This is a genomic window from Flavobacterium sp. XGLA_31 (assembly GCF_051547105.1).
Classification (GTDB): domain Bacteria; phylum Bacteroidota; class Bacteroidia; order Flavobacteriales; family Flavobacteriaceae; genus Flavobacterium.
In genome coordinates this window covers 115,343-230,685 of record NZ_JBPTTM010000003.1, presented here as the reverse complement: position 1 = coordinate 230,685, position 115,343 = coordinate 115,343, and the positions used below count along the sequence as shown (strand labels likewise).

At 38.9% G+C, this 115,343-nt stretch carries 97 protein-coding genes, 1 tRNA gene and 1 other RNA gene (2 of these 99 running past the window's edge); 51 read left to right on the top strand and 48 right to left on the bottom strand.

The window, feature by feature from the left end; all coding sequences use genetic code 11:
* Both ACSVH6_RS07580 and ACSVH6_RS07575 read left to right on the top strand, forming a co-directional pair.
* On the top strand, positions 1–5,242 hold the 3' end of the coding sequence (locus tag ACSVH6_RS07580) for a GEVED domain-containing protein (protein ID WP_438077129.1). 10,226 nt of this gene lie to the left of the window's left edge; the window shows 5,242 of its 15,468 coding nt (coding positions 10,227–15,468); its start codon lies beyond the left edge, outside the window; the stop codon is at positions 5,240–5,242.
* A 31-nt stretch (positions 5,243–5,273) separates the two neighbouring features.
* Positions 5,274–8,213, top strand: coding sequence for a T9SS type A sorting domain-containing protein (locus ACSVH6_RS07575; protein WP_438077127.1), 2,940 nt, complete (start codon positions 5,274–5,276; stop codon positions 8,211–8,213).
* 424 nt (positions 8,214–8,637) lie between these two features.
* Here ACSVH6_RS07575 and ACSVH6_RS07570 read toward each other — a convergent pair whose 3' ends face one another.
* Together ACSVH6_RS07570 and ACSVH6_RS07565 are read right to left on the bottom strand one after the other, a co-directional pair.
* On the bottom strand, positions 8,638–8,853 hold the full coding sequence (locus ACSVH6_RS07570) for a hypothetical protein (RefSeq protein WP_438077125.1): 216 nt from the start codon (positions 8,851–8,853) through the stop codon (positions 8,638–8,640).
* 77 nt (positions 8,854–8,930) lie between these two features.
* Positions 8,931–10,520 (bottom strand): peptide chain release factor 3, encoded by a 1,590-nt coding sequence (locus ACSVH6_RS07565; protein WP_438077123.1) that lies wholly within the window; start codon positions 10,518–10,520, stop codon positions 8,931–8,933.
* 242 nt (positions 10,521–10,762) lie between these two features.
* Between ACSVH6_RS07565 and ACSVH6_RS07560 the strand changes: the two genes are divergently transcribed.
* The 4 genes from ACSVH6_RS07560 to ACSVH6_RS07545 are packed head-to-tail and all read left to right on the top strand — an operon-like array spanning position 10,763 to position 15,971.
* Positions 10,763–12,730 carry a peptidylprolyl isomerase gene (locus ACSVH6_RS07560; RefSeq protein WP_438077121.1) on the top strand — a complete coding sequence of 656 codons (1,968 nt, stop codon included), beginning with the start codon at positions 10,763–10,765 and terminating at the stop codon, positions 12,728–12,730.
* Between the two features lies 1 nt (position 12,731).
* On the top strand, positions 12,732–13,580 hold the full coding sequence (locus ACSVH6_RS07555; protein WP_438077119.1) for a hypothetical protein: 849 nt from the start codon (positions 12,732–12,734) through the stop codon (positions 13,578–13,580).
* A complete protein-coding gene (locus tag ACSVH6_RS07550; RefSeq protein WP_438077565.1) occupies positions 13,543–14,967 on the top strand; it encodes a peptidylprolyl isomerase in 1,425 nt (474 codons plus the stop codon). The genes ACSVH6_RS07555 and ACSVH6_RS07550 overlap by 38 nt, the downstream gene beginning before the upstream one ends.
* Before the next feature lie 50 nt (positions 14,968–15,017).
* Entirely contained in the window at positions 15,018–15,971 is a 954-nt protein-coding gene (locus ACSVH6_RS07545) for an AAA family ATPase (protein WP_438077117.1), read from the top strand.
* Here ACSVH6_RS07545 and ACSVH6_RS07540 read toward each other — a convergent pair.
* Positions 15,968–17,047: a hypothetical protein gene (locus ACSVH6_RS07540; protein ID WP_438077115.1), complete on the bottom strand. Its 1,080-nt coding sequence runs from the start codon at positions 17,045–17,047 to the stop codon at positions 15,968–15,970. The genes ACSVH6_RS07545 and ACSVH6_RS07540 overlap by 4 nt on opposite strands.
* Positions 17,048–17,121: 74 nt before the next feature.
* On the opposite strand from ACSVH6_RS07540, the gene ACSVH6_RS07535 reads away from it, so the two are divergent.
* Entirely contained in the window at positions 17,122–18,240 is a 1,119-nt protein-coding gene (locus ACSVH6_RS07535; protein ID WP_438077113.1) for an acyltransferase family protein, read from the top strand.
* Between the two features lie 165 nt (positions 18,241–18,405).
* On the top strand, positions 18,406–20,670 hold the full coding sequence (locus ACSVH6_RS07530) for an aconitate hydratase (RefSeq protein WP_438077111.1): 2,265 nt from the start codon (positions 18,406–18,408) through the stop codon (positions 20,668–20,670).
* Positions 20,671–20,720: 50 nt separating this feature from the next.
* Here ACSVH6_RS07530 and ACSVH6_RS07525 read toward each other — a convergent pair whose 3' ends face one another.
* From ACSVH6_RS07525 to ACSVH6_RS07515, 3 genes are all read right to left on the bottom strand, one after another.
* Positions 20,721–21,092 (bottom strand): hypothetical protein, encoded by a 372-nt coding sequence (locus tag ACSVH6_RS07525; RefSeq protein ID WP_438077109.1) that lies wholly within the window; start codon positions 21,090–21,092, stop codon positions 20,721–20,723.
* A gap of 149 nt (positions 21,093–21,241) precedes the next feature.
* Complete coding sequence (locus tag ACSVH6_RS07520; RefSeq protein WP_438077107.1) at positions 21,242–22,690, bottom strand: glyceraldehyde-3-phosphate dehydrogenase; 1,449 nt, start codon at positions 22,688–22,690, stop codon at positions 21,242–21,244.
* A 154-nt stretch (positions 22,691–22,844) separates the two neighbouring features.
* Complete coding sequence (locus ACSVH6_RS07515; protein WP_438077105.1) at positions 22,845–24,233, bottom strand: S1C family serine protease; 1,389 nt, start codon at positions 24,231–24,233, stop codon at positions 22,845–22,847.
* Between the two features lie 133 nt (positions 24,234–24,366).
* Between ACSVH6_RS07515 and dapF the strand changes: the two genes are divergently transcribed.
* The 5 genes from dapF to ACSVH6_RS07490 all read left to right on the top strand — a co-directional run bounded on the left by dapF (position 24,367) and on the right by ACSVH6_RS07490 (position 28,373).
* Positions 24,367–25,149: a diaminopimelate epimerase gene (gene dapF, locus ACSVH6_RS07510; protein WP_438077103.1), complete on the top strand. Its 783-nt coding sequence runs from the start codon at positions 24,367–24,369 to the stop codon at positions 25,147–25,149.
* Positions 25,143–25,694 (top strand): GNAT family N-acetyltransferase, encoded by a 552-nt coding sequence (locus tag ACSVH6_RS07505; RefSeq protein ID WP_438077101.1) that lies wholly within the window; start codon positions 25,143–25,145, stop codon positions 25,692–25,694. Before dapF ends, ACSVH6_RS07505 begins: the two co-directional genes overlap by 7 nt.
* 2 nt (positions 25,695–25,696) lie before the next feature.
* Complete coding sequence (gene mltG / locus ACSVH6_RS07500) at positions 25,697–26,725, top strand: endolytic transglycosylase MltG (RefSeq protein WP_438077563.1); 1,029 nt, start codon at positions 25,697–25,699, stop codon at positions 26,723–26,725.
* A 3-nt stretch (positions 26,726–26,728) separates the two neighbouring features.
* Positions 26,729–27,640 (top strand): DUF2279 domain-containing protein, encoded by a 912-nt coding sequence (locus tag ACSVH6_RS07495; protein WP_438077099.1) that lies wholly within the window; start codon positions 26,729–26,731, stop codon positions 27,638–27,640.
* A 97-nt stretch (positions 27,641–27,737) separates the two neighbouring features.
* Complete coding sequence (locus ACSVH6_RS07490; RefSeq protein ID WP_438077097.1) at positions 27,738–28,373, top strand: peptidoglycan-binding protein LysM; 636 nt, start codon at positions 27,738–27,740, stop codon at positions 28,371–28,373.
* A 1-nt stretch (position 28,374) separates the two neighbouring features.
* On the opposite strand, the gene ACSVH6_RS07485 is transcribed toward ACSVH6_RS07490, so the two are convergent.
* Genes ACSVH6_RS07485 through dnaA form a run of 3 tightly spaced genes read right to left on the bottom strand, consistent with a single transcriptional unit; the run spans position 28,375 to position 31,081 of the window.
* Positions 28,375–29,097, bottom strand: coding sequence for an SAM-dependent methyltransferase (locus tag ACSVH6_RS07485; protein WP_438077095.1), 723 nt, complete (start codon positions 29,095–29,097; stop codon positions 28,375–28,377).
* Between the two features lie 48 nt (positions 29,098–29,145).
* Positions 29,146–29,613: a low molecular weight protein-tyrosine-phosphatase gene (locus tag ACSVH6_RS07480; protein ID WP_438077094.1), complete on the bottom strand. Its 468-nt coding sequence runs from the start codon at positions 29,611–29,613 to the stop codon at positions 29,146–29,148.
* Positions 29,614–29,653: 40 nt separating this feature from the next.
* Positions 29,654–31,081: a chromosomal replication initiator protein DnaA gene (gene dnaA, locus ACSVH6_RS07475; RefSeq protein ID WP_131475402.1), complete on the bottom strand. Its 1,428-nt coding sequence runs from the start codon at positions 31,079–31,081 to the stop codon at positions 29,654–29,656.
* 188 nt (positions 31,082–31,269) lie between these two features.
* On the opposite strand from dnaA, the gene ACSVH6_RS07470 reads away from it, so the two are divergent.
* Positions 31,270–31,668 carry an acyl-CoA thioesterase gene (locus ACSVH6_RS07470; protein ID WP_438077091.1) on the top strand — a complete coding sequence of 133 codons (399 nt, stop codon included), beginning with the start codon at positions 31,270–31,272 and terminating at the stop codon, positions 31,666–31,668.
* Positions 31,669–31,674: 6 nt separating this feature from the next.
* Here the strand turns inward: ACSVH6_RS07470 and ACSVH6_RS07465 are convergent, their stop codons facing one another.
* The 3 genes from ACSVH6_RS07465 to ribD are packed head-to-tail and all read right to left on the bottom strand — an operon-like array spanning position 31,675 to position 33,931.
* Positions 31,675–32,283: an IMPACT family protein gene (locus ACSVH6_RS07465; protein ID WP_438077089.1), complete on the bottom strand. Its 609-nt coding sequence runs from the start codon at positions 32,281–32,283 to the stop codon at positions 31,675–31,677.
* A gap of 3 nt (positions 32,284–32,286) precedes the next feature.
* Complete coding sequence (locus ACSVH6_RS07460) at positions 32,287–32,895, bottom strand: HAD family hydrolase (RefSeq protein ID WP_438077087.1); 609 nt, start codon at positions 32,893–32,895, stop codon at positions 32,287–32,289.
* Entirely contained in the window at positions 32,888–33,931 is a 1,044-nt protein-coding gene (gene ribD, locus ACSVH6_RS07455) for a bifunctional diaminohydroxyphosphoribosylaminopyrimidine deaminase/5-amino-6-(5-phosphoribosylamino)uracil reductase RibD (protein WP_438077085.1), read from the bottom strand. Before ribD ends, ACSVH6_RS07460 begins: the two co-directional genes overlap by 8 nt.
* A 108-nt stretch (positions 33,932–34,039) precedes the next feature.
* Here ribD and ACSVH6_RS07450 point away from each other — a divergent pair, with 108 nt between their 5' ends.
* Both ACSVH6_RS07450 and prmC read left to right on the top strand, forming a co-directional pair.
* Positions 34,040–34,525: a GNAT family N-acetyltransferase gene (locus ACSVH6_RS07450; RefSeq protein WP_438077083.1), complete on the top strand. Its 486-nt coding sequence runs from the start codon at positions 34,040–34,042 to the stop codon at positions 34,523–34,525.
* Positions 34,525–35,382: a peptide chain release factor N(5)-glutamine methyltransferase gene (prmC, locus tag ACSVH6_RS07445; protein WP_438077561.1), complete on the top strand. Its 858-nt coding sequence runs from the start codon at positions 34,525–34,527 to the stop codon at positions 35,380–35,382. The genes ACSVH6_RS07450 and prmC overlap by 1 nt, the downstream gene beginning before the upstream one ends.
* On the opposite strand, the gene ACSVH6_RS07440 is transcribed toward prmC, so the two are convergent.
* On the bottom strand, positions 35,373–36,617 hold the full coding sequence (locus ACSVH6_RS07440; RefSeq protein WP_438077081.1) for an ABC transporter permease: 1,245 nt from the start codon (positions 36,615–36,617) through the stop codon (positions 35,373–35,375). The two genes, prmC and ACSVH6_RS07440, sit on opposite strands and share 10 nt — an antisense overlap.
* A 153-nt stretch (positions 36,618–36,770) precedes the next feature.
* Here ACSVH6_RS07440 and hisS point away from each other — a divergent pair, with 153 nt between their 5' ends.
* Positions 36,771–38,129, top strand: a complete 1,359-nt coding sequence (gene hisS / locus ACSVH6_RS07435) for a histidine--tRNA ligase (RefSeq protein ID WP_438077079.1) — start codon at positions 36,771–36,773, stop codon at positions 38,127–38,129.
* 158 nt (positions 38,130–38,287) lie between these two features.
* On the opposite strand, the gene ACSVH6_RS07430 is transcribed toward hisS, so the two are convergent.
* From ACSVH6_RS07430 to ACSVH6_RS07420, 3 genes are all read right to left on the bottom strand, one after another.
* Positions 38,288–39,052: a T9SS type A sorting domain-containing protein gene (locus ACSVH6_RS07430; RefSeq protein ID WP_438077077.1), complete on the bottom strand. Its 765-nt coding sequence runs from the start codon at positions 39,050–39,052 to the stop codon at positions 38,288–38,290.
* A gap of 220 nt (positions 39,053–39,272) precedes the next feature.
* Positions 39,273–42,464: a LamG-like jellyroll fold domain-containing protein gene (locus ACSVH6_RS07425; RefSeq protein ID WP_438077075.1), complete on the bottom strand. Its 3,192-nt coding sequence runs from the start codon at positions 42,462–42,464 to the stop codon at positions 39,273–39,275.
* A gap of 286 nt (positions 42,465–42,750) precedes the next feature.
* A tRNA-Met gene (locus ACSVH6_RS07420) sits at positions 42,751–42,824 on the bottom strand.
* A 146-nt stretch (positions 42,825–42,970) separates the two neighbouring features.
* On the opposite strand from ACSVH6_RS07420, the gene ACSVH6_RS07415 reads away from it, so the two are divergent.
* Complete coding sequence (locus ACSVH6_RS07415) at positions 42,971–43,363, top strand: START-like domain-containing protein (RefSeq protein WP_438077073.1); 393 nt, start codon at positions 42,971–42,973, stop codon at positions 43,361–43,363.
* Positions 43,364–43,412: 49 nt separating this feature from the next.
* On the top strand, positions 43,413–44,249 hold the full coding sequence (locus ACSVH6_RS07410; RefSeq protein WP_438077072.1) for an aminotransferase class IV: 837 nt from the start codon (positions 43,413–43,415) through the stop codon (positions 44,247–44,249).
* On the opposite strand, the gene ACSVH6_RS07405 is transcribed toward ACSVH6_RS07410, so the two are convergent.
* The 5 genes from ACSVH6_RS07405 to ACSVH6_RS07385 all read right to left on the bottom strand — a co-directional run bounded on the left by ACSVH6_RS07405 (position 44,246) and on the right by ACSVH6_RS07385 (position 48,888).
* Positions 44,246–44,806, bottom strand: a complete 561-nt coding sequence (locus ACSVH6_RS07405; RefSeq protein WP_438077070.1) for a YqgE/AlgH family protein — start codon at positions 44,804–44,806, stop codon at positions 44,246–44,248. The genes ACSVH6_RS07410 and ACSVH6_RS07405 overlap by 4 nt on opposite strands.
* 121 nt (positions 44,807–44,927) lie before the next feature.
* Positions 44,928–45,230 carry an HU family DNA-binding protein gene (locus ACSVH6_RS07400; RefSeq protein ID WP_158592531.1) on the bottom strand — a complete coding sequence of 101 codons (303 nt, stop codon included), beginning with the start codon at positions 45,228–45,230 and terminating at the stop codon, positions 44,928–44,930.
* A gap of 146 nt (positions 45,231–45,376) precedes the next feature.
* Complete coding sequence (fmt, locus tag ACSVH6_RS07395; RefSeq protein WP_438077069.1) at positions 45,377–46,324, bottom strand: methionyl-tRNA formyltransferase; 948 nt, start codon at positions 46,322–46,324, stop codon at positions 45,377–45,379.
* Positions 46,325–46,349: 25 nt separating this feature from the next.
* Positions 46,350–48,242 (bottom strand): RecQ family ATP-dependent DNA helicase, encoded by a 1,893-nt coding sequence (locus ACSVH6_RS07390; protein ID WP_438077558.1) that lies wholly within the window; start codon positions 48,240–48,242, stop codon positions 46,350–46,352.
* Between the two features lie 109 nt (positions 48,243–48,351).
* On the bottom strand, positions 48,352–48,888 hold the full coding sequence (locus ACSVH6_RS07385; protein WP_438077067.1) for an AAA family ATPase: 537 nt from the start codon (positions 48,886–48,888) through the stop codon (positions 48,352–48,354).
* 262 nt (positions 48,889–49,150) lie between these two features.
* On the opposite strand from ACSVH6_RS07385, the gene ACSVH6_RS07380 reads away from it, so the two are divergent.
* From ACSVH6_RS07380 to ACSVH6_RS07360, 5 genes are all read left to right on the top strand, one after another.
* Positions 49,151–49,435 carry a DUF493 family protein gene (locus ACSVH6_RS07380; RefSeq protein ID WP_438077065.1) on the top strand — a complete coding sequence of 95 codons (285 nt, stop codon included), beginning with the start codon at positions 49,151–49,153 and terminating at the stop codon, positions 49,433–49,435.
* Complete coding sequence (locus tag ACSVH6_RS07375; protein ID WP_438077064.1) at positions 49,435–50,148, top strand: DUF4290 domain-containing protein; 714 nt, start codon at positions 49,435–49,437, stop codon at positions 50,146–50,148. Before ACSVH6_RS07380 ends, ACSVH6_RS07375 begins: the two co-directional genes overlap by 1 nt.
* Positions 50,149–50,238: 90 nt before the next feature.
* Entirely contained in the window at positions 50,239–51,549 is a 1,311-nt protein-coding gene (gene murA, locus ACSVH6_RS07370) for a UDP-N-acetylglucosamine 1-carboxyvinyltransferase (RefSeq protein WP_438077062.1), read from the top strand.
* Positions 51,550–51,579: 30 nt separating this feature from the next.
* Entirely contained in the window at positions 51,580–52,329 is a 750-nt protein-coding gene (locus ACSVH6_RS07365) for an FkbM family methyltransferase (RefSeq protein WP_438077060.1), read from the top strand.
* A 51-nt stretch (positions 52,330–52,380) separates the two neighbouring features.
* Positions 52,381–53,148, top strand: a complete 768-nt coding sequence (locus ACSVH6_RS07360; protein WP_438077058.1) for a sulfite exporter TauE/SafE family protein — start codon at positions 52,381–52,383, stop codon at positions 53,146–53,148.
* A 280-nt stretch (positions 53,149–53,428) separates the two neighbouring features.
* Here the strand turns inward: ACSVH6_RS07360 and ACSVH6_RS07355 are convergent, their stop codons facing one another.
* Both ACSVH6_RS07355 and aroQ read right to left on the bottom strand, forming a co-directional pair.
* Entirely contained in the window at positions 53,429–55,909 is a 2,481-nt protein-coding gene (locus tag ACSVH6_RS07355; RefSeq protein ID WP_438077056.1) for a DUF5686 and carboxypeptidase regulatory-like domain-containing protein, read from the bottom strand.
* 17 nt (positions 55,910–55,926) lie between these two features.
* Positions 55,927–56,340, bottom strand: a complete 414-nt coding sequence (gene aroQ, locus ACSVH6_RS07350) for a type II 3-dehydroquinate dehydratase (RefSeq protein ID WP_438077055.1) — start codon at positions 56,338–56,340, stop codon at positions 55,927–55,929.
* A 284-nt stretch (positions 56,341–56,624) separates the two neighbouring features.
* Here aroQ and ACSVH6_RS07345 point away from each other — a divergent pair, with 284 nt between their 5' ends.
* From ACSVH6_RS07345 to ACSVH6_RS07330, 4 genes are all read left to right on the top strand, one after another.
* Entirely contained in the window at positions 56,625–57,215 is a 591-nt protein-coding gene (locus tag ACSVH6_RS07345; RefSeq protein ID WP_438077054.1) for an outer membrane beta-barrel protein, read from the top strand.
* Between the two features lie 134 nt (positions 57,216–57,349).
* Positions 57,350–57,898 carry a porin family protein gene (locus ACSVH6_RS07340; RefSeq protein ID WP_438077052.1) on the top strand — a complete coding sequence of 183 codons (549 nt, stop codon included), beginning with the start codon at positions 57,350–57,352 and terminating at the stop codon, positions 57,896–57,898.
* 76 nt (positions 57,899–57,974) lie between these two features.
* Entirely contained in the window at positions 57,975–58,874 is a 900-nt protein-coding gene (xerD, locus tag ACSVH6_RS07335) for a site-specific tyrosine recombinase XerD (protein ID WP_438077050.1), read from the top strand.
* Positions 58,875–58,942: 68 nt separating this feature from the next.
* Positions 58,943–59,338, top strand: coding sequence for a response regulator (locus ACSVH6_RS07330; RefSeq protein WP_438077048.1), 396 nt, complete (start codon positions 58,943–58,945; stop codon positions 59,336–59,338).
* A 50-nt stretch (positions 59,339–59,388) separates the two neighbouring features.
* Here ACSVH6_RS07330 and rny read toward each other — a convergent pair whose 3' ends face one another.
* The 4 genes from rny to ACSVH6_RS07310 all read right to left on the bottom strand — a co-directional run bounded on the left by rny (position 59,389) and on the right by ACSVH6_RS07310 (position 61,750).
* Complete coding sequence (gene rny / locus ACSVH6_RS07325) at positions 59,389–60,951, bottom strand: ribonuclease Y (RefSeq protein WP_438077046.1); 1,563 nt, start codon at positions 60,949–60,951, stop codon at positions 59,389–59,391.
* A 50-nt stretch (positions 60,952–61,001) separates the two neighbouring features.
* Positions 61,002–61,109, bottom strand: a non-coding RNA gene (gene ssrS / locus ACSVH6_RS07320) — 6S RNA.
* Positions 61,110–61,159: 50 nt separating this feature from the next.
* Entirely contained in the window at positions 61,160–61,456 is a 297-nt protein-coding gene (locus ACSVH6_RS07315; protein ID WP_438077044.1) for a cell division protein ZapA, read from the bottom strand.
* Between the two features lie 3 nt (positions 61,457–61,459).
* Positions 61,460–61,750, bottom strand: coding sequence for a hypothetical protein (locus tag ACSVH6_RS07310; RefSeq protein WP_438077042.1), 291 nt, complete (start codon positions 61,748–61,750; stop codon positions 61,460–61,462).
* 187 nt (positions 61,751–61,937) lie between these two features.
* Between ACSVH6_RS07310 and ACSVH6_RS07305 the strand changes: the two genes are divergently transcribed.
* From ACSVH6_RS07305 to ACSVH6_RS07295, 3 genes are read left to right on the top strand one after another with little or no spacing between them, the layout of a single operon-like run.
* On the top strand, positions 61,938–63,635 hold the full coding sequence (locus ACSVH6_RS07305; protein ID WP_438077041.1) for a M23 family metallopeptidase: 1,698 nt from the start codon (positions 61,938–61,940) through the stop codon (positions 63,633–63,635).
* A 9-nt stretch (positions 63,636–63,644) separates the two neighbouring features.
* Complete coding sequence (locus tag ACSVH6_RS07300; protein WP_438077038.1) at positions 63,645–66,125, top strand: TonB-dependent receptor; 2,481 nt, start codon at positions 63,645–63,647, stop codon at positions 66,123–66,125.
* A 38-nt stretch (positions 66,126–66,163) separates the two neighbouring features.
* Positions 66,164–66,892: a hypothetical protein gene (locus ACSVH6_RS07295; RefSeq protein WP_438077036.1), complete on the top strand. Its 729-nt coding sequence runs from the start codon at positions 66,164–66,166 to the stop codon at positions 66,890–66,892.
* Here ACSVH6_RS07295 and ACSVH6_RS07290 read toward each other — a convergent pair.
* The 5 genes from ACSVH6_RS07290 to ACSVH6_RS07270 are packed head-to-tail and all read right to left on the bottom strand — an operon-like array spanning position 66,889 to position 72,681.
* Positions 66,889–67,590, bottom strand: coding sequence for a hypothetical protein (locus ACSVH6_RS07290; protein WP_438077034.1), 702 nt, complete (start codon positions 67,588–67,590; stop codon positions 66,889–66,891). The two genes, ACSVH6_RS07295 and ACSVH6_RS07290, sit on opposite strands and share 4 nt — an antisense overlap.
* Complete coding sequence (locus tag ACSVH6_RS07285) at positions 67,590–69,416, bottom strand: ABC transporter ATP-binding protein (RefSeq protein ID WP_438077032.1); 1,827 nt, start codon at positions 69,414–69,416, stop codon at positions 67,590–67,592. Before ACSVH6_RS07285 ends, ACSVH6_RS07290 begins: the two co-directional genes overlap by 1 nt.
* Positions 69,416–71,143, bottom strand: a complete 1,728-nt coding sequence (locus ACSVH6_RS07280) for a phospho-sugar mutase (protein ID WP_438077031.1) — start codon at positions 71,141–71,143, stop codon at positions 69,416–69,418. Before ACSVH6_RS07280 ends, ACSVH6_RS07285 begins: the two co-directional genes overlap by 1 nt.
* 32 nt (positions 71,144–71,175) lie before the next feature.
* Entirely contained in the window at positions 71,176–72,135 is a 960-nt protein-coding gene (locus ACSVH6_RS07275; protein ID WP_438077029.1) for a glycosyltransferase family 2 protein, read from the bottom strand.
* Positions 72,136–72,138: 3 nt separating this feature from the next.
* Positions 72,139–72,681 (bottom strand): DUF4199 domain-containing protein, encoded by a 543-nt coding sequence (locus tag ACSVH6_RS07270; protein WP_438077027.1) that lies wholly within the window; start codon positions 72,679–72,681, stop codon positions 72,139–72,141.
* A 229-nt stretch (positions 72,682–72,910) separates the two neighbouring features.
* On the opposite strand from ACSVH6_RS07270, the gene ACSVH6_RS07265 reads away from it, so the two are divergent.
* The 3 genes from ACSVH6_RS07265 (at position 72,911) to mtaB (ending at position 75,902) form a co-directional block, all read left to right on the top strand.
* Positions 72,911–73,162 (top strand): type B 50S ribosomal protein L31, encoded by a 252-nt coding sequence (locus ACSVH6_RS07265; protein WP_438077025.1) that lies wholly within the window; start codon positions 72,911–72,913, stop codon positions 73,160–73,162.
* 110 nt (positions 73,163–73,272) lie between these two features.
* Positions 73,273–74,448 (top strand): GlmU family protein, encoded by a 1,176-nt coding sequence (locus tag ACSVH6_RS07260; protein ID WP_438077023.1) that lies wholly within the window; start codon positions 73,273–73,275, stop codon positions 74,446–74,448.
* A 125-nt stretch (positions 74,449–74,573) separates the two neighbouring features.
* The gene (gene mtaB / locus ACSVH6_RS07255; RefSeq protein WP_438077021.1) at positions 74,574–75,902 is read left to right on the top strand and encodes a tRNA (N(6)-L-threonylcarbamoyladenosine(37)-C(2))-methylthiotransferase MtaB; all 1,329 of its coding nucleotides are present in this window, start codon (positions 74,574–74,576) and stop codon (positions 75,900–75,902) included.
* Here mtaB and ACSVH6_RS07250 read toward each other — a convergent pair.
* A complete protein-coding gene (locus ACSVH6_RS07250; RefSeq protein WP_438077019.1) occupies positions 75,899–76,240 on the bottom strand; it encodes a hypothetical protein in 342 nt (113 codons plus the stop codon). The genes mtaB and ACSVH6_RS07250 overlap by 4 nt on opposite strands.
* Before the next feature lie 78 nt (positions 76,241–76,318).
* Entirely contained in the window at positions 76,319–76,603 is a 285-nt protein-coding gene (locus ACSVH6_RS07245) for a GNAT family N-acetyltransferase (protein WP_438077556.1), read from the bottom strand.
* Between the two features lie 119 nt (positions 76,604–76,722).
* On the opposite strand from ACSVH6_RS07245, the gene ACSVH6_RS07240 reads away from it, so the two are divergent.
* Genes ACSVH6_RS07240 through ACSVH6_RS07230 form a run of 3 tightly spaced genes read left to right on the top strand, consistent with a single transcriptional unit; the run spans position 76,723 to position 78,674 of the window.
* Positions 76,723–77,361 (top strand): alpha/beta hydrolase, encoded by a 639-nt coding sequence (locus ACSVH6_RS07240; RefSeq protein ID WP_438077017.1) that lies wholly within the window; start codon positions 76,723–76,725, stop codon positions 77,359–77,361.
* Positions 77,362–77,405: 44 nt separating this feature from the next.
* Positions 77,406–78,299: a lytic transglycosylase domain-containing protein gene (locus ACSVH6_RS07235; protein WP_438077015.1), complete on the top strand. Its 894-nt coding sequence runs from the start codon at positions 77,406–77,408 to the stop codon at positions 78,297–78,299.
* A 3-nt stretch (positions 78,300–78,302) separates the two neighbouring features.
* Positions 78,303–78,674, top strand: a complete 372-nt coding sequence (locus ACSVH6_RS07230; protein ID WP_438077013.1) for a sulfite exporter TauE/SafE family protein — start codon at positions 78,303–78,305, stop codon at positions 78,672–78,674.
* 51 nt (positions 78,675–78,725) lie between these two features.
* On the opposite strand, the gene ACSVH6_RS07225 is transcribed toward ACSVH6_RS07230, so the two are convergent.
* The gene (locus ACSVH6_RS07225; protein WP_438077011.1) at positions 78,726–79,241 is read right to left on the bottom strand and encodes a DUF2892 domain-containing protein; all 516 of its coding nucleotides are present in this window, start codon (positions 79,239–79,241) and stop codon (positions 78,726–78,728) included.
* A 155-nt stretch (positions 79,242–79,396) separates the two neighbouring features.
* On the opposite strand from ACSVH6_RS07225, the gene rpmH reads away from it, so the two are divergent.
* A complete protein-coding gene (rpmH, locus tag ACSVH6_RS07220) occupies positions 79,397–79,558 on the top strand; it encodes a 50S ribosomal protein L34 (protein WP_007136275.1) in 162 nt (53 codons plus the stop codon).
* 167 nt (positions 79,559–79,725) lie between these two features.
* A complete protein-coding gene (gene carB / locus ACSVH6_RS07215; protein ID WP_438077004.1) occupies positions 79,726–82,578 on the top strand; it encodes a carbamoyl-phosphate synthase large subunit in 2,853 nt (950 codons plus the stop codon).
* 51 nt (positions 82,579–82,629) lie between these two features.
* On the opposite strand, the gene ACSVH6_RS07210 is transcribed toward carB, so the two are convergent.
* Positions 82,630–82,980: a helix-turn-helix domain-containing protein gene (locus tag ACSVH6_RS07210; protein WP_438077002.1), complete on the bottom strand. Its 351-nt coding sequence runs from the start codon at positions 82,978–82,980 to the stop codon at positions 82,630–82,632.
* 406 nt (positions 82,981–83,386) lie between these two features.
* On the opposite strand from ACSVH6_RS07210, the gene ACSVH6_RS07205 reads away from it, so the two are divergent.
* Positions 83,387–84,130, top strand: coding sequence for a hypothetical protein (locus tag ACSVH6_RS07205; RefSeq protein WP_438077000.1), 744 nt, complete (start codon positions 83,387–83,389; stop codon positions 84,128–84,130).
* A gap of 67 nt (positions 84,131–84,197) precedes the next feature.
* Here ACSVH6_RS07205 and ACSVH6_RS07200 read toward each other — a convergent pair whose 3' ends face one another.
* The 3 genes from ACSVH6_RS07200 to htpG form a co-directional block, all read right to left on the bottom strand.
* The gene (locus ACSVH6_RS07200; RefSeq protein WP_438076998.1) at positions 84,198–86,351 is read right to left on the bottom strand and encodes a DUF7619 domain-containing protein; all 2,154 of its coding nucleotides are present in this window, start codon (positions 86,349–86,351) and stop codon (positions 84,198–84,200) included.
* Between the two features lie 67 nt (positions 86,352–86,418).
* A complete protein-coding gene (locus tag ACSVH6_RS07195; RefSeq protein ID WP_438076996.1) occupies positions 86,419–86,823 on the bottom strand; it encodes a DUF2721 domain-containing protein in 405 nt (134 codons plus the stop codon).
* 142 nt (positions 86,824–86,965) lie between these two features.
* Positions 86,966–88,852: a molecular chaperone HtpG gene (htpG, locus tag ACSVH6_RS07190; RefSeq protein WP_438076994.1), complete on the bottom strand. Its 1,887-nt coding sequence runs from the start codon at positions 88,850–88,852 to the stop codon at positions 86,966–86,968.
* A 174-nt stretch (positions 88,853–89,026) separates the two neighbouring features.
* Between htpG and ACSVH6_RS07185 the strand changes: the two genes are divergently transcribed.
* The 6 genes from ACSVH6_RS07185 to ACSVH6_RS07160 all read left to right on the top strand — a co-directional run bounded on the left by ACSVH6_RS07185 (position 89,027) and on the right by ACSVH6_RS07160 (position 94,480).
* Positions 89,027–89,503: a lipocalin family protein gene (locus ACSVH6_RS07185; protein ID WP_438076992.1), complete on the top strand. Its 477-nt coding sequence runs from the start codon at positions 89,027–89,029 to the stop codon at positions 89,501–89,503.
* Positions 89,504–89,509: 6 nt separating this feature from the next.
* Entirely contained in the window at positions 89,510–90,205 is a 696-nt protein-coding gene (locus ACSVH6_RS07180) for an OmpA family protein (protein ID WP_438076990.1), read from the top strand.
* A 152-nt stretch (positions 90,206–90,357) separates the two neighbouring features.
* Positions 90,358–91,032 (top strand): TetR family transcriptional regulator C-terminal domain-containing protein, encoded by a 675-nt coding sequence (locus ACSVH6_RS07175; RefSeq protein ID WP_438076988.1) that lies wholly within the window; start codon positions 90,358–90,360, stop codon positions 91,030–91,032.
* Complete coding sequence (locus ACSVH6_RS07170) at positions 91,029–92,339, top strand: ABC1 kinase family protein (protein ID WP_438076986.1); 1,311 nt, start codon at positions 91,029–91,031, stop codon at positions 92,337–92,339. Before ACSVH6_RS07175 ends, ACSVH6_RS07170 begins: the two co-directional genes overlap by 4 nt.
* 107 nt (positions 92,340–92,446) lie before the next feature.
* Positions 92,447–93,379 (top strand): ABC transporter ATP-binding protein, encoded by a 933-nt coding sequence (locus tag ACSVH6_RS07165; protein WP_438076984.1) that lies wholly within the window; start codon positions 92,447–92,449, stop codon positions 93,377–93,379.
* Positions 93,380–93,469: 90 nt separating this feature from the next.
* A complete protein-coding gene (locus tag ACSVH6_RS07160; RefSeq protein ID WP_438076982.1) occupies positions 93,470–94,480 on the top strand; it encodes a 3-oxoacyl-ACP synthase III family protein in 1,011 nt (336 codons plus the stop codon).
* Positions 94,481–94,552: 72 nt separating this feature from the next.
* Here ACSVH6_RS07160 and ACSVH6_RS07155 read toward each other — a convergent pair whose 3' ends face one another.
* Both ACSVH6_RS07155 and ACSVH6_RS07150 read right to left on the bottom strand, forming a co-directional pair.
* Complete coding sequence (locus ACSVH6_RS07155) at positions 94,553–96,976, bottom strand: TonB-dependent receptor domain-containing protein (protein WP_438076980.1); 2,424 nt, start codon at positions 96,974–96,976, stop codon at positions 94,553–94,555.
* A gap of 126 nt (positions 96,977–97,102) precedes the next feature.
* Positions 97,103–101,716: a choice-of-anchor L domain-containing protein gene (locus ACSVH6_RS07150; protein WP_438076978.1), complete on the bottom strand. Its 4,614-nt coding sequence runs from the start codon at positions 101,714–101,716 to the stop codon at positions 97,103–97,105.
* Between the two features lie 208 nt (positions 101,717–101,924).
* On the opposite strand from ACSVH6_RS07150, the gene argS reads away from it, so the two are divergent.
* Positions 101,925–103,703 (top strand): arginine--tRNA ligase, encoded by a 1,779-nt coding sequence (argS, locus tag ACSVH6_RS07145; protein ID WP_438076976.1) that lies wholly within the window; start codon positions 101,925–101,927, stop codon positions 103,701–103,703.
* 36 nt (positions 103,704–103,739) lie between these two features.
* Here the strand turns inward: argS and ACSVH6_RS07140 are convergent, their stop codons facing one another.
* The 3 genes from ACSVH6_RS07140 to ACSVH6_RS07130 are packed head-to-tail and all read right to left on the bottom strand — an operon-like array spanning position 103,740 to position 107,726.
* A complete protein-coding gene (locus ACSVH6_RS07140; protein WP_438076974.1) occupies positions 103,740–106,214 on the bottom strand; it encodes a TonB-dependent receptor in 2,475 nt (824 codons plus the stop codon).
* Between the two features lie 47 nt (positions 106,215–106,261).
* Positions 106,262–107,170 carry a FecR family protein gene (locus tag ACSVH6_RS07135; RefSeq protein ID WP_438076972.1) on the bottom strand — a complete coding sequence of 303 codons (909 nt, stop codon included), beginning with the start codon at positions 107,168–107,170 and terminating at the stop codon, positions 106,262–106,264.
* 34 nt (positions 107,171–107,204) lie between these two features.
* A complete protein-coding gene (locus tag ACSVH6_RS07130; RefSeq protein WP_438076970.1) occupies positions 107,205–107,726 on the bottom strand; it encodes an RNA polymerase sigma factor in 522 nt (173 codons plus the stop codon).
* Between the two features lie 102 nt (positions 107,727–107,828).
* Here ACSVH6_RS07130 and ACSVH6_RS07125 point away from each other — a divergent pair, with 102 nt between their 5' ends.
* The 4 genes from ACSVH6_RS07125 (at position 107,829) to ACSVH6_RS07110 (ending at position 113,137) form a co-directional block, all read left to right on the top strand.
* The gene (locus tag ACSVH6_RS07125; protein ID WP_438076968.1) at positions 107,829–108,878 is read left to right on the top strand and encodes a hypothetical protein; all 1,050 of its coding nucleotides are present in this window, start codon (positions 107,829–107,831) and stop codon (positions 108,876–108,878) included.
* 339 nt (positions 108,879–109,217) lie between these two features.
* Complete coding sequence (gene ffh / locus ACSVH6_RS07120) at positions 109,218–110,555, top strand: signal recognition particle protein (protein WP_438076967.1); 1,338 nt, start codon at positions 109,218–109,220, stop codon at positions 110,553–110,555.
* Positions 110,556–110,616: 61 nt separating this feature from the next.
* The gene (locus tag ACSVH6_RS07115; protein WP_438076965.1) at positions 110,617–111,504 is read left to right on the top strand and encodes a bifunctional 5,10-methylenetetrahydrofolate dehydrogenase/5,10-methenyltetrahydrofolate cyclohydrolase; all 888 of its coding nucleotides are present in this window, start codon (positions 110,617–110,619) and stop codon (positions 111,502–111,504) included.
* Positions 111,505–111,592: 88 nt separating this feature from the next.
* A complete protein-coding gene (locus ACSVH6_RS07110; protein ID WP_438076963.1) occupies positions 111,593–113,137 on the top strand; it encodes a T9SS type A sorting domain-containing protein in 1,545 nt (514 codons plus the stop codon).
* 260 nt (positions 113,138–113,397) lie between these two features.
* On the opposite strand, the gene ACSVH6_RS07105 is transcribed toward ACSVH6_RS07110, so the two are convergent.
* The 4 genes from ACSVH6_RS07105 to ACSVH6_RS07090 all read right to left on the bottom strand — a co-directional run.
* Positions 113,398–113,613 (bottom strand): YgaP family membrane protein, encoded by a 216-nt coding sequence (locus ACSVH6_RS07105; protein WP_438076961.1) that lies wholly within the window; start codon positions 113,611–113,613, stop codon positions 113,398–113,400.
* Between the two features lie 130 nt (positions 113,614–113,743).
* Positions 113,744–114,706, bottom strand: coding sequence for a hypothetical protein (locus tag ACSVH6_RS07100; protein WP_438076959.1), 963 nt, complete (start codon positions 114,704–114,706; stop codon positions 113,744–113,746).
* Between the two features lie 66 nt (positions 114,707–114,772).
* On the bottom strand, positions 114,773–115,195 hold the full coding sequence (locus tag ACSVH6_RS07095) for a DUF1456 family protein (protein WP_438076957.1): 423 nt from the start codon (positions 115,193–115,195) through the stop codon (positions 114,773–114,775).
* Between the two features lie 10 nt (positions 115,196–115,205).
* Positions 115,206–115,343, bottom strand: partial view of an alpha/beta hydrolase gene (locus ACSVH6_RS07090; RefSeq protein ID WP_438076955.1) — the 3' portion only. The gene runs 660 nt beyond the window's last position; 138 of the gene's 798 nt are visible here — the last part of the coding sequence; its start codon lies off the right edge, out of view — the gene reads right to left on this strand; its stop codon occupies positions 115,206–115,208.

Below are 115,343 nucleotides of genomic sequence, written 5' to 3'. Positions count from 1 at the left end.
TCAATATTCTAACTTTACTTCACTTGGTTCGTTGACCAGTGTGACACGTTTACAAAATGTAGCGTTCTCTATTGCAGAGGATGAGTGTGACGGAGCAACGTACTACAGCAACGGAGCTGCTATCTGGGTTGACTTTAACCAGGATGGTGACTTTGATGATGCCGGTGAGAAAGTATTTGTTGAAAATGCAACTACAATCAGTCCAAGAACTATTAGTGGTTCATTTGCAGTTCCTTTAACAGCCAACTTAGGAGATACCAGAATGCGTATCATCGTTGGTGAAGGACTTTCAGGTACCGGATTAGTACCATGTGGTACTTACGGATATGGAGAAACAGAGGATTATATTATTACAATCCTTCCGGCTCCTGCTTGTGACGGTACACCTGTTGCCGGAACAGCTACTGCTAGTTTATCATCAGTTTGTTACGGTGCATCAACTACTGTTGCCTTAAATGGTACTACAAGTGGTGTAACCGGTATTACTTACCAATGGTATTACTCATCTAACGGTACCACTTTCTCTGCTGTTTCAGGTGCTACTACTTCAACGTTGAGCACAGGAAGTTTAACAGCTGATGCTTACTACTATTGTACAGTTACATGTGCGGGCAGTGGTTTAACTGCTAACTCAAATACAGTAACTATTACAGTATCCAATCCTCAACTTACCGGTACAACTCCGGCCAGTCGTTGTGGTACAGGTACAGTTACTTTAGGTGCTACTGCTTCTTCAGGAGCTGTTGTTGGTTGGTATGCTGCTGCAACCGGAGGAACCACATTGGCTACCGGAACCAGCTTTACTACACCAAGTATTGCGGCTACCACTACGTATTATGCTGAGGCAAATACAGGTGTAGTTACTGCAGGTGGTTTAGGTAATACTTCTATCCCAACTTCGACCGGTGCTTCTGCTGAAAGAGGAATTGTGTTTACGGCTACTACGAGTGGAACTATTGTTTCGGCTCAATACTATTCTCCTACTACAAACGTAACGAATACCGTTACTGTTAAGTTGGTGGATCACGCTACCGGAACACAAATTGGTTCTTCTTTGAGCTTACCAATTGCACAAGGAGCTACTGCCGGATTCTATACTATGAACTTGAATTTACCAGTAACAGCCGGTACTACTTACCGCTTGTTGGCTTCATTCAGTTCATCAGTGAACAGAATCAGTTCAGGAGCTGATTATTCATCTGCCGCTTACAATAATTTGGCTCCAATCGGAACCATTACCAGCGGTTATGATTCAGGTGTTTCTACTACATCGTATAACTATTTCCATAATATCGTTGCGAGAACCAATGGTTGTACTTCAGCAAGAACTGCTGTTACGGCTACTGTGACTCCTCAACCAACAGCTACTATCAGTTATGCAGGAACGCCTTTCTGTAGTACTGCGGGTATTGGAAACGTTACCTTAAACGGAACTAATGCTTATACTGGTGGAACGTTCAGTTCAACTGCCGGTTTAACTATTGATTCAGTTACAGGTGCTATCGATGTGGCTGCCAGCACTCCTGGTACTTACACCGTGACTTATACTACCAATCCAATCGCAGATTGTGGAGCACAAACCGCTACTACTACGGTAGTAATCAACCAAGCGTTGACTTCAACGTTTGCTTATGATTTTGCTTCTTACTGTACTAACGGAGGTACTGCTACACCAACAGTTACCGGTACTGCCGGAACGTTTACAGCCAGTCCTGCGGGATTAAGTATTAATGCTGCTACAGGAGCTATTACTTTAGCTACTTCAGCTGCCGGAACTTATACAGTAACCAATACTGTAGTAGTGGCCGGATGTGCTAACAGCGTTTCTACTCAAACGGTAACGATCAGCACTGCGGTTGCGATTACATCACAACCGGTAAGTGTTTCTAAATTACCTACTGAGAATGCTACTTTCACAGTGGCTGCTACCGGAACAGGATTGACTTACCAATGGGAAGTTAATGACGGTTCAGGATGGGCTGCGATTTCAGGTGAAACAACAAACTCATTAACGCTTACGGCAGTTACTTCAGAAATGAACGGCTACCAATACCGCGTTGTGGTTTCAGGTGCCGGAGCTTGTGCTTCAGTGACCAGTTCAGCGGCTACGTTGACGGTAAGTACTGCAGCTATCGCTACGAATCCTGCTAATTATACTGCGTGTAGCGCAGGTGCCAATACGGCTACTTTTGCTATCACGACTACAGGGGATGCTACTTCTTTCCAATGGCAAATGAGTACTAACGGTACGACTTGGACGGCTATCACTAACGGTGGTAACTATGCCAATGCCGATACTGCTACGTTATCATTGTCAGGTTTAACCTTAGCTGATAACGGAACACAATTCCGTTGTGTAGTGAATGGTGTAGTATATTCTAACCCTGCTACATTAACTGTTAAAGCTGCTGTAGCTATCGGTACACAACCGGTTGCTGCTACAGGTTGTTCAGCTGGTGGTGCTTCATTCAGTGTTGCAGCTACCGGTGACGGTCTAGGATACCAATGGCAGGTAAGTACTAACGGTACTACTTGGTCTAACGTATCGGGTGCTACTTCATCAACTTTATTGTTGACCGGCTTAACTGCTGCGATGAACGGTTACCAATATCAGGTAATTGTTTCAGGTGCTGCGCCTTGTAGTGCTTTAACTTCGACTCCGGCTACTTTAACAGTAAACACTGCTGTTGCCATTACTACGCAACCGGCTGCTACTACTGTTTGTCCGGCTGCTAATGCTACCTTTACTGTTGCTGCTACAGGAACAAGTTTAGGTTACCAATGGCAAATGAGTACTAACGGTACTACCTGGTCTGATGTTTCAGGAGCTAATGCTTCTTCATTAGTGGTTTCAGGTGCTACTTTAGCGATGACTGGTTACCAATACCGCGTTGTGGTTTCAGGTGCTGCACCTTGTGGCGCTGTTACTTCAAGTGCTGCTGTGCTGACTGTTAGTCAACCGGCTGCTCCGGTAATTACTCCGGCTACTGCTACTATCTGTCCTGGAAGTGTTCAAACTCTTACCGTTGACGGAGGTTCAGTAACTAAATACAGCAACAGTTTTGATACTGCTTCAGGCTTTGCTTTAGGAGGAACAGGTTCACCAACTGCTGTTGTAAATACAACGTATCAATCAGAAGGAACCGGATCGTTACGATTCAATACGACTGCTACATCAGTAGCTGCCACGTATACCATGACTTCTAATGTTGACTTGTCAGGATTGACCAGTTCACAGTTGACCTTCAGTCATCAAACATTGATGGAAGGCCCAACTACTTCATACGATTATGGATATGTTGAGTACTCTGCTGATGGTGGTACTACTTGGGTTACTTTCCCTACTACCAGCTACGTAGGAACTGCTGCTACTGCTGTATTTACAGGTGGTAATACCCGATTCACTACGAAGAGTTACCCTGATTGGATCACGAACTTCACAGGTACCGGTTCATTACCGAACAATACTTTGTGGAAAACTGAAACGTTCAATATTCCTGCAGCGGCTTTAACCAGCCAATTCAGATTACGTTTCCGTTATACTACGGATTCATCAACTAACTACTACGGTTGGATGATTGATAATGTTAAGATTACAGCTCCTAATGCCACTGTATGGTCACCAACAACCGGTTTATATACCAATGCGGGTGCTACTACAGCGTACACAGGAACGAATCTTCAAACAGTATATGCTAAACCAAGCAGTACATCAACTTACACTGTTACGAATACTAACAACTTCGGTTGTACCAACTCTGCTACGGTTACGGTTAACGTAAATGCACCTTCAACTTTAGGTTCAATTGCTCAACCGTTGATTACTTGTTCAGGTTCTCAAACCACATTCACATTGACTGGTTTAGTACCTAACAGTACTTCTACTTTAGGATACACTATCAATGGTGTTGCTCAAACAGCAATTACCGGAGTTGTGGCTGATGCCTCAGGTAACGGTTCGTTCACAGTTGCTTTAGCAGCTGCAAACAATGGTAAAACATTAGCCATTACTACAGTAACCCGTACAGATGTTACTCCTAACAACTGTGCTACCACTATTTCGGCTAACAACACGGTAACTATCGCGGTGCAACCGTTGGTAACTTACTATGCTGATGCTGATGGTGACGGATTTGGTAACTTAGCAGTAACACAAGTTACTTGTCAAGGACAACCATCGGGCTATGTAACGAACAGTACGGATTGTGACGATGCTGATCCTACGAAACACGCTTCGTATCCATTCTACGTGGATGCTGACGGTGACGGATTCGGTGCAGGAACTGCAGTTTCATTGTGTGCTGTAAACGCTACTACGCCTCCTATGGCTGGTTACTCTGTAAACGGTACTGACTGTAACGATGCGGATGCTACGAAACATGCTTCATTCTCATTCTATGTGGATGCGGACGGAGATGGTTACGGAACCGGAAGTTTGGTAAGTGTATGTGCGGTTGACGCTTCTACACCACCTTCAGGATACTCATTGAACAATACTGACTGTAATGATTCAGACAACGCTTCTCATGCCAACACTACTACTACTAGTAATGTAACGGCTTGTGGATCGTACACTTGGTCAGTAAATGGTGCTACTTATACAACATCAGGTACTTATACTTATGTTGTGAACAGCTGTCATACTGAAGTGTTAAACTTGACTATGGCTTGTTCTTCAGTAGTTACTGTGAAAATGATGATTCAAGGTTACTACGCAGGATCAGGTGCTATGACCCCTGTATTAGCTAACCAAGGAGTTGGTTCAAGTACAACGGATGTTGATAATGTAACTATAGAATTAAGAGATTCGTCTACTTATGCTTTGGTAGCTTCTACTACGGCTATGTTACAAACAAACGGAGATGCTGTAGCGACGTTCCCTGCTTTAAGTGGTTCTTACTACATTGCTGTGAAACACAGAAATGCAGTTCAAACCTGGAGTGCTAATCCTGTAGCTGTTAGTGGTACACCAACAACTTACGATTTCACTACGGCAGCGAGCCAAGCATATGGTGATAATATGGTGAACTTAGGTTCAGGCGTATACGGATTCTATTCAGGAGACCTTACTCAGGACGATTTTGTTGACTTCTCAGACTTTACCGCTTGGGAAACTGACTATAATAGTTCAGCAATGGGTAACTATGCTACTGACTTAAATGGTGACGGATTTGTTGATTTCTCTGATTTCACTATCTGGGAAGGCAATTACAACGGTTCTGTTTACTCAAGTCATCCATAATTAACTATATTTACATTAAATAATTATTAATATGAAAACAAGAATCATGATTAAGAATCTAAGATTAGGTTTGCTGACCGTTTTCTTAATGATGGTATCTGTTGCAGGATATTCCCAGGCTTGTACTGGGAATATGGCAACGGTTACCCTTCAGAACTTCTCGCAGACATCTAATACTGTAGAGTTTGATATTTACCTGGCCAATACAGGTACAAACACTATGTTGTTAAACGGTGCGGCGATTACAGTTTTGCATAATGCGGGTGTTTTACCGGCAGGGGCTACGGGTACAGTAACCTGTATTCAACAGCCTTCGGTATGTGACTTCCCGAATTATCCTGCAGGAACGGTTCAGACTTATAACGCCACTAATAGAAATATTAGATACCAAGGAGCTGCTAACACAGCACCAACGGTAGCACTAACAAGTACGCCTAAAAAGTATTGTAGAATGCGTTTCACGAGTTCTTTACCGTGGGCACAATCTACTCAGGCGCAGTTTACGATTAACCCTGTGAATTTGGCACCAAACTTTGGTAGTCAGGTACAGGTATATTGTAACGGTAACATTACTTCAACTACGTTGATGACCAGTACAACACCAGATGCTACGTTGACATTGGGTGGACCATACACTTATCCGTTGAACGATATTGTATGTGCTACAGCAGCTGCTCAAACAGCTTCTACACCGGTTAGTTGTTTTGGCGGAACGAATGGTACTTCTACCATTACGTTGTCACCGGTGCCAACGAATTCGGCTATTACCTATACCGTTGACGGAGGTTCATCGCAAAATGCTACGCTATCGAGCGGTGCGTTTACTATCAATGGCTTGACAGCCGGTAATCACGAGGTGGTGATTACAAACAGTGGGTGTGGTAACCTAAGTGCTACCGGCGTTACTGTAGGTACACCGGCTCAGTTGACTAACTCAACTACGGCGTCAGCTTGTGGCAGTTATACTTGGTCGGTTAACGGTCAAACCTATACGGCTTCAGGAACCTATACTGCTACAAACAACAGTGGTGCTTGTCCGGTAGCGGAAACGTTACATTTGACGATTACACCAGAAACCAGTAATACTACCACTGTAACTACTTGTGGTAGCTATACTTGGTCAGTAAATGATGTTGTGTATACTGAAACCGGTATTTACACTGAGGTTCGTGATTGTCATACAGAAGTGTTGGATTTAACCATTGCTCCTCAGGCTATCTCTACTCAACCAGCGAGTACTTATATCTGTAGTGCTGTAGGTTCAACAGCTACTTATACTGTAGCGTCTAACATGTCAAATGCTACTTATCAGTGGCAGTTCAGAAAAGTATCAGCAACCTTGCCGGATCCGGCTTGGACCGATATTACTACTGCTAATGCCGGTTTGACGTACTCAGGGTACAATACGAATACTTTGTTGGTTACCAGAGCAACAACAACACTTCCAGCTGTAGGAACTCAATACCGAGTAATCGTTACCGGAGCTTGTGGTGCTGTTACCTCAGATTTGGCAACCATTACGATTTACTCTACTGCTAAAGGAGGTACTATTACAGCGCCGGCATCAGTATGTTTAGGTAGTGATATTACGTTTACTTTAACTAAATATGCAGGTACTTCATTCCAATGGCAGTCTTCGCCAATTTCAACGGCGACAGCACCGGGTGTATTTACCGATATTCCGGGAGCTACAGGTACTTCGTATACTATTGTAGGAGCTACAGCCGGTATGGATAGATCGTACCGTGTTTTAGTAACGAACTCTTGTACTAATACTACAGCTTACTCTCCAACTAAAACCATCAAAGTGGATCCGACTTCCGTTGCGGGTAACCTTACTTCAGGTGGTGGTGTAGTTTGTGCAGGAAGCAACGGTACTTTGAAAGTAGCGGGTTATGTTGGAAAAATCCAATGGCAATACTCTACTGACGGAGAAAACTATGTGAATGCGCCTAAAGCAGCTGATAACCAAACCGTACCGTTTGGTACTACTTCTGTTAGCAGTACTGCGGCTACTTACTTAGTAACCGGAATTTCTACTGAGTTGTGGTTCAGAGCCCGCGTAACTAGTGGAGCTTGTTCTTCAAGCTACACCAGCGCTGCTCATTACACTATAGGAACAGCAGCATTGGCAGGTACTATTACGCCAGCCAGTACTACTTTATGTCCGGGTAACGGAACTACTTTAACGTTAAGCGGAGCGGTAGGAGTAATTACTTGGCAAAAATCAACGACTTGGACGGCTGCTACACCAACATGGGTTTCTTCGACGAACCATACGGATACGTTTGCTACCGGAAACTTAACAGTTTCTACGGCTTACAGAGCGATGGTTACTATCGGATCTTGTTCTACCGTGTACAGTGATTTAGTTTTTGTATATGTAGTTGCCAAACCATTGGCTAAAACTATCGTAGCCAATACTACTACACCTTCCGGTAAAACAGCTTTAACAGCGCTATGTACTAACGATGCTTCTAAAATCTTAACTGTAGGTGCCGGATCTATCGGTTCAGTACAATGGCAGTGGTCTACCACTTCAACTACATCAGGATTTACAGATATCGTTGGAGCTACAGGTAACAGTTATGTAGTGACTAACCCAGCAGTGGGTGCTAACTACTTCAGAGTTAAAATGAGCAACACTTGTGGTGTTGAAGTATTCGGAACTGCTATTACGGTTTGGTACAAAGATTGTACACCGGCGAAAGCTGAGGTGAAAGCACCATTCAATGTGGTAGCGTATCCAAACCCTTATACAGAAAACTTCAACTTGAGTCTAACAACTTCAAGTGTGGATACTGTAGGCGTTGCTATTTACGATATGACCGGAAAACTAATCGACCAACGTACGGTGAGACCAAGTGAGGTTTCTGACCTACAGGTAGGTGATCGTTATCCATCAGGTGTATACAACGTTGTGGTAACACAAGGAAGCGAAGTGAAAACACTTCGTGTGATTAAAAGATAATTCGTATCAATAGATTTATTTTTAAAGCCCTCTCCGGAAACGGAGGGGGCTTTTTTTATGAGTCCACCGCAGGATATTGTTGGCGGGACAGGAGGTGTTGGGAAAAAGATGTACATCATTGGAGTAAAAGATGTACATCTTTTGAATAAAACATATATATCTTTTGAATAAAACATATATATCTTTTGAATGAAACATATATATCTTTTGGATAAAACATATATATCTTTTAGATGAAACCGCGGTATCTTTTGAAAAATGCATCCGTTGCTTTTGGGAAAACTTTCAGCGATAAGATGAAAACGGTTGATGGCACAGTGTTGGATTTCTTGTGATGGCGCCAGGTGGCAGAATCGTTTTGTCCGGAGAGAAGAAAAAGGGTATAAAAAAACCTTCCGGTTGAAGGGAAGGTTTGTCAAGGGGTTTAGGCCTTTTTATTTTTTTGTTTGTAACTGTAAAAAACAACTAGCGTTCCTAACAGTGCTAAAAGAATCAGTTGGTTGTTGATGGGTGCCGGCGGCGGGTCACCACCTTCGAGTCCACCTCCTCCGGTGTCACCACCAGGCCCTGTTTGGGCAAACATTGCCACATTTGACATCAGGAAAAATACGAGTAGGCTAAGTTTAAAAAATTTCTTCATATTCAGAATGATTCATTCTTTGCAAATATAGCAATCATTTTTTAACCTGAAAACATTAACTGTTATATTAACGTTATTTAGTCAAATTCTGATGTAAAGAACAATTTTACATTAGGAAATTTGCTTTGCGTCATTTGAATGGTGAATTCAGAATCGGCTAAAAAGACCAACTGCCCGTATTTGTCGTGTGCTAAAAATTTCTGTTTGATTCGCTTAAACTCTTTGAACTCCTCGCTCTTAGGATCGGTTGGTTTTACCCAGCAGGCTTTGTGCACCGGGAAGTTTTCATAGCTGCACTTGGCTCCGTATTCGTGTTCCAAGCGGTACTGAATCACTTCGTACTGTAGTGCTCCAACGGTTCCGATAATTTTTCGGCCGTTCATTTCCAGCGTAAATAACTGGGCAACTCCTTCATCCATCAACTGGTCAATTCCCTTGTCCAATTGTTTGGCTTTTAACGGGTCGGCATTGTTGATGTAACGGAAATGCTCCGGTGAAAAACTCGGAATTCCTTTGAAACTCATCATTTCGCCTTCGGTAAGAGTGTCACCAATCTTGAAGTTTCCGGTGTCGTGCAATCCTACGATGTCGCCGGGGTAGGAGATGTCTACAATCTCTTTTTTCTCCGCAAAGAAGGCATTCGGACTGGAGAACTTCAGGGTTTTATTCAAACGCACGTGGGTGTAGGGTTTGTTTCTTTCAAAAGTCCCCGATACAATCTTCACAAAAGCCAGACGGTCTCGGTGTTTCGGATCCATGTTGGCGTGAATTTTAAACACAAAACCGCTCATCTTTTCTTCTTCGGGTCTGACCAATCGGGTTTCCGATTCTTTTGGTCGGGGAGCGGGCGCTATACGGATAAAGCAATCCAGCAATTCACGTACCCCGAAATTATTCAAAGCAGAACCGAAGAACACCGGTTGGAGGTCTCCGTTCAGATAGGCATCCCGATCAAAGGCGGGGTATACTTCACTAATCAATTCCAGTTCATCCCGGAGTTTTACGGCCGGTTTCTCGCCAATGATTTTTTCTAGTTCCGGACTGTTGATGTCAGAAAAGGCAATGGTGTCTTCTATGTTTTTACGGCTGTCCCCGCTAAAAAGGTTGATGTTTCGTTCCCAGATGTTGTAGATGCCCTGAAAATCATACCCCATTCCGATAGGAAAACTCAAAGGAGTTACGCTGAGTCCCAGCTTTTGTTCTACTTCATCCATCAAATCAAAGGCATCTTTTCCCTCGCGGTCCAGCTTGTTGATGAATACAATCATAGGGATGTTGCGCATGCGGCATACTTCCACCAGTTTTTCGGTTTGCTCTTCGACCCCTTTGGCCACGTCGATCACTACAATTACGCTGTCAACAGCCGTTAGGGTTCGGAAAGTGTCTTCAGCAAAATCTTTGTGCCCCGGTGTATCGAGGATGTTGATTTTGATGTCTTTATAGTTGAAGGCCAACACCGAGGTCGCTACCGAGATTCCTCTTTGGCGTTCTATTTCCATAAAGTCGGAAGTAGCTCCTTTTTTGATTTTGTTATTTTTTACTGCACCGGCTTCCTGAATCGCCCCTCCGAAAAGCAATAATTTTTCGGTCAGGGTGGTCTTTCCGGCATCGGGATGCGAAATAATTCCAAAGGTTCTGCGGCGCTGTATTTCTTTTAAAAAACTCATGATTTTCAATAAATAGTTTGCAAAAATACTATTATTTACTCATTATTTTGTCATGCGACTCCCAAGTAATTTTCGCCCCGACAATACTGTTAATAAAATTTTGTTAATACTAGCACCGATAGTTGTATAATGTGATTGAATTGTTACTTTTGTTGATTGTAATACTGCTGTTTTCACAGTAGGTTGCCGATAATGAGATTACATTTTAACAGGTTCCATTTAAAAGAAGAAAATTTACAGCAATGAGCATTAAACAATTGTTTTTCGGATTATTACTCACGGTGGCTTTTACCGGATTTGCCCAAAATAAAAACAAAGAAGTACTGTTTACCATTAATGACAAGCCCTACTATACCGATGAGTTTGCCAGAGTGTATAAGAAGAATCTCGATTTAGTAAAAGATGAATCCCAAAAGGATTTGAACCAATACCTGGAATTGTTTGTGGGGTATAAGCTGAAAGTGAACAAAGCTTACAAATTGGGTCTTCAAAATAATGTGCAATACCAAAATGAGTTGAAGTCGTATCGAACGCAGTTGGCTAAAAACTATTTTAACGATACGAAAATTACCCAGGAGTTGATGGAAGAGGGATACAATCGTCTGCAGAAAGAGATTAAAGCTTCTCATATTTTGATACTGGTAGACGAAAATGCTTCTCCGGAAGATACCTTAAAAGCGTATAAAAAAATAGAAGATATCAGCAAAAAAGCGCTGGCCGGTGAAGACTTCGGTACTTTGGCAACACAATATTCAGAAGATCCTTCTGCCAAAGAAAACAAAGGAAGTCTGGGGTATTTCTCTGCCTTTCGCATGGTGTATCCTTTTGAAACCGCAGCATACAACACACCAAAAGGAAAAATCTCCAAAATTATCAGAACCCGTTTCGGGTACCACATCCTGAAAGTAGATGACATCAGACCGAACCGTGGAGAGGTAACTGTGGCTCACATTATGATTTTGAATCCGAAAGAAGGAGATGCCGATCAGGATAAAGCCAAAAACACCATCAATGAAATCTATACTAAAATCTCTCAAGGCGAAAAGTTTGAGGATTTGGCCAAGCAATTTTCGGATGATAAATCGTCGTCTTCCAAAGGAGGTGTTTTGAATCGTTTTGCTTCGGGGCAGTTGAGTTCGGAAGAGTTTGAAAATGCTGCTTTTGCTCTTACGGAAAAGAATCAAATCTCAAAACCGTTCCAATCGCAGTTTGGTTGGCATATCGTGAAACTGATTGAAAAACATCCGGTAAAAACCATGGATGAAATGAAAGGGGAGTTGGAAGCTAAAATTGGAAAAGACGACCGTTCTAAAAAGATAGTGGCTTCGTTGAACGAAAAGCTCAGAAAGAAATACACCTTCAAAAGAGATAACAAACAATACGCGGCTCTTGCCAAATTAGTAACCGCTGATTTCTATGATTCAAAATGGAAATTGCCGGCCAACATAGACGATTACAAAACCACCTTGTTGACGATCAATGCTAAAAAGATTGACGGCAAAACGTTTTTGGAATATGTAGACAAACAACAAAAATCAGGATTAACCATCAAACCGGTTGCCAAGCTGGTAGATGCTTTGTATGACAAGTTTTTGAACGAACAGTTAACGGCCTACTACGACGAAAATTTAGAGAATGAATTTCCTGAATTTGCCAATGTGATGGAAGAATACCGCGATGGGTTGTTGCTTTTTGATTTGATGGAAAAAGAAATCTGGGAGCGTTCTAAAACCGATACGGTTGGGTTGCAGAAATTCTACGAAGCGCATAAAATGGAACATTTGTGGAAAAAAAGAATAGATGCTACGATTATCTCCTCTACGAAGTTGGAAGAAATTAAAAAAGCCTTGGCTTTGTTGAAAAAGAAAACAGAGCCTCAGGATATCAAAGCCAAACTGAATGTCAATAATGTGGTGAATGTGATGACCAATAGCGGCACTTTTGAAGAAGGCAGTGATGCTTTGCCTAAAGGGATTAAGTACGAAGTGGGAATTTCAGACATCTTCAAAGAAGGAGAATATTACTTTGTGACCAAAGTAGATAAAGTATTGCCGGAAGGCGTGAAAACTTTTGAAGAGTGCAAGGGTAAAATCGTAAACGATTATCAGCAATATCTGGAGCAAAACTGGGTGAATGATTTGAAAAAAGAATTTACAGTGAAAATCAATACCGATGTTTTTGAGAATGTCAAAAAACAATTAAATCCGTAACATGATTAAGAATAGTTGCTTCTTACTCTTTTTGATCCTGTCTTCCTGTAATTATTTCAAACCGGAAAAGAAAGCAGAATCAATAGCCAGAGTCGGAAAGAGCTATTTGTATAAAAGCGATATTGCTACGTTGGTTCCGGCCGGGACTTCCAAAGCGGACAGTATTTTGATAGTGCGGGATTTTATTGACCGATGGGCGAGTCAAAAGTTGCTGATTGATGCTGCAGAACGCAATCTCAGTGAAAAGAAGAAAGGGGAATTTGGTAATTTAATCCGGCAATATAAGATTGATTTGTATACCAAAGCCTATATAGAGGAAGTGGTAAAAAACACAGTCGATACGGTTGTGAGTCCGGAGGAATTAAAAAAATATTACAACGACAATAAGGAGAATTTTAAAACCAACGGAACTTTAGTGCGACTGCGCTATGTGCATTTGGCCAAAAATAATCCGCGTTTTGTGACCATAAGAAGTAAGTTCTTTGATTACAACAAAAAAGACAAAAAGTTTTGGGACACCTACGCTTTGCAGTTCAAGAGTTTTGCGCTCAACGACAGTGTTTGGGTTGATATGAGTCAGGTCTATGCCAAGCTGCCGGTCATCAACCCGGATAACCGCGATGAGCTGATGCGGGCCGGAAAAAAAATAGAAATTCAGCATCAGGAGGATGTCTATTTAATCAAAGTGACTAATGTGATTGATAAGAATCAAATTTCACCGTTTGAGTACCTTAAGCCCACATTGAAGGAAGTCATTTTGAACAAAAGAAAATTAGAATTGATAAAGAAATTTGAAAAAGAAATTACGGATGATGCCATTAAAAACAAGGATTATGAAATTTACAAGTAGCAAATTAGCAGTTACCCTGATTGCGACCATAGGGGCTGTGTTTTTTGCCCATGCCCAGGAGATTATAAAAGACTCGGTGAAAACGAAAACACCCGATACCACCCGCAGACAAAAAGTGGATGGTGTTATTGCCACCGTAGGAGATTATATCATACTGGATTCCGATATTGACAAATCCTTTTTGGAGTTATCCAGTCAGGGCAATTCGATAAAAGATATCACCCGTTGTCAAATGCTGGGGAAATTACTGGAAGAAAAACTGTATGCTCATCAGGCGGTACAAGACAGTATTATTGTGAAAGACGAGGAGATCAAAGAAAAAATGGATGATCAGGTAAACTATATGGTAGAGCAGTTGGGCTCTATGGAAAAAGTCATCCAGTATTTCAAAAAAAGCAATGAAGAGGAATTCCGAAACGAGTTGTTTGACATCATTAAGACCAATAAGTTAGGTGCTGAAATGCAAAAGAAAATTGTTGACGGTGTGGAAATCACACCGGAAGAAACCCGTACCTTTTTTAAATCGATTCCGACCGCCGATTTACCGGTGTTTGGTGCTGAAATGGAGGTTGCACAGATTGTGATTGCACCGAAAATTTCGGATGAAGAAAAACAAAGGGTTATCAATCGTTTGAAGGAAATCAAAGCGGAAGTATTGGCCGGAGCGAGTTTCAAAACCCGGGCCGTAATCTATTCGGATGACCGCGGTTCGGCAGCCAACGGAGGGTTTTATAAAATTAACCGAAAAACCCAATTTGTCAAAGAGTTTAAAGATGTTGCCTTTAGTTTGGGCGAAGGCGAAATTTCAGAACCGTTTGAAACCGAATACGGGTACCACATTATTATGGTTGAAAAAATATTGGGACAGGACATAGAGTTGCGCCATATTTTAATGATGCCGAAAGTGTCTGATCAGGCACTGAAAGATGCTAAAGAAAAAATCACCACAATCAAACAACGCATTGAAAAAGGAGAAATCACTTTCGCGGAAGCGGCCCGTACTTTGTCTGATGAGAAAGAAACACGCGCCAATGGTGGGGTTTTGATTAATCCGAAAACTCAGGATACTCACTTTGAATTGACTAAAATGGATCCGAGTCTTTACAGCGAAGTGTCGAATTTGAAAAACGGTGCGGTAACTCAACCTATTTTGGATGATGATCCGAGAGCCGGTAAAAAATATAAAATCATCACCGTGACCAACCGTATAGATGAGCATACCGCTGATTACGCTAAGGACTATACGAAAATCAAAGATTTGGCTTTGAAAGAAAAACAAATCAAAGCGATTGCTAAATGGAGTGATGAGAAAATCAAAGAAACCTATATCAAAATTAATGGGGAATACCGTGATTGTGTTTTTGCCAATAATTGGTTGAAAAAATAATTGTACTTTAGAAAAAAATCTGATTTCATAATTCAAAAATCCTGGATATCATGTCTGATGTTGCTGCCATTCAAAATTTAGTTCAAAAAAGGACCGAACTTAAAAAAGAGATTGCTAAGATAATTGTTGGTCAAGACGATGTGGTTGACCAAATCTTATTGAGTATCTTTTCCGGAGGTCATGCCTTGTTGGTGGGGGTTCCCGGTTTGGCCAAAACGCTGATGGTGAATACCATTTCACAAGCCTTGGGCTTAGATTTTAAACGCATTCAGTTCACCCCGGATTTGATGCCTTCGGACATTTTAGGAAGTGAGATTTTGGACGAAAGCCGTCAGTTTAAGTTCATTAAAGGACCTATTTTTGCCAACATTATTTTGGCAGACGAGATTAACAGAACACCACCCAAAACTCAGGCGGCCTTGTTGGAAGCGATGCAGGAAAGAGCGGTGACCATAGCCGGTCAGAACTATAAACTGGATTTGCCGTATTTTGTTTTGGCTACTCAAAACCCGATTGAGCAGGAGGGAACCTATCCGTTACCCGAAGCACAGTTGGACCGTTTTATGTTTGCCATTAAATTAGAGTATCCCACTTTTGCGGAAGAGGTTGAAGTGGTGAAAAGCACTACTTCTGATGCTAAACCGGTAATTCATCCTTTGTTCTCTGCACAGGAGATTATTGACTTTCAACATTTGATTCGCCGTATCCCGGTAGCCGATAATGTGGTGGAGTACGCTGTAACCTTGGTTGGCAAAACCAGACCTAAAAGCCCATTGGCTTCCGAATATGTTAACAATTATTTGGATTGGGGTGCCGGGCCAAGAGCTTCGCAAAACTTGATTTTGGCTGCCAAAGCGAATGCCGCTTTCCATGGAAAATTCTCTCCGGACATTGAAGATGTAAAAGCTGTTGCTGTGGGGATTTTACGCCACCGTATCATCAAAAATTATAAAGCTGATGCGGAAGGCATTTCGGAAGAAATGATTATTGCCAAATTGCTTTAATTTTTCCGGAGTATCGCATCCAATTCTTTATCGTAAAAAAACAGGAACATACTGCCCATCATATCCTGAGGGGTTGCAGTAGTATTATTGACGTCTAATACTATTTCGTAGTCGTGATTTTTGTAGAGCCAAATGCCTTCCTCGGAAGCAAAAGGCGCTATGCGGGTCAATCCGATTTTCCCTTTGTGATTTATTATTTTACTGGTAAAAATGGCTTTTTGAGCCGTTTTATCATACAAAGTAATTTGTGTCGCAAAAGGATGGACATGGATGGCTGCAGCATGCAAGCGCAAACTGTCTTGTAGTTGCAATTGTTCATTAATACTGCTGCGGTAGGTGTTTTTCCCTGTGGGAATCACCCAATGCCCTGAGAGTTTGTTGCCTTTACCATCATCATAGCTGTGGTTTTTGGTTTCCACGGGAATGCACTGATTGGTTCCGGGGTCGGTTGGTTCTTTGTACGGATCCCATTTGTCATAAGGCAACATGATAAAAGCCGTTCGGCTCATTAGTGGTTTTAAATCCGGTTCTTTGGAATACTTAATGTCAACTTCGTGTCGGATCCAAAAATTGGCATCGGGCAGGTTGTGGTTTAAGGATTCGGTTGTTACATAAAGCAGTTCGTTGCCTTTCATCGGAACTCCGTAACCTTTAGGAAAACTGAAGCTTTCCAGTCCGTGAGAGAGCGAGGTCAGACGAGGGAATTGAGTTCCGATTCTTTTTTCCAAATGAAACGAACTGTAATATTTCACATCGTTGAAGTCGATATTGGTGTGGCAGATAAAATCTTTGGAGATGGTTTTGAGCGACTTGGCATCCAGTGCTCTTACCTGAAACCCGGTCAACCAAACCACAGCAGAATCCTGAGTGAGTTGAACGTAATTTGATGCTTTCGGGCCTTCCATTGATTTGTAGATGTTGTCAATGTAAAACTCGGGAGATATCATTTTATAGGTTTGTTGCCGATTATCTACTTTCCAGTTCGGATTTACAATCCCCAGCTTTTCGAACACATATGATTTTACGATGGCTTTATGACGATTAGGCAACTGCCAGTAGTAAATTCCGCCACTCAAGAGGACAATTAGAAGCAGTACTCCTGAAATTTTATATATCTTTGGTTGCAACATATTACAAAAGTACATTTTATATGATTGGAAATCAAACCGGGCAAAGGATATTTGGGCTGGATTTAATGCGTGCCTTGGCCATACTGATGGTTTTGTTTGGTCACTGTGTTTGGATTTTTCCGGAGTCTCAGGGGCTTTTTCACCAAATGATGGTGCTGTCAGGCTTTTTAGGCGTGGAGGTTTTCTTTGTTTTGAGCGGTTTCCTTATTGGTAAACTATTGTACGAGTTGTATTTAAAGGAAGATTTTTCAGTTGCTAAGGTATTTTATTTTCTCAAGAGGAGATGGTTCAGAACGTTGCCCAATTATTTTTTAATCCTGTTGGTTGATATTGGAATAGCCGGTTTGGTAGGCTATACTACCCCTTCTTTGTGGAAGTATTTTTTCTTTCTGCAGAATTTTAATACCACCATGCTCTCCTTTTTCCCTGAATCGTGGAGTCTTTCTGTAGAAGAGTACGCCTACATAGTTTTGCCGTTTTTTCTCTTCGCTGTGGGAACAGTCGTCCGGCCAAAAGACAAGTCCCGATTTTTTTTAGGTTCGGTCCTCGCGCTGATATTGATTTTCTTTTGTGCTAAAATTTATTATCAAATTACCACCACAAATGTCAACGTGACCCAATGGAATGTTTCTTTGAAAGCGGTAGTTGTGTATCGGTTGGATAGTATTTTTATCGGCGTACTATGCAGCTGGGTTTATTGCAATTTTAAGAGTTTTTGGCAAAACAACAAGCTTATTTTCTTTGTTTTGGGACTCTGCATTTTTGTATTTCAATTTATTGCGATTGGCTACTTCAGATTGCTCATTGAAACGCATCCGTTGCTATGGAATGTTTTTTACCTGCCTTTGGTTTCTTTGGCTGTAGCTTGTTTTCTGCCGTTTTTATCCGATTGGGAAACAGAAATGTCGTTTCTGAAACAGCCCGTAGTTTTTATCAGTATTGTTTCGTATTCTGTTTATCTGCTGCATTACAGTGTGGTGCTGCAGCTTTTGAAACACTATATTCACTATGATCCGGCACAACCGCTTCAGCTGTATGGATTCGTGTTGGCTTATGTTTCCATTACCTTCTTTTTGAGCTATTTGCTCTATCGTTTTTATGAAAAACCCATGATGGATTTACGGGATAAAAATTGGTAATTTGTCATTTTTTGATAATATAAATAAAGAATTGACAAAAAACGCTTCTTAAAAATCAGCTTTTCACAAATCATAAGGGACGAGCAACATATTAGGGTAAAATCATTTTTTTGAAGTACAACGTTTTCGTAAATTTGCACTGCTAAACAAATAAACCCAATTGATATGGCTTTTGATATTGAAATGATTGAAAAAGTGTATGCTACCATGGCAGCTCGTGTGGATAAAGCAAGAGCGCTTGTCGGACGCCCACTTACGTTATCTGAAAAGATTTTATACTCACACTTATGGGAAGGAATGCCTTCTCAATCCTTTACACGCGGAAAAGATTACGTTGATTTTGCTCCCGACAGAGTAGCCTGTCAAGATGCTACAGCCCAAATGGCTTTGTTGCAATTCATGCACGCCGGTAAGAGCAAAGTAGCCGTGCCTACGACTGTACACTGTGATCACTTGATTCAGGCTAAAGTAGGAGCTACCACTGATTTGGCTGTGGCCAATTCACAATCTAAAGAAGTTTTTGATTTTCTGTCTTCTGTATCCAATAAATACGGTATCGGATTTTGGAAACCGGGGTCGGGAATTATTCACCAAATCGTTTTGGAAAACTATGCTTTCCCGGGTGGAATGATGATTGGAACCGATTCGCATACGGTGAATGCCGGCGGATTAGGAATGTTGGCTATTGGTGTTGGTGGAGCAGATGCCGTTGATGTTATGTCGGGCATGTCATGGGAATTGAAGTTTCCGAAATTAATCGGAGTAAAACTGACCGGAAAATTAAACGGTTGGACTGCGCCAAAAGATGTTATTTTGAAAGTAGCTGATATCCTTACTGTAAAAGGAGGTACGGGTGCTATCGTTGAATATTTCGGTGAAGGGGCAACCAATATGTCATGTACCGGAAAAGGAACCATTTGTAATATGGGTGCCGAAATTGGGGCGACCACTTCTACTTTTGGATACGATGATTCTATGAGAAGGTATTTAGCTGCTACAGGACGTCAGGACGTAGTAAATGCTGCTGATAAAGTAGCCGATTACTTAACCGGTGATGCCGAAGTATATGCTAATCCAAGCCAGTATTTTGACCAAGTAATTGAAATCAATTTGTCCGAATTAGAGCCACATATCAACGGTCCTTTTACTCCGGACCGAGGTACGCCTGTTTCTAAAATGAAAGAAGAGGCTGCTGCTAACGGTTGGCCGTTAAAAGTAGAGTGGGGATTAATCGGTTCGTGTACCAACTCTTCGTACGAAGATATGGCTCGTGCGGCTTCTATTGTAGAGCAAGCCGTAGCGCACGGCATTACGCCTAAAGCAGAATTCGGAATTAATCCGGGATCAGAACAAATTCGTTATACTATAGAAAGAGACGGTATCATTGCCACTTTTGAAAAAATGGGTACCAAAGTATTTACGAATGCTTGCGGACCTTGTATCGGACAATGGGACAGAGAAGGTGCAGATAAGGGTGAAAAAAATACCATTGTGCACTCGTTTAACAGAAACTTTTCCAAACGTGCTGACGGAAACCCCAATACGCATGCTTTCGTAACGTCGCCGGAAATGGTGGCTGCGTTGGCTATTTCAGGAGATTTGTCTTTCAACCCGTTAACCGATACGTTGTTGAATGATAATGGGGAAGAAGTAAAATTGAACCCGCCACACGGTGATGAGTTGCCTACTAAAGGTTTTGATGTAGAGGATGCAGGATTCCAAGCCCCGGCTGCTGATGGTTCATCGGTTGAGGTGGTCGTTTCTCCTACTTCAGACCGTTTACAGTTGTTAGCTCCTTTTGATGCTTGGGACGGAAAAAATATTACCGGTGCTAAGCTATTAATCAAAGCCTTCGGAAAATGTACTACAGACCACATTTCGATGGCCGGACCTTGGTTGCGTTTCCGTGGACATTTAGATAATATTTCCAACAATATGTTGATTGGAGCTGTGAATGCTTACAATCAGGAAGCCAATAAAGTGAAAAATCAATTGACCGGAACATACGATGCGGTTCCTGCTGTGCAAAGAGCTTATAAAGCTGCCGGAGTTGCTTCTATTGTAGTAGGGGATCAAAACTATGGAGAAGGTTCTTCCCGTGAACATGCTGCTATGGAACCTCGTTTCTTGGGTGTTAAAGCGGTTTTGGTGAAATCGTTTGCCCGTATCCATGAAACCAATTTGAAAAAGCAAGGAATGTTGGCGTTGACTTTTGCTAATGAAGCAGACTATGATAAAATTCAAGAAGATGATACCATCAACTTCTTAGACTTGACAGAATTTGCACCGGGTAAACCGTTGACGTTAGAGTTTGTCCATGCCGATGGTTCTAAAGATATCATTATGGCCAATCATACTTATAACGACAGCCAGATAGGCTGGTTTGTTGCCGGTTCTGCCTTGAACCTTATTGCGGCAGGTAAAGCTTAACGGTTTTTATATTTTTATAAAAAAAGCTCCGCATTAATGCGGAGCTTTTTTTAATTAACCTTTTTATAAACTTCCTTGATTCCGTTGTTCCAGTCTACCGTTTCATAATAGAATTCGACCGCGGTTAGATCCTTCTTCTTTTTGATCACACATTTCCCGGTTACATTGGCCTCTAATCCCTTTACGGTAACTTTTTTGTTGTTTTCCAGTTTATTGGCTAAAAACAAATCGTATACCTTGGCGGCTATGTCTTGACGAATGGTCATCTTGGCATTAAAAGTACTGATGATTACAGTTCCTTTTTTGGAACGAGAAACTAACTCCATTCCGTTTTGGCCATAATTGTAGGTCTTTATTTTTGGTTCTTCATTCGAAAAGGCAAAAGAACTGCAAAGCAATAAGCTGAAAATTACTTTTTTCATAAATCAGATTTGTGGGTCTTAATTAGAACGCGAAAAATAGTAATTTATTATTCAAAAAACAGTATTTATTAACAAAAAATTGTTAATAACAACAAAAAATCCGCTCAACTGCATGAGTTAAGCGGATTTTTCTGAATCAATTTTAACTATTAATAGTAAGTATAGCGTCTTACTTTGGCGATGTATTTGGCCAAACGGATTACCTGATGGCTGTAACCGTACTCGTTATCATACCAAACATACATGACAATGTTCTTTCCGTCGCCCGAAACAATAGTGGCATTGCTGTCATAAATTGAAGGTTGAGCTGTGCCGACTATATCAGAAGAAACTAACTCGTTGTTTAAAGAGTAACGGATTTGTTCTACCAATTCGCCTTCTAAAGCATACTTTTTCATGATGGCATTTACTTCTTCAATAGAAGTTTCTTTGCCGACTTCTAAATTCAAAACAACGAGGGAGCCATTGGGAACAGGAACGCGAATTGCATTTGAAGTCAATTTTCCTGCTAAGCTCGGTAATGCTTTGGCTACTGCGGTTCCGGCTCCGGTTTCAGTGATTACCATGTTTAAAGCGGCTGCTCTTCCACGACGGTATTTTTTGTGCATGTTGTCTACCAAATTTTGGTCGTTGGTATATGCATGTATTGTTTCTAAATGACCTTTTACAACACCCAATGTATCTTCGATAGCTTTTAAAACAGGTGTGATGGCATTGGTAGTACAAGAAGCTGCTGAAAAAATATCAACGGTTTCAGGATTGTAATCATTATGGTTTACTCCGTAAACAATATTCGGAACTCCTTTGCCCGGTGCAGTTAATAAAACTTTGTCTACTCCTTTTGACGTTAAGTGACGTTTCAAGGCTTCTTCTGTGGTGAAAGCTCCGGTATTGTCGATGACTAAAGCGTCTTCTATGCCATATTTTGTGTAATCAATTTCTTCAGGACCGGCAGCTGTAATAATGTGTACGGTAGTTCCGTTGATGATTAAAGCATTGTTTTCCGGGTCAGCCTGTACAGAACCTTCAAAGTCACCGTGAACAGAATCGTAACGTAATAAGGATGCTCTTTTTTCTAAAGATAAGGCGTCATTTCGGTCACGGGTAACAATAGCGCGCAAACGCAATTGTTGTCCTTTTCCTATTTTGCTCATCATTTCACGAGCCAACAGACGTCCGATTCTACCAAAACCATAAAGTACCACGTCTTTTGGTTTGATGTTTTGGAAATCTTTAGCATTGGAAAGTTTGTCTATTACAAAAGCTTTACAGTCGTGGTATTTGTTGTCTTCTAAGTGGTACTCATAAGTTAGTTTGCCAATGTCGATACGCGATGGTGGCAGGTCCAAACTTTCGATAGCCCGGGCTATTTCAACAGAATCAAAAACATTGATGGGTTTTTGAACAAATTCACCGGCATATTCGTGTAAATTCATAATATCGCTCACATTTCGGTCGATTAACTGGTTTCTGAAAAGAACCAATTCAATGGATTTGTCGTACCATAAATCGCTGATGATTTTGATGAATTCAACTCCTGCCTTTCGACGATCAGCCTGAAATGATAATTCCTTCTCGTATAAAGTATTACTGTTCATAAAAGAAATAAGTATTTAGTTGTGTTTTAAAATGAAATTTGGCGCAAAAGTAATGATTCAAAGTCTATGGCGAAAACGATTTCGTAATTTTTTAACAATAAAAAAAAGCCAGTCCTAAAAAGGGCTGGCTTGGCATTATAGTTAGTAAGATGAATTATATAATAACCTGTATGATTTGTCCGATTCCGTTGATCATTTGAATGCTCACATTTTGATTTTCGTCTTTTTTATTGAGAAAACTTGAAATGGTTTCTACATCAGTTGCTTTTACATTATCTACCGAGAGAATGATGCCTCCTTTGAGTTGGTCATAATATGGTTTCAGATTTTCATTGTTAATGTCTTTAATGCGAACACCGTAACTGATTCGAAATTTCTTTTTGTCAGCTGAGGTGATGTTTTCCAATTCCAAACCTTTAAACTCCGTAGTGAAAACGTCATTTTTTATCAAAGAAACCATAGCTGTTTTGGTTTCTCCATCTCTAATAAACGTAACTTTTACTTTATCATTAGGTCTTTTTGTGCTGATGTATCCGGATAGCTCGGCAAAGGTGTTGATGTTTTGAGTATCCAGTTTTTTGATTACATCGCCTTTTTGTAACCCGGCTTTCTCGGCTCCTGAGCCTTTGGTTACTTTGTTGATATAGAACCCTTCTGTGTCTTTGATGCCAAATTCCTGAGAAGCTTTACTGTTCAATTCTGAACCCTCCACACCTAAAATACCTCTTTGTACTCCTCCGAATTCCATGATGTCTTCAATGATTTTTCGGGTAATATTAGATGGAATTGCGAAAGAATAACCGGCATAACTTCCGGTGGGTGACGAAATCATAGTGTTGATACCGATTAGCTCGCCTCGAGTGTTTACCAATGCTCCACCGCTGTTGCCGGGGTTAACCGCTGCATCGGTTTGGATAAAAGACTGCAATCCGTTGTTTTCTAAATTTCGGGCCTTAGCCGATACAATTCCTGCAGTTACAGTTGAAGTTAAATTATACGGATTTCCCACCGCTAACACCCATTCGCCAACTTTTACCTGATCGGAATCGGCAAAAGAAGAATACGGTAATTTTTCATCGGCATTGATTTTCAGCAACGCTATGTCCATTTTGGAATCGGTGCCGATTAGTTTTGCTTTGTATGATTTGTTGTTGTTTAAGGTAACTTCAAGCTCAGTCGCATCCTGAATTACGTGGTTATTGGTCACAATATAACCGTCTTCTGAAATGATAACACCCGAGCCGGTTCCGATTTGTTCCTGTTGCTGTCCTCCTCGTTGTCCGTAGAAAAATTCCATAATCGGATTTGAAACGGTTCTGACGGAAACGTTCTTTACGTGTACCACAGTATGTACAGCGTTTTCGGCTGCGGTGGTAAAGTCAACAGCTTCTCCGTTAAATCCGACTGCTTTAGTATAGTTGCCTGGTGCCATGGTTACAATCGAATCGCGATTGCTTTTTCCTTCTATAAATAATTTGTATGCCCCAAGAGTGGTCGCGCCACTTAATAAAGAAACCAAAAATAAACCAGATAATCGTTTCATAGTCATTTACATTTTAAATTATTTACAGTAAAATTATAAAGATTCAATTTTTTGTCCAATACCCTTTAACGGTGGTTTAACACTTTTTAAGTTAATCTTAATATTTGTTATCTTTGTGGAAGGAAACCGCACTATGAAACTTTTTTTTACCAAATATCAAGGGACCGGAAATGATTTTGTCATGATTGATAACCGTGACAATTCCTTCCCAAAAGACAATGTTAAGCTTATCGAGAAACTCTGTGATCGGCGCTTCGGTATAGGAGCCGACGGGTTAATACTACTTGAAAACGATTTAGAAACTGATTTCAAGATGGTGTATTACAACTCCGATGGGAATGAAAGTTCGATGTGTGGTAACGGAGGCCGTTGCCTGGTAGCTTTTGCCAAGAGTTTGCGTGTGATTCATGATCAAACTACTTTTTTAGCTACTGATGGGTTGCATCATGCCTATGTTTTAGAAGACGGAATTATTTCCTTGGGGATGAAAAACGTTCTGGAGGTAAAAATGGAAACCGATTATGTTTTTCTGAACACCGGTTCGCCTCATCATGTCATGATGGTGGAGGAGTTGGATGGTTTTGATGTAAAAGGAATTGGTGCTCAAATTCGCTATTCTGATTTGTATGGAAAAACCGGAAGCAATGTAAATTTTGTCAAGCAACTTTCGGATAATCACTTCCGTTTGCGAACCTATGAGCGTGGGGTGGAAGATGAGACGTATTCCTGCGGAACGGGAGCCACAGCTACTGCAATTGCCATGCATGCCCTTGGAAAAACCAATTCCAATCATGTTTATCTTGATGTCGAAGGAGGCAAGCTGGAAGTTTCGTTTGAGAAAATCGGAAACAGTTATACCAATGTTTTCCTGAAAGGACCGGCTGTTTTTGTTTTTGAAGGAGATATAGAATGGTAACATTAAAAGGGAGCAGTATCTATCTTCGTGCTTTAGAACCTGAAGATTTGGAGTTTGTCTACTCCATAGAAAATGATGAAAATATTTGGGAAGTCAGCAATACGATTACCCCCTACAGTAAATTTCTGATTCGTCAGTATCTTGAAAATGCCCATCAGGATATATATGAGGCTAAGCAATTACGCTTGGCAATTTGTAAAAATGACGATCTTACTCCAATAGGCTTGATAGATTTGTTTGATTTTGATATTAAGAATAAGCGTGCCGGAGTTGGTATTGTCATTCAAAATGAAATTGACAGAAACAGCGGATTTGGTAAAGAAGCTTTGAGTTTGGTGATTTCTTATGCTTTTCGGCACTTACAATTGCATCAGTTGTATGCAAATATTGGAACAGAAAATTCAGCGAGCTTGTCACTTTTTACTACATTTGGTTTCGAAAAAATCGGTGTCAAGAAGGACTGGAATTTTACCGGTGATACTTTTCATGATGAAGCTCTTTTTCAATTAATTAAAAAAATAAACACTAACTATTTTCAGTCTTGAACGTGAATAAAAATAAAATTATTAAGGGTTTAGGAATTGTTTTCCTTGTTGTGATTTTGGTTGTTTTTGTCAAGTTTTTTACTTCGGATACTAATTTTGAACAAAACGAAATGTATGTTGAAATTCCAACAGGCTCTAATTACGATGCCGTAGAAAAAATTATTTCGCCTTACGTTAAAAATATGAGCGATTTTGAAATTATAGCAAAGCTCCGCTCGTATCAAAATCATGTAAAACCGGGAAGATTTCTGTTCAAGAAAGGAATGAATGCTTTTCAGTTAGTGGGTGCCATGCGTCGAAATGTACCCGTAAAACTTGCGTTTAACAATCAGGAAAGATTAGAAAATTTGTGTGAACGCTTGAGTTCTCAAATAGAACCTGACACCACAAAATTGTTGGCTACTTTCCGAGATACTGTTTTTTTGCAGAAAAACGGTTTTACCAAAGATAATGTGTTTTCTATGTTTTTGCCTAATACGTACGAGGTGTATTGGAATATTTCGGCTGAAAAATTTCGCGAAAAAATGTTGAAAGAGTACAACCGTTTTTGGAATAAAGACAGAATTGCTAAAGCGGAAGCTTTAAATATGACACCTGTTCAGGTGATTACATTAGCTTCTATAGTACACAAAGAATCTGTAAAGAAAAGTGAAAGACCTATTATCGCCGGAGTTTATTTAAATCGATTGAAACAAGGTATGCCATTACAAGCTGATCCCACTGTGATCTATGCTCTGAAACTGCGCGATAATAATTTTGATCAAATCATTAAGCGGGTTTTATATAATGATTTGTTTATCAATTCTCCTTACAATACATACCAAAAAGAAGGATTGCCTCCGGGACCCATTGCTATGCCTGATGTTGATGCTATTGATGCCGTACTGAGCCCGGCACAACACAATTACCTTTATTTTTGCGCCAGTGTGGAACGCTTCGGGTATCATGAATTTGCGGCAACTATGGCGCAACACAGTATCAATGCCAAGAAATATGCCGATTGGCTCAATGCTCAGGGGACCAAACGCTAATTTTTGAAGACAAGGTGCTACATAATTGTATGGTTCTTTTTTACAAGTTTTGTTGTAGCACAAAACTCAGTTGCACTTTTTTTAAAACCCTCTGATACTCTAAACAAGAAACGACTCAAAACAATTGTTCTTTCTGAAGCAGCTTTGGGAACAGGAACCTTGATTGCATTGAATCAGGTTTGGTACGCCGATTATCCCAGGTCTAATTTTCACTTTATTAATGATAATGCAGAATGGTTGCAGATGGATAAAGCAGGACATATTTTTTCGTCCTATCATTTGGGAAGTTTTGGAGCCCAAGCTTTGAGATGGTCAGGGTGCGACAGAAAATCACAACTTATTTATGGCTCAACCCTAGGATTGGCTTTTATGACTACCGTTGAGGTTTTTGATGGTTATTCGGCCAATTGGGGAGCTTCAATGGGAGATGTTGTGGCTAATGTTTCGGGAACAGCTTTATTTGTGTCTCAGGAATTGTTATGGCAGGAGCAACGAATCGTGCCTAAATTTTCTTTTCATACTACTACATATGCTTCTCAAAGACCTGAGGTTTTGGGTAGTTCCATACAAGAGCAAATCTTAAAAGATTACAATGGGCAAACCTATTGGCTTTCTGGTAATATTTATTCGTTTGTCAAAGGAACCAAGTTTCCAAAATGGTTGAACATTGCATTGGGATATGGTGCCGAGGGAATGATAACCGGAAATGATAAATTTGTTGATACTATTTCCTCTTATGAGAACAAAAGATACCGTCAATTTTACCTCAGTCTTGACGTTGATTTGACTAAAATTGAAACAAAATCCCATTTTGTTAAGACAATTTTAACAATTTTCAATACTATTAAGATTCCCGCTCCTGCCTTTGAAATCAAGGGGAACGGCGGTTCAAAAATGCATTTAATCTACTTTTGAAGTAGTTTAACTGCTTGATATTCAATTTTATAAAATTAGTTGTATATTTGCAGCCGTAAATTTCATGTCGGTGACAGCGCTTGAGAAATAACAATTAATGATAAAAAAAGGAATTTTTTACATCGCCATTCTACTCACAGTAGCTTTTATAAGCTCTGGTTTTAAACCTTATACTTCTCAAATCAAAGACGGTTTTCGTTTTGATGAAAATAGCGGATTATCTTATATTTTTCCATCTCAAAATTATATCGACTACGTAACTCTTAAAATCCCGTTTACCGGAAGATTTTTTATTGGCTTCAAGGAAGCTTTGGCTCATAAGGAATCCCAAGGAAAATACAGAAAAATTAATTCATTAGGATACATGGGTAAGTATCAATTTGGTGCCGAAACCCTTAAGTCTATTGGGATTCATGATAGTGTAGGCTTTTTAAACAACCCTAAGCTTCAGGAAAAAGCATTTATCGCTTTGCTGTCCAAAAATAAATACGAGCTTCAGGATTATATTGATTATTTCGATGGTAAAATCGTCGATGGAGTAAAAATCACTGAGTCAGGAATTTTAGCGGCTGCACATTTAGGCGGAACCGGTTCGGTAAAACGATTTCTTAACTCTAATGGGGAGAAGAAGTGCAAGGACGATTACGGAACCTCAGTCAAAACGTATTTAAAAGATTTTGGAGGCTACGAGACCAAAGGAATCAAAGCCGTCAAAAACGCCAGAGTAGATTAATTTATATTTTGTGAATGATAAAAATAGTAGGTCGATTGTGTAAATCGACCTTTGTTTTTTTCCAATCGGCCACCCGTAATGTCTTGATGTATTCCGTAGGTAGTGTAATGTCACTGGCAATACACAAAAGGGTGTTAGGCTGTAACGTTTGCAGAAAATCTTCCAGTAATTTGTTGTTTCGATAAGGGGTTTCTATGAAAATCTGAGATTGATTTTTATCATGAGAAAGCTTCTCGTAATTTTTCAAAGCTGATTTTTTTTCCCCTTTATCAATAGGAAGGTAGCCGTTGAAAGCAAAACTTTGACCGTTCATTCCCGAACCCATCATCGCCAATAAAATAGAAGAAGGACCTACTAGTGGAACAACCTGAATTCCGTTTTCATGTGCAATTTTTACTATAGCGGCTCCGGGATCAGCAACTCCGGGGCATCCGGCTTCGCTCATTAAGCCAACATTTATGCCGCTTAGGCAAGGCGCTAGCATCAGGTTGTAATCGGTAACTTTAGTATGTTTGTTAAGAGTAGATATTTTTAAACTCGGCTGTGCTTTTTCAGGTTGAATCGCTTTAATGAATTTTCGGGCAGTCTTTTCATTTTCTACAATGTAGTAATCTATGAAGTCAATGGCTCTTTTAACAGTCTGAGGCAATACATCATGCGGGTTCATTTCTCCCAAAGTGGTCGGTATCAAATAAAGCTTTCCTTTGAGCGTAACCGGTTTCATCTGTTTTTAGGTGTGATTTTTATGTATAAAATGAAATGCTAAAGCATTTTAAGAATGTTTTTCTATCAGTTTTTGGGCTAGGATTTCACAAGTTTCATCCAGCATTTCATAAACCATATCGAAGCCATTTTGCAATCCATAATAGGGATCGGGAACATCAACATTTTCGCCCGGGAACAGATAATTCAAGATCATATCTACTTTTTCTTTGTCAGCTTCAGTTTTTGCCAATTCCATGATGTTGTCATAGTTGGAATTATCCATGGCAAAAATATAATCGAAATCGTCAAAATCTTTTGAAGAAAATTGTCTTGCTTTTTGATAGGTAATATTTAAGCCATGTTTTTGGGCTGTAGTGATTGACCGCATATCAGGTTGTTTGCCAATATGGTAGGCTCCCGTTCCGGCGGAGTCAACAATGAATTTGTCTGATGGGAGTTTTGAGGCTAAAATACCTTCTGCCAAGGGAGATCGGCAAATGTTTCCTAGACAAACCATCAGAATTTTAACGGGCATATTATTGTTTTCTAAGTTGCAAACTTAGTCAAAAAGCCAATTACAGCGATAATTTTTTGTGAATATCTTCTACAAACTTTTTGAACTGTTTGTCGGTTGAAACTAGGTTGTCAACAGTTTTGCAGGCATGTAGAACGGTAGCATGATCACGGTCGCCAATTTGTGAACCAATGTTGGCCAAAGAGGATTTAGTGAATTTTTTTGCAAAAAACATGGCCAGTTGACGGGCTTGCACCACATGTCGCTTTCTGGTTTTGGACTGTAGTGTGTCGACATCCAATTGAAAATAGTCCGAAACTACCTTTTGGATGTAGTCTATTGAAATTTCTCGTTTTACATTCTTAACGAATTTTTCCACTACACTTTTAGCCAAATCCAAAGTCACTTCTTTTTTGTTGAAAGAAGATTGAGCAATCAGCGAAATGATAGCGCCTTCTAACTCTCTTACGTTCGATTTGATGTTTCTGGCTACATATTCTACAATTTCTTCCGGCATTTCCACACCGTCTCGGTAGAGAATGTTTTTTAGGATAGAAATTCTGGTTTCGTAATCCGGTTGGTGTAACTCGGCAGACAATCCCCATTTGAAACGAGACAATAAACGTTGTTCGATGTCTTGCATGTCCACAGGTGCTTTGTCTGAAGTCAGGATTACTTGTTTGCCGTTTTGGTGTAAGTAATTGAAAATATGGAAGAATACATCCTGCGTTCCTGATTTTCCGGAAAGGAATTGAACGTCATCAATAATCAATACGTCTATCAATTGGTAGAAATGGATGAAGTCGTTTCTGTTGTTTTTCTTAACAGAATCTATATACTGTTGGGTGAAAACTTCAGCGGAGATGTATAAAACAGTTTTTTCAGGATATTTATCTTTAATTTCCACTCCAATAGCGTGGGCTAAGTGCGTTTTCCCCAAACCAACACCACCAAAAATCAATAGCGGATTGAACGAGGTTCCTCCCGGTTTATTGGCTACAGCCATACCCGCAGAACGGGCCAAACGGTTTGAATCCCCTTCCAGAAAATTATCAAAACTATAATTCGGATTAAGTTGTGACTCAATTTTTAAGTTTCGAATTCCGGGAATTACAAAAGGATTTTTTAATTCAGGATTCAGGTTCTTGAATGGCGCGTCAACGTCTTGTGATTTTATCGGACTGCGGTGTGCACTTGGCAACTGTTCCGTAAACGGTTGTTTATTGCCATAAGTGTTTTCCATTTTAATTTTATAGAGTAACTTTGCGTTTTTACCAAGTTCTTTAGTTAACGCCACTTTCAATAATTTCACATAATGCTCCTCAAGCCATTCGTAGAAAAATTTACTCGGTACTTGAATGTATAATGCATTGTCAGTAAGCTCGACTGATTTAATCGGTTCAAACCAAGTTTTAAAAGCTTGCTCTTGAATGTTGTCTTTTATGAATAAAAGACAGTTTTCCCATACCGATTGCGCAGTTTTGCTCATATTGTGTTTAAAATTATTGTAATTATTTATAGGTTTTTTTGACAGGAAAATTGGTAAAAACAGTCCTGTTTTTCGGGATAACAAATATGTGAATAAAATTCGTTAAAAAAAATTTAATTGGTGTTGATTTTTTAAAAATATTGTCGTAATAAGATTTTAAAAACTAGATTAACTGCTTAAAAATATAGATGAAAGAACATAAAATTCAAGTTAGAGTTCGGTATTCTGAAACCGATCAAATGAGTGTGGTTTATCATGGGAATTATATACCTTATTTTGAGATGGGACGGGTGGAATGGCTTAGAAACAAAGGGATTTCATATAAATCGCTCGAAGAAAACGGAATTGCGCTTCCCATCGTTTCAATGACTATAAATTACAAAAAACCAGCGCGTTATGATGACTTACTTACAGTAATCACCAAATTTAAAAGCCAGAGTTCTGTAAAGATAGAATTTGATTGTGAAATCCGAAACGAAAAAGAGGAGTTATTAACAACAGCCCAATTTTTGTTGGTTTTTGTTGATATGAATTTAGGGAAACCGATTGCTCCGCCGGATTATATTTTAGAGGTATTAAAGGACTGATAAAAGTTAAACTTTTTTTACTTCAATTTCGAATAAAGAATTAAAAATGTCGAACACCGTTTCGGCATTTTTTTTTCGTGTGGCAATTATAATTTGACAACTTTCCTCCATGGTTTGTCTTATGATTTTGAGGTTTTTTTCTTTAATCACTCGCATGACTTTGTTCATGTTTTTATAATCAAAAGAAATTTGCAGCTGAACATCAATTGTTCTTTCGATAATTTCAGCCTCTTCGAGAGCCATTTGCGCTGCTGTTCGGTAGGCAGAAATTAGCCCGCCAACGCCTAACTTGACTCCTCCAAAAAAGCGAACCACTACAATCAGAATGTTGGTCAGACCAAAAGATTGTATTTGTCCGTATATTGGCATTCCGGCCGAATTGCTTGGTTCACCGTCATCATTGGCTCTGAAATAGATTTTTTCGGTTCCTAATTGAAAAGCATAACAAAAGTGAACCGCCCCAAAATGCTGCTTTTGTAATTTTTCCAAATGTTGTTTGATTTCCTCTTCGGTGGTTACAGGGAATGCATAACCGAAAAACTTGCTGTTTTTTTCTTTATAAAGGATTTCGGGTGAAGGATTAGCCAGCGTTTTATAAGTGTCTGAAATGTTCAAAACCTAGAATGGAATGTGTTTTTGGTCAAATAAATTTACCACATCATCGGTTCCAACCTGTAAATTCCAAACATGTAAACCTAGGCTCTCTGCCACATCTGTGTTGGTTTTTTTATCATCAACAAACAAAGTTCGTTTTGGCGATAAATCATGTTTTCGGATTAATGTGTTGAAAATTTCCGGGTCGGGTTTTCGCATACCCATTTCATAGGAGTAATATACTTTTTCAAAACAACGATAAAAATCAGTATAAAAAGACATGCCTACTTTGTGTTCAAAGCGACTGATGTGAATGGAATCGGTATTGGTTAATAAAAAAAGTCGATAACGCGAGGCCAGCATTTGCAAGAATTCCAAACGATATAACGGAAAATCTCCTATAGAAGCGTTCCATGCATTTCGTACATCATGAATAGTTGCTTTGGGAATGAACTTAAAAAACGTTTCGATAAATTGCAGTTCGGTTATTTTTCCTTTTTCAAATAAATCATTACATGCTAACAAATCTTCGTTGGGGCCATCCAGCCCTAATTTTTTGAACTCATTAATAGAAGCGTCCTTTTCAAGATTAATGAATACATCTCCAAAATCGAAAATTATAGTGTTAATCATGGTTGAAAAAAAGTTTAAGTTCGTCGTCTTTTATTTTTTCTGCTTGGAAAGGTTCTTTTAATATTGGTGCTTTTAAACCGTCTTCTAAAAAGATGTTTCCAATAAAAACTCTTGCTTCATCCCAAAGATTGTCATCGATAAACGTCTGGAGTGTTTGTTTTCCACCTTCAATAATTACAGATTGGATGTTGTATTGATGCGTAATAGCGATAATTTTCTTGGTTAGCTTTGTATCAAAGATAATACTTTCAAATTGAAGATTTTCACCGGATGTTAAATTTTGTTGTTCCGTTATGATGATGGTTTTGTTTTTTTCATCCTTTACATAGTGGTTTTTACTAATCTTTCCACTCCTGTCCAAAACAATACGGATTGGACTTTTTCCACTCCAATCTCTGACGTCTAACTTGGGATTGTCATCTAAAACCGTTTGGGTTCCCACTAAAATGGCCTGCTCTTCACTTCGCCATTTGTGTGCTAATTGACGTGAAAACTTGTTAGAAATCCAAACGGGCTCTTGTTTGTCTTTACGTAACGGGGCTAAGAATCCGTCCCGACTTTCAGCCCATTTTAATATGATGTACGGACGCTGCTTGTTGTGAAAAGTGAAAAATCGTTTGTTGAGTTCGTGGCATTCGCTTTCTAAAACTCCTACCGTAACATTACAGCCGTGATCTCTGAGTCTCTGAATTCCGGTGCCCGATACTTGGCCGTTCGGATCGACGGTTCCAATCACCACATTTGGGATTTGGTGTGCAATAATTAAATCACAGCAAGGCGGTGTTTTGCCAAAATGACTACACGGTTCTAACGAAACGTAAATTGTGGACTTCGTCAAAAGCGATTTGTCTTTTACCGAGTTCACAGCATTCACTTCGGCATGAGGTTCACCGGCTTTTCGGTGCCATCCTTCCCCAATGATTTTGCCATTGTGTACAATGACACTACCCACCAGCGGATTGGGGTAGGTAGTTCCCAAGCCATTTTTAGCTAACTGAATGCAGCGCTTTATGTAAATTTCTTCCGTTGATTTCATTTTTGTCTAAGGTCGTCAGGAACGCCTTTGAATTTATTGTTATAAATCTTGTTAGTCGTTGGCGTTTCATGTATCTTCACCTCACAAAAATAAGCTATTACTTTTAGAATGAACAGCATTGTCATAAGAGAAATCCAAAAGCAAGATAACCCACAGATAGCCTCGGTGATACGTGAAGTTTTTGTAACGGACGGTTATCCAAAGACCGGAACTGCTTTTGCTGATACTCAATTGGATTTTATGTTTGAAACCTATGACAAGCCTCGTGCTGTTTATTTTGTGGTTGAACTTGACGGGAAAATTGCAGGCGGAGCGGGTATCAGTCAGCTGGAAAATTCAAATAAAAATATTTGCGAGTTACAAAAAATGTATTTTCTGCAGGAACTTCGAGGCCAAGGTGTTGGCTTACGAATGATTCAAAAGTGTTTGGAAAAAGCAACCGAATTCGGTTATGAAAAATGCTATTTGGAAACTTTGCCCGAAATGCTGACAGCTCAACATTTGTATCAAAAGATCGGATTTGAATACCTTTGCGAACCTTTGGGGAATACCGGTCATACAACCTGTCCGGTATGGATGATAAAGACTTTATAATGTTGCTTAAAGAATACAGAGATTATTTCAGAAAAGAATTGCTTCCCATTTATGATGAGCAGGAAGTGGATAGTTTCTTTTATTTGATTTTGGAAAAACTACACCGGCTGAAACGCATCGACTTGGCTTTGGCAGCCGAAACGCTGCTGGAAGAAACTAAACTTTCAGAATGGAACGCTATAATTTCAGAACTCCAAAAACAAAAACCGATTCAATACTTATTAGGCGAAACGGAATTTTATGGGTTGCCTTTTTTAGTCAATGAAAATGTGCTGATACCAAGACCGGAAACAGAAGAATTGGTAGAATTGATTTTGTCCAATGTTTTTAAAGTTATGGAATCTAATCCGATTACAATATTGGATATAGGAACAGGATCCGGTTGTATTTCGATTGCATTAGCAAAGAACATTTCCGCTTCAGCGGTGCATGCGATTGATGTTTCGGAAGCAGCTTTGGCAACAGCCCGAAGAAATGCCGAGAACAATCAGGTAAAAGTCAATTTTCTTTTGAAGAACATTTTGGAGACCGAAGATTTAGAACAGCAGTTTGACATTATCGTCTCCAATCCTCCTTATGTGCGCAATTTGGAAAAGACCGAAATCAAACCGAATGTTTTGGCGCATGAACCCCACTTGGCTTTGTTTGTCGATGATGAAGATGCTTTGATTTTTTATCGTAAAATTGCCCAACTGGCCCAAAAGAATCTGAAACCAAACGGATGGCTGTATTTTGAAATTAATCAGTATTTAGGAAAAGAAACTGCACAGTTACTCAAAGATTTGGGGTTTCAGCAAGTGACATTGCTCAAAGATATTTACGGCAATGACAGGATGTTGTCTGCGACTTATTCGTAGCGCAACGCTTCAATAGGATCAAGGTTGGCGGCCTTAATGGCAGGATATAAGCCAGAAACCAATGCGACAATGAAACTGGTAACAAAAGCGGCCATCATAGCTCCCCACGGAATCACAAAATCCCAGCCTGCAATAGAACAGATGATGTAGCCGATTAAGATACCAAAAATAATTCCCAAGACACCGCCCAGTTGTCCAATCGTTAAGGTTTCTACAAAAAACTGCATGGCAATGGTTCTTCTGTTAGCGCCCAATGCTTTTCGAACGCCTATTTCACGGGTTCTTTCGGTTACCGAAACCACCATAATATTCATCAAAGCAATGGAAGATCCCAAGATGGTAATGATACCCATTATCCAAGCGGACCAGCCTAAGAAACTGGTAAGTTCCGCTATACGGTTGATTAAATCATCACTGCGGGAAATCGCAAAATTGTTTTCTTCTACCGGGTTAAGTTTTCGTATTTTACGCATCGTGATTAAGGCATTGTCTACAGCTTCATTTAGCAATTCGGTTTTGCTAATCATGGAGCTCAATGTATAGTTGATGTTTGGTGCCGAAAACATAGAACGTGCTACCTGAATAGGAATCATTACTCTTAAATCCTGACTGTTGCCGAACGTAGAGCCTTTTTCTTTTAACACTCCTATAACTTTGAACTTGGCACCTCGTATTGAAAGCGTTTTCCCAATAGGATTAACGTCTTTGAACAAGCCTTTCGTGGCAAAATCAGACCCTACAATACACGAATAGACGTTGTTGGAAATGTCAAAAACATTAAAGTTACGGCCGTTGGTTACTTCGGTTCCCGTATTAGGCAGATAGTATTCGTCAATCCCTAAGACAGAAATCTCGGGGTCTGTTTTTTTGTTTTCATATTTCACTTCTGCTGAAGAGGTGGCTACAAACGATAGTGAAGTTTGAGTAAACGGATAGTTATAATGTTCTTTAAAAGCTCGGGCTTCGGGGTAAGTAATGATGGGATTTACCTTTTCCACTTCATTGCCTCCGTGTTGTCGGCTACGGCTCTCGTATTGACTGATGTTAAAAGTGTTAGAGCCCATAGACGCAAAGCTCGAATTCAGGTTGTAATCAATGGCGGTTACGACAGTCAGAATGCCTACCAAAGCGGTGATTCCTATGGCTATAATAATGACCGTGAGGATGGTGCGCAGTAACTGGGTTCGGATAGAACCCAATGCGATTTTGACATTTTCTCTGAATAATCCAATCATAACGCAAATTTGACACTAAAATACAGTATTTGTTACAAGATTATTGCTTGTGCTGTACAAAATAGTTTTAAAAATAAGATATTTGCAAAGCGATTCGGGATTTGTCAAGTCAAGCCAATTCCTAAGTCTTAAATCTTAATTCCTTACTTAATAATGGCACAAAAACCAAGTATTCCTAAAGGCACCAGAGACTTTTCACCTGCTGAGGTATCTAAGCGTAACTATATCATGAGCATTATGCGTCAGCATTTTGAAAAATTTGGTTACCAACCCATAGAAACGCCTTCTTTTGAAAACTCCGAAACCCTTATGGGAAAATATGGAGAAGAAGGAGACCGTTTGATTTTTAAGATATTGAATTCGGGCGACTATTTGGATAAGGTTCCTACTGAGGAATTACAAGCCATAAATTACAAAAAACTTACCGGAAAGATTTCCGAAAAAGCCCTACGTTACGACTTGACCGTACCTTTTGCCCGTTATGTGGTGCAGCATCAAAGCGAGATTGAGTTTCCGTTTAAGCGCTACCAAATTCAACCCGTTTGGCGTGCTGATCGTCCACAGAAAGGAAGATTCAGAGAGTTTTATCAGTGTGATGCCGATGTGGTGGGTTCCACCTCGTTGTGGCAGGAAGTAGAGTTGGTGCAGTTGTACGACTCGGTTTTTGCTTCGTTGGGATTGAACGGAGTCACTATCAAGATTAATAACCGTAAGGTGCTTTCAGGTATTGCTGAAGTTATAGGTGCTTCGGATAAGTTGATTGATTTTACCGTTGCGTTGGACAAACTCGACAAGATAGGCGAGGAGGGAGTAAAAAAGGAAATGCTTGAAAAAGGAATTTCTGAAGATGCTCTGTTGAAAGTACAGCCTTTGTTCAGTTTTACTGGAACCATAGAGGAAAAGTTGGAAAAACTGTCTACTCTGCTTGCTGATTCTGAAGAAGGAATGAAAGGTATTGAGGAGTTGCGTTTTATTTGTGACAACGTGACCCAATTAGGATTGAAAAAAGCCCATCTTGATTTAGATGTGACCTTGGCCCGAGGTCTGAACTATTATACCGGTGCTATTTTTGAAGTGGCAGCCCCAACGGGAGTGGCCATGGGGTCTATAGGTGGTGGCGGCCGTTATGATGATTTGACCGGGATTTTCGGTTTGAAAAACATGAGTGGTGTGGGAATTTCTTTTGGTTTGGATAGAATATATCTGGTGCTGGAAGAGTTGAATCTTTTCCCCGAAACGGTTACTACAGCTACCAAAGTGTTGTTTTTGAACTATAACGAGGTGCATGCTTTTGCCGCTATGAAGGCCGTTACTTTTTTGAGAAATCACAACATCAAAGCCGAAATGTATCCTGATGCAGCCAAAGAAGATAAGCAATTTAAACATGTGAAAAACAGAGCTATTCCTTTTATTGTCAAAGAAATTACTGAGGCAGGCTACACGTTGAAGGATTTAAACACAGGAGAGCAACTGCAATTGTCATTGGAACAATTGTTGCAAAAGCTGCAATAAAGACGAAAAGCTAAGCGGGACAATAATCAGCTACCATTTGAATTTGGTGTTTCTGATGGAGTTCGCTTTAGTATATAAAGCTTCCATTGCCGGAATTTTTTTGGTTGTTATATATAGAAATAAAAGAAGCATAGGTTTAACGTTTTTTTGGTTTTGGTTTATTGATCTTCACATAAGACCGTGTTGGTTTTTTTAGCTTTTTTGCTGTCGCCGACGGCATTTACCACAATCTTTTTACTTAGCGGCCCGGCATTGGTAGTTAGTTGTACTACATATGTTCCGGAACTGATGCCCGTAATGGGGAACTCCATATTGGTTTGATTTTGAGATTCCACCTTCCAATCGGTTACTTTTTGACCCATTATATTGTATAATTCAACTTTGTTTATAGTCGTTTCTGTTGATTGATTTTTAATATTCAACATATGATTGGCCTGCGAATGAATGATTGAAATACTGTTGGTCAATTGTTCATTTTCTGTCGCGCTTAATGTTGTGAGGGCTTGGAAGCATAATGAAAACCGATTGTCAAAAGTGCCTGATTCTAATTCAATTTGAAAAGGAGCGGTAGTTATATTGTGGTGCAAGCCAGTTTCATGGTCGTATATGTAAAAGTTTTGCGAGTCACTGAAATTTGCTTTTCCGTCAATAACGAATGAGACGGTACCGGCTACTTCGTTGCGTACTCCTAATGGGAAAATTTTGGCAGGGTCAAAGTATCCATCCCCTTGGATGTTCAGTTTTGTACCATTATTTAAGAAATACATATCGTTGGGAATATCATCTATACTTACAGCATCATACCCTACATCAATTCCCGAAGTAGCATATTGGTTCATAAATCCTAATAAAATTTGCCGGTGGTATTGATTGGTGGAATTGTACCCCAACCGGATTTTTTTAAACTGATCCGTAATATTCATTTTCTGAGGGTCATTTGACGTAGATATGTACGATGATGTTTTGTTATGACCGTTGCAAAGATTTATGAATACTAGCAGCATAAGCCATGTACTAAAATATCTTTTAGTTACAGATTCTGGTTTTTTCATGATTTAGGAAAGGCTAGGTTGTTTTTAGCTTTGAGACTGATTTAGGGAGTCAATCTCAAAGCTGTTTTGTTTTTACTGATTTTATAAAAAATTATTTTATAACTATTTTTTTAGTAGTATCACCTTTATCAGTGGTTACTTTTACAATATAAGCGCCAGTATTAAGGGTAGTAACCGGTAATTGTATATTGGTTTGGTCTTGGTTGTCCACTTTGAAAGAAGCTACATTTTGTCCCATAAGATTGTATACTAAAACCGTTTTAACCTGTGCGTCCAAGGTTTTGTTTTGAATGTTAATCATGTTGTTGACTTGGGAATGATATACTGTTATTCCATCGGCCAAGTTGTTATGGGTAACCCCTAATGCAGCAGGATTATTGAAACGCAATGAGAAACGATAGTCAGCATTTCCTGCCGGTAAACTGATAGTGAACGGCTCGTTTTTGATGCTGGTGTATACGTCAGTTAAGCTGTCATAAATATACACTTCTTGAGATTCAGGAAGGTTTTCTTGTTCGTCAAGAACAAAACTCACATCACCTGGTGAGGAAGTGACTACTCCCAGAGGATATATATTGTTTACATTAAAGTATCCGTCACCTTGAATGTTTAATTTGTCAGAGTTGTTCATGAAATACATATCATCACTTTGTATTTCTATAGATTTGGCATCATAGCCCATATCAAAACCTGAAGTTGCATTTTCATTCATAAATCCAAGCAAAATTTGACGGTGATGTTGATCGAAAGAGTTAAAGCCCAGACGTAATTTTATAAAAGGTTCTTCAGTTTGTTCGTCCTCAGAGTTATCGAATTCATTGTCTACTGTAGCGGTAGCATTACTTGATTTGAATAAAGTGTATGAAGAAGCATGATTTTCTTTGATAAAAGCTCTATGGCTGTTTTTGAATACAATATTTCCTCCTGTTGCCGATCCGGTTACAAAAAAGCCTTGCCCGACCGGAATATTTTTTCCCGGAGTTTTTGAGCTGGAACCCAATCCGCTTACTCCGGAAGGAGAAATAGGGGGAGTGCCTCCTACTAATGTTCGTGTAGCATAACCTCCTTGATATTGTTGCATTATGTGGCTGGCATTGGTGCTATATTGTTCCCAAAAATAAAGTGTTCCGGTAATAGCAGTCAGATTATCTTTTATAAATAAATCAGAATTAAGAGCTGAAGGGTACGGATTACCACATAAGTTTAGGTTATTGGCAGAAATAGGAGATGTTATTGTTCCATTATTCGGTTTTCCAACAAAAGTATAGTTTTGGTTAGCCGTTGCTGCCGCACTACCTTTCAATGTGAAACCTTGTCCTGCTAACAATGTTCCATTGGGCCCTGTGTACGACCAATTAGCCAAGTTATTATTTGTGTTTTGAAATTTGAATATCCAATAATCACTCAGTGTGATTGGGTTTGAGGCTACGGCATCTATGCTGGTGGTCCATTGAATGTTTTGAATAGCATTAGGGTCAGTACCGTCTTTCATAACAGCGGATACTGTGTAACCATTGTTTACCGAAGTTGTGTTGATAGTACTTACCGGAGATGACCAATAATTGTAATTGTATTTATTAGATTGCCCTTGTTGGTCACGTTCGAGATATCCTGAACTGCTAACGTCCAATTCACTGTTGTTATCCTGAAGTAATTGTGATCTTCCAACAAGATCTAATTTCCCATTCAGTTTCAAATAATGTGAAACTTTAACTTTAGTATCATTGGTAAAAGACAATGTGTTGTTTGCAACTATTAATCCCATTAATAGTTTGTTTCCGGTAGAGTTAATGTTATGATTTGTTTGAACAATATTCCAATTGATAACACTATTGTTTACTATAGAGACACTTCCGGGAATTGATTGAATAGAACCATTTGCCCAAGTTGAGGAGTCAGACCATAACCCATTGGCTGAGCTTTTGTAAGGAAGTGGCGCAGTTTGTGTATCAACGGTTACTTTGCTGGAAGAAAACACATTTCCTCTGTTGTTGTAACTTGAGTCGTCATTTACAGTTGTCCCTATAAAAGAATTCATGGTGTAATATGCGGTCAAATTGACCCAGTTTATTCCACTGATATCGTTTCTGGTTATACCGGATAAAACAGCTCCTTTTGAAGAAGTTCCATTTTGCAAAATCTCCTGGTTAAGCATAAACCGAATTTGAGTTATTGTCAATGCTTTATTCCATATTTTAAATTCATCAATGTCTCCTTTAAAATAGTTTTTTGTTATAGTTTTGTTTTTGTATTCTGCTCCAATAGAGAATGTGTTAGAATTGGTGTTTGGAGCAACTGTCACAACACTTGTGTCCACAACACCGTCAATATAAAGTTTAACATTGGTACCGTTGTATACGATAGCTACATTATGCCATTGATTAAAAGGTAACGTAACGCTTGATGTTAAATGTGTAACACCGTCCCACATGACATGAATTTTATTGTCAGTTGTCAAAAACATTCTAAAACCATTGGAACCATCATATTTTGATGCTATGGTTCTGTCAGTTGCTGTGGCATTTTGCCCGGTAGGTCTAATCCATGCCATCATGCTAAACTGACTGGCCAGATTATTCGTATTGCCCATTTTCATGATATTGTCGATGCCGTTAAAAGTCAAACTTTTTGAAGTCACCGTTTCATGAGCTATCCCGAAAGTAAAATATTGTGTGCCGTCAAAATCAAATAGAGCTTCCTGATTTGAGCCGTTTGCAGATAGGAATACCGTTTCTACATTAGTTGTAAACGAAGCGTCACTCGCGATAATCATCACATAGGCATCGTTTCCGGATAGAGCTGGTAATCCGCTGAAAGCACTAGTTGCAATTGCTACTTTTGTAGTGTTTACATCTCCACCAGTTTCTACAATTTTCCATCTTTTACTGGGTAAATCAGTAGTGGTAGTAACACCTGATGTTCCGCCGAAAGTTAAAACAAGATCACTTCCCGAGTCATTCATGCTTGCATTATTGTCTCCCCATACCAAAAACATTCGGTCACTACCAAAGGTGTTCGTATTTGTTGCATTAGAAGAAGTAATCGTCCCCAATCCAATCCCGAAAGACGGAGTGCTGATACTTACGAATTGCTTTTGGTTTAAACTGACCAAATCGTCTCTTCCAATTTTAGTCACATTATTGTTGTAGCCAGTGTTTAGTGTAGCATCCCAAATTATTGTTCCGGCCGAATCATATAGGTTTTGCCCTTCCGATACCAATGTTATTAGCAAAGCGAATAGCAGGATGCATTTTTTTCCGGAGTTAAGTAATAATTTTTTCATAGTTTGGGGTTTTAATGAATTATTATTTTAAAAGAATTCGTCTTGTTTGACTTGTTTGACACTCCAAAAGTAGAAAGGAAAATTTATTTATCGATAAAAAGCAACAAATAATCGATGAAATGCATAAATTATATAATTATTTATATAAAAAACTTACAAAATAAATTGCTTTACAGTTAAATAGATAAACTAGCAAGGTTTGGATATCAGTAGATTATAAAATGAGAGGATGAAAATAAATGGCAATAAAAAAAGGCTTGGAATTTTTCCAAGCCTTTTTACTTTGTAGCGAGAGGGAGATTTGAACTCCCGACCTCAGGGTTATGAATCCTGCGCTCTAACCGACTGAGCTACCTCGCCATTAGTCGGCATTCCCTGAATGCGGGTGCAAATATAAAATATATATTTAGGGTTGCAAACTTAAAGTGCTTATTTTTTTTATTTTTTAAAAAGGCTTTTTTTTTGACGTTATATTCTATATATTTCCAAAAAATTTGTTCAGAATTATGGATAATAAAATTCGTTATGAGCTTGAGTTTCCTTTAAACTCTTCCCCTCAATTGCTGTACCAATACATTTCTACTCCTTCAGGATTGCAGGAATGGTTTGCCGATAATGTAAATTCAAGAGGTGAGTTTTTTACCTTTGTATGGAATGATACGGAGGAAAATGCACGTTTAGCGTCCAAGAAAACAGGAGAAAAAGTGAAATTCAAATGGGTTGATGATTCCAAAAAGGATACGGAATATTATTTTGAACTGAGAATTTTAGAAGATGAGATTACTAAAGATGTTTCTCTAATGGTGGTTGATTTTGCAGAAGAAGACGAAATTGCAGAAGCAAAATTATTATGGGAGAATCAAATTTCAGATTTAAAACATGTTATAGGCTCTATATAACTAGGGTTAATTGCAGTATATTTGTCCCGCTAAAAACGGGACTTTTTTTATGGTAAATTTTAACGGTATTATTCAGAACTCAACAGCACAATTGTCTTTTTCAAACCGCTCTTTTCTTTATGGAGATGGTGTGTTTGAAACCATGAAAATTGTCAATAGTAAAATTTTATTTTTCGAAGATCACTATTTCAGACTGATGGCTTCCATGCGAATTGTTCGAATGGAAATTCCCATGACCTTTACTATGGAGTATCTTGAAGAGCAGGTTATGCTTCTGGTTGGAGCGATTGGACTACAAGATTCTGCCCGAGTACGATTAACCGTTTTTAGAAATGAAGGAGGGTTTTATGCTCCTACAGATAACTCTGTTTCATTTGTGATTCAGGCATTGGAGCAGGAAAATAAAAAGTACCGATTGTCAAAAGATAAGTTTGAAGTGGATTTGTACAAAGATTTTTCGGTTTCCAAACAGTTGCTTTCCACTTTAAAAACCAACAATAAAATGATTCAAGTTACGGCTAGTATTTTTGCTTCAGAAAATGATTTGGATTCATGTCTGTTAATTAATCAAGATAAAAATGTAGTAGAAGGAACTAATGGTAATTTATTCATGCGGATGGGAAATACACTCATAACACCTCCCGTTAGCGAAGGTTGTTTGAATGGTGTGATGAGAAAACAAATTATAAGCTTGGCTAAAAAAATTGATGGTATTCACCTCTCGGAAGAACCAATTTCTCCGTTTGATTTGCAAAAGGCAGATGAATTATTTCTGACCAATGTAATAGTTGGGATTCAACCCATAACAAAATACCGAAAAAAAGAATTTGAAGTTACACTGTCTGAGCAGTTGTTGGATAGGTTGAATGAGGGTATTGAAGCTTAATTCAGTATTGGGTTTTCGGGAGCATTAGACCAGATCAGGTATTCTCCGCCCAATTCTATGATTTTTTCTTTCCAGAAATGAATTGACGCCTTGCCTAAAATCTTGTTTTCATAAGCATTTTTCGTCAATATCCAAGAGTTAGCCTGCATCTCATTTTCCAATTGCTCGGCATCCCAACCAGTGTAACCTAAAAAGAAGCGGATATTTTTTTTCTTGATTGCGCCGGAGTTGATTAATTCTTTGGTTAATTCAAAATCACCTCCCCAAAAAATACCATTGGCAATCTCAACACTGTTAGGAATCAGATTAGGAACATTGTGAATAAAATACAAGTTGTCTTGCTCTACCGGACCGCCGTTGTATATTTTAAATTTAGAATCGATTTCAGGTAACAAATCCCTAATAGTATATTTCAGCGGTTTGTTCAGAATGAAACCCACGGAACCTTCTTTATTATGATCTGCCAGTAAAATTACGGATCGATTAAAAGACAAATCACCAATAATAGATGGTTCGGCTATTAATAATTGTCCTTTTTTTAATTTTTCTGAAATCATTATTCATCTAAATTTTCATTAAAGCTAATAAAAACTGTTTAAAAAAACTAATTTTTTGCTGTAAAAACTAAAAAAAGCCACATCATTTGATGTGGCTTTTGTATATCAGAAGAACTAATTATTAGTTTACTGCTCCGTCTAATTCAGCACCAGCTTTGAATTTAACTACATTTTTAGCAGCAATTTTAATAGTTTTGCCAGTTTGAGGGTTTCTTCCGTCTCTAGCAGCTCTTTTAGATACTGACCAAGAACCGAATCCTACTAAAGATACTCTTCCGCCTTTTTTCAAAGTACCACCTACATTTCCTAAAAATGATTCTAAAGCTAATTTTGCAGCCGCTTTTGTGATTCCAGCGTCAGCTGCAATTGCATCGATTAATTCTGATTTGTTCATAATGTTAGTTATTAATTGTTGGTTAAACATTTTGTTAATGATAACAAATTTAATAGGAATTCCTTACTACACAAGCGTTTTGGCGTTTTTTTCATTTTTTTGTTGATAACTTGGTTTTTTTGTTGATAAACCAATGTTGTTTATCGATAGTTTCACTTAAAAAACGCCTTGAGCTCCTATTCTGCCTGAGCTGTGATGGAAAATGCAACCCCGTTTAAAAGCTCCTGAGTTTGCATTTTTTTCTTTCCGGGGAGTTGGAGACTTAAGATATTTATGTAACCGTTTTTTACCGCGATTTTCATTTCTTTTTTTGTGGTTATAATTTGTCCCGTTTTATAATGATGATTTTCAATTGAAATGCTTGCTTCGTATATTTTTACATTCCATTCTTCCTGGTTGTTTTTAAAGATGCACCAAGCTGCTGGATATGGGGAAAGCCCACGAATTAAGTTGTGAATGGTTTCAGCCGATTGATTCCAGTCAATTTTGCAATTTTCCCGGTTGAGTTTATAAGCCGTTTTTATTTCAGGATTATCCTGTTGGAGTGTAGTGGAGACATTTCCTTTTTCAATTAGTGCCAGCGTTTCGATTACGGCCGTGCTTCCTAAATCCATCAGGCGGTCATGTAATTGTCCGGCATTTTCATTGGGCGCAATCTCAATTTTTTTGCTCAGCAGCATCGCACCGGTGTCAATCTTGTCATCAATAAAGAAGGTAGTCACTCCCGTTTTGGTTTCGCCGTTAATAATAGCCCAATTAATAGGAGCAGCGCCGCGGTAGTTGGGCAATAGTGAAGCATGTAAATTAAAGGTTCCTAATTTTGGCATGCGCCAAACCACTTCAGGCAACATCCGGAAGGCCACAACAACCTGTAAATTCGCATTCAGGCTTCGTAATTCGGCTAAAAAGGTTTCGTCTTTTAAGTTGGTTGGCTGCAACAACCTTAGGTTGTGCTCCAAAGCGTATTCTTTGACGGCGGAGTATTTCATTTTTTGCCCGCGACCGGCAGGTTTGTCTGCAGCGGTTATTACTCCTACGACTTCGTAATTGTTTTTAATGATGGTATCCAAAATGCCCACGGCGAACTCGGGTGTTCCCATGAAAACAATGCGTAATTTTTCCATTTGTTGCTGAATTTAGTTCAGGGACTTATTTTAAAGAGTATACATTATTTGATTTGATACAAATGGTATTGTCCTCCAGTAAATTTTGAAGTGCAAAGATAACATCGTCTTTCGGAAATTTGGTTAGTTTTTGAATATCTCTTGAATTGAAGTCTTGTATTTTCAGTAATTCGATGATTTTTTCAGCAAGGGTTTCCGATTTTTTGGATTTTGTTTTTTGGGTAATACAAAAGGAGCAAATACCACAATCTTTCTTTATTGTTTCTCCAAAGTACTGCATTAGAACTTTTTGCTTACAAGTTTGGGTGTCATTACAGTACTGAAGCACAGCCAACAATTGCTCATGCTTTGATTTATTTTGCGTCTGCAAATGTTTTGCAATCCGGTTAATGGTACGCTCGTCTTCCCTGACTTCGTTGAAGGTAATTGTAGCATCGTTGTTTTTGGCCGTCATTTCAATGATTGCTTTCTCTTTGAGTTTTTGTAAAAGTGAAAGCACTTTTGTTTCGGGATGATTTGATTTTTTGGCGACTAACGGCGGATTAATCGCGGTTTGCATGTCATAGATACCCGGGTAGGTCCGCAGGAGGGTTAAGATGATTGCCTCATCACTGGGATTGAGGCTCATGTAGCGAATCACTTCTTTGGAAGGAATGATAAATTGTACACTTATTTTCTCTGAAAACTCCTGAGAGAGGGTGATTACTCCCTGGCGATCGAGAAACTGTAAAGCATTATACGTTTTGAGGGTAGGAAAGTTGTATTTGTTGCAAAAGTGATTTAAATTAAAACGAAATTGTTCATCGATGCCTTCCCCGTATGCAATCTGAAAATAGTTGCATAATTTAGAAAAGACGCCGTTCAAAAAAGTTTTATCCGGCAGGATGCTCAAAAATTGTGCTTCGGCGTGTAAAATGTCCGACGGATTGTTGAGTAAAATCGCAAAAGCTTTCTCTCCGTTTCGTCCTGCTCGTCCCGCTTCCTGATAATAATTTTCCAGATTTTGCGGTAAATGCAAATGGATGATGGTTTTGACATTGGCTTTGTCAATTCCCATTCCAAAGGCGTTGGTAGCCACCATAATCTGTACCTCTTCATCCATCCAGCGTTGCATGTGAGTACTTTTGTCTTTATTGGCTAAACCACCGTGGTAGAATGTTGCGGTGAAGCCCAGCGCTTCCAATTGTTGAGCTGTTTCAAGACAAGCTTTTCGGTTGGTTACATAAATGATGGAAGGTTGCGGATTTTTTTGCAGTATTTGTTGCAATAAATGCAGTTTGTCTTCCGTTTTAAAAACCATGTAAGCGATGTTTTCGCGATAAAATGATTTGGTGAAAATCTTGGGGTTATGCAATTGCAATTGTACGATAATATCCTCTTTTACCTTTGCTGTTGCTGAGGCGGTCAATGCCAAAAATGGGACTTTAGGAAAAAGCTCTTTGAGTTTGGCAATCTTAAGATAGGCCGGTCGAAAATCGTGTCCCCATTGTGATACACAGTGAGCTTCGTCAACTGCGATAAGGTTAATGGGTAGATTTTTGATGCGTTCTACAATCCATTCGTTTTGGAGTCTTTCCGGGGAAAGGTAGAGGAATTTGTAGTTACCGAATTGGCAATTATCGAGCAGATCAATGATTTCATCCTGATGAATTCCTCCGGTTAAGGCAATGGCCTTGATGCCCCTATTGTGAAGCTGCTGAACCTGGTCTTTCATTAATGCAATTAAGGGTGAAATGACTAATCCGATACCGGGCTGCATCATAACGGGTACCTGAAAGCAAACAGATTTGCCCCCTCCGGTGGGCATTAAGGCGAAAGTGTCGTTGCCTGCCAAAACGGAATTAATGATGTCTTGCTGCGGTTCGCGGAAGGCATCGTGTTTCCAATACTTTCGAAGAATTTCTAAGGCTGTATTCAAATGATGAATTGTCAATTACGCATAGTGTCACCCGAATTTGTTAGGGAAACAATTTAACCGGTATAAATGTATAAAAAAGAATTGGCTTGCTTTTACACAAAAAGTGTAATTATGCGAGTTGGTTCAAGATGAAATGAATGCGTTCTTCTACAGTGCCTCTCGGAACTTCGATTAACTCATAACCGTATTTTTGATAGGTCTCTTTAAGATGTTCAAAGATGAGTTTGGCTTGTTCAAAGTTTTCATACCGGGCTTCATCGCTTTCATAGATTTCTTCCCAAGGCGGAAGTACAAAAACTTTGTGGTAGGTGTGCTCTTTGCCGGCTTGGTCAAAAAAGGCCGGATAGCTGTCGCCTATGTAATGCATATAGGCTAATATATCGGGAATGCCGCGATCGAGAAACACAATTTCGGCCTGATCTTGTGAGGCTTGAAGGTGTTGCTTTTTTCTTCCTTCCAATAGGAGTTCGCTGAATAGCAATGGTTTTTCAAGGAACAATTGTTCGATTCCCTGTTTTTTGGCTTCGAGTGTGATTTGTCTCGATATTTCCGGGAAACATGCATAGCCCTGTTCGATGAGTGCATCGATGATGGTGGTTTTACCGGTGCCGGGACCGCCGGTGATGACTATGAGTTCTTTTTTCACGATTTTGGAAAAATAAGCCGCAAATTTATTGAAACTAATTAGAATTGCGAAAGGGTTTTGATTTTTTATTTTAGTCGTGTTCCAAAGCGCCAAGAGTTGGCTGTTTAGCCCCGATTGAAGCAGTCTGCCGTGCAGCGCGGAAAGCGGGAAAATGGTTTGGGGAACAAGCCCTTGTGTATTGCTCAAAAAAAACTTAAAACCGAGTAGAATTGTGCTTAAAAATCTAAATCAATACTGTATATTTGCTTTTATTTTTGAATGAATGGATAAGAAGACGGAAGAATTTTATACAAGATTGCGCGAAGAGTTGAACAATACATCAACTTGGCCCAGTGAGTATCTTTACAAGTTTATTGTGCCTACCGACCCTAAAAAAGTGGAAGAGGTAGAGAATGCCTTTGACAATATGGGTGCCGTGATACAAACAACACAATCCAAAACCGGAAAGTACACCAGTCTCTCGGTGAATGTGATGATGGAAAGTCCGGAAAGCGTGGTGGAGAAATACATTGAGGTTTCAGGAATTGAAGGCATAATTTCACTATAATGGGAGAGAAATATATCAAAGAAAAGGCTAGTGATGTAGTCCATTTTTTGGAGTACAATGCGGAACGTCCGCATTTGATTATTCCGGAATACGGACGGCATTTACAAAAGCTGATTGACCAAGCTACGTTGATTTCCACCAAAGAAGAACGCAATAAGGCCGCTCAATACATTATTCAGGTGATGGGAAGTTTGAATCCCCATTTGCGTGATGTTCCCGATTTTCAGCACAAACTTTGGGATCAGATATTCATCATGTCTGATTTTAAATTGGATGTGGATTCTCCTTATCCGATTCCGACCAAAGAAATGATTCATTTGAAGCCGGAACGCTTGCCTTACCCACAAAAAAATCCGAAATATCGTTTTTATGGTAACAATATCAAGTACATGATTGATGTAGCCAACAGCTGGGAAGAAGGGGAGATGAAAAATGCATTGGTAAAAGTAATTGCCAATCACATGAAGAAATCGTATTTGAGTTGGAACAAAGACACGGTAACCGATGCCGTGATTTTTGAACATTTGTATGAGTTGTCAGAAGGCAAACTTAACTTGCTGCAAAGTACAGAAGAATTGTTGAACACCACCGATTTGATGCGGACCAACAAAAAGATGTCGAATAAAAACATGCCGCAGCAAAACAACAACAAACAAAACAAGAATAAAAACGGCAAAAAGAATTTTCAAAAAAACAATAACAATCAAAAATAGTTGCAGGGTTTTAAAGTAGCAGAGTTACAGTGTAAATTATTCACCAGCTTTGCATCTTTCTCATTTTGCGACTTTTCATTATAAAGAACTATGGGAACATTTAAAATAGAAGGCGGCATTCCACTCAAAGGAGAAGTTCAACCACAAGGAGCAAAAAATGAAGCCTTGCAGGTTTTGTGTCCTGCCTTATTGACTTCAGAAAAAGTTAGAGTTACCAATATACCGGATATTATCGATGTGAACAAACTAATCGTTTTGCTGGGAAATTTAGGGGTGAAAATTCAAAAAAACGGCCCCGGAGATTATACCTTCCAGGCAGATGAGGTGAATGTTGATTATTTAAAGACCGAAGCCTTTAAAAAAGAAGGAGGTAGTTTAAGAGGTTCCATTATGATTGTTGGACCGCTTTTAGCCCGATTTGGTTGTGGATACATTCCAAAACCGGGAGGAGATAAAATCGGAAGAAGAAGATTAGATACCCACTTTGAAGGGTTTATTAATTTGGGTGCCAAATTCCGTTACGAAAGAGAAGACCATTTCTATGGTGTAGAAACCAAAACCCGTTTGAAAGGAACTTATATGTTATTGGATGAAGCCTCGGTAACCGGAACGGCCAATATTGTTATGGCAGCCGTTTTAGCTGAAGGAACCACCACTATTTACAATGCAGCCTGCGAACCCTATTTGCAACAGTTGTGTAAAATGCTGAACTCCATGGGTGCCAAAATCAAAGGAGTAGGCTCTAACTTATTGACCATTGAAGGAGTAGAAAAATTAGGAGGTTGTGAACACCGAATTTTGCCGGATATGATTGAAATTGGTTCGTGGATTGGATTAGCGGCGATGACCCGTAGTGAAATCACCATTAAAAATGTGAGTTGGGATAATCTAGGGGTTATTCCGAATGTATTCCGAAAACTGGGGATTACCTTAGAGAAAAAAGGAGATGATATTTATATACCGGCGCACACCAAAGGCTATACTGTAAAAACCGATATTGACGGTTCTATACTCACCATAGCAGATGCCCCTTGGCCGGGCTTTACTCCCGATTTGTTGAGTATTGTTCTGGTAGTGGCCACGCAGGCCAACGGAGATGTGTTGATTCACCAAAAAATGTTTGAAAGCCGTTTGTTCTTCGTGGACAAATTGATTGATATGGGGGCCAAAATCATGTTGTGTGATCCGCACCGAGCCGTGGTGATGGGACACGATTTTAAATCGCAGTTGAAAGCTACCACGATGTCTTCACCCGATATTCGTGCGGGAATCTCGTTGTTAATTGCCGCTCTTTCTGCTAAAGGTACTTCAACCATTCAAAACATTGAGCAAATTGACCGTGGGTATGAGCGTATTGATGAAAGACTTCGTGCGCTTGGAGCCAATATCGTGAGAGTGTAATTTTTTATCACACGCTCCTTAAAAGAAAAGATGAAGAAAGTTAAATTAGCAGCAAAATTTTGCCTGAACTTCGGTTTGTTCAAGGGGCTGTGGCTCTTTATAAAATTTCAGGCCGGTTTTACTGAAAAGGTAAAACTTCCTGCTATAAAATACCCTATTTCATTGCGCCCCGGCACTTCAGATGCCATCACTTTTCGCGACATTTTTTTGGATAACCAATACAATGTAAGCGTTCGAAATCCGAAAATAATTATTGACGGTGGTGCCAATATTGGTTTGTTTACCGTATTGATGAAGAACAAATATCCTGATGCCAAAATTATTGCGATAGAACCCGACGGGGATAATTTCATGGAATTGAAAAAAAACGCTTCGCCTTATCAGGATGTTTTTTTTGAAAATTACGGGATTTGGAACACCGATACAAAATTAAAGGTATACGACAAATACAACCGCGGAAAATGGGGTGTGGTTGTGGAAGAAGACCCTGAAAACGGAACCATTCCCGCCATTTCGATTCACAGCTTAATGAAGAAATATCAGATTGATTGTATTGATATTTTAAAACTGGATATTGAAGCCAGTGAAAAACAACTTTTTTTAAACCATTATGAAGAGTGGCTTCCAAAGGTGAAAAAAATTGTCATCGAATTGCATGACGGTTTTGAAGAAGATTGCTCCCGCACTTTTTTTGAAGCAATTAATAAAGCGATTCCACGATACAAACTGCATACGACCCGAGGCGAAAATCTGATTATTGAAAATCTGGATATCGCCTAGATTTCCATTGCTGCCGCCATGGTTTAAATCAATTGATACCGAACAATACTTATGGAAAACTATGGTATTCTTCTTCTCTCGGTTGCGGCATTCTTTGCCGGATTTGTTGACGCCATTGTGGGCGGCGGCGGATTGATTCAAACGCCTGTAGCTTTAGTTTTGTTGCCTTCTTACCCTGTAGCTACGGTTATAGGGTCACTCAAAATACCTTCCTTTAGCGGAACCGCATTGGCCGCCCGTCAGTATCTGAAACAGGTTGATATGGATTGGAAACTGCTTTTAACTATGGCCGTCGTGGCATTTGTTTCCGCATTTTTAGGTTCTGATTTGCTGACCAAAGTGCATAACGATTTTATGAAACCGTTCCTTTTGGTCGTTTTGACTTTGATTGCGGTTTATACTTTTATCAAAAAAGATTTCGGTTCCCATCAGGTGAAACAATTAACCAAAACTATGCAGCTTTTTCGGGCGGTGCTCCTCAGTGTGCTGATTGGTTTTTATGATGGATTTATCGGTCCGGGCACCGGAAGTTTTTTGGTTTTGGCCTTTGTTACGGTTTTAGGGTTTGATTTTCTTCACGCTTCTGCCAATGCTAAAATGGTCAATCTGGCTACCAACTTTGGTTCCATCTGTCTTTTTGTTCTCAAAGGAAAAGTCATCTGGGCCATAGCCATTCCCATGGCGGTGTGCAATGCCATCGGAGGTTGGGTAGGAGCCAAGCTCGCCATCCGTAAAGGTAATGGCTTTATTCGTGTTTTCTTTTTGATAGTCGTCATCGGAACCCTGATTCGTTTCGGTTACGATGTATTTTTTAAATAAAAGCGAGCAGTCCCAAAAGGCATTGCAAGATTCCAAAGCTCCTTTTTAGGATTCCGATGCCGGTTTTTAACAGTCCGTAGCCTGTTTATAAGGTTGCGAAAAGGGTCTGTAGCGTTCCGTTAATCCTTTTTATCCTTTCGAAGCTTGTTGCTGCCACTCCAAACCTTGTTCTTAGGATTTCGAAGCTAGTTTTTGTCATTACGAAGCTCGTTTTTATCATTACGAAGACCGTTCTTAGGCTGCGAGGCCTTGGAAATGCTCAAAAGTTGGTTTTTCAGGCTTATTCTAAAATATTCAAAAACTTCAAGCCAAAGATTACCCCGTCACCTTGGTATCCGTTTTGATAGGCACGAACATAATCGATGCGCAGCAAACGGTATTTGCCATAACCAAGATTGTCCAATCCTACAGAGAACTCCTGATACGGTTTTCTGTCCGGTATAGCCAAGTTGTGGAAGCCTAAAACCAATTGGGATTGCAGTTGTTTCAATAACGGCAATTTGTTCATGAAGTACCCTTTGTCGTTGTGTTCGATATGGGTTTCAAAATAAGCATCGTTGGTACTGGCTGCATAATAAGGTAGCAAATTGAAAACATTGGTATATGCATCGGTCTGACCAATGTGGGTTTGGTTTCCGTTAAAATGTTTGTAGTCTACAAATGAAATATTGTCGGCATTAAAAAACTTCCCGCCTTTAGTAACTAACTCCAGGTTTCCTTTATTGCCGAGCGTCAGGGTATAATCTATTTTGGCCACCGCCATATCGTATTCGTACTTTTTGTCGGTAGCGGCAAACGTTTTTTCGTAGCCCAATGTCAAACTAGGGTAATCATCATTAGGAATGTTGAACTTTCCGTCGGGTCTTGACCAGTATTTTTGTCCAAAATTAAACCGCAGGGCTACGTTGGTTTTTACCAGATTGTGTTTGGTTAAAGCTGCTGAGGTTTCATCAATCGGGTCCAACGGATTGTTGGAGGTGTACGGGTCGTCATTTTTAATCACCGTATAATTGGTATGGTTGTACAGGGGCTTACGCTCCGCATATTCGGCATTGAGGTTCATGTAAATGCCGTTAATCAATTCCCTTCCGTAGTTGGCACCGACAAAATTCTTTTCGTAAAGCTTCATGAAATTGTTCTTAAAAAACAACGTACTCACCGAGTTGACTATGTTTGAAATCGGGTTGTTGCTGTTGAACTGGTTTACCATGCTGCCTCCGTTTAGCGCAATAGCACTGTTGTTGAGGTTGCTGAATTTGTGAATGTAATATCCGGTGGCTCTTATCTTTTCTTCGGCAAAGCCATACTCAAAGCGCGATCCTATTCGGGTGTAGGTTCTTTTTTCTTCGTTGCGTTTGGTGTAACTCAAGCCCGCTTTCAGGCGCCAGCCCTGTACCGTGTTGAAGGAAGTGGATAAAAGAGGCCCGTCATAATCTACCGACCATTTTTTGAACGAGTTGTTGTAGCTGTAGCCCATCAGGATATCAGACAAACTGAATCGGTTGTGCTTATGGTCAATAGAATCCAGATAAGGTTTGGATTTCTTTTTGGTTTGCAATGCGTCTTTCTTAATGTAATCTTTGGACTCTTCCTCTGTTAAAGGAACGGGGCGAATGGTATTCCAAAAAGAAGCTTCTTTCTTGTTGGCATTTTCTTCAAAAGACAATACTTCATTGGTGAATGTTTTTTTGTCGAATTGTTTTTCAAATTCAAAGTTGGAATACACATAGGTAAACCGTCCGTTGAGTTTGATGCTGAGCAGGCCGGCAACAAAATCAATGGTTTGGGTGTTCATTACCCATATTTTATTAATAGTGTTGTAGCTGTAGCTCTGTTTTAAAATTAAATTGTCAATCGCCGGAGATTGCATTTGGCTTCCTTTGATGGTTAAGTCAGTTGCATAAATCGCATAACTGTCATCCACGATATAGATGTAGCCTTCCATGACCGGTTCGGTATCGCGTCGTGGTGTTACTTTGATTTTATTCACCTGCTGGTGGTTTTCGGTAAAGAAAGACCCTTCCAGTTTGTATTTGTAATAATTGAATGCATTATCCGCAATGGGTGAAATCACATTGATTTCAAACGGCAGGTAGTTTTCGTAGCAATCAAAATTTACCGACGCTGCATTGTTAAAACTGAAACCATTGTCTTTACCGCTTACTTTGGAAGCGACAATCACCTCTTTCATTTTATCGGGCTTTTGAAAAGTAAGGCGCGAAACGGTTTCGGAGAGGTAAATGATTCCCGAGCGGGTAGAATCTAACGCTTCGTCAAAAAAGTCAAACTTTTGTCCCATGATGGTTTTGGGAGCGTCTTTCAACCGAATAATACCGCGTGAATAGAAATCGGCTTTGAAACGAGCTGTTTTTTCAGCGTTGTCTTTTTTATTTTTAATGGCATTTCGAATGATTTCATTCGCCGGATTGTCTTTCGGGTTGATGATAACCTCATTGAGCGTGATGTTTTCTTCCCGCAACATTATTTCCATCTCCGTCGATACTTTGTCAACCTCTACAACTTGCCGGGTAGTTTGATAACCCATGTATTGAAAAATAATACTGTGCTTTCCCGGGATTTTTATGTTGAGTTCAAATTTGCCCTGTTCGTTGGTCGTCGTACTATTATAGGTGTTCTCCTCAAAGATGTTTACAAACGGCAGCGGATTGCCTTTATCATCAGTTACGCGACCTTTGATTTGCGCCATAGCGTTCAGCGACAGCAGCAGCATGAAAACGAAAAGGGATTTTTGGATTGACATATATATAAGGTAATGATTTATAAAAAAGATTGGAGTGCCAATTCATAGCTTTTCAGTCCGAAGCCAATGATGATGCCTTTGGCTCCTGCTGAAATGAACGATTGGTGTCGAAAAGATTCTCTGGTGAACGTATTAGAGATATGGACCTCTATCACCGGAGTCGTAATGGCTTTGACTGCATCACCAATTCCTACCGAAGTGTGGGTGTAGGCAGCGGCATTTAAAATAATCCCGTCATACGAAAAACCAACCTCCTGTAGTTTGTCAATCAGTTCGCCTTCTATATTGCTTTGATAATAAGTGATTTCAACGCCGGTATATTTTCTTTGCAGGCCTTTTAAGAAGGCGTCAAAAGTGAGGCTGCCATATATTTCGGGTTCGCGTTTGCCTAATAAATTGAGATTTGGGCCATTTATTATTATAATTTTCATACAATTTTAGGTTTAGGTAAATGTATAAATAATCTTTTAGATAGCGAATAGTTCCAAAAAAATACAATTTTTACGACAGTAAAGCCTAAAATCAGATGAAATTTGAGCAATGTTAAAAATAGCTCTTTTTGTTGAAAACGTTATAAAAAGCTTTATCCTTTTGTTTTTAAGTGAATTACAATATTTTTTTGTTAACAAAATTGTTAATAACTGAAATAACCCCCGTGGATGCTCGAAAAAGAATACTTATACTTTTGTTGTATTAATTTTAAAATTAAACAAACATGAAAAAAATTATTTTAACAGTAGCTGCAGTATTCGCTTTGTCGTTTGCTAACGCTCAAGACAAAAAAGAAAGTTCATTTGGATTTGGTAAAGGAGATATCTACGTAGGTGGTAGAATTTCTTACTCAAGCGAAGATGATGATGTTGTTAAAACAACTAGCACTACTATTGCTCCTGAAGCTGGTTACTTTATCTCTGATAACTTTGCTTTAACTTTAGGCTTAGAGTCTACATCTGTTGATAACGGAACTAACAAACCATCTCAATTCAACGTAAACGTTGGTGGTAGATATTACTTCTTGAACTTAGGAGAAAGATTCAAAACTTTCACTAACTTCGGAATTGGTTTCGGTACTTACAATCCAGATATCACTGGAGCTGATAACACTAAAACTTTTGGTTTCAAAGGTGGTGTAGGTATCAACTACTTCGTTACTCCTAAATTAGCTATCGATTTCGGTCTTGCTGATGTTTTATCTTACCAAAGTGCTAAAACAGGAGATGCTAAACAAACTAATACAGACTTGAATGTTAATGTATTTAACAACTTCTTCAATGCTGCTTCATTTGGTTTAATCTACAAATTCTAATTTGTAACCAAATAAAAAGTTTAAACCGCGCCAATGGCGCGGTTTTTTTTGCATTTAATCGAATTTTTACCAGAAAATTTGTATGCCATTTTGTAAATAATATTTTTGCTGTACTAATTTTAAAATAACAAATCATGAAAAAAATTATTTTGACTATGGCAGTGGTATTAACTGCAACTTTTGCGAATGCACAAAAAGGAGGAAGTGATGACATGAAGTTCGGTGTGAAAGCTGGATTAGTGAACTCAAATTTTGCTGGAGATTTTTCTGGTGGAGATGCTAATACTGGTTTTTATATCGGTGGTTTAGTCGATTTTTCAGTATCTGAAAAATTTCATGTTCAACCAGAATTATTATATTCTGTTGAAGGAGCTAAAGATGCTAAAATTAATTTTCTTAGAATTCCTGTAATGGCTAAGTATTATGTTATAGAGGGATTAAGTTTACAAGCAGGGCCTGAGTTTGGTTTCAAAGCAGGTGGTGATGATATTAAAGATTATGCAAAATCGTTAGATTATGGTATTGGATTCGGAGCTGGATATGAATTAGAGTCTGGATTAATGTTTGATCTTAGATATAATTTAGGTTTAGCTGATATCAATGATTTTCCTACTGGATCAGGTTTAGAAGATGCTAAAATGACAACTGTTTCTTTTAACGTTGGTGTTGGTTACAGATTCTAATATTTTAAAAGATTTATTTTAAAACCACGCTTTTAGCGTGGTTTTTTTATTGTAAACATTTCCGTTTCTTTGTACTATGAACTGGAATCAGTATATCAAAAGTTTTCAATCCTATCTTAAAATCGAACGCGGATTATCAGGGAACACCGTGGCGAATTATACTTTTGATTTAGAGCGTTTGTGTAGCTTTTTGAATGAAAACAATATGGTGGTTTCACCCGAGAAGATAGACGAAGAAATTATTCAGCAATTTATTTACAGTGTGGCCAAGGAAGTAAATGCCCGTTCCCAGGCCAGAATCATTTCGGGATTGAAAAGTTTCTTTTCCTACTTGATTTTTGAAGATTACAGAGCAGATAATCCTATGGAGTTGATTGAGGCTCCTAAAGTAGGAAGAAAACTTCCTGATACCCTTTCGGTTGCCGATATTGATGATTTGATTGGAGCAATTGATTTATCGAAAGAAGAAGGGGAGCGCAACCGGGCGATGCTGGAAACACTTTATGGCTGTGGCCTTCGGGTTTCTGAACTCATTTCGCTCAAGATTTCCGATTTGTTTTTTGAAGAAGGTTTTGTCAAAATCACGGGTAAAGGCAACAAACAACGTTTTGTTCCCATTGCACCATCTACGCAAAAGTGTATTGAAATTTATAGAAATCAGATCAGAAGCCACTTGGATATTGCTAAAGGATTTGAAGATACTTTGTTTTTGAATCGAAGAGGAAAGCAACTGACACGAGCTATGGTTTTTACTATCATCAAGACCTTGGCTGCCAAAATTAACTTAAATAAAAATATCAGTCCGCATACCCTGCGGCATTCGTTTGCCACCCATCTTTTGGAAAACGGCGCCGATCTGCGTTCTATTCAGTTGATGCTTGGACATGAATCTATTACTACTACCGAAATTTATGTGCATTTAGACCGGAAACATTTAACACAAATTATGAGTAAATTTCATCCAAGGGAAAAGTAATTTTCGGGATTTTTATTTATTTTAGCTTTGAATAAAACAAGAATAACACCCAAATCTCTTTTGAAGTAATGAAGTTTAATGACGTTTTTGTCGTAGATGATGATAAGATATTCCATTTTATCATTAAAAAATTGTTGGCGAGTAGTAATATTGATGTGACTCCTGCTTTTTTTGAGAACGGGTTACAAGCTATTGAAGGGATTAAAAATAAGTTACAAAATGGGGAAACGCCTCCGGATTTGATATTGTTGGATATCAATATGCCGGTGCTTGACGGGTGGCAGTTTCTGGAAGAATTCAAGATCCTCAAAGAGCAAATTCAAAAGGAGATAGCCATTTATATTATTAGTTCTTCTGACAATACCGTAGATATAGACAGGGCAAAAGATTTTGAGGAGGAAGTAACCGACTATTATTTGAAGCCGGTGACAGTAGAAGCGATAAGATCAATATTCAGTGCATAAAAAAGGCGACCCAACGGGTCGCCTTTTTTATTATTGTTTTGCTAATTGAATTATTTAGCAATATTTACGGCTCTGGTTTCACGGATAACCGTGATTTTTACCTGTCCCGGATAAGTCATTTCTGTTTGAATTTTTTGCGAAATTTCAAATGATAAACTCGCTGCGTTTTCATCGCTTACTTTTTCACTCTCTACAATAACACGCAATTCACGACCGGCTTGAATAGCATAAGCATTTTTTACTCCGCTAAATCCGAAAGCAATATTTTCCAGGTCTTTCAAACGTTGGATATATGAATCCAGTACTTGTCGTCTGGCTCCCGGTCGAGCTCCTGAAATAGCATCACATACCTGAATGATTGGTGAAATTAAATACTTCATTTCAATCTCGTCGTGGTGTGCTCCAATGGCGTTGCATACCTCTTCTTTTTCACCATATTTTTCTGCCCATTGCATTCCTAACAGCGCGTGTGGTAAATCACTTTCGGTATCCGGCACTTTTCCAATATCGTGTAATAAACCGGCTCGTTTGGCTAATTTTACATTTAAGCCTAATTCTGCTGCCATGATACCACAGAGTTTGGCTACTTCACGTGAGTGTTGTAATAAGTTTTGTCCGTAAGAAGAACGATATTTCATTCTACCTACCACTTTGATTAATTCGGGATGTAAACCATGAATTCCCAAATCGATTACGGTGCGTTTTCCGACTTCAATAATTTCGTCGTCAATTTGCTTAGTGGTTTTGGCTACCACTTCTTCAATTCTGGCTGGGTGGATTCTTCCGTCAGTTACCAATTTGTGGAGAGATAAACGGGCAATTTCTCTTCGTACCGGGTCAAAACAGGAAAGAATGATGGCTTCAGGAGTATCATCTACAATAATTTCAACTCCGGTGGCGGCTTCTAAAGCACGAATATTTCTTCCTTCACGACCGATAATTCTTCCTTTTACATCATCAGACTCAATGTTGAAAACGGACACACAGTTTTCTACTGCTTCTTCGGTTCCTACACGCTGAATCGTATTGATGATTACTTTTTTAGCTTCTTGTTGAGCCGTTAATTTTGCTTCTTCAATGGTGTCTTGAATATGCGACATGGCTTTGGTTTTGGCCTCAGCTTTTAAGCTTTCCACCAACTGTTCTTTGGCATCTTCTGCCGAAAGCCCGGATATTACCTCTAATTGTTCTACCTGACTTTTGTGTAACTTTTCAAGCTCTTGATGCTTTTTGTCGAGTAACTCAATTTTAGATTCATATTCTTTGGTTTTAGCCTCAAAATCGTCATTGATTTTTTTGGCTTTAGCCAACTCGCTTGATACCTGAGATTCTTTGTCTCGGGTTCTTTTTTCAACTTCAGCTATTTTTTTGTCTTTATTTAAAATCTCTTTTTCGTGTTCTGATTTTAATTCCAAAAACTTTTCTTTGGCCTGAAGCAATTTATCTTTTTTGATGTTTTCTGCCTCAACATTGGCATCTCTCAAAATGGAGGCTGCTTCTTTTTTGGCATTTTTAATCATATTGGAGACATTGTTTTTCTCCAGGTATTTTGCTACTCCGAATCCTCCGCCGATACCGGCGATAAGCGCAATTATAATTAGTATAGTTCCCATTTTTTTGTTTGTGTTTATATATAAAAAAAGCCTACATTAGGTGAATGCATAAACTCGTAAAGACAAGTTTTGAGCTAACTCGCTGGTCAAGGATCCACGATAAAAGTGGCATGCTTTAATAGCGACGACTGGCTCATTTTAATTTGTTAGTGTTGAGTTTACCAATTAAAATCTAATGTAGGCGGTATTGTAATCTATGTTAAGAACGTTATTTTTTTTCGAGATAATCGAATAATAAATCATTAATTTTTTTTAATCTTTCAAGAGTTTCCTTGCTGTCTGTGACATTGTCAACTTGTTTTTGTTCCACTTGCGAGGCAAACTGTAAGGCGCACATGGCCAATACATCTTGTTTGTCGCGAACAGCATAGTTCTCTTCAAATTGCTTAATCATAGCATCAATTTTTTTGGAAGCACTTCGCAGCCCTTCTTCCTGAGAGATGTCTACCGTTAACGGATAAACTCTGTCGGCAATTGATAACTTTATTTTAAGCTTATCCTCCATATTTTAGTCTGACAACTGCGCTATACAGTAATCTATCTCCCGGATTAATGAATTTATTTTAAGCTTGGTATCTCGTTTATTTTCTTCACCGCCTAATAATGAATTAGCCATTTTGAGGGACTCGCATTCCGACTTCAACGTTGCAATCTCACCGGATTGTGTTTGAATCAGTGCTGCAGCTTTGTTTAATTCCGCTTTCAATTCCATAGAATTGTTCTCCAAACTCTCTATTTTCTTAAAAAGTTTCTCAATTCTATTCTCAAGTGAATCAATTATTTCTGCTATTTCACTCATGAAATACTTTATTCATTACTTACTTTACAAAGTTAGGATTCTATTTTGTTTGCACAATAGTTTTGTCAATTATTTATTTCTTTTTGTATTGAAAAGTATAAAGATTTGGATTCGAACAGGTTACAAAAAGACGTGTTTGTTGTAAATTTTTACGCACTTTTAATTATCTTAGCAAAAACAAACTTTAATGAAGCGGTTTTGGCTATTTTTTCTGTTCAACTTAGCTGTTTGGGGTCAAAACCAATACCCCAGAGATTACTTTCGTTCCCCGCTTGATATTCCTTTGCAACTGGCCGGAAATTTTGGAGAATTGCGTTCCAATCACATTCATTCCGGATTTGATTTTAAAACGCAACAAAAGGAAGGACTGAATGTTTATGCCGCTGCTGACGGTTATGTTTCCCGTATTAAAATTTCAGAAGTGGGTTATGGCAAAGCTATTTATATTACGCATCCCAATGGATATACCACTGTATACGGTCACTTGCAATCTGCTGTTGGTGCAATTGAAAAACTAATCAAAAAAGAGCAGTACAAAGGCAAGTCGTATGAATTTGATTTGACATTGAACCCAACTGATTTAATTGTGAAGAAAGGAGATTTGATTGCTCTCTCCGGGAATACAGGAGGTTCTGAGGGCCCGCATTTGCATTTTGAGATTCGGGAAACCCAATCGGAAAAAATTATCAATCCCATGTATTTTGGTTTTGATACCTTAATTCCCGATGAAAGAAAACCGTTGCTGAACAGTCTGTGGGTGTATCCGTTGGGAGAAAACTCGGTTGTTAATCAATCCAAGAGACCGATTTCGGTGAACTTGTCTTTACAAGACGACGGAACTTATATCGCGGAAAAAATAGAAGCCATGGGTAGAATAGGTTTCGGAATTACGGCTCTCGATTATGATAATGTATCGTGGAATGCCAACGGTATTTTCAGGGTAAATACTTTTTTGAACGGTAAAACGGATTTTGGTTATCAATTTGACACTTTTGCTTTTGATGAAACCCGCTATGTCAACGCTTTGATAGATTATTTTCGTTTTAAAAAACTGAAACAACGGGTGCAGAAATTATTCATGGAGTCTCCTTATCCGCTGAGTTTGATACATTCGGGAATTGACAACGGAATCGTGACAGTGTCATCCAACATGACTCAATCCTACCGCATTGAGATTTCCGATTTTAACGAAAATATGGTCAAGATTTTTGTTCCGATTCAGTATTCGGTTCAATCGGCTAAAGTTAACGAAGTGCCCATTACGTCAAAATATCTGGTAAAAGCCCAAAAAGAAAACATATTCGCCCAAGAAAATGTTACGGTCACCATTCCGGCGAATACTTTTTTGGATAATTTCTATATGGACTTTGAGGTTAAAAACGGTATTGCCATAGTACACGAAGATGTGGTCCCGGCGTTTGCCAATTTTTCAATCACTTTTGAGGACAGTATTGCTTCTGAAAAAGACCGGGAAAAAATGTTCATTGGTTTGGGTGATGGAAAAAAAACAGTTTATTACCATACTAAACGCTACAAAAATTCGTTTACGATATATACTAAAATACTTGGAGAATATAAGTTAATCAAAGACGGAATGCCTCCCAAAATTAAAATAGATAAGAAAGTAGGGGGTAAGTGGATTAGCAATTTGAACGAATTACAGTTTACGATTTCAGATGACTTATCAGGCATTAAAACGTATGATGGCTATTTGAACGGCAATTGGATTTTGCTGGAGTATGATCCCAAAACCAAAAAACTGATTCATCATTTTTCTGACGGTATAGTGGCTGAAGGGAAAAATGATTTAAAAGTAGTCGTTACGGATAATGTTGGAAATTCTACTATCTTTGAAACACAATTTTTTAGAAGTCAAAAACCTTAATCGCATAGTTTGAAAACAAATAAATATTTTTTTGCGCTCCTTTTTTTTACTGTAAGTATCATCGCTTTTGCCCAAAATCCGACAGCTAAAGTAGCCGGAGTGGTGCTTGATGAAAACAATAAGCCTGTTGAGGGGGTTAATATCAGTTATCAAACGAAATCCTCTACAACCGATGTTAACGGTTTTTATGAAATTACTGTACCTGCCAATCAAAAAGTAGTTTTGGTATTTACCCATACTTCCTTAAAAAAAATTACCGCTACCTTTCAGCTAAAACCCGGAGAAAAGTTTGAATACCATGTGATGATGAATGATAAGGCGGAGCAATTAGGGGAAGTGGTAATCACAAGCAATAAGCGAAGAGTACAAGGAATTACCTCCATTGAACCGGAAACTATCAAAAAAAATACCAGTGCCATGCCCGGAGTTGAAAGTGTTTTGAAAACTTTTGCCGGAGTCAATGCGAACAACGAATTGAGTTCAGGCTATAACGTTCGCGGCGGGAATTATGATGAAAATTTAGTCTATGTAAATGAAATAGAGGTTTATCGTCCTTTTTTAATTCGTTCCGGTCAACAGGAAGGATTGAGTTTTACCAATACTGATATGGTGCAAAATGTAGATTTCTCTGCCGGTGGGTTTCAGGCCAAATATGGGGATAAATTATCCTCGGTCTTAGATATTACTTACAGAAAGCCAACCAAATACAGTATCGCTGCAGAGGCCAGTTTTTTGGGAGGAAGCTTAACCGGAGAAGGGATTTCAAAAAATAAAAAGTGGTCGGCTATTACGGGAGTTCGTTTTCGGGATAATTCCCTTTTGGTGAACAGTCAGGAAACCTCCACCAATTACCATCCCACTTTTATAGACGTACAAACCAATGTGAATTTCAGTCCAAATAAAAAATGGCAGTTCAGCTTTTTGGGAAATGCTTCTCAAAACAAATACAATTACCAGCCTTTAACCCGTCAAACTAATTTCGGAACCATTGATGAGCCCATTGCCTTGCAGGTTTTCTATGAAGGTCAGGAGAATGATAAGTACCGTACATTATTCGGAGCTTTTAAAACTAATTTTGTAGCTAACGAGAACAATACTTATAAATTAATTACGTCTGTTTATCATACACAAGAGCAAGAGTATTTCGATATTTTGGCGGCTTATTATCTAGGAGATGTAGATACCAATATAGGTTCAGAAACGCTGGGACAAGTTACTTATAATCGCGGAATTGGAACCCAGTTGAATCATGCTCGTAATGACTTGGATGCTTTAATTTTCAATGCAGAAGTAAAAGGTGTTCACCAAATGAATAATAAAAAGCAGCAAATCGAGTGGGGTTTCAAATATGCCCGTGAAAACATACGCGACCGCATCGTAGAATGGGAAGTGATTGATTCTGCTGGTTTTTCCATCAATCCACCAATTTTGGATCTTCCAAACGAACAGCCTTACCATCCTTATCTGGGACCTTTGGCACCGTATCAAAATGTAAGAGCTACTAATTTTATTGATATTAACCGATTTTCGGGTTATGCCCAATGGAATACCAAAACCAATTTAGGAGAACATCAACTATGGATAACTGCCGGTGCACGTTTCCACAGTTGGGTAGTTTCCGGAGATAACATACCTACCGGAAAAACACAAACCGTTTTCAGTCCGAGAGTCCAATTTGCGCTAAAACCTGATTGGGGTGAAAAAGATATGTTGTTCCGTTTTGCTGTGGGATATTATCACCAGCCGCCTTTTTATCGTGAACTTCGAGACATGAATGGTGTCGTAAATCCTAATGTTAAAGCTCAACAATCGATACATTTTGTATTAAGCAACGATTATAATTTTAAGATGAATAACCGCCCATTTAAGTTGGTTACAGAAGCTTATTACAAAACTATGACGGATGTTAATACGTATACATTGGAAAATGTACGCATCCGTTACAGAGCTAATAATGATGCGACGGCTTATGCTTATGGATTTGACGCTCGACTTAACGGAGAGTTTGTGCCGGGAACAGAATCTTGGTTGAGTTTTGGCTATATGAAAACAGAAGAAAATCAAAATGACAGGGGATACATAGCACGTCCAACAGACCAACGGTTGAAATTCGGAATTTTGTTTCAGGACTATATGCCTAATATTCCGAACATGAAATTATACCTCAATTTGGTGTATAATACCGGATTGCCAGGAGGTTCCCCTTCTTATGCGGATTCTTATGATTATCAAAACCGTTTACGCGATTACCGTCGGGCAGATGTGGGATTCTCCTATGTGTTGACTGAAAGAAATAATGAAAGACCCAATGGTCATTGGCTGAAAAAATTCCAGGATTTATCTATTGGTTTTGAAATTTTTAATTTGTTCAATAATCAAAATGCCATTACCAATACTTGGGTGCGAGATGTGTATACCAAAAGTCAATATGGTATTCCCAACTATATGACCACACGTGTTTTTAATGTGAAGCTGACTGCAAAATTGTAGAAATAAATTACTATTTTTGATTGTCTAATCTCATAGAAATGAAAAAGTATCTTCCCTATATAACAGCAATCCTAACGGTGTTTTTTATCAGCTGCAAAAAGCAGGAAGAAGAAAGACCCAAAGTAACCTATGATGTCAGTTCTAAGACTAAACCGGTTGTTCCGGTAGATACTTCACAGGTAGCCGTGGCAGATTTGCCTGTCAATATGGAAGGAACAAATTATTTAATTCATCCGGTGGGTGATTTAAATTATTACAAAAAAAACGGGAAGTCTGCTAATGAATTTAGAAGCCCTGATGAAGAAACCAGTTTTACGGTTTCCAACTATGGGGAATACCAAATTACAGGCTATTTGAAAAACCTGAAGTTTCAGGAAATAGGAAAGGACACTATTTATGCTTTGACAGATAAACCAATTTTGATCGAGACGGCTACGTATTTGAAAACTTTGGCTGATAAAACCAAGCAACAATTATTAGTGTATACCTTGGCTGATATGGATACCAATAAAGATGGTAAACTGAATAGTAGTGATATTAAATCGCTGTACATCAGTACCATTTCCGGGCAAAAATTCACCAAGCTTTCCGTCGATTTTCAGGAGTTAATTGACTGGAAGATTCTCGAAACGAAACATCTTTTGTATTTCAGGACTATTGAAGATACTAATAAAAATGGGGAGTTTGATGCTGAAGACAATCTTCAGTATCACTTTGTGGATTTATTAGATAAAGACTGGAAGGTTCAGGGATACAAACCGATTTAAATCAGGATATCACTTTCCAAATCGGATTTTTCAATCTCAAAATCAAAACCGAGTTTGGAAACCAATTCAATCACCAATCGTTTGTACCAATTTTCAGATTTGGGATGAATGTAAATTTTTTCTATGAGTTGACGGATATCGACGTCTATTTTTAAACCATCGTTGATTTTAATATTCTCCGAAGTAATATCTGTAATGATGCGCACTTCACGTTCGTACTGAAAACTTTTTCGCTTAAACAAAAACGGGAAAAACATATCGTCGAAAGGAATGTACTCTTTCTTATAGTCAATATAATTTACCTCCCCAATGTATTGTTTAAAATCTTTCTCAACTTCTAATGCTTTTTGCAGTCGGCCAATGGTAGATTGAATAGCTAATCCTTCACTGTTTTGAGTAAAAATTTGCCACATGGCAAACGATTCGTATTCGTTGATATGCCAACTACTCACCACTACTTTCTCCCGGTGGGTTTTGTAATAGGCTAAAAATTCAGGATTGTTTTCCGAGAGCTTTTTGATTTCTTCATAGGTTGGCTCACTAAATGTCCCTTCGTATTGGTCTTCAAATTTATCAGATCGAGATAGAAATAACTTTTGCGATAACAGTAAATCCAAGAATTTCGACAAATCCAAGTATTTCCAAACCACCGTATCGGGAACTTCAGGCAATTTGATATTTGGATTGTGCAGGTACATTATTCAAAAGATTGCATAGAAACCAATTTGGAATACATGCCGTTTTTGGCCAAAAGCGTTTCGTGAGTTCCCTGTTCTACAATTTCACCTTTTTGCATAACTACTATCACGTCTGCTTTTTGAATGGTAGAGAGTCGGTGAGCGATGACCACTGAAGTTCGGTTTTGCATCATGTTCTCCAAAGCTTGTTGCACCAGTCTTTCGCTTTCGGTGTCCAAAGCCGAAGTGGCTTCGTCCAAAATCATAATCGGTGGATTTTTCAACACAGCGCGAGCAATAGATAGTCGCTGTTTTTGTCCCCCCGAAAGTTTGTTACCGCTGTCGCCAACGTTGGTGTAAATACCTTCCGGCAAATCTTTTACAAATTCGTAGGCATTAGCTATTTTTAAGGCTTCAATGACTTCTTCATCGGTTGCCTCTTGTTTTCCTAAAGCAATATTGGCCTTAACTGTATCATTAAACAAAATCGAATCTTGGGTTACCAATCCCATCATGGTGCGTAAGGATTTGATGTCGATGTCTCTGATGTCGGTGTTGTCTATTTTGATTTGGCCTTCATTTACATCATAAAAACGCGTCAGCAAATTAGCAATCGTACTTTTTCCGCTTCCGGATTGCCCTACTAATGCTACCGTTTTTCCTTTCGGGATGTGTAGAGAGAATTTTTTCAATACATTTTCTTCTTCATAACGGAAGTCGATGTTTTCAATTGAAATACCACTTTCTACGGTTTCTTTCTTGATGGCATTTTCTTTATTGACAATCGGATTTTCCTGTTCCAATATTTCAAAAATACGTTCTACCGCTGCATTTCCGCGTTTGACACTGTATGAGGCTTTTGAGATGGATTTAGCTGGAGTGAGAATGTTGTATGCCAGTCCCATGTAGGCAATAAAAGCCGCACCATTCAGGGTTTTTTCAATTAAAACCATGTTTCCCCCATACCAAAGTAAAATGGCAATAACCATAATTCCCATGAACTCACTTACTGGTGAAGCCAGGTTTTGACGGTTTCCAATGTTGACGGATAGGTTAAAAAAGCGGGTGGTTGATCCTTGAAAAACTTTGTTGAAATAATTTTCAGCATTGTAACTTTTAACAACTTTCAATCCGCCCAAGGTTTCTTCTATAGTAGAAAGAAAAGTTCCCTGTTCTTCCTGCATACGGGTTGACTTTCGTTTTAATTGTTTTCCAATCAGGGAAATAATATACCCGGAAACCGGAATGAAAATAAATACAAACACTGTCAGTTTCAAGCTGATGGTAAACATCATGATGATAGTGAAAATAATCGTTAAGGGTTCTTTGACAATCAGCTCCAGCATCGATAACATAGAAGTTTGTACTTCATTGGCGTCTCCCGAAATACGGGAAATTAAATCTCCTTTTCGCTTTTCGGAAAAGAAAGAATGCGGCAATTCTAATGTTTTTTTGTAAATCGCATTTCGCAAATCGCGCATGATGCCGTTTCGCAAAAAGTTGATAAAAAACATGGCAAAATAATCGCTTAGGTTTTTCAGCAAAAAGATTGAAATGATAATGGCAACCATAACGGCCAACGTGAAGCTGACTCCTTTTTCATCTGTAGTGGTTGTGATGTAATAGCTTAGAAAATCTTCCAAATAATGTTTGAAATGAGCAATATCCTGAAAAACAGGTTTAACGGTATTACGTTTGGTTTGGTCAAACAATACCTGCATCATCGGAATCAAAGCCATAAACGACAACGTGCTGAACAAGGCATACAAGATGTTGAAAAAGATGTTCAGGTATGCGTACTTTTTGTACGGCTTGATAAAAGGAAGTATTTTCTTAAAACTACTCATTAGTTCAACTGCATTTCAGAAATTATATTTTTGATTTTGGTATCCAACTGTTCTTCCGCAGCCGGAATTTCTTCCAAACTTTCGATAGCGGCATTCACACTGAAGTAAAATTTTATTTTAGGTTCTGTGCCGCTTGGACGTGCGCAGATTTTCGAACCGTCTTCTAAGTAATAAATCAATACGTCTGATTTTGGAACCGACAAAGTTTCCAATTCATTAGTTAGTAGGTTTCGGGCAGTAGAATTTTGATAATCTTCGACCATAATCACTCGTTGTCCGTTGATTTCAGAAACAGGTTTTTCACGCATGTCAATCATCATTTGCTTGATTTGATTGGCGCCTTCGATTCCTTTTTTGGTGATCGAAATCAAATGTTCTTTATAGAAACCAAAGTCAACAAACATTTGTTGCAGTTCCTTGTAAACCGAACCGCCTTTTTCTTTGGCTTGTGCTGCAATTTCACACATCAATAAGATAGCTCCAACCGCATCTTTATCGCGAACGGCATCACCCACCATAAATCCGAAACTTTCTTCGCCACCACCAATAAATTTAAGTTCAGGGAAATCTTTGATGAACTTGGCAATCCACTTGAAGCCGGTTAAGCCCACTTTACATTCTACGTTATAAGCCGAAGCTAATTCGAGCATCATTGGGGTCGATACTATAGTTGAGCCGATGAATTGTTTGCCGTCCAATTTGCCTGCTTTACGCCATTGTTCCAATAAATAATGTGTCATCACAGTCATCGTTTGATTTCCGTTGAGCAAAATCATTTTCCCATTGTTGTTTCTAACGGCAACGCCCAATCTATCGCTATCCGGGTCGGTGCCAAAAACTATGTCTGCATTGATTTTTTCCGCTAATGCCAATGCCATAGTCAATGCTTCCGGTTCTTCCGGATTTGGAGAAATAACGGTTGGAAAATCGCCATTGGGTTCGGCTTGTTCCGGAACAATGTTGACATCAGTATAACCAGCGGTTTCCAGAACTTTGGGAACCATTTTGATGGATGTTCCGTGAAGTGAGGTGTATGCAATTTTTAAGTTTTTCCGTGCTTCTGCAGATGTGTTAAAACTCGCATTGGCCACTGTCGAATCGATAAAAGCATTGTCAACAGCCACATCAATATATTCGATTAAATTTTCGTTGGCTTCGAATTTAATTTCGCTGTATTTTAAATTTTCAATTACCTGAATGATTTCACCGTCTTGCGGGGGTACTAACTGTCCGCCATCCTGCCAGTATACTTTATATCCGTTGTATTCCGGAGGGTTGTGCGAAGCGGTTAAGACGATTCCTGCATGACAGTTTAAATATTTCACCGCAAAGGATAATTCCGGAGTCGGACGCATTTCCGAAAATAGAAATACTTTGATTCCGTTGGCTGAAAACACATCGGCAACTACTTTAGCCAAAGTATTGCTGTTATGGCGACAATCGTAAGCAATAACCACTTTTAGTTCTTCGCGAGGAAATGATTTTTTAAGATAATCCGATAAGCCTTGCGTGTTTTTTCCCAAGGTATATTTGTTGATACGATTAGTGCCAACTCCCATGATACCACGCATTCCACCAGTTCCGAACTCCAGATTTTTATAAAAACTCTCCTCCAGGTTTTTAGGAGAAGAAGTCATCATTTCTTTGATTTGATTTTGGGTTTCAGTATCGAAAGTTGGAGTAAGCCATTCGTTTACTTTGTCTAATATGTTTTGTTCAATATGCATTTTAAATAAATTTAACTGGGAAGTTAATCTGATTACAAATTAACTTCATTGGATATTTTATAGCGCTCTTCATTGTTTTTAGTACGAAGTATAATTTCGCCTAAAAATCCGGCTAAGAATAATTGTGAGCCAATAATCATGGCGGTTAAGGCAATGTAGAAAAGTGGATTTTGTGCCACTAATATGGTTTGTTCGTGAAAGGCAAATAATTTCAAAAGTTTGATGCCAATAATCAAAAAAGTAGAAACGAATCCGATGATAAACATCACCACACCAAGCGCTCCGAAGAGGTGCATCGGACGTTTGCCGTATTTGGACAAAAACCAAATGGTAATCAAATCTAGGAAGCCATTGATGAAACGGCTCATGCCAAATTTGGATTCCCCGTATTTTCGAGCCTGATGAATGACTACTTTTTCGCCAATTTTTCCAAAACCGGCATTTTTGGCTAAAACCGGAATGTAACGGTGCATTTCACCCGAAACTTCAATGTTTTTGATGACAATTTTTTTGTAAGCTTTCAAGCCGCAGTTGAAATCATTCAAATGGACACCAGAGGTTTTTCGAGCGGCCCAATTGAATAATTTGGAAGGCAGGTTTTTGGTCACAGCGTTGTCGTAGCGCTTCTTTTTCCAGCCGGAAACCAAATCATAGTTTTGGGTCATGACCATATTGTACAAATCCGGAATTTCATCCGGGCTGTCTTGCAGGTCAGCATCCATTGTGATAATGATATCACCTTGAGCTTTCGCAAAACCGGCATGTAATGCCTGTGATTTTCCAAAATTTCTAAGAAAGCGTATGCCTTTCACATTTGGATTTTCTTGGGATAACTTTTCAATAATGGCCCACGAATCATCAGTGCTGCCATCATCTATAAAAATGACCTCATAAGAATAGTGGTGGGCTGTCATGACTTTGACAATCCACTGATGTAATTCGGGTAAAGATTCCTGCTCGTTGAGTAGCGGAATTATGATGGATAAATTCATTAATTAAAAACTTTGATGAGCCTCTTTTTTGACAATGGCTCCTATAATAAGCGAATAAATTAGACCGATAAAGGCATACATGATTACTGTTGCCGGAATTGCAATGGCCGGGTTCATGAATTTTTTAGTGAAGGAAATCGCTATTTCTACTTGCTCTTTGGGCATTTCCGGATTTTGTTGCAGCATGGCTGTTTTAGCGTTTCTTAGCGTTTCTTCCACGAACTCGGGAAAAATCATATTGAATACTCCTGAAAAAATACCGTACAATAAAGCAGCTATAACGCAAATGGTTACACCTACTTTTAAGGCTTCGCTTAAAGAAATGTACCCGGAATTAATTTTGTTTTTGAAATTATTGCATCCCATCAAAATCAAACCTGCTGGCATGATCAGAAAGTTTAGTAAGTTAATCACGATTCCGTAAGCTTTGTTCGTTGCCGGATTAATGCTCGTTGCAAAAGAAATAACCAATTCGAGTATCATTAAGACTCCGAAGAGCACTCCGAATTGCAGTGCGGATTTGGCAGGAGAGATAGGTTTGTCCATAATTTTTTATTAATTAATAAATCAATCAACAAATATAGTAATTCCGTTATTACTATGCTTAAGTGTGAAACATTTAAAAAAAGTTACAGATTGGTTTGATTTTTGAAAAATAGTTGTATTTTTGCACTCTCAAATTAAAAAAAGAATTAATTAAAAGTTGTAGTCAGTTTATACCTTCTCAAGCAGAAGCTTCGAAACAAACTACTTCAAAAACATAACAAGATTTATCATGAAAAAAGGAATCCACCCGGAAAATTACAGATTAGTTGCTTTCAAAGACATGTCAAATGAAGACGTGTTCATCACTAAATCTACAGTAGAAACTAAAGAAACTATCATGCACGAAGGTGTTGAATATCCAGTTTATAAAATGGAGATTTCAAGAACGTCTCACCCTTTTTACACAGGTAAATCTAAACTTATCGATACTGCAGGACGTATTGATAAATTCAAAAGCAAATACGCAAAACACGGAAAATAATAGTTTTAAGTGTTCAAATTTTAGAAAGACCATTCACGAAAGTGAGTGGTTTTTTTATGCAATAAACTTTGTAACTTTGAATCCGCAACTTTATATAACCAGAAACTGACATGAACTACATACTGTTTGACGGCGCTGTTCGTAATGCTTTACTTCCCTTTACTTTTACAAGACCTGTTGCCGATATTCGTGTCGGAATTCTGACCATACGCGAGAAATGGGAAAAACATTTGGGCTATACTACCACTACTTTAACCGAAGAATATCTCTCTGAAAAATTTCCTATGGTAGAAATGGAGGATAATGTAATGATCAATGCGGCGTTTTTGCCCAATGATGTGTTGGCCGAAATGGTTATCGGGTTAGAAAAAAACCAAGCCATCTTCAAAGGAGAAGAAGTAATTGCGTTTTATACTAATGATACTCAGGAAGAGATTGATTTTGATACTTATGAAATTATTGAATACAGTGATGACTGTTTGAATATAGAGCATACTTGGGATATTTTTGCCAAAAATGATGCAGCCTTGCGAGAGGACTTTGAGCTCATTACCGAAGGCAGACATTCGCAGCCTATACCGAAAAGTGTGAATGTCATTGCGCCTGAAAATATTTTTATAGAAGAAGGAGCTAAGTTGGAATTCGTTACTTTAAATGCTTCTACCGGGCCTATTTATATAGGGAAAAATGCCGAAATCATGGAGGGTTCAGTCATTCGTGGTCCCTTTGCTTTGTGTGAATCGGGGAGAGTGAAATTGGCTGCTAAAGTGTATGGTGCTACCACTGTCGGACCTCACTCTGTTATTGGAGGAGAAGTAAGTAATTCCGTTTTAATGGGCTATTCTAATAAGGGGCATGACGGTTTTTTGGGTAATTCCGTTTTAGGAGAATGGTGTAATATTGGGGCAGACAGCAACAATTCCAATCTCAAAAACAATTACGAAGAAGTGCGTTTGTGGAGTTACGAAACCGAAGGATTTGCCAAAACCGGTTTGCAGTTTTGCGGACTCATGATGGGAGATCACAGCAAGTGCGGTATCAATACGATGTTCAACACCGGGACGGTAGTAGGGGTTTCTGCTAATATTTTCGGAGCCGGATTTCCGCGCAATTTTGTGCCGAGTTTCTCTTGGGGCGGAGCTTCAGGATTTACAACGTATTTGACTTCCAAAGCTTTTCAAACGGCTAAAATTGTGATGGCAAGACGTCAAGTGGAGTTTTCAGAACAGGATGCTAAAATTTTAGAACACGTTTTTGAGGAAACTAAAAAATACCGAAAAGAATAATATTGATTTGAAAATGAACTGCATAAAGATACCACAATTGCTAAAAGTAGTTGTGGTTTTTCTTTGAATGTGTTTATCTTTGCAACCTCAATTTTTGACAACGATTTCATCAATTGAGTTTATTTATGGAACAAAGAAAAAAAGTAGCGTTCTACACGCTGGGATGTAAACTGAACTTTTCAGAAACATCGACCATCGCCCGCAATTTTCAGGACGAAGGATTTGATCGGGTTGATTTTGAAGAAATCGCCGATATTTATGTCATCAATACCTGTTCGGTTACTGATAATGCCGACAAACAATTCAAGCAAATTGTAAAGAAAGCCATGAAGCTCAACGAAAAAGCATTCGTTGCAGCGGTGGGTTGTTATGCGCAATTAAAACCCGAGGAATTGGCTGCTGTTGATGGGGTAGATTTGGTATTGGGTGCTACTGAAAAATTCAAAATTACCGATTACATCAATGACTTGTCTAAAAACGATATGGGAGAGGTGCATTCCTGCGAAATTGAAGAGGCTGATTTTTACGTAGGCAGTTATTCCATTGGCGATAGGACCCGTGCTTTTTTAAAAGTGCAGGACGGTTGCGATTATAAATGTACCTATTGTACAATTCCTTTAGCACGTGGAATTTCGCGCAGTGATGCATTGGAAAATGTGCTCAAAAATGCGGCTGATATTTCTAAGCAAGGCATCAAAGAAATTGTGTTGACCGGAGTGAACATTGGCGATTATGGTAAGGGTGAATTCGGTAATAAAAAACATGAACATACCTTCTTAGATTTGGTCAAAGCGTTAGACGCGGTAGAAGGAATAGAGCGTTTGCGTATTTCTTCCATCGAACCCAATTTGCTCAAAAATGAGACCATTGAGTTTGTGGCAAAAAGCCGAACATTTGTGCCGCATTTCCATATCCCATTGCAAAGCGGAAGTAATGAAATTTTGAAAAAAATGAAACGTCGTTATTTGCGCGAAGTTTATACCGACCGTGTTTACAAAATCCGTGAAGTAATGCCTCATGCTTGTATTGGGGTGGATGTGATTGTAGGCTTTCCGGGAGAGACTGACGAACACTTTTTGGAGACCTATAACTTCTTAAATGAATTGGATATTTCCTATCTGCATGTGTTTACCTATTCGGAAAGAGACAATACCGAAGCCGCCGAAATGGCTGATGTCGTGCCGATGAATGTGCGCAACAAGCGCAGCAAAATGCTACGTGGATTGTCTGTGAAAAAACGACGTGCGTTTTATGAAAGTCAAATCGGTGCCAATAGAACAGTGCTTTTTGAAAGTGAAAATAAGGAAGGATATATTCACGGGTTTACTGAAAACTATGTTAAAGTAAAAACACCTTGGAATCCGGAATTAATCAACGCATTGCATCAAATTAATTTGACCAAAATTGACGATGACGGTTCAGTGAGAATGGAGTTTTTGAACATAGAAGTTTAATATTTATAGTGAAACCGAATCTTGGTAATTCGAAAAACGGTTTCCCCATATTGCTCAATAAATTCAAATTGGTTGCGTCCGTTTTGTTGGAAACTTACAATCCTGTCTGCCGATATTTCATAGTACATATTAGGACCTTCCATCATGAATTTCGCTCCTTTATTTCGGTACGCTGAACGGATTAATTCAAATTCGGATAAGTTCCAAGTGGTCAGATTAGCATCTGAAGCGTCTATATCAGTACACAAGCCTTCGGTGATTTCAGTTTTAGAACCGTAATACTTGTCAATGGTTTCGAAGTAGTCTATGATGCCTTGGCGAAAGTCAGCTGTATTCATTTTATAAATATAAAAAAAATCCAATAAAAAAGTCGCCTCAACAATTGTTGGGCGACTTTTAACATTTTGGAATACTATTTATATTTTAATTCCCGGAGGAAGTAAATCTCGGTACGTAGTATTTTTTCTGAAGAATTGCGCAATTTTCGGTAAAATCGGAACTACTTTCAGTTTTCTTTCGTAGGCAATCTCCATAATGTTTTTTAATAAATCAGTGATAAATTCTTCATCTTCAAAACCATCAAAAGTATTTATTCTTGTTAGGAATATTTTCTTTTCTTGAAATGAATATTCTACAGAAATCAATTTGCCATCCACCAAGGTTTCAAACTGTCGGGCAAAAGTATTGTCTTTGATTTCCATTTTTTCAGAAAAAACAGTTGTGTTCATAATCAAGTAAAATAAAAGGATTATTTTTATGCAAATTTACTAATAAATAACGAGCTTCCAGCTATATAATGACTAAAATTCACGTTTATTTTATGCCAGGAATGGCAGCCAGTTCTACTATTTTTGAACGAATTCAACTGCCTGCTGACACATTTGAAATGCACTTGCTGGAATGGTTTCTTCCCGAAAACCAGGAGACGTTAGAAGCGTATGCTCAAAGAATGGCCCATAATGTCAAGCATGAACATGCCATTTTAGTAGGAGTTTCTTTTGGCGGTATTTTAGTTCAGGAAATGAAACAGTTTTTAAATCCTAAAAAAGTAATTATCATTTCCAGCGTGAAGTCAAATGCGGAATTGCCAAGACGAATGAAAGTCGCCAAGGCCACCAAAGCATACAAACTCATTCCGACCCGATTGTTTGAAAATGTAGAAAAACTGGCCAAATTTGCTTTGGGAGATTATGCTAAGCAAAGACTCAAGTTGTATGAAAAGTTTCTTTCCGTTCGCGACAAACATTATTTAGATTGGTCGATTGAAAATATTATCAACTGGAAAAGAACTGAAGTTGATCCTGAAATCATTCATATTCATGGTGATGCCGACGAAGTTTTTCCGATAAAGCATATTAAAAAGTGCACAATTGTCAAAGGAGGAACGCATATTATGATTCTGACAAAATACCGCTGGCTCAATGATAATTTGCCTAAAATTATGTTAGATAGTATGTGATTGAGGTTCGATTTTTGTAGTTTTACCTTTTAAAAGAATTGATTATGAAAACGAATAAAGCCCTTTTGTCTACTTTGGCCATAGTTTTGGTTTCGGGTATGCTCGTTTTTGGTATAGCCGGCGACAACAAAAACAAGGCCTTGCATGAAGGCACTGCCTACTACTTTCCGGAAAGTATTGACTTTGCCGGAGAAGTCACTCCTTTGCAAATTACAGATGTTAAAGAAAGATTGGACAGAGAGTTGTTGATTAATGCTAATTTAGACGCTACTACTGCCTTGATTATCAAACGCGCGAACCGGGTCTTTCCTATCATAGAACCAATATTACAGCAATATGGTGTTCCCGACGATTTTAAATATTTGGCTGTTATTGAAAGCGGATTGGTAAATGCGTCTTCACCGGCAGGAGCCAAAGGAGTCTGGCAATTTATGCCAGATACTGCCAAAGAAAAAGGTATGGAAGTTAATGATATAGTTGATGAACGGTATCATTTGGAAAAGTCTACGGAAGCCGCTTGTAAATATTTTTTAGCTGCCAAACAAAAATTTGGTTCCTGGACGATGGCAGCAGCATCGTATAACGGAGGAATGAACGGGTTGAGTAAAAAAATAGAAGAACAAAAGGTGACTAACTATTACGATTTGGGACTCACTGAAGAAACTTCACGTTATGTCTTCCGAATCTTGGCATTAAAAGAAATCATGAAGCAACCTGCCAAATATGGATTTAGTATTTATCCAACGGATTTATATGCGCCCATTCCGACTAAAGTAGTCGAGGTTGACAGTACCATCAATGATTTAGCCGGTTTTGCTTTTTCTCAAGGAATCAATTATAAATTATTGAAAATTCAAAATCCTTGGCTGCGCGATAAAAAGCTGATTAATCCGACTAAAAAAAGATACGAAATCAAAATTCCCTTATCCGGGTATTAAACGATGAAAATGAATGTGTCAACGGTTTTAATCTTGATGTTTGTCGGACTAGTCGCAGGGATGTTGAGCGGATTAATCGGAATTGGTGGCGGAATTATAATTGTCCCAATGCTTTTGTATATAGGATTAACACAACAGCAGGCGCAAGGAACAAGTTTGGCAGTGATGTTGCCGCCCATAGCATTTTTGGCAGTGCTGAATTACCATAAAGCCGGACAAGTTGAATGGAAATACGCAATGATTATCGCTCTCTTTTTCATAATTGGAAGTTATTACGGAAGCAAAATAGCCATCAATATTGATCAAAAAACATTGCGAAAAATATTCGGCGTTATACTGCTTATCATAGCTGGTAAAATGCTGATGACTAAATAAAAAAACATCCCGGTTTCCCGGGATGTTTTTTATAAATACATTGCTTTTTACTTAAATCTTCTTCATCTGTTCTTTCATCATTGTAATCTGATCCTTCAGCATATTTTGTTTATCCAACTTTTTAGCTTCGTTTAACAAAGCGGTGGCTTCCAATTTACGTCTTCTTGACATGGCAATTCCCGCTAAGTTTAATTTGGCTACAGCCAAATCCATATCCATACTCAATCCCAATTCAATGGCTTTCTTGAAGAATTTCTCAGATTGGTGTAAGTTAGTTTGCGATAACATTAAACCGTGTAGGTAATTGTAATATCCTTGTTGCTTTCTGACTAAAGCAGTTTCGGGGTTTTTGATTTTATCCAACCATACTTTAGCTCCGGCAAAATCCTGCTTTCTCAGTTTTAAGAAAGCCAAAAGAATGAACTCGTTTTTGTAATAAAGAAAAATCGGAATGGCAGTCAGTAAAATAAGAAAAATCCCGTTACCGATATTACCTTCGGTAAATTGCCAGATGGCTGTGGCTACTAAAAGAGCCGCTATAATTAATTTGATAAATCTGTGAAACATAATAGTTATTTTTGTGGTCGCAAAGGTAATAAAAGGATTTGAAAATATTTTTATAAAACTGCTTGCCAGAAAAAAAAAGGTTTGTATATTTGCACTCGGTTTTGAAGGAGCCGTATACCAAAGATATTAATACACGATTTTAAAGATACAAAGCAATGAGCAAAAGAACGTTTCAACCATCGAAAAGAAAAAGAAGAAATAAACACGGATTTATGGACAGAATGGCTTCTGCAAATGGAAGAAAAGTCCTTGCGCGTCGTAGAGCTAAAGGAAGACATAAATTGACAGTATCTTGCGAACCAAGACACAAAAAATAATGATTAGAAACTAATCTATATCAAGGCGTTACTTTTATTAGTAGCGCCTTTTTTTTAAACTTGTTTATAAAATTTCATAAGTTTCAAAAGCAAGTTTTCGACATATCGCTGCAAACGCTTTATTTTTGATTACTCAACAACTAAACAACACAACAACACTAACTACAATGCCTAAAGACAACTCCATTAAATCGGTTTTAATTATTGGTTCCGGACCTATCGTTATCGGACAAGCCTGTGAATTTGATTATGCCGGTTCCCAATCCGCCCGTTCCCTGAGAGAAGAGGGAATCGAAGTGATTTTAATTAATTCCAATCCGGCCACCATCATGACTGATCCCTCCATGGCCGATCATGTGTATTTATTGCCGCTGACCACCAAATCCATCATTCAAATCCTAAAAGAACACCCGCAAATTGATGCCGTATTGCCTACTATGGGTGGACAAACTGCGCTCAACTTGTGCTTGGAAGCGGATGAAAAAGGCATCTGGCAGGATTTCAATGTAAAGTTAATAGGGGTTGATATCAACGCCATCAATATTACCGAAGACCGTGAGCAGTTCAAGCAATTGCTCGAAAAAATAAATGTGCCCACGGCACCCGCCAAAACGGCCACCTCTTTCTTAAAAGGAAAAGAAATTGCTCAGGAATTTGGATTTCCACTGGTTATTCGTCCGTCGTTTACCTTGGGTGGAACGGGAGCTGCTTTTGTACACAAAAAAGAAGACTTTGATGAGTTATTGACTCGTGGTTTAGAAGCATCACCGATTCATGAAGTCTTAATTGATAAGGCTTTGTTGGGTTGGAAAGAATACGAATTGGAATTACTTCGCGATAAAAACGATAACGTAGTTATCATCTGTTCTATCGAGAATATGGACCCGATGGGTATTCATACCGGAGACAGTATCACGGTGGCGCCGGCGATGACTTTATCGGATACGACTTTTCAGAAGATGCGTGATATGGCCATCCTGATGATGCGTTCTATCGGGAATTTTGCCGGAGGCTGTAACGTGCAGTTTGCCGTTTCTCCTGACGAAAAAGAAGATATTGTCGCTATTGAAATCAATCCGCGTGTGTCTCGTTCCTCGGCTTTGGCCTCGAAAGCTACCGGGTATCCTATCGCTAAGATTGCTACCAAGTTGGCTTTGGGCTATCATTTGGACGAATTGCAAAACCAAATCACCAAATCGACTTCGGCGTTGTTTGAGCCTACGTTGGATTATGTGATTGTCAAAATACCACGTTGGAACTTTGACAAATTTGAAGGTTCAGACCGAACGTTAGGATTACAAATGAAATCAGTAGGTGAGGTTATGGGCATTGGGCGTTCCTTCCAGGAAGCTTTACACAAAGCAACTCAGTCACTCGAAATTAAGCGCAACGGAATAGGAGCTGACGGGAAAGGCTATAAGAACTACGAACAAATTATAGAGAAACTCACGTATGCGAGTTGGGACCGCGTGTTTGTGATTTACGATGCGATTGCGATGGGGATTCCATTGAGCCGCATTCACGAAATCACTAAGATTGACATGTGGTTTCTCAAACAATATGAAGAATTATACTTGTTAGAAAGAGAGATTTCTAACTACAAAGTGGATACTTTACCTAAGGAACTCTTGCTGGAAGCCAAACAAAAAGGCTACGGTGACCGTCAAATTGCGCATATGATGGGCTGTTTGGAAAGTCAAGTGTACAAATTACGCGAACAGATGAATATCAATCGCGTGTATAAATTGGTGGATACTTGTGCGGCTGAGTTTAAGGCCATGACGCCTTACTACTATTCGACTTTTGAGGCTGAAATTCAAACCGCCGACGGACAAAGATTTGTGAGTAACGAAAGTGTTGTGACTGATAAAAAGAAAGTCATCGTGTTGGGTTCGGGGCCAAACCGAATCGGGCAGGGAATTGAGTTTGATTACTCTTGTGTGCATGGGGTGTTGGCCGCTAAAGAATGTGGCTATGAAACCATCATGATCAATTGTAATCCGGAGACGGTTTCGACCGACTTTGATACGGCAGATAAATTGTACTTTGAGCCGGTATTTTGGGAACACATTTATGACATTATCCGACATGAAAAACCGGAAGGCGTTATCGTGCAATTGGGTGGGCAAACCGCTTTGAAACTGGCAGAAAAATTAGACCGTTACGGTATTAAAATATTAGGGACTTCGTTTGATGCTTTGGATTTAGCTGAAGACAGAGGTCGTTTCTCCGAGTTATTGGAAGAATTAAAAATTCCGTTCCCGAAATTTGGCGTAGCCGAGAATGCCGACCAGGCTTCCGCTTTGGCTGATGTGTTGGATTTCCCGTTATTAGTGCGACCTTCTTATGTATTGGGGGGACAAGGGATGAAGATTGTCATCAACAAACAGGAATTGGAAGAGCACGTTATTGACTTGTTGAAAAATATACCGGGGAACAAATTGTTACTCGATCACTATCTGGATGGTGCCATTGAAGCCGAAGCTGATGCGATTTGTGATGGGGAAAACGTTTACATCATCGGGATTATGGAACACATTGAGCCTTGTGGGGTACACTCAGGCGATTCGAATGCGACTTTGCCACCGTTTAACCTCGGTGAATTCGTGATGCAACAAATTAAAGACCACACGAAGAAAATTGCTTTGGCCTTGAGAACTGTTGGTTTGATCAACATCCAATTTGCCATTAAAGACGATATTGTTTATATCATTGAAGCGAATCCGAGAGCTTCGCGTACGGTACCTTTTATTGCAAAAGCCTATGGGGAGCCTTATGTGAATTATGCGACTAAAGTGATGTTGGGTGAAAATAAAGTAACTGATTTCACCTTCAATCCTCAATTGAACGGTTATGCCATCAAACAACCGATATTCTCTTTCAGTAAGTTTCCGAATGTGAACAAAGCTTTGGGGCCTGAGATGAAATCAACGGGAGAGAGTATTTTGTTTATTGACGATTTGAAAGACGATCAGTTTTATGAATTGTATTCGAGACGTAAAATGTATTTGAGTAAATAGTATTTTACACCATAAATCAAAAAGAGACCGCAGCATTCGTTGCGGTTTTTTTTATCTTTTGTTTAGAATTTCTTTATAGATGAGGATTTCTTTTTTCAGGTCGTTGATTTCCTGTTGTTGCGTTTGAATGGTTTGTTGAAAGCTGGTTTTGTTGGTGTTTTGGAGTGTTTCGGGGAGGAATTGAATGACATCGGTGAAGAGGTTGTGGTTGAGGGCTTGTGATAGTTTCCAAAGGACTTTTGTTTGCAGGGTTTCCTGACTGAAGTAGCCGTGGATGGTGGATTGATGAACGTTCATTCTGCGTGCTATTTCGGCATAGGTTGTGTTGTGTTCCTCGATTTTATTTTTGATGAAAGTACCCATGTGCGGGAGTTTGGCGGGATTGGTTGGATTTGTTTTCATGTTGGTCGTTATTTGATTGAACTTTTTCAGTATTTATTTAGTTGTATCAAATAGTGTGCAATTCTGATAGAATTTTGGATTATCCTAAAAAAAATTTGGCAAAACCTAAGGATATATGGGATTATCCCAAAGAAGTATGGGATTAACCCAAGGGGGTATGGGATTAACCTAAGGGGATATGGGATTAACCTAAGGGGGTATGGGATTAACCCAAGGGGATATGGGATCGTCCCAAAGAAGTATGGGATTAACCCAACAGAATATAGGATTATCCTAATAGTCAGTGTTGTTTATATAGTGTTTCGGGAAAGGGATGGATGTTTTTTTTGATTTGGTTCTGATTTATGACTTATTTACTGTTAATTTTTCTTATACTTGTTTCACTAAAAAATAAACTACGCTATTTATGAAAAAATTACTTATGCTGACGGTATTATCGTCTTTGCTGTTTGCTTCCTGTTCCTCGAGTGATTCCTCTCCGATGACTGAAAATGATGTGTTGATGACCAAGACCATTACTTACCACAATGGTACTCCTGTGGTTACGTCTACTTTTGATTATGAAGGGAAAAAAATAAAGAAAGGGACGGCTAGTAACGGATATTATCAAAACTTTTTTTATACGGGTGACCTGCTGACCAAAGTAGAATACTATGATGATTCGGATGTGCTCATTTACAGAGAAACCTATGCCTATAATGACAATAACCAATTAACAACCTATACGTGGCTGGAACTCACGGATAATTATGGCAGTAAGGAAATCTATACTCACAATGGTAATGGTACGATTTCGGTAAATAAGTATTATGGGAATCTTACGGAACAAAATAATTTTTCTGATTCGGGAACCATTTATTTTACCAATGGGGATGTGAGTATGATTGATATGAATTTAGGCGGTATGGATACGTATGGTTATGATGCCAAAAACAGTCCGTTTAAAAACGTAACAGGGGTTGATAAAATTAATTTTACAGATGGTGACCCGATTGGTGTTTTTCATAATATTGTGACTGAAACTCATGAGGATGGTTCTTCGTCGACAATTACTAATACTTACACTTACAACGGACAGAACTTCCCGTTAACAAGAACTTCGAACGGAGGAAGTGGTTCTACGGATGTGGTTGAGTATTTTTACAACTAATTTGACTGTCTGTTTCAAATAAAAAACGCCCAAGTGAAAGCTTGGGCGTTTTTTTAGTTTTACCATTTTAGTTTTTGATGAGTTTGTAGGTGGCTTTGCCTTGGTTTGTTTTGATGTTGACCAAATAAAAACCGCTTTGCAGGTTGCTGATGTCAACAGGTTTCAGGTTTTCTACTGTATCGGATTGCAGTACTTTTCCGTTGATGTCGCTGATTTCGTAGCGTGCATCAGTTGTTGTATTGGCTTCTACAACAAAATAAGCGGAAGCCGGATTCGGATAGATTTTGAAATTGTTTTTGATAAAATCAGTAGTGCCTAAGGCCGTTACCTGAGTGTTTACGGTATTGGTAATTACGGGGGCATTGTAATCAAAATAAATATCGGATTTAGAGCTCATGATGTCTCCTATGACTACGTTAGCTTTCGGTTTGATGCGGTAGGTCATCCAACCGTGGCTGGCCGGTTCGTTGGAAGATTCATAGGCAAGGTCGATATTTGAATACGTGTAGGTAACCGAGTTGCCGTCTTTGATTTGAATAGAGGCGTCGTGGCTGGAAGCGATGGGTTCGAAAGTACTCCAATCGAGTTTCGGGTCTAAGGTTTCTTTGATGACCACAGTAGTGGCATTGGCTGTTCCAGTGTTTTGAAAACGGGTGACATACGTTAGGTAATTAGGCACTTGAGCCGGAGAGATGGTAGCCCCTTGAATCACGGTTTTGTCGTTCGGGTCGAAGGAGCTTCGCACGGTTTGGTTCCAGGTCAAGGTATTGTCTGCGGGGTTGTTGTCGCCGGCTGTCGGGTTGGCCATTACAGTAAAAGCCAACAGATCGTTTACGTTAACGGTAGGAGGAATCAATACGTTAAGCGACAGGTTTATGGCGCGTGTTTCGAAAGGCAGTAAGTTGGTATAGTTCCAGGTAAGCGTTGCCGCTGTGCTGCTGTTTTGAGTAGGAGTAGCATTGGCCAATGTTAGTTTTCCGTTGTCATAGGTCAGCTGAATGCTGCCGCTCAATGCGGTGCTTCCGTGGTTGCTGTAGGTGATTCGGTAGGTGGCCACATTGCCCGGAATGGCTTGGTTGATGTTGAACATGTTTACTTCCAAATCCGTGTAATTGGTAGCGGAACTGATACAGAAACCACCATTATAAAAAATGGCTCCGGAACTGGTGCTGTTGGTTACAGTAGCAGTAGGGTTTGAACTAAAATTGGCACTCAAATTGGTTAATGCGGAGGTGGTATAGGTACCTGTGTTGGGTATCAAAATATGGAAGTCGCCGTTGGCATTGGTGTAGGTGCTGTAGGTATAGGTGCCATCCGTGGTGCTGACTCTTCGGTTCGGGAAGTTGACTCCGGTTGCACAATTGTCATTGCCGCTATTGAATCTGATATTTCCGGCTATTTGATTTGGCAGTGCTGAGGTTAAAGGTGTAATGATGTTGGCATTATCAGGATTAGGACAACTGCAAGGAGAATTGTCACTGATGCCGCCGCTGTAGTCACAAGGGCCATCAGTCATGATGTAAGAATGATTGTAGACATACCCCAAATTTACTTCCTCTTGTGTAATGTAGTGAATCCCTGTTGTTGAACCAGAACCGTTACTGAACACAGGGTTAACAATAATCGCGTTGTCATCGTAAATCATTCCGCTTGTAAGACTGCTGTTGGCATAAACATTATAAGTGTATCCCACGACATCGCCGACATCTACCATATTGTTGTTGTTCAGATCGACATACGTTCCGTCTTGTGAACCGCCAATGTAGTTAAAGAATGAAGAGTTGGTTATGATGTCATTATAGTAGGAGCCGGGTAAACCGTTGTTGTCAAACCCGTTAGGGTCCGATGATAAGTCGAGTATTTCGATATTGACATTTGAAGAGGATGTGGCATGCACCATTACTTGACTTTGATCAAAACAAATACTCTGTCCAGATTCTTTGAAAGCTGATATACTTGTTTCTTCACCGGGTGCTAAACTTGGAATAGAGATAGAAGATAATTGCATACCGGGTATTGGACTGGCATCGGTAAGGTAGATGTTGGTTAATATTTCTTCACCGGTATTTTTAATAGTAATATTAAAAAAAATAGGACCGCCGGTATTGAATGCGCTCAGCATGACTCCTATGGCAGGATTGGTAGTGGTTTTCGGTTTCGGTTTGGCAAAGCCAATTAGAGTAACCGAAAGCAAGGTTAAAAAGAGTAATTTTTGTTTCATAGCGTTTGATTTTTTTGGTTTTGTAAGTCTTTGACAGTAGTAAAGATAGATGAAAAATTAACATTTTTTATTTTTTTTTCTCTTCCTCTTCCAAATCACTTAAATGAAAACGCAGCGCTGTTACTGAAATGCTGATTTCCCAGAAAGAAATTCCCAGCGAAATCAAAAGCGACAGTAAGCTGGCACCGAAGAGCCAAATGCCCAAGGTTTGTTGTTCTAAAAACAAGCAAAGCATCGCAAAGACAGAAAGAAACAAGCATAACACGCCACAAAGTTGCATGTAGCGAATTAGGGAAAGTCTCAGGTTGAGGTTTTTGATTTGCAGCAATATGCTTTTGGTGTGTACTTCGTCATAGTGTTTTTTGAGGCTGCGCACGATTTGGGCAATGGTTAGAAACCTGTTGGTGTACGCCAGTAATATTAATGAGGTAGCTGAGAATAGGAGTGCGGGAGTTTCGATGTGTAATGTCATGTTGATTGCGAATTATGAATTGAGAAGGACAACTCACGAGTTGCCCGTACTTGTTTAGCTGTACGAAGTTCGGGAATTTATTTAAACAAAAAACCTGCAAGTGAAAGCTTGCAGGTTTATATTTTTAATGCCTTAGGAGGGATTATTTAATCAACTCAAAACTACGCTTTACAAAAGCGGTTAGTTCTTCCCCTTTTAGTAAGCCTTGCGATATTTTGGCTAAGTCTAAGGCTTGTTTTACTAAGCTTTCCTGAGCTGATTTATCTGAGGTGTTTAAAATGGTTGTGGCCAAATCAGAGTTGGTGTTTACCACCAGATTATACATTTCAGGAAAATTACCCATACCGAACATACCGCCGCCACCGGTTTGGCTCATTTCTTTCATACGTCGCATGAACTCCGGTTGCGTAATGATGAACGGTGCCGCGGTGCTGTCCATAGGTTCTAATTGTACCGAGTAATTGGCTTTTGGTACTATTTCCTCTAAAACAGTTTTCAATTGGGAGGATTCTTCATCCGATAGTTTTGAAATCTGAGTGTCTTCTTTCTGTATTAATCTATCGATATGATCCGAGTCCACACGAGTGAAGGTCAAGTTCTCATTGTCACTTTCTAATTTCTGGATTAAGTGAGATACAATTGGCGAATCCAATAGAATTACTTCGTATCCTTTGTCTTTGGCAATTTCAATATACCCGTGTTGTGCGTCTTTATTAGAAGCATATAAGACTACCAATTTTCCGTTTTTGTCGGTTTGGTTGGCCGTAATAGCTTCTTTTAATTCGGCTAAAGTATAGTATTTGTCGTCTACACTTGGATACAAAACGAAGTCGCCTGCTTTTTCGTAGAATTTAGGCTCAGACAGCATTCCGTATTCCAAAACGATTTTGATGTCGTTCCATTTTTTCTCGAAATCTTCTCGGTTTTCGTTGAATAGCGATTTTAGTTTGTCGGCTACTTTGCGCGTGATATAATTCGAAATTTTCTTCACATTGCCATCGGCCTGCAAGTAGGAACGCGATACATTCAACGGAATGTCCGGTGAATCAATTACCCCTTTCAACATGCCTAAAAACTCAGGAACGATTCCTTCTACATTATCGGTGACATATACTTGGTTTTGGTACAATTGAATTTTATCTTTTTGCAATTGCAAATCGGCCGACATTTTCGGGAAGTATAAAATTCCGGTTAAGTTGAACGGATAATCGACATTCAAATGAATGTTGAATAACGGCTCTTCAAATTGCATTGGGTACAATTCGCGGTAGAAGTTTTTATAATCTTCATCAGTCAAATCTACCGGTTGTTTTGTCCAGGCCGGATTTGGGTTGTTGATTATGTTGTCAACGTCTTGGTATTCGGTTTTGTAATCTTCAGGGGCGTCATCCGGTTTTGGTAACGCTTCTTTTTTGGTTCCGAATTTTATAGGCACCGGCATGAATTTGTTGTATTTGGTCAACAATTCACGGATTCGGTATTCTTCTAAAAACTCCAAAGAATCTTCAGCAATGTGAAGGATGATCTCGGTTCCTCTGTCAGTTTTGTCATGTGGTTCCAAAGTAAACTCCGGACTACCGTCACAAGTCCAATGTGCTGCAGGCTCTTCTTTATAGGATTTGGTGATGATTTCCACTTTTTCGGCTACCATAAAGGCGGAATAAAATCCGAGACCGAAATGACCAATGATGCCTGAGTCTTTGGCAGAGTCTTTGTATTTTTCCAAAAATTCTTCGGCACCTGAGAAGGCTACCTGGTTGATGTATTTTTCTACTTCTTCAGCCGTCATTCCCAATCCTTGGTCGATGAGGTGTATTTTTTTGCCTTCTTTGTCAATTTTGACTTCGATGATGGGATTGCCATATTCTACTTTGGCTTCACCGATGCTGGTTAAGTGTTTTAGTTTTAAAGTGGCGTCTGTGGCGTTAGACACTAATTCGCGCAAGAAAATTTCGTGGTCGCTGTATAAAAACTTCTTGATAAGCGGAAAGATGTTTTCTACTGATACATTAATTTTTCCTGTTGTCATGGTTTGAATTTTTAATTAAACAATTTGATTTTTACTTGTCAAAACCAATACCAATTATTGTTGTGCTGACAAATTGACGGGGAAATAATTTTGTATGTATTTAGTGAAATTATGTAAAGACGCAATTGAAAATGAGCGTATATTTGCATTATATAATCCTTAATTTTTATTGGTATGAAAAAAATGATCTTAATGAGCCTGGTGTCGATTTTGATTTTTTCCTGTAAATCTTCAAATTCGGTGACCAGTTTAAAAACCGACACCAAGTCAGAAGTGAGTATTAAAGGAAATTGGCAGATTGTTTCTGTAAATTATCCCGGCTCAGATGTGATTAAAGTCACTTCTTTTGATTTAGCCGATTCCAAATGTTTTATTGGCAGTACCTGGAAATTTGTTTCCAATAACAATAAAGGTACGATGACGCTCAACAGTCCGAAATGTACCGCCTACAGCACTCCGATTACTTGGTATATCAATAAGGAAGGGCAGTTTGTGATGAAGATTTTGGATGAAGCCAAAGCTAAAACGGTCAAATCGGGATACATCTTACGCGTAGCCAACCAAACAGAAACTTCATTTCAGCTCATAGACCACATTAATGTGGGAGGCAGTGGCGCAGATGTAGTATATCAATTCGAAAAATTAAATTAAGAAATCATGAAAAAAAGTACAATTATAGCATTGGTTAGTATACTGACACTTGGAAATATTTTTACAGGTTGTGAAGCCGTAAAAAACACAAATAATACTCAAAGAGGAGCAGCTATCGGAGCTGTAGGTGGCGCCATATTAGGGGGTGTGCTTGGGAACAATATAGGTAAAGGTGGTAACGGAGCATTAGGCGCTGTACTGGGTGGTGTTGTTGGAGGCGTTGCCGGTGGGGTTATCGGAAACAAAATGGACAAACAAGCCCGTCAGATTGAGACTGCTTTGCCGGGTGCTCAAGTAGAGCGTGTTGGTGAAGGAATCAAATTGGTTTTAGGAGAAAATGCGGTGCGTTTTGATACAAACAAATCTACCTTAACGGCTGGGGCCAAAGCTAATTTAGACAAGTTAATTCCGGTTTTTAATCAATACCCTGATACGAACATTCAAATTTACGGTTATACTGACAGTACCGGGTCTGCTGAATACAATTTGAATCTTTCCAATCAAAGAGCTGCTTCAGTAAAAGCCTATTTGGTTGGAAAAGGATTGGCTTCCTCAAGATTTAATACCACTGGTTTAGGAATCGCTGATCCAATTGCTACCAATGACACTCCGGAAGGAAGAAGCCAGAACCGTCGAGTAGAATTTGCCATTACGGCCAATGAAAAGATGGTTCAGGATGCTCAGAAAGAAGCCGGAAAATAAGTTGATACTTCATACATCTAAAAGCGCTCAAATTAATGGGCGCTTTTTTTTTTATTTCCTTTTTAACCAACATTTAACAAAATTTTTTGTTTATCTTTTTGGTATAATAATTAAACAGTTCGTAACTTTACCATTCCGTAAATACCTATAGTATGGCAACAACAAAAACTACCAAAACAAAGAAAAAAGTGCTCAACGATTTTGAGATTGTTTCTTTGTACATGAATGATGTTTTAGAAATGAATGAAGCTCCGAAGAACGTTTTTGCTTTCTGTAAAAAAAACAAAATTGAAGAAAGCGATTTCTATACTTTTTTTGGCTCGCTTGACGCACTAAGACAGGATGTATGGATTAAATTCTTTGAAAATGCAGTAACCGCCATAGAAAAAGAATCCGCTTTTGAAAGTTATTCCGACAAGGATAAGTTGCTCACACTTTATTTTACGTTGTTTGAAATACTAACGCTTAATAGGAGTTATATTCTGTTTTCTTTAAAGGAAAACAAAGAAGGACTAAAGAATTTGAAAAGTTTGACCAAGTTCCGAAACCATTTTAAGGATTATATCGTAACTACAATAAAGTCCAAACCTTCTGAGCCATTTGGGAAAGCAGCGAAAGTGACTGAGCCCATTATAGCTGAAGGAGCTTGGCTTCAGTTCTTGTTTTTATTGAAATTTTGGATAGATGATACTTCAAAGGGTTTTGAGAAAACGGATGTATTAATTGAAAAATCAGTGAACACCGTAGTAGATTTATTAGACACCAAGCCTTTAGAGAGTTTATTCGATTTGGGGAAATTCCTTTGGAAAGAAAAGATGCAATCATGAAAACATTAGATAAAATTCCAACTGGAAAATTAGAACGCGCAGGGCAATTGGTTAAAACCGGAATAAAAGTCGGCGGAAACTATGTTGCTTATTATGGCGAAAAAATGGTCAATCCTTCTCTAAATCGGGATAAATTAAACGAAAACAATGCCGAGGATATATACGACGGTTTGAAAAACCTGAAAGGAAGTGCTCTGAAAGTAGCTCAAATGCTCAGCATGGACAAAAGTATCATGCCGCAAGCCTATGTTGATAAATTTTCATTGTCACAGTTTTCGGTGCCACCATTGTCAGCGCCATTGGTTCGAAGAACATTTAAAAAATACTTAGGACATTATCCAGAGACTATATTCGACACTTTTACTCCGGATGCTATGAATGCGGCAAGTATCGGTCAGGTACACAAAGCCACCAAAGATGGGAAAAATTATGCTGTGAAAATCCAGTATCCGGGGGTGTCGGAAAGTATCAGCTCTGATTTGGCTTTGGTAAAACCTTTTGCCATACGAATGTTTAATTTGAAAGGTAAAGATTCTGAGAAATACTTTAAAGAGGTAGAAGATAAGTTACTCGAAGAAACCAATTATGTTTTAGAATTGAAACAAAGTTTAGAAGTTTCAGATTGGTGCCAAAAGATTGAAAACTTACGTTTCCCAAAATACTATCCCGAGTTATCATCAGAAAAGATTTTAACGATGGAATGGATAGACGGACAACACCTTTCCGAATTTACGGCACAGAATGAAGACAGCGATAAAAGTGATAAAATCGGACAGGCCTTATGGGATTTTTATATGTATCAAATGCATCATTTAAAGCAAGTTCATGCCGATCCGCATCCGGGAAATTTTTTGATTGATGCCGATAGTAATTTGGTTGCGATTGATTTTGGCTGTATGAAGCAGGTGCCTGAGGAGTTTTATGTTCCTTATTTCGAACTGGCTCGTCCGGAAATTATCAATAATTCAGAATTGTTTGTCGCCAAATTATATGAATTGGAGATTTTGAGAGCGGATGATTCCGAAAAAGAATTGGCGTATTTCACTAAAATATTTCATGATTTGTTGAGTTTGTTTACAAAGCCTTTTCATGGTGATTTTTTTGACTTTTCAGATGAAGATTTTTTTGGAAAAATTGCCCAAATGGGAGAAGAGTTTTCAAAGGATACACAACTAAGAAAAATGAATGGTAACAGAGGATCAAAGCATTTTTTATACATCAACAGAACCTTTTTCGGATTGTATAATTTATTACACGATTTGGGAGCACGGATTGACACCAAGTCTTTTGAAAAATATATAAAATAAATAGGTTGATTACTTATTGGTTAGGGTGATAAGGGCGATTCTCCACGTTTGAGTTTTGCCCTTATCTTTTTAATAATCTTCGTAAGTTTGTCTCTCAAAATCAAAACATGCTCAAAGTTAAGAACCTCACTTTTTCTTATCAGGATACAATAACACTCAAAGCACTTTCTTTTGTAGTTAAAAAAGGAAGTAACGTAGCCGTTATCGGGGAAAGCGGTTGCGGGAAAAGCACCCTGCTCAAGCTTATTTACGGACTCTATGACTTAGACAGCGGGCAGATTTTTTGGAACGAAAAAGAAGTACTTGGCCCCAAGTTTCATTTGATTCCCGGTATGGAATACATGAAATATTTAGCACAGGATTTTGATTTGATGCCTTATATCACCGTGGCGGAAAACGTAGGGAAGTACCTTTCCAATTTCTATCCCGAAACCAAGCAAGAACGTATTGCCGAGTTGTTAGAGATTGTTGAAATGACGGAATTCGCGAATGTCAAAGCCCAATTTTTAAGCGGAGGTCAAATGCAACGCGTCGCTATTGCCAGGGTTTTAGCTTTAGAACCCGAAGTATTGTTACTGGATGAACCCTTCAGTCACATTGATAATTTCAGAAAGAACAGTCTGAGACGTAGGCTGTTTGCTTATCTGAAAGAAAGACAGATTACTACCGTTGTTGCTACTCACGACAGTACTGATGTTTTGTCGTTTGCCGATGAGGTTTTGATAATGCAGGCCGGAGCGATTATTGAAAGCGGTGCACCTCAAAGAATTTACAATCAACCCGAGAATAAATACATTGCTTCACTTTTTGGCGATGTAAATGAAGTTACCCTTGACGGGAAAAAGCATTTTGTTTTTCCGCATCAATTGAAAATTGTTGCACAGTCGGCATTAGAGGTAACGATTAAAAGGAGTTATTTCCGTGGGAGTCACTATTTGATTGAAGCCACATTTGAGAATACCCTGTTGTTTTTTGAAAATGCAGAGTTGCTTCCTGATGGAGTTAAAGTGTTTTTGGATATTACTTCCAACTCTTTTTAAGAATTTCGAAAAAATGACTACCTTGTGAGGAGCTTTTTTTAGAAGAGAGCTATTTTTGCAGGCTGTTTTTGTTAAATTAATAAAGCGATTATGTATCACTCTAAAATATCGGGACTTGGTTATTTTGTACCCGAAAATATAGTTACCAACGATGATTTGTCCAAAATAATGGATACTAATGACGAATGGATTCAGGAGCGAACCGGAATACAGGAACGTCGTCATGTTTTAAAAGGCAGTGGAGAAACCACAACCTCCATGGGAGTGAAGGCTGCAAAAATTGCTATTGAGCGTTCAGGTCTCAGTAAAGAAGAAATTGACTTCATTGTCTTTGCGACGATATCTCCCGATTATTATTTTCCTGGACCGGGTGTTTCTTTGCAGAAAGAATTGGGTTTACGAACCATTGGTGCCTTAGATGTCAGAAATCAATGTTCGGGTTTTGTCTATGCACTGTCCATTGCCGACCAGTATATTAAAACAGGAATGTATAAAAATATCTTGATTGTCGGTTCTGAACTGCAGTCGATTGGGTTGGATATGACTACACGCGGTCGCGGGGTTTCGGTGATTTTTGGAGATGGAGCAGGGGCGGCTGTTTTGAGCCGAGCCACAGATGAGGTTAGCCAAGTTTTGTCGACGCATCTGCATTCTGAAGGTGAACACGCTAAAGAATTATCGGTATTGGCGCCGGGTATGGGTGGCAGATGGGTGACTGATATACTGGCGGATAATGATCCGAATGACGAAAGTTATTTTCCGTACATGAACGGGCAGTTTGTCTTTAAAAATGCAGTGGTTCGTTTTAGTGAAGTGATTCATGAAGGATTGGAAGCCAATAATCTGCAGGTTTCGGACATTGATATGTTGATTCCGCATCAGGCCAATCTCAGAATTTCACAATTTATCCAGAAAAAGTTTGGCCTGAACGATGATCAGGTTTACAACAATATTCAAAAATTTGGGAATACAACTGCTGCTTCCATTCCTATTGCTTTGACTCAAGCATGGGAAGAAGGCAAAATCAAGAAAGGGGATACGGTGGTTTTAGCTGCTTTTGGGAGTGGATTTACCTGGGCCAGTGCTATCATAAAGTGGTAATCCTACTGTCATAAAACAAAAAAGCCAAACTTTAAGTTTGGCTTTTTTTGTAATAACTCAATGATGAAAAAATTACATCATTCCTCCACCTCCTTGGGTTTCGTTTTTATCTCTTTGTTTTCTTTGCAGTGCTGCATTTTTACCTCCTCCAAAACGGAAATTGAATCCTAAATATACACTTCTGCTTTCCCAATAGAAGGCTCCTTCTTGTCTGTAGGGTAGGGTTCCGTCAAAACTGAAATTCATAGTGTTGAAAATATCACTCACACGGGCGCTGATTGTTCCTTTGCCTTTCAGCACATTGTAGCTGGCGCCCAAATCTGTTTTGTACATGTTTTTTCTAAGAAATTGCAATCCTTGTTCTTGACCACGATACATGCCGAAAAGCTGGAAACGCAGGTTTTTAGTTGCCTTGAAAGTGTTGTTGATTCTTCCGTTGAATATAGATACATTTCTTTCGAGGAATTCAGATTCAATGGTTCCGCGTATTTTTTTGAAATAAATATCAGTTCCGATATTAGCACTCCACCATTTGGTGAAATCCAAATTGGCAGAAATCTCAGCCCCGTACGAGTTGTTGTCCTTGAAGTTGTCATAAGACAAAATGTTTCGGTTGCTGTCGTTTGGATCTATAGTAACCAAACGTGTGATTTCGTGAGTAATCATTCTGTAGAACACCACACTTGTAATTGTTCCTATTTTGGTCTTACGAGTGTAATTCAATTCAAAGGAATTGGTAAACTGTGGTTTCAAATAAGGGTTTCCAACTGAACTCACCGTTGGGGTACTCCACTCTCTAATTGGGTTTACCTGACCGATGCTCGGGCGGTCTACTCTTCTTGAATAGTTGAAATTGAACGAGTTGTTCTCTGAAAGTTTATAAGACAGATAACCGCTTGGATAAACCGTATTGATTTTGTCATTGAATGTATCGGTAATGATTTCGGTAGTATTTCCGTTTCCATTACTGTCTTCTGTATCTACGGCATTAAACTTGGCATCAGCAGTGTAGTTTTCAAAACGGGCACCAATTTGGTAACCCCATTTAGACCATTGTTTACCATACGTTACATAAGCCGAATGAATTTTTCGTTCGTATTTAAAGTCGGAATTGTAGGCTAGGTCTTTGTTGAAATCGTTATTGGTGTCTTCAATTCGGGTTTCCAAACCGGCTTCAAGTTTCGCGTCTTTTGGTAACGGATTGGTATAATCTAAATTGATTTTAGTGTTGTTGTTTATACTGGTAATATCATTCAGATATGCCACTTCACCGCTGTTGGTAATGGTATTGAAAAGAGAATTCTCAGTTCCTTTGTTACGATTGTAATTGGCTTCCAATTCTATATTTTCTCCTTCTTTTTTGAATTTGTGTTTGAAATCAAAATTGTATGTGCCAGACGGATTGTTGTTATGGCTGTTATTGGTTTGGAGGATATCTTCAAGCGTTGTATTATCCGCATAATCAACACGAGTAGCACTACTTCCGCTGGAGTTGAATAAGTTTTGATTGGTGTATACAGATATAGTGTTGAAGTCATTCAAATAGAAATCTACTCCTATTTTGTACAAGTGAGAAGTGTTTTTGTTGCTAAAGTTAAAATCCACCGTTTTTTCAGCATTAGGCTGGTGGCTGTTTACAAATCCATTGTTGTGCTGTAGCCCGTGATTGAAACCATAATTTCCGTAGAAGTTGAATTTTCCGGTTTTATAATTCATGTCAAAAGAGGAATTTACTTTAGGCGTTTTGGCAAAAGTTACCCCGTTATTGATACTGGCATTAAATCCTTGGTTGGCATTTTTATGCAACACTATATTGATGATACCACTCATTCCTTCCGGATTATATTTAGCCGAAGGATTCGTGATTAATTCAATTTGTTTGATAGAAGCTGATGGAATTTGTTTGAGCAATTGTGCCGGATCAATATTGGTTGGTTTTCCGTCTACCAAAACACGGACATTTTCATTACCTCTTAAACTGATGGCATTGGTTTGTGCGTCCACGCTTACAGAAGGAATATTGTTCATGATTTCCCCGGCAGTCGCTCCCGCCGAAATTAAATCTTTTCCCACGTTAATAATCTTACGGTCAATTTTTTGTTCGTAAGTTGATTTTTCTTTGACGATTTCAACTCCTTCTAACTGCACCGCCTCTTCTTCCAAGAGGATGGTATTCAAGTTAAGGCTTTTGTTGGCAGCACTTAGGGTTACTGATACCGTTTGTTTTTTGTAGCCAATAAATTGAAATTCAACAGCATAATTTCCGAGGGGTAAATTTTTGATGGAAAAATTTCCATTATCTTGTGTAATGCCTCCTGTAATCAGCTTGTCCTCTTTTTTGATAGAAACATTTACATAGGGAATAGGCTGTTTGCTGGTTTTGTCGATAACTTTTCCTGAAATACTCCCTAAATCGATGGCTTTCGGAACCGAATTTTGAGCTTGAAGAAGAGAAATGCTACTGAAAATAGTGAAGAGTACAATTTTAAATCTCATGTTTTTGTGATTGATGATAATTAATTCAATGCACAAATAGACTACAAAAAAAAGAATATGTTACAAACATTAACATAAAAAAACTCCCAAGTTTGGCTCGGGAGTTTTTCATAGAGTAGGTATAGATTATCGCTTCATAGCGAAATGGGCCTTAAATTCTTTTTCTTCCTGATTTTCGTCTTTGTAGTTTACGCTGAACCAATAATCATCTGAAGGCATCATATGGCCATTGTATATTCCGTCCCATCCGTAACCACTTGGTCGGATTTGTTTCAACACCTTACCATAACGATCATAGATGGTAATCAAAGCACTCGGCTGACCTGATAAATCTTTGATATTCCAGGTGTCGTTGATTCCGTCACCATTTGGCGTGAAGAATTTAGGATAATTAACTACCAATGCTTTTACCGTTACGCTTCCGCAACCGTACTTATCACGAACAGTTATCATGTGAATCCCTGAATGAACATCATTGAATATTGGGCTATCCTGAAAACCTGAATCGTCAAGCTGGTATTCAAAGTTATTTCCTTGTCCCGTAGCAGTTACAATAATGCTTTGATGATCTTCAAAATCTTCGCGTACTTCAAAGGTTACAACGGCCGGCTCAGAAGGAATCACAGTTACTGAAACGGGTTCAGAGGCACATCCTGTAATTTTGTGTGTAGCCACAACGGTATAAACACCGGGAGCAACAGCCTGGTAAGAACTTCCGGCACCTACAGTTTGTCCGTTTTCGTTAGTCCAAACAAAAGTATGCGTTGCGCCGGGTAAATTGGTGTATATGGTGTACGGGTTTAAAAGGGCTCCGGTTTCACTGTCAATACAAATTACACCATCGATAGGCGTTGGATTTGGTAATTTGTTGACAATTATAGTAATTGGTTTGATGTCATAACAATTGGGCGCTAAGGTATTACTAACTCTAACATAAACAGGACTGTGGGATGATGAAGTCACAGCATTGGTTTGGTTAGATGCATCCACTAAACTTTCGTAATAGGCTATGGTAAATTCGGTTCCGGTTTGTGAACCCAGAACTGTAGACGATAATGTAGTTAAATTGAATAAAGTAGCCCCGTCGTTGGTGCCGTCTTCATCACAAAGTGTTCTCATACCAGCCGGAACAGAATGAGCTACCGGCTCATCGATAATCGTTACTGTGAAAGATGATTCATCCGCGCATCCCGATGTGAATGGAGATAGTCCGTAAATATAGATAGTTTGTGAAGTAGCTATTACACTTCCCGGTAGCAAATGAGTTCCTGTTCCGTTAGGGCCTGTATAGTAGTTGCCTACAGTTAGAGTCGGTAGAGTGTAGTTTTCACAGCTGGTAATATTTGGTAAGTTATCTACATTAAATAAGTTTACAACAAAACTTTTTTCGCTGGTACAGTCAGGTGAAGTAGCGGTGTGAGCAAAAACATAAATAGTTTGTGAACTGGTAATTGTATCGCCGGCATGCAATAGCGTCCCTGATCCATTTGTTCCGGTATAATAATCACCAATGGTTAAAGCCGGTAAGATAAAGGAATTACATTCGCTAAAATTTGTAGTTGCCGGAATCACTGGGGTATTATTGATAGTTACTGTGAATGTATTCTCATTCATACAGCTAAAAGAAACCCGAATCAATGATTCTTTAAAAACGTAAATGGTTTGAGAGGTAGTAATAATGGTTCCCACCGGAATTTCTGTTCCGGTTCCATCAGGGCCACCGGATTGTGTATAGTATTTATTCCCCGCAGTTAAAGCCGGAAGCGTATAACTGTCACAAGCAACTACATCAGCCGGATCATCAGCAGTGGTAGAGAAAATATTAATTTGAAAACTGTTTTCAATACTACAAGGAGGGGTGGTGTTGGAAACGGCATATATGTAAATTCGCTGAGAAGTTGTAATCACCGTTCCCGGCGTAAGCATTGTTCCTGACCCATTTGGTCCGGTATAATAGTTACCCACATTCAAAGCAGTTAAAGTATATTGGTCACAAATGTCAATGTCTGAACGAGAGTCTATATTAGGGGGGGTATTCACTGTAACTGTGAAACTCGTTTGGTTAAAACAAGTAGCATTTAAACGCTCAAAAATATAAATAGTTTGTGTAGATACAATTACATCCCCGGCATACAATAGGTTTCCGGTGCCGTCAATTCCGGTGCGGTAGCTTCCATGAACTAAGGTCGGTAATGTATAGCTTTCACATACAGAAACATCGCTTAAGCTGTCTACTTCAGGTTGTGCAATATTTAATGTGAAATGCATGTTATCTGTGCAGTTATTGGAACCACTGGTTGTAGCGGCATAGATATAAACGGTTGTGCTAGAGTTGATAACGGTTCCGGCCGGAATTACCGTTCCGGTGCCATGAGGACCTGTATAATAGTTTCCAATTGGTAAAGCCGGTAAAGTATAACCATTGCATTGGTTTACATCAGCCGGTTGAGGCATTCCGATGATAACTTCAAAACTGTCCTCGTCACTACAAGTGCTGCTTTCATTTGAGGAAGCATATACATATAAAGTCTGACTGGTTGTAATCACATCGCCGGCATGTAACATGTTCCCTGTTCCGCCCGGTCCTGTATAATAATCACCAATAGATAATGCCGGCAAGGTGTAAGAAGTACATTCAAACACATCAGCTCTGCTTCCTACTTCGACTAACGGTAAAATAGTAATGTTACAATCAGTATCTATGGCACAAAATGGCTCCACTTCGGTTTCATAGTAAAAGTGGATAACGGTTGATGCGGTATAAACTGTTCCCGGAGGGATTAATGTTCCTTGTCCGCCCGGTAAAGTGTAATAATCTCCATAGGGAGCATGGGGTAAAGTATAACTTCCACAACGAGTAACGTTTAGTGGAGATAACGTTTCCGGGTCTAAAATTTTCACTTGAAAAGAACTGCTTGAGGCACAAGTGCCTGGCCCATCAGGTTGATTGTAGATATAGATGGTTTGTGTTTCAATAATTTCATTCCCGGCAAATAGAGGAATTCCGTTTCCGTTTGGAGCTGTAAAATAGTTCCCGTTGGTTAATTCTGGTAAAATATAGCTGGTGCACACAATAACATTGTCCAAGTCATCTACCGGAGGAGCCGGCTCGATTACTATGTTGAAACTGGTTACGCTGTAGCATAAAGGATCACTTACGTTTTGTACTCTAACATAGATTGTGGTGTCAGACAATAAAATATTTTGCGGATTTGCGATTGCGTTGGTTCCGTTAGAAGCATCCAATAAGGAAGAATAATAGCTTACTATATTGATATCAGAAGACTGTCCGTTTAAAATAGATGCGGTTTGACTGTTCAAATTAAAATAAGCATTATTAAAATATTGAGAGCGTGAACATTTTATCATGTCCGCCGGTTGATTTGCAATTGGTCCGGGAGATGTTAGCAGTTGAAATGATTTTACTGTATAACAAGAAGTGCTGGGCAATTCAATTCGAACATAAATAGTCTGTCCGCTGGCGCTGTTATATTGCAGTGGTAGCGGGTTGATATCATTATCGGCATCGGCTTGTGAAATGTGGTACGAAACTACTGCAGAAGGATCTAAGCCTTCCTTTACTATTGGAGTATTCAAATCTAAATTGAAAGTGTAAGAGGCTGCACCCGAATTACATTTGTAAACATTAACCGGATTGGCAGTTACAATTTCAGGATAGTATTCAATCACGATACTGTCTGTTATCGGCTGACAAAAATTAGAAAGACTGGAATAGCTCACACTGTAGGTCCCGGGCTGATTAATGATTAAGCTTGATCCTGTTTCGCCCGGTATCGTTACACCATCTTTTTTCCATGTAAATGAATAATCTGTAGTGCTCAAACCGGTAGTTAAGGTGTGGGTTTGTCCGAAACAAATAGCGGTATTATTGGCAACAAGAGCATCTTGTCCTAACACATCCTGACCGATATTAAAACTGTCAGAAGAAATAAAAATCGCCGAATCCGATTGGGGATCCAATCGGTCGGCAATAACTAATTTTATATGATAGGGTACATTTGGGGTCAAATTGGAAGCGGCTGTTAATACTTTGGTTTGTCCGTTAAAATTGGTAGCAGACCCGGATGCTGCGGAACCACCATTAAAACTGCCGAAATATTGCGCATTTGCCGAAGGACAGGAAGAATTGTACTGAAAGTCTCGGATAGTAACAACTGAAATAGGTAAAGTAGTGTTGGGTACTACTGCCAAATTGGTAGTTACACCGGTATTCATATTGGTCAACAGAAACGCAAAAGCATCGGAATAGTGACACTGAAAATTTCCGTATTCTTCTGAGGCAAAAATAAAATCAAAACTAAAGTTAGAGGAAATAGGAGTAAAGTCAAACTCCAGTACAGTAGCATTTTTAGAAACCATAGTAATTCCTGAAGCAGCCAATGTTGCCTCCAAACTGGTATCGCCCGGCCACGTTATTGAACCGTCATTTAACGGAGAAGTATTTGGGCCGGCTGCATTCATAGCATTTCCTGTACTCAAAACAACTCCGCTACTCATAGGAAATCCCGGATTACTGTTCTGAAAGAATCCGATTCCGTTTGAAGAGCCAAAGTTGGTTCCGGTACTCCAAGTGATGTTGGTCGCTGATACACAAGGGGAATTGATTAACACATTGTTAACCAATTGTGGTACTGTGTGGCTGGTAGTACTTACTGTAATCGGTTGCGAAAAACCGACAAGCGCAAATAACAGCGTAATTATTAGTAGTAACTTTTTCATGATTTGGGATTTTGACGAAACAAATATTGTGTAATAAATCGTTTAAAAGCAAAAAAAATCGATGAAATACATATTATTTTTTAAAACAAAAGAAGTAAACTTACATAAATACATTATTCAATAACCTTACAAAAGAAATTTTATAACGCTGACTTCGCTAAAAAATTCTTTTCTAATGTTTATCTTTGCCCACCAAAAAGAAATAACGATGAAACTTTCCCAAATTTTAGAACAACATATCAAAGTTGCTGTCGAAAAACTGTTTGATACTCCGATTGATAAGGTCGAATTTCAAATGACCCGTAAAGATTTTGAAGGGGATATTACGATGGTGATTTTTCCTCTTTTGAAAGTGATCAAAGGCAATCCAATTGAAATTGGAACTAAAATTGGGAACTACTTGACTGCTCATGTGGCCGAAGTCACCCGTTTCAACGTAGTTTCAGGATTTCTGAATATAGTGGTTTCGGATGCTTACTATCTTCATTTTTTTAATGAAATAAAAGATATCCCAAACTTCGGTTTTGTTTCCCCTTCTCCAAATGATAAGGCGGTGATGGTGGAATATTCATCTCCCAACACCAACAAACCGCTCCACTTAGGTCACGTTCGTAATAATTTATTGGGTTATGCCGTTGCGGAAATTATAAAGGCTTCCGGGAAAAAAGTATATAAAACCCAGATTATCAATGACCGCGGGATTCATATTTGCAAATCGATGTTGGCTTGGCAAAAATCGGGTAAAAACGAAACACCTGAATCTACCGGTTTGAAAGGAGACAAATTGGTCGGTAATTATTATGTAGAGTTTGACAAACAATACAAATCCGAAATCAATGCGTTAATGGCACAAGGCAAAACGGAGGAGGAAGCTAAAAAGCAGGCTCCTGTGATTTTGGAAGCGCAACAAATGCTTTTGGATTGGGAGGCCGGTAACCCCGAAGTTATGGCACTTTGGAAAAAAATGAACCAGTGGGTTTATGATGGTTTTGCCCAAACGTATCAAAATCTGGGTGTCAATTTTGATAGTTATTACTATGAAAGCAATACCTATTTACTCGGGAAAGAAGTGGTGCAGTTTGGTTTGGAAAAAGGCATATTCGAAAAAGATCCCGATGGTTCTGTATGGATTGATTTGACCCCGGATGGTTTAGACAGAAAAATAGTGCTGCGTTCCGACGGAACTTCCGTTTACATGACTCAGGACATAGGAACAGCCATTCAGCGTGTCAAAGATTTTCCGGATGTAGGCGGTATGGTTTATACTGTTGGAAACGAACAAGATTACCACTTCAAAGTATTGTTTCTGATTCTGAAAAAACTTGGTTTTGACTGGGCAGAAAACTTGTTCCACTTATCGTATGGAATGGTGGAATTACCATCAGGAAAAATGAAATCACGCGAAGGAACGGTAGTGGACGCTGATGATTTAATGGAAGAAATGACAACAACTGCCGGTAATATTGCTACAGAACTCGGTAAGCTCGAAGGATATTCTTCAGAAGAAAAGGCAAAGTTGTTCAAAACAATTGGTTTAGGGGCCTTGAAATATTACATTTTAAAAGTAGATCCCAAAAAGCAAATTTTGTTCAATCCAGAAGAATCAGTTGATTTTGCAGGGAATACCGGACCGTTCATTCAATATACATATGCTCGTATACAATCAATTTTGCGTAAAGCCGATTTTGATTTGTCAGTTGACATTAAAGAATTAGAATTGCACGGGAAAGAAAAAGAATTATTAAAAATCATTGAGCAGTTTCCTGAAATTATTCAGAATGCGGCTCATAATCACAGTCCGGCTTTGATTGCCAACTATGTTTATGATTTGGTAAAAGAATACAATTCTTTTTATCAAACAGTTTCAATTCTGGGGGAAGAAGAGTTAACTAAGAAAATCTTCAGAGTACAACTTTCTAAAAAGGTGGCAGATACGATACAGGCTGCGTTCAAACTGTTAGGAATAGAAGTTCCGGAAAGAATGTAATATTAAAGAGTCGGTTATCCGGCTCTTTGTTTTTGGCTAAAAACTCAGTTTTACATTAACGTTTGGCGTCCGACTCAGGGCCTGAGTTGTCAGGCTTTCAATGCTATTGTTTGCATTGTTTACACGGTAAAACCGATTGATACTGTTGTTGGTATTTAAAATATTTAAAACGGAAACATTAGTCTGTAAAGCCAATTTGTCGCTAAGCTTCCAGTCTTTTGAGGCGGAAAAATTCAACTGGAAAAAAGCATCCAGTTTTTCACTGTTCGGAGAATTGTAAACGATTTGATTGTTTTCGATAGCAGTTGATGATATCGGTGTGGTAATCGGTTTTCCGCTGTGCCATTTGCAACCCAAAGCCAATTTTAAAGTATTCCATTCATAAATCCCGGCCCAAGCAATGCTGTGTTTGAGTTCGTAATTATTGATGAATTCCATGGGCGAGAGCGATTGGAAAAAGTATTTATTGTCATTGTAACTGTAGCTCATCCAGGAGTAAAATTTTCCAAAATTCTTTTGTATCAGAATTTCTGTTCCCAAAACCTGATAATCCCCGCTTGATTTGACAAACTCAAATTGGTTTTGAAAGCCTTGGCTGCTCGTGGTAATGCCTGTTATTTTTTTATAAAAATTATCCAAAGTTACCAGCCAATTATTCTTGGTAAAAGTGAATCCAAGCGAAATCTGATGGCTTTTTTGAATGGGGACAGAGCCGTCATTCGCTAGTGTCCAACGACGTTTTTCGATGCCTAAAAAATCTTGTTGTTGGTCAATTATTTGTGAAAGCGTTTGACTCTTACGTTCCCCCAGAATTTCCAGGCGAAGCACTTTACTCAGCGCTTGATTGAACTGTAGTCGTGGCTCTATCAAAAAGGTTTTGAATTTGGCAAAATAATTGCCTCGAACTCCCGCTTTCAAAAAAGTTTTTTTATTTTCTGTTTCAAAAATACCCTCAGCAATTAAAGCGTGATTGCGCAATACCGCTGTTGATTTTCTAGAGAAGAACGGAGCGTTGATTTCATCAAAATTTGTTACCCCTATTTCATCAAACTGATACCCATTGTTGAAGGTCAGTATTTTGGAAAGCCTATGCGAATTTCTGATTTGCAGACCATAGTCAAGTACTTTGTTCTCTTGATTTAAAATTTGATTATTTTCAATGGATTCATTTTTGGAAACCAGTGAATAGTTGGAAACATAAGTCTGAAATTGACTAGTATTCTTTGCATTCCATTTGGTTTCCCAATTGACGGTGGCTCCGAAATTTTCTTGCCCCAAATCACTGTTTTTGCTTGTGTCTGTGGTGAATTGATTGATATACAGTGAATTTTTTATCATGATACCGTCAATGGTAAGGTCGCTTTTTTTACCTATTTTTTGTTGGTATTGCGTTGTGAAGTCGTAAAAATAAAAAGTTTCATTTGAGTTAAAATTGATAGTCTGATTACTATTCAAGTTAGTCACTATAGTGTTTTGAAAAACTTTGTTGCGATAGTTTTTATACGTTGGTGAGGCAAAAAAATCGGTCAGGGAACGTCGGCCCGAAAAAACAAAATTAGCTTTGTCTGAAAGCTTTATTTTGGTAAAAAACTCAGCGCTGATTAAATTGCTGCTGATGCTGGAATGTGTTTTTTCAATCGTTTTACTTTGTGACGTAATATCAATCAAACTGGAAACACTTTCGCCGAAAAAGGCAGAGCTTCCATTTTTTGTAATTGAAATGGTTTGTGCCAAAGAAGGGTTAAAAGCCGATATTAACCCGAAGAAATGGCCGGTTTGAAACATGCGAATTCCATTCCAAAGAAACAGATTCTGATCGTGGGTACCGCCTCGTACATTGATGTTGGAAACCGTTTCATCTACTGAAGTTATCCCCGGTATTTGTTGCATGGTTTGCAGGACATCAGGCTCAATAAGTCCCGGTAGAATTCCGAATTTAGTGGGTTTGATTTCCAGACTGCCATCGGTTTTTTTGTAAATCCCGGTGGTCAAATAACGTTGCGCGACCACTTCTTCCAATTTTTGAATAATGGGGGTTAATTTTATTTTTGGACAATCTGAGGTGTATAAATCTATGGGCTTTATTTTTATCTTTTCGTAATTGAGATGGCTGATTTCAATGCTGTTAGGTGAAATAATCGGCAGTTGAAAAAATCCTTTGTCATCTGAAAAGACAGCAACATTAGTATCTGTGATGCTTATGGTGGCATTGTCAATCGGAAGCTGTGTTTCGGTATCCAACAAATAACCGCAAAGTGGTTTGTCTTGCTTTTGGTTGTTGTAAACAGAGTAGTAATTGGCATTTATTTTTTTGAAATACAGTCCGGTTTTGGATTGTATATAGCTTATTTTTTCGGCTAAAGGGAGTTTTTCTTTGGGAGGGACTATTGTATAAAGAATAATTTCTTCTTCAATAAAACTGAATTTTACATTCTCTTTGATGCTGATTCCGTCTAAAATTTGTTTTAAAGAAACGGCTTCCTGACCCTGCTGTGCCTGAATCGGTAGCATGGTGAAAAACAGTAAGATGAAAAAAAACAGCTTGTTTGGGTTTAACATTAAAAATCCTCTAAAACAATTTTATTGGTTTCAAATTTAGAGATTTTTAAGTGATATGTTGAAGAAACTATATTTAATGCTGTTTTTATATCATCAGAGGGTAATGTTCCGGTGAATAATTGCTCGCTATTTTTCGAATTCAGTACAATTTCACAGTTGTATTGTCTTTGAATTTCTTCTAAAATACGCTGTAATTTTTCCTTTTTGAAAATAATCTGATTGTCTGTCCACTCCGGTTTAGAGTTGACAACTGTTCCTTTTTCAAAAGAATCCGCATCAAATGTAACTGAAGTACCACGTGTGATGATTACCTCATGATTGTGGTGCACTACTTTCACACGGCCTTCATAACAGGTTACATCAAATCGATTGCCACGGGCTTTTACATTAAACTGAGTTCCTAAAACCGTCACGGTTCCTAAGTTGGTATTGACTTCAAATTTTTTACCGTGTGCTACTCGGAAATAGGCCTCTCCTTTTAAATCTAATTTGCGGTTGTTGTCCCAGTTCCATTTTTTATATCGGATTTCAGATCCGCTGTTCAAAACAATTTCAGATTGATCGGGTAAAGAAAAGGAAGTTTGTTTCCCGTTTTCGGCAATTTCGGTTGAGACAGAAGTGGTGCTCCATACAAAAGTTAAGCCTAATAGTACCACAAAAATTGCAGCAATTTTTATCCATTTGGATTGGTAAAACGAAATTACTCTAGGGGTTGGTTTTTTATGGCTGACGGTATTTTGATATAACAAATCCATGTCAAAATCGGGTGTTCTCAATTGACTTGAAAACTCAGCAATTTTGGCATAAGTAGCATACTCTGGAGTACGTTGAAAAGCAGCTAATTCGCTTTCCGACATTTCTCCTGCCAGCCATTTTGCTAATTCGTAATTTTCTTCCATTGCTTTCATTATGTTTGGTTAAACAGTTTGTTGTAAAAATACCCTACTTGAATTGTTCAATGTCCGTTCGCAAAGAAACTAAAGCTCCGTGAATTCTTTTTTCCACAGCTTTGACGCTGATGTCCAGTATTTCGGCAATTTCATGGTATTTTTTTCCTTCAATTCGATGCAACAAAAAGGCAGTTCTCTGGGCTTCGGTAAGTTTGTCAATGGCTTTTTCCAGTTTTTGCTTGAACTCTTCTTCTTCAATCAAAAATTCCGGATTCAGGTTAGTTCGATCTTTTCCGGTATTGTTCTGGGCGTATTTCAGTACTACTTTTTGGTGTGCGATTTCGTTTAGGGAGGCATTATTAGCAATCGTATAAATATAAGACTTGGCTTTTTCCAATGGAACATTTTTACAGTTTTCCCACAACTTGATGAATGATTCCTGAGTAACATCATTGGCTTTTTCTTCGTTCCCAAATTTGAAATACAGATAATTCCGCAATGACTTAACATTGGCTTTAAAAAAACGGGAGAAAACTAATTCTTGACAAATACCTTCAGAATCTGCGTGGCTCATTGGGTTAAAGTTGATATATTGGAGCGATAAATTTAAAATATTTTTTCAAAGTAGGGTTTTTTATTGCAACTTTGTTTTATCTTTCGAATTGACGTTACAATTATGAGAAATTTTGTTTGGTTTGTTTTTACGCTTGTAGCTTTTACTACATTGTCTTGCCAGGAGGAGGAAGAGAGTGTGGTTCAGGATACTACCAACAATTTCAGTAAGTCATCTCCCATATCATCTTTGATTAAAAGAGTTTCACAATATGAAACTTCCGCTGACAATGTAATCGACGGAACCAGTTATTGTAGTATGAAGTTACCGATTTCTGCAATGGTTAACGGACAGTATGTATATGTTATTGATTCCAATGATTTTGAGGATTTTCAGGAAGCAAGAGATTTGAACGGTCCGAGCAATGACAATGATGATGTTCAGTTTGATTTTTCCAATCCCATAACTCTCATATATCCTAATTATGAGGAATACAGTGTAAGCAGTCAGACACAGTTGGATTATATCCTCTCTCATTATGGAGATGACAGTGCTTACCATGAAATAAAGTGCGTCGATTTTATCTATACGACTCCAATAAAAATTAATCTGTACAATACGGATAATCAGGTGGCCAGCACAGTGAGTATCACCGGGAATGAACAATTCTATAATTTCTTGGATAATTTGAGTACTACCCAAGTAGTAGGCATTCAGTATCCTATCCAGATGCATAAATCAGGAGGGGGAGACATTACCGTGCATAATAATTCAGAGTTGGAAGATGCCATCGATGAGGCGGTTAGTGCCTGTAATTCCGGTTCAGGAACAACTTCGCTTGCAAATGTTTTCACCAGTGGAACTTGGAAAATTTCATCTTATTTTGAAAATAATTTTGATGAAACATACCATTACACCGGATACAATTTCACCTTTAACTCCGGCGGAACTCTAATGGTTGTTAAGAATAGTATATACACACAAGGGGATTGGGACGTAGAATCCGGCAGTAGTCCTCAGCAATTCAGTTTGCATTTTGAATATGAAGACCAGTACCTACATGAGTTAGAAGAAAATTGGCAGGTGCAGGAGTATACCGCTACGTATGTCCGGCTTAAACATGAAGAAGGGGGAGGAGAATGCTATTATTTGAATTTTACCAAAAACAATTAGCCTCCTTAAACATTACAAGAACAGTCAAGAATGAAGATTTTCCATAAAAAATTTCTAAACAGTGAGGAGTTTAGAAATGAGAGCAATGATGTGCCTATACAAGATAAGACCAAAGCCAACTATTGGGTGAATCAATTATTGATTTGGAGCATTATTTTTTTTATTGCTTATTTTATTTATCAATTCACAATGTTGAATTCCAATTGATTTTCGTTTTTTTAATCCCTATCACAACCGACTGAAAGTCGGTTTTTTTATTTTAAAAATATCAAAGTCACTCACTTTGACGCTGGCTAACTTTGACTTATATTTGCACTTCATTAAAAACAGCTTACCGTCATGTTCAATAATTTAAGTGAAAAATTAGATAAAGCATTACACGTCCTGAAAGGACATGGGAAAATTACCGAAGTTAACGTTGCCGAAACGTTAAAAGAAGTGCGTCGCGCCTTGTTGGATGCCGACGTTAATTTTAAAATTGCCAAAGATTTTACCACTAGAGTTAAAGAAAAAGCCATAGGTGAAAACGTATTAACCACGTTACAGCCAGGTCAGTTGATGGTGAAAATTGTAAAGGATGAACTAACCGAGTTGATGGGAGGTGAGGCCACCGGTATTAATTTAAACGGAACCCCATCGGTTATTTTGATGTCGGGGTTGCAAGGGTCAGGAAAAACTACTTTCTCCGGAAAGTTGGCCAATTACCTGAAAACCAAAAAGAACAAAAAACCACTTTTGGTAGCTTGTGATATCTATCGTCCTGCAGCAATCAACCAGTTGCATGTAGTGGGAGACCAAATTGGTATTGAAGTTTATTCAGAGCTCGACAACAAAAATGCGGTTGCCATCGCTCAAAATGCTATTCAATATGCCAAATCCAATGGTTTTAATGTAGTCATAGTCGATACGGCGGGTCGTTTGGCCATCGATGAAGAAATGATGAACGAAATCGCGAATGTACATGCCGCAATCAAACCACAGGAAACCTTGTTTGTGGTAGATTCCATGACGGGACAGGATGCGGTGAATACTGCTAAAGCCTTCAATGACAGGTTGAATTTTGATGGTGTTATCTTGACCAAATTAGACGGGGATACCCGCGGTGGAGCGGCTATTTCAATTAAATCAGTCGTAGATAAGCCTATCAAATTCATCGGTACCGGTGAAAAAATGGAAGCCATTGACGTGTTTTATCCGTCTCGTATGGCCGACCGAATTTTGGGAATGGGAGACGTAGTTTCTTTGGTAGAAAGAGCCCAAGAGCAATATGACGAAGAAGAAGCCCGTAAAATCCAGAAGAAAATTGCCAAGAATGAATTCGGTTTTGATGATTTCTTAGCCCAAATTCAACAGGTAAAAAAGATGGGGAATATGAAAGACCTGGTAGGAATGATACCGGGTGCCGGGAAAGCGTTGAAAGATGTAGAAATTGAAGATGATGCCTTCAAGCATATCGAGGCCATCATTCACTCGATGACGCCAACAGAAAGAAGCAAACCGGCGATTATCGATATGAAAAGAAAGAACAGAATTGCCCGCGGTTCGGGAACTAAAGTAGAGCAGGTAAATCAGTTGCTGAAGCAATTTGACCAAATGAGCAAGATGATGAAAATGATGCAAGGCGGTGGCGGCAAGAATTTAATGCGCATGATGGGTGGAATGAAAGGCATGAGATAAGACAGAGACGCGAGGAATCGCGTCTTTTTTTATAATATACAACACACAAAATAACTACAAAATGCAAATTTTAGACGGAAAGAAAACATCGGAAGATATTAAAAATGAAATCGCTGCCGAAGTTCAAAAAATGAAAGACAATGGGGAAAAAGTGCCTCATTTAGCCGCCATCATAGTCGGTAATGACGGGGCCAGTCTTACCTATGTGGGAAGCAAGGTGAAAGCCTGCGAACGCGTGGGTTTTGAATCCACCTTAATCAAAATGCCCAGCACGACTTCAGAAACCGAACTGCTTAAGAAAATTAAGGAATTGAACGAAGATGATGCTATAGACGGTTTCATCGTGCAGTTGCCTCTTCCCAAGCAAATAGATACCCAACACATCATCATGTCTATCGACCCAAGTAAAGATGTAGATGGTTTCCATCCGGAGAATTTTGGGAAAATGGCCTTGGATATGTCTACTTTTATTCCGGCTACGCCGTTTGGTATTTTGGAATTATTAGAACGATACGGAGTAGAAACCCAAGGGAAACATACGGTGGTTATCGGGAGAAGCCATATCGTGGGTCGCCCTATGAGTATCCTGATGGGAAGAAAAGGATTTCCGGGAAATTCCACGGTAACCCTAACGCACAGTTATACTAAAAATATTGCCCAAATTACCACGCAGGCGGATATTATCATCACGGCATTGGGCGTTCCTAATTATCTGAAGGCCGAAATGATTAAAGACGATGCGGTTGTCATTGACGTGGGTATCACTCGTGTAGCTGACGATAAAGACCTAAGAGGCTATCGCATTACCGGTGATGTGGATTTTGAACATGTGTCTAAAAAAGCCTCCTTCATTACGCCGGTTCCCGGAGGGGTTGGCCCAATGACCATTGCGATGTTGTTGAAGAATACGCTTTTGGCACGAGAACAGAAAATATTAAAAATGGAATAGTGGTAAAACCTGAGTGAAAGCTCAGGTTTTTTTGATTAATTTAATAGGGTAATTATATTTTTTATAATTTGGCATTAAATAGTAACCCATGAAGCAACCGCTCACTTTCTTAGCCTTGTTTTTATCGATAGTTTATACCCAAGCCCAACCACCGGTCATACAATGGCAGAAATGCTTGGGAGGAACAGCTGACGATTATGCCCAAACGATACAAATTACTCCCGACGGAGGTTGCATTTTAGCCGGAGATGTTGTTTCCAACAATGGCGATGTGACACTTAATCACGGTGGCTCTGATTGTTGGGTAACAAAACTCAATGCCAATGGGGTTTTAGAATGGCAAAAATCCTTAGGAGGCTCCTTTGGGGACACCGGATACTCTATTCAGAACACTGCTGGCGGAGGTTATATTTTGGCTTGTACCAGTAACTCCAATGATGGGGATGTCACCGGAAATCATGGCGATGAAGATTATTGGATTGTAAAACTTAATGCCGAAGGAAATATTCAATGGCAGAAATCTCTGGGGGGCTCGGGACGCGATGTGGCTTATACTGTTCAAGTTACTGCTGATGGAGGCTATATAGCGGCAGGGCATAGTGACTCAAACAATGGTAATGTGACGGGAAATCACGGCGGAGCGGATTATTGGGTGGTAAAACTGGACGGAGCAGGAAATATACAATGGCAGAAATCATTAGGAGGGTCAAATAATGAGGTTCCGTATGCTATTCAAACTACTCCTGACGGGGGTTATGTACTGGCCGGATTTACCTATTCCAACAATGGAGATGTATCGGGAAATCATTCTTTTTATTATGATTATTGGGTGGTAAAAATCAATGCCAGCGGTGTTTTGCAATGGCAAAAAGCGTTAGGAGGCTCCGGTGATGATAGAGCCTTTGCTGTTCAAAACGCTTCAGATGGTGGGTATATCGTTGCAGGGTTCAGTGCTTCAACAGATGGCAATGTCACCGGAAATCACGGGGATTATGATTTTTGGGTAGTAAAATTGGATACTGTCGGAAACATACAATGGCAGAAATCTTTAGGAGGGACCAATGGTGATTTAGCCCTCACGGTTGAAACTACTTTAGATGGCGGTTATGTTATTGCCGGCCAAAGTAATTCAAATGATGGTGATATTTCCGGAAATCATGGAGGTTACGACTCTTGGGTGATTAAGCTTGATGCTGACGGAAATATAGCGTGGCAGAAATCGTTGGGAGGTACCGGGAACGAGTATGCTGTCGACATTCAGGTCGGCGCAACAGAAGGGGATTATTTTATTGCTAATAATAGTTATTCAACTGATGGTGATGTTACCGGAAACCATGGTGTGCAACAAGATTTTTGGGTTGTAAAATTAGAAGATGACAGGTTGGCTTCCCCTGTTTTTGAAAATCAGACTATAGCAGTTTACCCCAATCCGGTTGGTCATGTGTTGCAAATAAAAATGCCCGCCAATACAAACAGCACATCAGTTAAAATAGGAACTACAGATGGTAAAGTGGTTTTAGCACAAGCGCCAAACGGCAATACTCTGAATGTTGAAAATTTATCACAAGGAATCTACATTCTTGAGGTGTACTCGGGTGATGAAAAATATACCTCTAAGTTTTTAAAAGAATAAATAGAGGATACTTTTTTACGAATAAAGCCTGAGCGAAAGCTCAGGTTTTTTGTTATTATTAAGGAATAGGCAAGCACGTCTTAAAAAAAATAATGCGCAAAAACGTAATCAAAATTTTTTCTAAAAAAAATAATGCGCAAAAACGTAATCAAAATTTTTTCTAAAAAAAATAATGATTCAAAACGTAATCAAAAATTTTTTTCAAAAAAATAATGATTCAAAAAAAACCTGAGCAAGCACTCAGGTTTTTAGGTTTGAAACTATTTTATTCCTTTTTTGACGTTACACGTATTGATGCGGAAGGGGACGTAGAGCGGGCAAAAACTCACTAAGCTGGTTAGCACAAATACGCCGGCAAAAACCAAGAGGACGATACCCAACGTCCCGGTAATCGTATGGTTGTAGTATAAGACAGCAATCACCGTTGCCACCAGCACTCGGATTGCTCTATCAGATGAACCCATATTTTTTCTCATGATAAATAGTATTTACAGTTAATGTAATCAAATTTAGCTTTTGAAAATCAAATTCTTACTGATATATGTCATGTTTCAGGCAATAAAAAATCCCAAGCTTTCACTTGGGATTTCTGTATTTTTTTGTGGTTTACAACTTAGCCAACCAAAGCGAGGCATTCATGTGCAGGCGGGAGTGCGAAACCAATTCGGTCCAACCCGGATAAAGCGTATCTCCGCTGGCTCCGGTACCGTCATCTGCCGGGGAACTGTCGCCAATTACAAATACTCTTCCCAAACCAAAAGTGGCCGAGGCACACATAATATTAGAAGTACCTTGCGAGGAAGTCCCTCTCCAAATTAACCCCTGTACGGTGTTATTGGCTGTTGTATTAATAGACATGGTAGCTCCGTTTGAGAATTTCAGATTGGAAACTGTACCTTGAGAACCATTTAAAATAGGATTGGTCGTAGCGCTCAAGCGGTTGGATGATGTTTCTGAAATGTTATTTAAGGTAATGGTAATTCCGAAAGGATTGGTTTTTACCGTGTTGGTTGACATCAAGTCGTTCCAAATGGCCGGAGAATCCCAACCGTCATTGTTACGGTCAGAAACGGTGTGGTCGGAAATCATGAATAATCCGCCTCCGTTTTGCACAAATTTTAAGATGGCTGTTTTTTCAGCCGAAGTGAATCGGATATTCGGTTCGTCTACCACAAATACATCGTAGTTTTTCAAATCCTGTGCTCCGGTTCCGCCGTATGTAATGGCTGTCCCTGAAGGTAAAGTTTCAACAGTATGTCCTAACTTGGCCAAGGCTACACCCCAAGCTGAAAGTCCGCCTTTCCAGAAGCTTTCGGTTGTAGTGGAAGTGATATTGGACTGAGCCGGAGTAGGATAACGTTGTGGTGAGGTGTCGGCATCTAAAACCCAGTCTGCATTTCCGGCCGTTTCGGCCTTAGTGGCATCAAATAAAAATTTCTTTGGAGTTACGGCTAAGGTAGTCGCAGTGGTTGTTTTTACAGCAGTGTTGTTGGATTTTTCGGTATCGGTATCACACGAAAAGGTAATAACAGCTAAACCGGCGAGTAAAAGAGAATTAATAATTTTCATCTGTTTTGGTAATTGATTAACGAATTATAGAACAGACAAATATAACAGAAACCCTAACTCAGACAATTATTTTTTGCCGTTTTTAAACTTAACTTTCTCAACAACAGTTGGTTTTGTAGCGGTTTTTTTAGGAACGAATTTCTTTTTAGGTTTTTCCGTACTCTTTGAAGCAGTGCTTTTTGTTTTGAATTCCGGTTTTGTCGTATTGAATTCCTTTTTAGGTGCATTGGCTTTGTGTCCTTTGATCACTTCCATAGGCACTTTAGGATCTTCTTTAGTGCCGCGCAAATGAATTACCAATCCGTTCAGAAAGTTACGCAACACTTGGTCTCCGCAGTCCATGTATTTCGGATGGTCGGCATTTCTGAAAAAGGCGCCCAGTTCCGCAGTCGAAATTCGGAAATCTACCAATTGCATAATTTCCACAATTTGATCGTCACGCAATTGCAGGGCCACTCTTAATTTTTTAAAGATATCGTTGTTGTTCATTTTTCTAAATTTAAAACAGCCAAAGGTACGCCTTTTTAAAGCTTTCACGCCACATTTTTTCGTTGTGTTGTCCGCCTTTGACGATTACTTTTTTATTTAGTTTTTTGCATTCACAGCGCTTGGTATTCACCCAATGAATTACATTTTC

Coding starts and splice junctions, on each gene's coding strand:
- ACSVH6_RS07575 (WP_438077127.1), top strand. CDS start 5,274: ATGAAAACAAGAATCATGATTAAGAATCTAAGATTAGGTTTGCTGACC.
- ACSVH6_RS07570 (WP_438077125.1), bottom strand. CDS start 8,853: ATGAAGAAATTTTTTAAACTTAGCCTACTCGTATTTTTCCTGATGTCA.
- ACSVH6_RS07565 (WP_438077123.1), bottom strand. CDS start 10,520: ATGAGTTTTTTAAAAGAAATACAGCGCCGCAGAACCTTTGGAATTATT.
- ACSVH6_RS07560 (WP_438077121.1), top strand. CDS start 10,763: ATGAGCATTAAACAATTGTTTTTCGGATTATTACTCACGGTGGCTTTT.
- ACSVH6_RS07555 (WP_438077119.1), top strand. CDS start 12,732: ATGATTAAGAATAGTTGCTTCTTACTCTTTTTGATCCTGTCTTCCTGT.
- ACSVH6_RS07550 (WP_438077565.1), top strand. CDS start 13,543: ATGCCATTAAAAACAAGGATTATGAAATTTACAAGTAGCAAATTAGCA.
- ACSVH6_RS07545 (WP_438077117.1), top strand. CDS start 15,018: ATGTCTGATGTTGCTGCCATTCAAAATTTAGTTCAAAAAAGGACCGAA.
- ACSVH6_RS07535 (WP_438077113.1), top strand. CDS start 17,122: ATGATTGGAAATCAAACCGGGCAAAGGATATTTGGGCTGGATTTAATG.
- ACSVH6_RS07530 (WP_438077111.1), top strand. CDS start 18,406: ATGGCTTTTGATATTGAAATGATTGAAAAAGTGTATGCTACCATGGCA.
- ACSVH6_RS07525 (WP_438077109.1), bottom strand. CDS start 21,092: ATGAAAAAAGTAATTTTCAGCTTATTGCTTTGCAGTTCTTTTGCCTTT.
- ACSVH6_RS07520 (WP_438077107.1), bottom strand. CDS start 22,690: ATGAACAGTAATACTTTATACGAGAAGGAATTATCATTTCAGGCTGAT.
- ACSVH6_RS07515 (WP_438077105.1), bottom strand. CDS start 24,233: ATGAAACGATTATCTGGTTTATTTTTGGTTTCTTTATTAAGTGGCGCG.
- dapF (WP_438077103.1), top strand. CDS start 24,367: ATGAAACTTTTTTTTACCAAATATCAAGGGACCGGAAATGATTTTGTC.
- ACSVH6_RS07505 (WP_438077101.1), top strand. CDS start 25,143: ATGGTAACATTAAAAGGGAGCAGTATCTATCTTCGTGCTTTAGAACCT.
- ACSVH6_RS07490 (WP_438077097.1), top strand. CDS start 27,738: ATGATAAAAAAAGGAATTTTTTACATCGCCATTCTACTCACAGTAGCT.
- ACSVH6_RS07485 (WP_438077095.1), bottom strand. CDS start 29,097: ATGAAACCGGTTACGCTCAAAGGAAAGCTTTATTTGATACCGACCACT.
- ACSVH6_RS07480 (WP_438077094.1), bottom strand. CDS start 29,613: ATGCCCGTTAAAATTCTGATGGTTTGTCTAGGAAACATTTGCCGATCT.
- dnaA (WP_131475402.1), bottom strand. CDS start 31,081: ATGAGCAAAACTGCGCAATCGGTATGGGAAAACTGTCTTTTATTCATA.
- ACSVH6_RS07470 (WP_438077091.1), top strand. CDS start 31,270: ATGAAAGAACATAAAATTCAAGTTAGAGTTCGGTATTCTGAAACCGAT.
- ACSVH6_RS07460 (WP_438077087.1), bottom strand. CDS start 32,895: ATGATTAACACTATAATTTTCGATTTTGGAGATGTATTCATTAATCTT.
- ribD (WP_438077085.1), bottom strand. CDS start 33,931: ATGAAATCAACGGAAGAAATTTACATAAAGCGCTGCATTCAGTTAGCT.
- ACSVH6_RS07450 (WP_438077083.1), top strand. CDS start 34,040: ATGAACAGCATTGTCATAAGAGAAATCCAAAAGCAAGATAACCCACAG.
- prmC (WP_438077561.1), top strand. CDS start 34,525: ATGTTGCTTAAAGAATACAGAGATTATTTCAGAAAAGAATTGCTTCCC.
- ACSVH6_RS07440 (WP_438077081.1), bottom strand. CDS start 36,617: ATGATTGGATTATTCAGAGAAAATGTCAAAATCGCATTGGGTTCTATC.
- hisS (WP_438077079.1), top strand. CDS start 36,771: ATGGCACAAAAACCAAGTATTCCTAAAGGCACCAGAGACTTTTCACCT.
- ACSVH6_RS07430 (WP_438077077.1), bottom strand. CDS start 39,052: ATGAATATTACGGATCAGTTTAAAAAAATCCGGTTGGGGTACAATTCC.
- ACSVH6_RS07425 (WP_438077075.1), bottom strand. CDS start 42,464: ATGAAAAAATTATTACTTAACTCCGGAAAAAAATGCATCCTGCTATTC.
- ACSVH6_RS07415 (WP_438077073.1), top strand. CDS start 42,971: ATGGATAATAAAATTCGTTATGAGCTTGAGTTTCCTTTAAACTCTTCC.
- ACSVH6_RS07410 (WP_438077072.1), top strand. CDS start 43,413: ATGGTAAATTTTAACGGTATTATTCAGAACTCAACAGCACAATTGTCT.
- ACSVH6_RS07405 (WP_438077070.1), bottom strand. CDS start 44,806: ATGATTTCAGAAAAATTAAAAAAAGGACAATTATTAATAGCCGAACCA.
- ACSVH6_RS07400 (WP_158592531.1), bottom strand. CDS start 45,230: ATGTTTAACCAACAATTAATAACTAACATTATGAACAAATCAGAATTA.
- fmt (WP_438077069.1), bottom strand. CDS start 46,324: ATGGAAAAATTACGCATTGTTTTCATGGGAACACCCGAGTTCGCCGTG.
- ACSVH6_RS07380 (WP_438077065.1), top strand. CDS start 49,151: ATGGATAAGAAGACGGAAGAATTTTATACAAGATTGCGCGAAGAGTTG.
- ACSVH6_RS07375 (WP_438077064.1), top strand. CDS start 49,435: ATGGGAGAGAAATATATCAAAGAAAAGGCTAGTGATGTAGTCCATTTT.
- murA (WP_438077062.1), top strand. CDS start 50,239: ATGGGAACATTTAAAATAGAAGGCGGCATTCCACTCAAAGGAGAAGTT.
- ACSVH6_RS07365 (WP_438077060.1), top strand. CDS start 51,580: ATGAAGAAAGTTAAATTAGCAGCAAAATTTTGCCTGAACTTCGGTTTG.
- ACSVH6_RS07360 (WP_438077058.1), top strand. CDS start 52,381: ATGGAAAACTATGGTATTCTTCTTCTCTCGGTTGCGGCATTCTTTGCC.
- ACSVH6_RS07355 (WP_438077056.1), bottom strand. CDS start 55,909: ATGTCAATCCAAAAATCCCTTTTCGTTTTCATGCTGCTGCTGTCGCTG.
- aroQ (WP_438077055.1), bottom strand. CDS start 56,340: ATGAAAATTATAATAATAAATGGCCCAAATCTCAATTTATTAGGCAAA.
- ACSVH6_RS07345 (WP_438077054.1), top strand. CDS start 56,625: ATGAAAAAAATTATTTTAACAGTAGCTGCAGTATTCGCTTTGTCGTTT.
- ACSVH6_RS07340 (WP_438077052.1), top strand. CDS start 57,350: ATGAAAAAAATTATTTTGACTATGGCAGTGGTATTAACTGCAACTTTT.
- xerD (WP_438077050.1), top strand. CDS start 57,975: ATGAACTGGAATCAGTATATCAAAAGTTTTCAATCCTATCTTAAAATC.
- ACSVH6_RS07330 (WP_438077048.1), top strand. CDS start 58,943: ATGAAGTTTAATGACGTTTTTGTCGTAGATGATGATAAGATATTCCAT.
- rny (WP_438077046.1), bottom strand. CDS start 60,951: ATGGGAACTATACTAATTATAATTGCGCTTATCGCCGGTATCGGCGGA.
- ACSVH6_RS07315 (WP_438077044.1), bottom strand. CDS start 61,456: ATGGAGGATAAGCTTAAAATAAAGTTATCAATTGCCGACAGAGTTTAT.
- ACSVH6_RS07310 (WP_438077042.1), bottom strand. CDS start 61,750: ATGAGTGAAATAGCAGAAATAATTGATTCACTTGAGAATAGAATTGAG.
- ACSVH6_RS07305 (WP_438077041.1), top strand. CDS start 61,938: ATGAAGCGGTTTTGGCTATTTTTTCTGTTCAACTTAGCTGTTTGGGGT.
- ACSVH6_RS07295 (WP_438077036.1), top strand. CDS start 66,164: ATGAAAAAGTATCTTCCCTATATAACAGCAATCCTAACGGTGTTTTTT.
- ACSVH6_RS07290 (WP_438077034.1), bottom strand. CDS start 67,590: ATGTACCTGCACAATCCAAATATCAAATTGCCTGAAGTTCCCGATACG.
- ACSVH6_RS07285 (WP_438077032.1), bottom strand. CDS start 69,416: ATGAGTAGTTTTAAGAAAATACTTCCTTTTATCAAGCCGTACAAAAAG.
- ACSVH6_RS07280 (WP_438077031.1), bottom strand. CDS start 71,143: ATGCATATTGAACAAAACATATTAGACAAAGTAAACGAATGGCTTACT.
- ACSVH6_RS07275 (WP_438077029.1), bottom strand. CDS start 72,135: ATGAATTTATCCATCATAATTCCGCTACTCAACGAGCAGGAATCTTTA.
- ACSVH6_RS07270 (WP_438077027.1), bottom strand. CDS start 72,681: ATGGACAAACCTATCTCTCCTGCCAAATCCGCACTGCAATTCGGAGTG.
- ACSVH6_RS07265 (WP_438077025.1), top strand. CDS start 72,911: ATGAAAAAAGGAATCCACCCGGAAAATTACAGATTAGTTGCTTTCAAA.
- ACSVH6_RS07260 (WP_438077023.1), top strand. CDS start 73,273: ATGAACTACATACTGTTTGACGGCGCTGTTCGTAATGCTTTACTTCCC.
- mtaB (WP_438077021.1), top strand. CDS start 74,574: ATGGAACAAAGAAAAAAAGTAGCGTTCTACACGCTGGGATGTAAACTG.
- ACSVH6_RS07250 (WP_438077019.1), bottom strand. CDS start 76,240: ATGAATACAGCTGACTTTCGCCAAGGCATCATAGACTACTTCGAAACC.
- ACSVH6_RS07245 (WP_438077556.1), bottom strand. CDS start 76,603: ATGGAAATCAAAGACAATACTTTTGCCCGACAGTTTGAAACCTTGGTG.
- ACSVH6_RS07240 (WP_438077017.1), top strand. CDS start 76,723: ATGCCAGGAATGGCAGCCAGTTCTACTATTTTTGAACGAATTCAACTG.
- ACSVH6_RS07235 (WP_438077015.1), top strand. CDS start 77,406: ATGAAAACGAATAAAGCCCTTTTGTCTACTTTGGCCATAGTTTTGGTT.
- ACSVH6_RS07230 (WP_438077013.1), top strand. CDS start 78,303: ATGAAAATGAATGTGTCAACGGTTTTAATCTTGATGTTTGTCGGACTA.
- ACSVH6_RS07225 (WP_438077011.1), bottom strand. CDS start 79,241: ATGTTTCACAGATTTATCAAATTAATTATAGCGGCTCTTTTAGTAGCC.
- rpmH (WP_007136275.1), top strand. CDS start 79,397: ATGAGCAAAAGAACGTTTCAACCATCGAAAAGAAAAAGAAGAAATAAA.
- carB (WP_438077004.1), top strand. CDS start 79,726: ATGCCTAAAGACAACTCCATTAAATCGGTTTTAATTATTGGTTCCGGA.
- ACSVH6_RS07210 (WP_438077002.1), bottom strand. CDS start 82,980: ATGAAAACAAATCCAACCAATCCCGCCAAACTCCCGCACATGGGTACT.
- ACSVH6_RS07205 (WP_438077000.1), top strand. CDS start 83,387: ATGAAAAAATTACTTATGCTGACGGTATTATCGTCTTTGCTGTTTGCT.
- ACSVH6_RS07200 (WP_438076998.1), bottom strand. CDS start 86,351: ATGAAACAAAAATTACTCTTTTTAACCTTGCTTTCGGTTACTCTAATT.
- ACSVH6_RS07195 (WP_438076996.1), bottom strand. CDS start 86,823: ATGACATTACACATCGAAACTCCCGCACTCCTATTCTCAGCTACCTCA.
- htpG (WP_438076994.1), bottom strand. CDS start 88,852: ATGACAACAGGAAAAATTAATGTATCAGTAGAAAACATCTTTCCGCTT.
- ACSVH6_RS07185 (WP_438076992.1), top strand. CDS start 89,027: ATGAAAAAAATGATCTTAATGAGCCTGGTGTCGATTTTGATTTTTTCC.
- ACSVH6_RS07180 (WP_438076990.1), top strand. CDS start 89,510: ATGAAAAAAAGTACAATTATAGCATTGGTTAGTATACTGACACTTGGA.
- ACSVH6_RS07175 (WP_438076988.1), top strand. CDS start 90,358: ATGGCAACAACAAAAACTACCAAAACAAAGAAAAAAGTGCTCAACGAT.
- ACSVH6_RS07170 (WP_438076986.1), top strand. CDS start 91,029: ATGAAAACATTAGATAAAATTCCAACTGGAAAATTAGAACGCGCAGGG.
- ACSVH6_RS07165 (WP_438076984.1), top strand. CDS start 92,447: ATGCTCAAAGTTAAGAACCTCACTTTTTCTTATCAGGATACAATAACA.
- ACSVH6_RS07160 (WP_438076982.1), top strand. CDS start 93,470: ATGTATCACTCTAAAATATCGGGACTTGGTTATTTTGTACCCGAAAAT.
- ACSVH6_RS07155 (WP_438076980.1), bottom strand. CDS start 96,976: ATGAGATTTAAAATTGTACTCTTCACTATTTTCAGTAGCATTTCTCTT.
- ACSVH6_RS07150 (WP_438076978.1), bottom strand. CDS start 101,716: ATGAAAAAGTTACTACTAATAATTACGCTGTTATTTGCGCTTGTCGGT.
- argS (WP_438076976.1), top strand. CDS start 101,925: ATGAAACTTTCCCAAATTTTAGAACAACATATCAAAGTTGCTGTCGAA.
- ACSVH6_RS07140 (WP_438076974.1), bottom strand. CDS start 106,214: ATGCTACCGATTCAGGCACAGCAGGGTCAGGAAGCCGTTTCTTTAAAA.
- ACSVH6_RS07135 (WP_438076972.1), bottom strand. CDS start 107,170: ATGAAAGCAATGGAAGAAAATTACGAATTAGCAAAATGGCTGGCAGGA.
- ACSVH6_RS07130 (WP_438076970.1), bottom strand. CDS start 107,726: ATGAGCCACGCAGATTCTGAAGGTATTTGTCAAGAATTAGTTTTCTCC.
- ACSVH6_RS07125 (WP_438076968.1), top strand. CDS start 107,829: ATGAGAAATTTTGTTTGGTTTGTTTTTACGCTTGTAGCTTTTACTACA.
- ffh (WP_438076967.1), top strand. CDS start 109,218: ATGTTCAATAATTTAAGTGAAAAATTAGATAAAGCATTACACGTCCTG.
- ACSVH6_RS07115 (WP_438076965.1), top strand. CDS start 110,617: ATGCAAATTTTAGACGGAAAGAAAACATCGGAAGATATTAAAAATGAA.
- ACSVH6_RS07110 (WP_438076963.1), top strand. CDS start 111,593: ATGAAGCAACCGCTCACTTTCTTAGCCTTGTTTTTATCGATAGTTTAT.
- ACSVH6_RS07105 (WP_438076961.1), bottom strand. CDS start 113,613: ATGAGAAAAAATATGGGTTCATCTGATAGAGCAATCCGAGTGCTGGTG.
- ACSVH6_RS07100 (WP_438076959.1), bottom strand. CDS start 114,706: ATGAAAATTATTAATTCTCTTTTACTCGCCGGTTTAGCTGTTATTACC.
- ACSVH6_RS07095 (WP_438076957.1), bottom strand. CDS start 115,195: ATGAACAACAACGATATCTTTAAAAAATTAAGAGTGGCCCTGCAATTG.